The sequence below is a fragment of the Solwaraspora sp. WMMD792 genome, assembly GCF_029626105.1.
Classification (GTDB): Bacteria; Actinomycetota; Actinomycetes; order Mycobacteriales; family Micromonosporaceae; genus Micromonospora_E.
On the sequence record NZ_JARUBH010000009.1, the window covers coordinates 3,223,593 to 3,338,935 of the forward strand.

The 115,343-nt window shown below is 70.1% G+C and carries 97 protein-coding genes, 1 tRNA gene and 2 pseudogenes (2 of these 100 cut by a window edge); 44 read left to right on the plus strand and 56 right to left on the minus strand.

Going from position 1 to position 115,343, the window contains the following annotated elements; all coding sequences use genetic code 11:
• The 3 genes from O7629_RS15600 to O7629_RS15610 form a co-directional block, all read right to left on the minus strand.
• On the minus strand, positions 1–735 hold the 5' portion of the coding sequence (locus tag O7629_RS15600) for a branched-chain amino acid ABC transporter permease (protein ID WP_278170022.1). It extends 216 nt beyond the left edge of the window; the window shows 735 of its 951 coding nt (coding positions 1–735); its start codon is at positions 733–735; its stop codon lies off the left edge, out of view.
• A gap of 99 nt (positions 736–834) precedes the next feature.
• On the minus strand, positions 835–1,998 hold the full coding sequence (locus O7629_RS15605; RefSeq protein ID WP_278170024.1) for a branched-chain amino acid ABC transporter substrate-binding protein: 1,164 nt from the start codon (positions 1,996–1,998) through the stop codon (positions 835–837).
• 266 nt (positions 1,999–2,264) lie between these two features.
• Positions 2,265–2,882, minus strand: a complete 618-nt coding sequence (locus tag O7629_RS15610) for a response regulator (RefSeq protein WP_123602467.1) — start codon at positions 2,880–2,882, stop codon at positions 2,265–2,267.
• Positions 2,883–2,988: 106 nt separating this feature from the next.
• Here O7629_RS15610 and O7629_RS15615 point away from each other — a divergent pair.
• From O7629_RS15615 to O7629_RS15625, 3 genes are all read left to right on the plus strand, one after another.
• Positions 2,989–3,065: transfer RNA gene (locus O7629_RS15615), tRNA-Leu, on the plus strand.
• Positions 3,066–3,200: 135 nt separating this feature from the next.
• A complete protein-coding gene (locus tag O7629_RS15620; protein WP_278170025.1) occupies positions 3,201–3,761 on the plus strand; it encodes a LemA family protein in 561 nt (186 codons plus the stop codon).
• A gap of 3 nt (positions 3,762–3,764) precedes the next feature.
• Positions 3,765–5,690: a M48 family metallopeptidase gene (locus O7629_RS15625; RefSeq protein ID WP_278170026.1), complete on the plus strand. Its 1,926-nt coding sequence runs from the start codon at positions 3,765–3,767 to the stop codon at positions 5,688–5,690.
• Positions 5,691–5,846: 156 nt separating this feature from the next.
• On the opposite strand, the gene O7629_RS15630 is transcribed toward O7629_RS15625, so the two are convergent.
• From O7629_RS15630 to O7629_RS15640, 3 genes are read right to left on the minus strand one after another with little or no spacing between them, the layout of a single operon-like run.
• On the minus strand, positions 5,847–6,038 hold the full coding sequence (locus O7629_RS15630) for a DUF397 domain-containing protein (protein ID WP_278170027.1): 192 nt from the start codon (positions 6,036–6,038) through the stop codon (positions 5,847–5,849).
• Positions 6,039–6,073: 35 nt separating this feature from the next.
• Complete coding sequence (locus O7629_RS15635; protein ID WP_278170029.1) at positions 6,074–6,784, minus strand: SDR family NAD(P)-dependent oxidoreductase; 711 nt, start codon at positions 6,782–6,784, stop codon at positions 6,074–6,076.
• Between the two features lie 4 nt (positions 6,785–6,788).
• A complete protein-coding gene (locus tag O7629_RS15640) occupies positions 6,789–8,135 on the minus strand; it encodes a transcriptional regulator (RefSeq protein WP_278170031.1) in 1,347 nt (448 codons plus the stop codon).
• A 484-nt stretch (positions 8,136–8,619) separates the two neighbouring features.
• On the opposite strand from O7629_RS15640, the gene O7629_RS15645 reads away from it, so the two are divergent.
• Both O7629_RS15645 and O7629_RS15650 read left to right on the plus strand, forming a co-directional pair.
• Positions 8,620–8,982: a hypothetical protein gene (locus O7629_RS15645; RefSeq protein ID WP_278170033.1), complete on the plus strand. Its 363-nt coding sequence runs from the start codon at positions 8,620–8,622 to the stop codon at positions 8,980–8,982.
• Entirely contained in the window at positions 8,976–9,599 is a 624-nt protein-coding gene (locus O7629_RS15650) for a GNAT family N-acetyltransferase (protein WP_347403730.1), read from the plus strand. The genes O7629_RS15645 and O7629_RS15650 overlap by 7 nt, the downstream gene beginning before the upstream one ends.
• A gap of 116 nt (positions 9,600–9,715) precedes the next feature.
• On the opposite strand, the gene manD is transcribed toward O7629_RS15650, so the two are convergent.
• Complete coding sequence (manD, locus tag O7629_RS15655; RefSeq protein WP_278170035.1) at positions 9,716–10,924, minus strand: D-mannonate dehydratase ManD; 1,209 nt, start codon at positions 10,922–10,924, stop codon at positions 9,716–9,718.
• A 123-nt stretch (positions 10,925–11,047) separates the two neighbouring features.
• Between manD and O7629_RS15660 the strand changes: the two genes are divergently transcribed.
• Entirely contained in the window at positions 11,048–12,055 is a 1,008-nt protein-coding gene (locus O7629_RS15660; protein ID WP_278170036.1) for an LLM class flavin-dependent oxidoreductase, read from the plus strand.
• Between the two features lie 209 nt (positions 12,056–12,264).
• Here the strand turns inward: O7629_RS15660 and O7629_RS15665 are convergent, their stop codons facing one another.
• Both O7629_RS15665 and O7629_RS15670 read right to left on the minus strand, forming a co-directional pair.
• A complete protein-coding gene (locus tag O7629_RS15665; protein ID WP_278170037.1) occupies positions 12,265–14,637 on the minus strand; it encodes a cellulose binding domain-containing protein in 2,373 nt (790 codons plus the stop codon).
• A gap of 138 nt (positions 14,638–14,775) precedes the next feature.
• The gene (locus O7629_RS15670) at positions 14,776–17,052 is read right to left on the minus strand and encodes a beta-galactosidase (RefSeq protein ID WP_278170039.1); all 2,277 of its coding nucleotides are present in this window, start codon (positions 17,050–17,052) and stop codon (positions 14,776–14,778) included.
• Between the two features lie 115 nt (positions 17,053–17,167).
• Between O7629_RS15670 and O7629_RS15675 the strand changes: the two genes are divergently transcribed.
• Positions 17,168–19,474: a TIM-barrel domain-containing protein gene (locus O7629_RS15675; RefSeq protein WP_278170040.1), complete on the plus strand. Its 2,307-nt coding sequence runs from the start codon at positions 17,168–17,170 to the stop codon at positions 19,472–19,474.
• An 80-nt stretch (positions 19,475–19,554) separates the two neighbouring features.
• Here the strand turns inward: O7629_RS15675 and O7629_RS15680 are convergent, their stop codons facing one another.
• From O7629_RS15680 to O7629_RS15690, 3 genes are read right to left on the minus strand one after another with little or no spacing between them, the layout of a single operon-like run.
• Positions 19,555–20,535, minus strand: a complete 981-nt coding sequence (locus O7629_RS15680; RefSeq protein WP_278170042.1) for a carbohydrate ABC transporter permease — start codon at positions 20,533–20,535, stop codon at positions 19,555–19,557.
• Positions 20,532–21,569 (minus strand): ABC transporter permease subunit, encoded by a 1,038-nt coding sequence (locus O7629_RS15685; protein ID WP_278170043.1) that lies wholly within the window; start codon positions 21,567–21,569, stop codon positions 20,532–20,534. The genes O7629_RS15680 and O7629_RS15685 overlap by 4 nt, the downstream gene beginning before the upstream one ends.
• A gap of 17 nt (positions 21,570–21,586) precedes the next feature.
• Positions 21,587–23,269 carry an extracellular solute-binding protein gene (locus O7629_RS15690; RefSeq protein WP_278170045.1) on the minus strand — a complete coding sequence of 561 codons (1,683 nt, stop codon included), beginning with the start codon at positions 23,267–23,269 and terminating at the stop codon, positions 21,587–21,589.
• Positions 23,270–23,541: 272 nt separating this feature from the next.
• On the opposite strand from O7629_RS15690, the gene O7629_RS15695 reads away from it, so the two are divergent.
• The 4 genes and pseudogenes from O7629_RS15695 to O7629_RS15710 all read left to right on the plus strand — a co-directional run.
• A complete protein-coding gene (locus O7629_RS15695; RefSeq protein ID WP_278170048.1) occupies positions 23,542–24,762 on the plus strand; it encodes an ROK family transcriptional regulator in 1,221 nt (406 codons plus the stop codon).
• 352 nt (positions 24,763–25,114) lie between these two features.
• The gene (locus O7629_RS15700) at positions 25,115–28,096 is read left to right on the plus strand and encodes a glycoside hydrolase family 3 C-terminal domain-containing protein (protein ID WP_278170050.1); all 2,982 of its coding nucleotides are present in this window, start codon (positions 25,115–25,117) and stop codon (positions 28,094–28,096) included.
• Positions 28,096–29,280 (plus strand): LacI family DNA-binding transcriptional regulator, encoded by a 1,185-nt coding sequence (locus O7629_RS15705; protein ID WP_278170051.1) that lies wholly within the window; start codon positions 28,096–28,098, stop codon positions 29,278–29,280. Before O7629_RS15700 ends, O7629_RS15705 begins: the two co-directional genes overlap by 1 nt.
• Before the next feature lie 76 nt (positions 29,281–29,356).
• Positions 29,357–30,526: pseudogene (locus O7629_RS15710) on the plus strand (pyridoxal-dependent decarboxylase); the annotation flags it as partial.
• A gap of 36 nt (positions 30,527–30,562) precedes the next feature.
• Here O7629_RS15710 and O7629_RS15715 read toward each other — a convergent pair.
• The 4 genes from O7629_RS15715 to pyk form a co-directional block, all read right to left on the minus strand.
• Positions 30,563–31,657, minus strand: a complete 1,095-nt coding sequence (locus tag O7629_RS15715) for a sulfite exporter TauE/SafE family protein (RefSeq protein WP_278170057.1) — start codon at positions 31,655–31,657, stop codon at positions 30,563–30,565.
• Between the two features lie 97 nt (positions 31,658–31,754).
• Positions 31,755–32,216, minus strand: a complete 462-nt coding sequence (locus O7629_RS15720) for an Rrf2 family transcriptional regulator (protein WP_278170058.1) — start codon at positions 32,214–32,216, stop codon at positions 31,755–31,757.
• A 107-nt stretch (positions 32,217–32,323) separates the two neighbouring features.
• A complete protein-coding gene (locus O7629_RS15725) occupies positions 32,324–33,205 on the minus strand; it encodes an acyl-CoA thioesterase II (RefSeq protein WP_278170059.1) in 882 nt (293 codons plus the stop codon).
• Positions 33,202–34,650 (minus strand): pyruvate kinase, encoded by a 1,449-nt coding sequence (pyk, locus tag O7629_RS15730; RefSeq protein ID WP_278170061.1) that lies wholly within the window; start codon positions 34,648–34,650, stop codon positions 33,202–33,204. The genes O7629_RS15725 and pyk overlap by 4 nt, the downstream gene beginning before the upstream one ends.
• A gap of 303 nt (positions 34,651–34,953) precedes the next feature.
• Here pyk and O7629_RS15735 point away from each other — a divergent pair, with 303 nt between their 5' ends.
• Positions 34,954–36,186, plus strand: a complete 1,233-nt coding sequence (locus O7629_RS15735; protein WP_278170063.1) for an endonuclease/exonuclease/phosphatase family protein — start codon at positions 34,954–34,956, stop codon at positions 36,184–36,186.
• A gap of 17 nt (positions 36,187–36,203) precedes the next feature.
• Here the strand turns inward: O7629_RS15735 and O7629_RS15740 are convergent, their stop codons facing one another.
• A complete protein-coding gene (locus O7629_RS15740; RefSeq protein ID WP_278170065.1) occupies positions 36,204–36,773 on the minus strand; it encodes a hypothetical protein in 570 nt (189 codons plus the stop codon).
• Between the two features lie 189 nt (positions 36,774–36,962).
• On the opposite strand from O7629_RS15740, the gene O7629_RS15745 reads away from it, so the two are divergent.
• From O7629_RS15745 to O7629_RS15765, 5 genes are all read left to right on the plus strand, one after another.
• A complete protein-coding gene (locus O7629_RS15745) occupies positions 36,963–37,655 on the plus strand; it encodes a DUF4386 domain-containing protein (RefSeq protein ID WP_278170067.1) in 693 nt (230 codons plus the stop codon).
• A 65-nt stretch (positions 37,656–37,720) separates the two neighbouring features.
• Positions 37,721–38,170, plus strand: a complete 450-nt coding sequence (locus tag O7629_RS15750; RefSeq protein WP_278170068.1) for a DUF305 domain-containing protein — start codon at positions 37,721–37,723, stop codon at positions 38,168–38,170.
• Complete coding sequence (locus O7629_RS15755; protein WP_278170070.1) at positions 38,167–38,688, plus strand: hypothetical protein; 522 nt, start codon at positions 38,167–38,169, stop codon at positions 38,686–38,688. The genes O7629_RS15750 and O7629_RS15755 overlap by 4 nt, the downstream gene beginning before the upstream one ends.
• Before the next feature lie 9 nt (positions 38,689–38,697).
• Complete coding sequence (locus O7629_RS15760) at positions 38,698–39,129, plus strand: HIT family protein (protein WP_278170071.1); 432 nt, start codon at positions 38,698–38,700, stop codon at positions 39,127–39,129.
• A 70-nt stretch (positions 39,130–39,199) separates the two neighbouring features.
• Positions 39,200–39,826 carry a hypothetical protein gene (locus O7629_RS15765; protein WP_278170072.1) on the plus strand — a complete coding sequence of 209 codons (627 nt, stop codon included), beginning with the start codon at positions 39,200–39,202 and terminating at the stop codon, positions 39,824–39,826.
• Between the two features lie 25 nt (positions 39,827–39,851).
• Here the strand turns inward: O7629_RS15765 and O7629_RS15770 are convergent, their stop codons facing one another.
• The 4 genes from O7629_RS15770 to O7629_RS15785 all read right to left on the minus strand — a co-directional run bounded on the left by O7629_RS15770 (position 39,852) and on the right by O7629_RS15785 (position 42,908).
• On the minus strand, positions 39,852–40,598 hold the full coding sequence (locus tag O7629_RS15770; protein WP_278170073.1) for a hypothetical protein: 747 nt from the start codon (positions 40,596–40,598) through the stop codon (positions 39,852–39,854).
• A 23-nt stretch (positions 40,599–40,621) separates the two neighbouring features.
• Positions 40,622–40,942, minus strand: coding sequence for a type VII secretion target (locus O7629_RS15775; RefSeq protein ID WP_278170074.1), 321 nt, complete (start codon positions 40,940–40,942; stop codon positions 40,622–40,624).
• Between the two features lie 10 nt (positions 40,943–40,952).
• Positions 40,953–41,642 carry a hypothetical protein gene (locus O7629_RS15780; RefSeq protein ID WP_278170075.1) on the minus strand — a complete coding sequence of 230 codons (690 nt, stop codon included), beginning with the start codon at positions 41,640–41,642 and terminating at the stop codon, positions 40,953–40,955.
• Positions 41,643–41,870: 228 nt separating this feature from the next.
• The gene (locus O7629_RS15785; RefSeq protein WP_278170076.1) at positions 41,871–42,908 is read right to left on the minus strand and encodes a hypothetical protein; all 1,038 of its coding nucleotides are present in this window, start codon (positions 42,906–42,908) and stop codon (positions 41,871–41,873) included.
• 92 nt (positions 42,909–43,000) lie between these two features.
• Here O7629_RS15785 and O7629_RS15790 point away from each other — a divergent pair, with 92 nt between their 5' ends.
• Entirely contained in the window at positions 43,001–43,921 is a 921-nt protein-coding gene (locus tag O7629_RS15790; RefSeq protein WP_278170077.1) for a LysR substrate-binding domain-containing protein, read from the plus strand.
• A gap of 34 nt (positions 43,922–43,955) precedes the next feature.
• Here the strand turns inward: O7629_RS15790 and O7629_RS15795 are convergent, their stop codons facing one another.
• The 6 genes from O7629_RS15795 to O7629_RS15820 form a co-directional block, all read right to left on the minus strand.
• The gene (locus O7629_RS15795) at positions 43,956–45,623 is read right to left on the minus strand and encodes a phospholipid carrier-dependent glycosyltransferase (RefSeq protein WP_278170078.1); all 1,668 of its coding nucleotides are present in this window, start codon (positions 45,621–45,623) and stop codon (positions 43,956–43,958) included.
• Positions 45,624–45,806: 183 nt separating this feature from the next.
• Positions 45,807–46,394, minus strand: a complete 588-nt coding sequence (locus O7629_RS15800) for a hypothetical protein (RefSeq protein WP_278170079.1) — start codon at positions 46,392–46,394, stop codon at positions 45,807–45,809.
• Positions 46,391–47,725 (minus strand): cytochrome P450, encoded by a 1,335-nt coding sequence (locus O7629_RS15805; protein WP_278170080.1) that lies wholly within the window; start codon positions 47,723–47,725, stop codon positions 46,391–46,393. Before O7629_RS15805 ends, O7629_RS15800 begins: the two co-directional genes overlap by 4 nt.
• Complete coding sequence (locus tag O7629_RS15810) at positions 47,712–48,551, minus strand: 2-oxo acid dehydrogenase subunit E2 (protein ID WP_278170081.1); 840 nt, start codon at positions 48,549–48,551, stop codon at positions 47,712–47,714. Before O7629_RS15810 ends, O7629_RS15805 begins: the two co-directional genes overlap by 14 nt.
• Positions 48,552–48,564: 13 nt before the next feature.
• Positions 48,565–49,695, minus strand: coding sequence for a 3-phosphoserine/phosphohydroxythreonine transaminase (serC, locus tag O7629_RS15815; RefSeq protein WP_278170083.1), 1,131 nt, complete (start codon positions 49,693–49,695; stop codon positions 48,565–48,567).
• A gap of 204 nt (positions 49,696–49,899) precedes the next feature.
• Complete coding sequence (locus tag O7629_RS15820) at positions 49,900–50,760, minus strand: hypothetical protein (RefSeq protein ID WP_278170084.1); 861 nt, start codon at positions 50,758–50,760, stop codon at positions 49,900–49,902.
• 134 nt (positions 50,761–50,894) lie between these two features.
• Between O7629_RS15820 and O7629_RS15825 the strand changes: the two genes are divergently transcribed.
• Positions 50,895–53,777 (plus strand): BTAD domain-containing putative transcriptional regulator, encoded by a 2,883-nt coding sequence (locus tag O7629_RS15825; RefSeq protein WP_278170085.1) that lies wholly within the window; start codon positions 50,895–50,897, stop codon positions 53,775–53,777.
• A gap of 162 nt (positions 53,778–53,939) precedes the next feature.
• Positions 53,940–56,771, plus strand: a complete 2,832-nt coding sequence (locus tag O7629_RS15830) for a glycoside hydrolase N-terminal domain-containing protein (protein WP_278170087.1) — start codon at positions 53,940–53,942, stop codon at positions 56,769–56,771.
• Positions 56,772–56,818: 47 nt separating this feature from the next.
• Here the strand turns inward: O7629_RS15830 and O7629_RS15835 are convergent, their stop codons facing one another.
• Positions 56,819–57,664, minus strand: coding sequence for a helix-turn-helix transcriptional regulator (locus tag O7629_RS15835; RefSeq protein WP_278170088.1), 846 nt, complete (start codon positions 57,662–57,664; stop codon positions 56,819–56,821).
• A gap of 202 nt (positions 57,665–57,866) precedes the next feature.
• On the opposite strand from O7629_RS15835, the gene O7629_RS15840 reads away from it, so the two are divergent.
• A complete protein-coding gene (locus O7629_RS15840; RefSeq protein ID WP_278170089.1) occupies positions 57,867–58,817 on the plus strand; it encodes an SDR family oxidoreductase in 951 nt (316 codons plus the stop codon).
• A gap of 22 nt (positions 58,818–58,839) precedes the next feature.
• On the opposite strand, the gene O7629_RS15845 is transcribed toward O7629_RS15840, so the two are convergent.
• Positions 58,840–59,481 (minus strand): response regulator, encoded by a 642-nt coding sequence (locus O7629_RS15845; RefSeq protein ID WP_278170090.1) that lies wholly within the window; start codon positions 59,479–59,481, stop codon positions 58,840–58,842.
• Positions 59,478–61,724 (minus strand): ATP-binding protein, encoded by a 2,247-nt coding sequence (locus O7629_RS15850; RefSeq protein ID WP_278170091.1) that lies wholly within the window; start codon positions 61,722–61,724, stop codon positions 59,478–59,480. The genes O7629_RS15845 and O7629_RS15850 overlap by 4 nt, the downstream gene beginning before the upstream one ends.
• A 130-nt stretch (positions 61,725–61,854) precedes the next feature.
• On the opposite strand from O7629_RS15850, the gene O7629_RS15855 reads away from it, so the two are divergent.
• The 3 genes from O7629_RS15855 to O7629_RS15865 are packed head-to-tail and all read left to right on the plus strand — an operon-like array spanning position 61,855 to position 63,823.
• A complete protein-coding gene (locus O7629_RS15855) occupies positions 61,855–62,661 on the plus strand; it encodes a trypsin-like peptidase domain-containing protein (RefSeq protein WP_278170092.1) in 807 nt (268 codons plus the stop codon).
• A 20-nt stretch (positions 62,662–62,681) separates the two neighbouring features.
• Entirely contained in the window at positions 62,682–63,314 is a 633-nt protein-coding gene (locus O7629_RS15860; protein WP_278170093.1) for a hypothetical protein, read from the plus strand.
• Between the two features lie 59 nt (positions 63,315–63,373).
• The gene (locus O7629_RS15865; protein ID WP_278170094.1) at positions 63,374–63,823 is read left to right on the plus strand and encodes a hypothetical protein; all 450 of its coding nucleotides are present in this window, start codon (positions 63,374–63,376) and stop codon (positions 63,821–63,823) included.
• Here O7629_RS15865 and O7629_RS15870 read toward each other — a convergent pair.
• Complete coding sequence (locus O7629_RS15870; RefSeq protein ID WP_278170096.1) at positions 63,820–64,698, minus strand: helix-turn-helix transcriptional regulator; 879 nt, start codon at positions 64,696–64,698, stop codon at positions 63,820–63,822. The two genes, O7629_RS15865 and O7629_RS15870, sit on opposite strands and share 4 nt — an antisense overlap.
• A 174-nt stretch (positions 64,699–64,872) precedes the next feature.
• Here O7629_RS15870 and O7629_RS15875 point away from each other — a divergent pair, with 174 nt between their 5' ends.
• Entirely contained in the window at positions 64,873–65,895 is a 1,023-nt protein-coding gene (locus O7629_RS15875) for a zinc-dependent alcohol dehydrogenase family protein (protein WP_278170098.1), read from the plus strand.
• On the opposite strand, the gene O7629_RS15880 is transcribed toward O7629_RS15875, so the two are convergent.
• The 4 genes from O7629_RS15880 to O7629_RS15895 form a co-directional block, all read right to left on the minus strand.
• On the minus strand, positions 65,873–67,066 hold the full coding sequence (locus tag O7629_RS15880) for an FAD-dependent oxidoreductase (RefSeq protein WP_278170099.1): 1,194 nt from the start codon (positions 67,064–67,066) through the stop codon (positions 65,873–65,875). The two genes, O7629_RS15875 and O7629_RS15880, sit on opposite strands and share 23 nt — an antisense overlap.
• 101 nt (positions 67,067–67,167) lie before the next feature.
• Complete coding sequence (locus O7629_RS15885) at positions 67,168–68,112, minus strand: RNA polymerase sigma-70 factor (RefSeq protein WP_278170100.1); 945 nt, start codon at positions 68,110–68,112, stop codon at positions 67,168–67,170.
• 73 nt (positions 68,113–68,185) lie between these two features.
• Complete coding sequence (locus O7629_RS15890; protein WP_278170101.1) at positions 68,186–68,623, minus strand: hypothetical protein; 438 nt, start codon at positions 68,621–68,623, stop codon at positions 68,186–68,188.
• 9 nt (positions 68,624–68,632) lie between these two features.
• Positions 68,633–69,739 carry a hypothetical protein gene (locus tag O7629_RS15895; protein WP_278170103.1) on the minus strand — a complete coding sequence of 369 codons (1,107 nt, stop codon included), beginning with the start codon at positions 69,737–69,739 and terminating at the stop codon, positions 68,633–68,635.
• 593 nt (positions 69,740–70,332) lie between these two features.
• Between O7629_RS15895 and O7629_RS15900 the strand changes: the two are divergent.
• The 3 genes and pseudogenes from O7629_RS15900 to O7629_RS15910 form a co-directional block, all read left to right on the plus strand.
• Positions 70,333–70,557: pseudogene (locus tag O7629_RS15900) on the plus strand (ATP-binding cassette domain-containing protein); the annotation flags it as partial.
• A 29-nt stretch (positions 70,558–70,586) separates the two neighbouring features.
• Positions 70,587–71,876 carry a hypothetical protein gene (locus tag O7629_RS15905; RefSeq protein ID WP_278174818.1) on the plus strand — a complete coding sequence of 430 codons (1,290 nt, stop codon included), beginning with the start codon at positions 70,587–70,589 and terminating at the stop codon, positions 71,874–71,876.
• The gene (locus tag O7629_RS15910; protein ID WP_278170104.1) at positions 71,866–72,525 is read left to right on the plus strand and encodes a hypothetical protein; all 660 of its coding nucleotides are present in this window, start codon (positions 71,866–71,868) and stop codon (positions 72,523–72,525) included. Before O7629_RS15905 ends, O7629_RS15910 begins: the two co-directional genes overlap by 11 nt.
• Before the next feature lie 50 nt (positions 72,526–72,575).
• Here the strand turns inward: O7629_RS15910 and O7629_RS15915 are convergent, their stop codons facing one another.
• A complete protein-coding gene (locus O7629_RS15915) occupies positions 72,576–73,361 on the minus strand; it encodes a CHAT domain-containing protein (protein WP_278170105.1) in 786 nt (261 codons plus the stop codon).
• A gap of 16 nt (positions 73,362–73,377) precedes the next feature.
• Positions 73,378–75,003, minus strand: coding sequence for a hypothetical protein (locus tag O7629_RS15920; protein ID WP_278170106.1), 1,626 nt, complete (start codon positions 75,001–75,003; stop codon positions 73,378–73,380).
• An 849-nt stretch (positions 75,004–75,852) separates the two neighbouring features.
• Here O7629_RS15920 and O7629_RS15925 point away from each other — a divergent pair.
• Positions 75,853–76,410 carry a dihydrofolate reductase family protein gene (locus O7629_RS15925; protein WP_278170107.1) on the plus strand — a complete coding sequence of 186 codons (558 nt, stop codon included), beginning with the start codon at positions 75,853–75,855 and terminating at the stop codon, positions 76,408–76,410.
• Here the strand turns inward: O7629_RS15925 and O7629_RS15930 are convergent.
• Positions 76,392–76,541 (minus strand): hypothetical protein, encoded by a 150-nt coding sequence (locus O7629_RS15930; protein WP_278170108.1) that lies wholly within the window; start codon positions 76,539–76,541, stop codon positions 76,392–76,394. The two genes, O7629_RS15925 and O7629_RS15930, sit on opposite strands and share 19 nt — an antisense overlap.
• Before the next feature lie 127 nt (positions 76,542–76,668).
• Positions 76,669–77,547 (minus strand): hypothetical protein, encoded by an 879-nt coding sequence (locus O7629_RS15935; RefSeq protein ID WP_278170109.1) that lies wholly within the window; start codon positions 77,545–77,547, stop codon positions 76,669–76,671.
• 43 nt (positions 77,548–77,590) lie between these two features.
• Here O7629_RS15935 and O7629_RS15940 point away from each other — a divergent pair, with 43 nt between their 5' ends.
• Positions 77,591–78,400: an aminoglycoside phosphotransferase family protein gene (locus O7629_RS15940; protein ID WP_278170110.1), complete on the plus strand. Its 810-nt coding sequence runs from the start codon at positions 77,591–77,593 to the stop codon at positions 78,398–78,400.
• Between the two features lie 28 nt (positions 78,401–78,428).
• Here the strand turns inward: O7629_RS15940 and O7629_RS15945 are convergent, their stop codons facing one another.
• The 4 genes from O7629_RS15945 to O7629_RS15960 form a co-directional block, all read right to left on the minus strand.
• Positions 78,429–79,556, minus strand: a complete 1,128-nt coding sequence (locus O7629_RS15945; protein ID WP_278170111.1) for a hypothetical protein — start codon at positions 79,554–79,556, stop codon at positions 78,429–78,431.
• A gap of 87 nt (positions 79,557–79,643) precedes the next feature.
• Positions 79,644–80,489: an alpha/beta fold hydrolase gene (locus O7629_RS15950; protein WP_278170113.1), complete on the minus strand. Its 846-nt coding sequence runs from the start codon at positions 80,487–80,489 to the stop codon at positions 79,644–79,646.
• 270 nt (positions 80,490–80,759) lie between these two features.
• Entirely contained in the window at positions 80,760–82,121 is a 1,362-nt protein-coding gene (locus O7629_RS15955) for a hypothetical protein (protein WP_278170114.1), read from the minus strand.
• A gap of 140 nt (positions 82,122–82,261) precedes the next feature.
• The gene (locus O7629_RS15960; protein WP_278170115.1) at positions 82,262–83,110 is read right to left on the minus strand and encodes a helix-turn-helix transcriptional regulator; all 849 of its coding nucleotides are present in this window, start codon (positions 83,108–83,110) and stop codon (positions 82,262–82,264) included.
• Between the two features lie 144 nt (positions 83,111–83,254).
• On the opposite strand from O7629_RS15960, the gene O7629_RS15965 reads away from it, so the two are divergent.
• The 3 genes from O7629_RS15965 to O7629_RS15975 all read left to right on the plus strand — a co-directional run bounded on the left by O7629_RS15965 (position 83,255) and on the right by O7629_RS15975 (position 85,974).
• The gene (locus O7629_RS15965) at positions 83,255–84,034 is read left to right on the plus strand and encodes an NAD(P)H-dependent oxidoreductase (protein ID WP_278170116.1); all 780 of its coding nucleotides are present in this window, start codon (positions 83,255–83,257) and stop codon (positions 84,032–84,034) included.
• Positions 84,035–84,170: 136 nt separating this feature from the next.
• Positions 84,171–85,100 carry an HNH endonuclease gene (locus O7629_RS15970; protein WP_278170117.1) on the plus strand — a complete coding sequence of 310 codons (930 nt, stop codon included), beginning with the start codon at positions 84,171–84,173 and terminating at the stop codon, positions 85,098–85,100.
• Positions 85,101–85,125: 25 nt separating this feature from the next.
• A complete protein-coding gene (locus tag O7629_RS15975) occupies positions 85,126–85,974 on the plus strand; it encodes an endo alpha-1,4 polygalactosaminidase (RefSeq protein WP_278170118.1) in 849 nt (282 codons plus the stop codon).
• 66 nt (positions 85,975–86,040) lie between these two features.
• Here the strand turns inward: O7629_RS15975 and O7629_RS15980 are convergent, their stop codons facing one another.
• Genes O7629_RS15980 through O7629_RS15995 form a run of 4 tightly spaced genes read right to left on the minus strand, consistent with a single transcriptional unit; the run spans position 86,041 to position 89,484 of the window.
• A complete protein-coding gene (locus tag O7629_RS15980) occupies positions 86,041–86,601 on the minus strand; it encodes a hypothetical protein (protein ID WP_278170119.1) in 561 nt (186 codons plus the stop codon).
• Positions 86,598–87,746, minus strand: a complete 1,149-nt coding sequence (locus O7629_RS15985; RefSeq protein ID WP_278170120.1) for a hypothetical protein — start codon at positions 87,744–87,746, stop codon at positions 86,598–86,600. The genes O7629_RS15980 and O7629_RS15985 overlap by 4 nt, the downstream gene beginning before the upstream one ends.
• A gap of 5 nt (positions 87,747–87,751) precedes the next feature.
• Complete coding sequence (locus tag O7629_RS15990; protein WP_278170121.1) at positions 87,752–88,156, minus strand: FixH family protein; 405 nt, start codon at positions 88,154–88,156, stop codon at positions 87,752–87,754.
• Positions 88,153–89,484 carry a hypothetical protein gene (locus tag O7629_RS15995; RefSeq protein ID WP_278170122.1) on the minus strand — a complete coding sequence of 444 codons (1,332 nt, stop codon included), beginning with the start codon at positions 89,482–89,484 and terminating at the stop codon, positions 88,153–88,155. Before O7629_RS15995 ends, O7629_RS15990 begins: the two co-directional genes overlap by 4 nt.
• Positions 89,485–89,578: 94 nt before the next feature.
• Here O7629_RS15995 and O7629_RS16000 point away from each other — a divergent pair, with 94 nt between their 5' ends.
• The 4 genes from O7629_RS16000 (at position 89,579) to O7629_RS16015 (ending at position 93,660) form a co-directional block, all read left to right on the plus strand.
• A complete protein-coding gene (locus O7629_RS16000) occupies positions 89,579–90,307 on the plus strand; it encodes a TetR/AcrR family transcriptional regulator C-terminal domain-containing protein (RefSeq protein WP_278170123.1) in 729 nt (242 codons plus the stop codon).
• Between the two features lie 149 nt (positions 90,308–90,456).
• Complete coding sequence (locus O7629_RS16005; protein ID WP_278170124.1) at positions 90,457–91,350, plus strand: hypothetical protein; 894 nt, start codon at positions 90,457–90,459, stop codon at positions 91,348–91,350.
• Positions 91,347–92,051: a hypothetical protein gene (locus O7629_RS16010; protein WP_278170125.1), complete on the plus strand. Its 705-nt coding sequence runs from the start codon at positions 91,347–91,349 to the stop codon at positions 92,049–92,051. Before O7629_RS16005 ends, O7629_RS16010 begins: the two co-directional genes overlap by 4 nt.
• Before the next feature lie 349 nt (positions 92,052–92,400).
• Entirely contained in the window at positions 92,401–93,660 is a 1,260-nt protein-coding gene (locus O7629_RS16015; protein WP_278170126.1) for a hypothetical protein, read from the plus strand.
• A gap of 262 nt (positions 93,661–93,922) precedes the next feature.
• On the opposite strand, the gene O7629_RS16020 is transcribed toward O7629_RS16015, so the two are convergent.
• Both O7629_RS16020 and O7629_RS16025 read right to left on the minus strand, forming a co-directional pair.
• Positions 93,923–97,039, minus strand: coding sequence for a hypothetical protein (locus O7629_RS16020; protein ID WP_278170127.1), 3,117 nt, complete (start codon positions 97,037–97,039; stop codon positions 93,923–93,925).
• Positions 97,040–97,468: 429 nt separating this feature from the next.
• A complete protein-coding gene (locus O7629_RS16025; protein ID WP_278170128.1) occupies positions 97,469–97,702 on the minus strand; it encodes a winged helix-turn-helix domain-containing protein in 234 nt (77 codons plus the stop codon).
• Positions 97,703–97,971: 269 nt separating this feature from the next.
• On the opposite strand from O7629_RS16025, the gene O7629_RS16030 reads away from it, so the two are divergent.
• Genes O7629_RS16030 through O7629_RS16040 form a run of 3 tightly spaced genes read left to right on the plus strand, consistent with a single transcriptional unit; the run spans position 97,972 to position 99,625 of the window.
• Entirely contained in the window at positions 97,972–98,313 is a 342-nt protein-coding gene (locus O7629_RS16030; RefSeq protein WP_278170129.1) for a hypothetical protein, read from the plus strand.
• The gene (locus O7629_RS16035) at positions 98,310–99,098 is read left to right on the plus strand and encodes a hypothetical protein (RefSeq protein ID WP_278170130.1); all 789 of its coding nucleotides are present in this window, start codon (positions 98,310–98,312) and stop codon (positions 99,096–99,098) included. Before O7629_RS16030 ends, O7629_RS16035 begins: the two co-directional genes overlap by 4 nt.
• On the plus strand, positions 99,095–99,625 hold the full coding sequence (locus O7629_RS16040) for a hypothetical protein (protein ID WP_278170131.1): 531 nt from the start codon (positions 99,095–99,097) through the stop codon (positions 99,623–99,625). Before O7629_RS16035 ends, O7629_RS16040 begins: the two co-directional genes overlap by 4 nt.
• Here the strand turns inward: O7629_RS16040 and O7629_RS16045 are convergent.
• Complete coding sequence (locus O7629_RS16045; RefSeq protein WP_278170132.1) at positions 99,552–100,190, minus strand: TetR family transcriptional regulator; 639 nt, start codon at positions 100,188–100,190, stop codon at positions 99,552–99,554. The genes O7629_RS16040 and O7629_RS16045 overlap by 74 nt on opposite strands.
• The gene (locus O7629_RS16050; RefSeq protein WP_347403731.1) at positions 100,187–100,510 is read right to left on the minus strand and encodes a multidrug efflux SMR transporter; all 324 of its coding nucleotides are present in this window, start codon (positions 100,508–100,510) and stop codon (positions 100,187–100,189) included. Before O7629_RS16050 ends, O7629_RS16045 begins: the two co-directional genes overlap by 4 nt.
• Before the next feature lie 194 nt (positions 100,511–100,704).
• Between O7629_RS16050 and O7629_RS16055 the strand changes: the two genes are divergently transcribed.
• Positions 100,705–101,790 (plus strand): hypothetical protein, encoded by a 1,086-nt coding sequence (locus O7629_RS16055; RefSeq protein ID WP_278170134.1) that lies wholly within the window; start codon positions 100,705–100,707, stop codon positions 101,788–101,790.
• Between the two features lie 117 nt (positions 101,791–101,907).
• Positions 101,908–103,422 carry a cellulose binding domain-containing protein gene (locus O7629_RS16060; protein WP_278170135.1) on the plus strand — a complete coding sequence of 505 codons (1,515 nt, stop codon included), beginning with the start codon at positions 101,908–101,910 and terminating at the stop codon, positions 103,420–103,422.
• 66 nt (positions 103,423–103,488) lie between these two features.
• Here the strand turns inward: O7629_RS16060 and O7629_RS16065 are convergent, their stop codons facing one another.
• On the minus strand, positions 103,489–105,948 hold the full coding sequence (locus O7629_RS16065; RefSeq protein ID WP_278170136.1) for a helix-turn-helix domain-containing protein: 2,460 nt from the start codon (positions 105,946–105,948) through the stop codon (positions 103,489–103,491).
• Between the two features lie 167 nt (positions 105,949–106,115).
• Entirely contained in the window at positions 106,116–107,441 is a 1,326-nt protein-coding gene (locus O7629_RS16070) for an ATP-dependent 6-phosphofructokinase (protein WP_278170137.1), read from the minus strand.
• 254 nt (positions 107,442–107,695) lie between these two features.
• On the opposite strand from O7629_RS16070, the gene fxsT reads away from it, so the two are divergent.
• Complete coding sequence (gene fxsT, locus O7629_RS16075) at positions 107,696–110,206, plus strand: FxSxx-COOH system tetratricopeptide repeat protein (protein ID WP_278170138.1); 2,511 nt, start codon at positions 107,696–107,698, stop codon at positions 110,204–110,206.
• Between the two features lie 17 nt (positions 110,207–110,223).
• Here the strand turns inward: fxsT and O7629_RS16080 are convergent, their stop codons facing one another.
• Positions 110,224–111,192 (minus strand): hypothetical protein, encoded by a 969-nt coding sequence (locus O7629_RS16080; protein ID WP_278170139.1) that lies wholly within the window; start codon positions 111,190–111,192, stop codon positions 110,224–110,226.
• A gap of 5 nt (positions 111,193–111,197) precedes the next feature.
• Positions 111,198–113,771 carry an FtsK/SpoIIIE domain-containing protein gene (locus O7629_RS16085; protein ID WP_278170140.1) on the minus strand — a complete coding sequence of 858 codons (2,574 nt, stop codon included), beginning with the start codon at positions 113,769–113,771 and terminating at the stop codon, positions 111,198–111,200.
• A 222-nt stretch (positions 113,772–113,993) separates the two neighbouring features.
• On the opposite strand from O7629_RS16085, the gene O7629_RS16090 reads away from it, so the two are divergent.
• A complete protein-coding gene (locus O7629_RS16090; RefSeq protein ID WP_278170141.1) occupies positions 113,994–114,767 on the plus strand; it encodes a hypothetical protein in 774 nt (257 codons plus the stop codon).
• 91 nt (positions 114,768–114,858) lie between these two features.
• On the opposite strand, the gene O7629_RS16095 is transcribed toward O7629_RS16090, so the two are convergent.
• Positions 114,859–115,343, minus strand: the 3' portion of a protein-coding gene (locus O7629_RS16095; RefSeq protein WP_278170142.1) for an SGNH/GDSL hydrolase family protein. 319 nt of this gene lie beyond the right edge of the window; only the last 485 of its 804 coding nucleotides appear in the window; its start codon lies off the right edge, out of view; the stop codon is at positions 114,859–114,861.

Consider the following 115,343-nt stretch of genomic DNA (forward strand, 5'->3'; position numbering starts at 1 on the left):
GAGCAGGAAGCCGACACTGTAGGTGAGCACCCCGATGCGGACGTTGTAGAGCAGGCCGGCGACGCCGGCCATCAGGCCGCCCATCACGAAGATGATCATGATGATCCGGTCCTTGTTGACCCCCATCAGCGCGGCGGTGTTCGGGTCCTGGGCAACCGCCCGCACGCCCCGGCCCATTCGGCTGCGGTTGATGAAGAAGTCAAGGCCGATCATCATGCCCAGCGCCGCGACGACGGTCAGCACCTGCACGATGCTGACCGGCACGCCGGCGACGGTGAACCACGGCTCGTTGCTGACGATGGTCGGCAGGCCCTGCGGCAACCGCCGGGTGTAGATCCCGAACGCCTCGGCCATCACGATGGACGCGCCGATCGCGGTGATCAGGAAGGCCAGCGGCGGCGCGTTGCGCTTGCGCAACGGCCGGTACGCGACCCGTTCGACCAGGGTCGCGGTCGCTGCCGACGCCAGCGCCGCGGCGACCATCGCGATCAGGAAGTAGAAGACGATCTGGCCCACTCCGCTGACCACCGAGTCCTGGGTCAGGCCGAGCGCGCCCCAGGTCCACAGCGCGGCGAACGCGCCGGCGATGAAGACCTCGGAGTGGGCGAAGTTGATGAGTCTGAGCACGCCGTAGACCAGCGTGTAGCCCAGCGCGACCAGGGCATAGATGGCGCCCTGTGTCAAGCCGGTCGTGGTGAGCTCTCCGAAGTTCGAGAGCAGTCCGTTGACGTCCAAGGAGGGTGCTCCATCGAGGGCTGGGAAAAGAGTCGGGTGCGGCCGGGAGCGTGCTCCCGGCCGCACCCGCTAGACAGCTGATCTCGCCGATCGGGCGGATCAGGGCTTGGGGATCTCCTGGTCCGCCACGACCTCGCCGTCGACGACCTTGAACGCCCAGACGACAACCTGGTTGACGTCCATCTCGCCCTTCTCGTCGAACTTGTAGCTGGCCGCGACGCCTTCGCCCTCGTAGTTCTTCACCCACTCGAGCAGCGCCTCGCGGGTGGTGTTGCCCTCCTTGATGCCCTCGAGCATGATGTTCGCCGCGTCGTAGGCGGTGTCGCTGTAGGTGCCCGGCGGGCTACCGTGCAGCGCCTCGTAGTCGGCGGCGAAGCTACCGCGCGCCTCGGTGGCCGGCTGGCAGGGGCAGGTGAGAATGGTGCCCTCGGCGGCGGCCGCACCAGCCGACTCGACGAACGCCGGGTCGTTGACGCCGTCACCGGCAACCATCGTCGCGGTGATGCCCGCGTCGGTGAGCTGCTTACGGATCAGGCCGGCCTCCTGGTAGTAGCCACCGAAGAAGACCGCGTCCGCCTCCGAGGAACGCACCTTGGTGACGGTCGCGGAGAAGTCGACCTGCTTGCCCTCGCCCTGAACCTTGTCGGAGTCGACAACCAGGTCACCGAGGACGTTCTTGACCTCGTCGGCCAGCCCGGCGCCGTACGCCGACTGGTCGTCGATGACGAAGACCTTCTCCGCGTTCAGCACGTCGCGGATGTAGACACCGGCGGCCGGGCCCTGGCTCAGGTCGTTGCCGACGCCCCGGAAGAAGGTCGGCCAGCCCTGGTCGGCCAGGCTCGGCCGGGTCGCCGACGGAGTGATGGTGACCAGACCGGCCTCGGCGAACAGCGGGCCGGCCGCCTCCGACTCACCGGAGTACGCCGGACCGACGATGCCGAGCATCTTCTCGTCGTCGATGGCCCGCTGGGCCAGACCCGGCGCCTGGTCCGGGCTGCCCTGCGAGTCCAGGCCAACCAGCTCGACCTTGCAGTCCGGGTTCGCCTCGTTGTACTGCTCGACCGCGAGCGCGGCACCGTTGTTCTCGTTGATGCCGAGCGCCGCAGAGGGGCCGGTCAGCGCCCCGAAAAAGGCGATCTTGTAACCACACGCATCGCCGCCAGCTTCCGTAGTGTCGCCGTCGCCGCCGCCGCAGGCGGCGCCGCCCGCGACGAGCGCCATCATGGCGACGCCGCCGAGCACGCGGACAAGATTACGCTTCAAGGCTCGAAACCCTCCTAGATCCAATTGGCCCGAACCACCCACTGCCGATTGGCTCTTGCGGGAAGCACGCACCCAGCCGTTATCCCGGCCTTGGGGCGGGACGCTATCCCACCTGCCGGGCACGCCGTAAGGTTCAGGAAGGGCCGTTGACAAAAACGTTACGTAGCGTGGCCTGACTGCCCGTATGGCTGTAACACGAGACGACCGTCATCCCCCGACGTCGATGCCGGGGCAGCGGCTCACTGCTGCTGGCTGGCGGCCTCGGTTCACTGCTGCTGGCTGGCGGCCTCACCGGGCGTCTCGGCCAGGATCCGGTCGGCGACGTCGCGCATGGTCATCCGGTGGTCCATCGCCATCCGCTGGATCCACTTGAACGCCTGCGGCTCCGTCATGCCGTACGAGGTCATCAACATGCCCTTGGCCCGCTCGACGACCTTGCGGGTCTCCAGCCGGTCGGTCAGGCCAGCGACCTCGGACTCCAGCGCGGCCACCTCGGAGTAGCGGGACAGCGCGATCTCGATCGCCGGCACCAGGTCACTCTTCTGGAACGGCTTCACCAGGTACGCCATCGCACCCGCCGCCCGGGCCCGCTCCACCAGGTCCCGCTGGCTGAAGGCGGTGAGGATGACCACCGGGGCGATCCGGCCACCGGCGATCCGCTCGGCCGCCGCCAACCCGTCCATGATCGGCATCTTGATGTCAAGGATGACCAGGTCGGGCTTGAGCTCCTCGGCGAGCCGGACGGCCGTCTCGCCGTCCCCGGCCTCGCCGACCACGTCGTAGCCCTCCTCCAGGAGCATCTCCGCCAGATCGAGGCGGATCAACGCCTCGTCTTCCGCGATCAGCACCCGCCTGCGCTCGGCACCCGCCTGCGTGTCGGCCACGTACCCCTACCCCCAACGCTTGCCACCCGACACCCACCGGGTTGGGTGTCGCCGCCTTCAGCGTAGTAGGTAGGCTTGCCGTAGCCGGGCCCCAGACCCGACAAAGGTCCCCGTACTCCAACCGGTAGAGAGACGGAGCTCAAACCTCCGACAGTGTGGGTTCGAATCCCACCGGGGGCACCACCCGACCGGCCGGCACGCCGTCGTCGACCCGCCAGCCGCTGCGGATGTCCAAGACCAGGGTCACCGAGCACGCCGAGGGCGTAGGCTCGGCTGGTTATGGAGCTGGTCATTGCACTCTTTTGCATAATCTCGCTGGTGGTGCTGGTCTTCGCCGGGTACGGCGTGGCGGTGTACAACGGACTGGTCACCGCCCGTAACGCGTTCCGGAACGCGTTCGCCCAGATCGACGTACAGCTGACCCGACGCCACGATCTCATCCCCAACCTCGTCGAGGTCGCCAAGGGGTACATGAGACACGAACGTGAGGCGCTCGAAGCGGTGATCGCCGCTCGCGGCGGCGCGGTCGACGCGCAGGCCGCCGCGACCGGCAGGCCCGGCGACCCGGCCGCCATGCAGCAGCTCGCCGGTGCCGAGAACATGCTGACCCAGAGCCTGGGCCGGCTGTTCGCGCTCTCCGAGGCGTACCCGGACCTCAAGGCCAACCAGAACATGATGCAGCTGACCGAGGAGCTGACCTCCACCGAGAACCGGGTCGCGTTCGCCCGGCAGGCCTACAACGACGCGGTGATGGGCTACAACAACAAGCGGGAACGGTTCCCCGGCAGCATGATCGCGAACATGTTCTCGTTCGGCCCGGCCGCCCCGTTCGAGGTCGACGATCCGCAGCAGCGGCAGGCTCCCCGGGTCACCTTCTGATCGATGAACTTCTTCGAGCGCCAGCGTCAGGTCCGGCGGGTCTCCGCCCGGCTGGTCGTGCTGTTCGTGGCCGCCGTCGTCGGCATCGTGGCCGTGGTCGACCTCGCCGTCTTCGTCGTCTTCGACGGCGCGTCCCGGCAACCGGCCGCGCTCCTCGGCATGCTGGTGGTGACCAGCCTGGCGACCGTCGCTGTGATCGGCCTGGCGGCGCTGGTCCGCACCGTCACGCTGCGCGGTGGCGGCGGGCGGGTCGCCCGGGAGCTCGGCGGCGTACCGGTGCCGCCGGACACCACCGACCCGCAGCTGCGCCGGCTGCGCAACGTGGTGGAGGAGATCGCCATCGCCTCCAGCGTGCCGGTGCCGGAGATCTACCTGCTGGCGCGCGAGGAGGGGATCAACGCGTTCGCCGCCGGCTGGTCGACCTCGGACGCGGCCATCGCGGTCACCCGGGGCACCCTGGAACGGCTCAACCGCGACGAACTGCAGGGCGTCATCGCCCACGAGTTCAGCCACGTGGTCAACGGCGACATGCGGCTGAACATCCGGCTGATGGGGCTGCTGTTCGGCATCCTGTTCCTGGCGGTGATCGGGCGCGGGCTACTGCGCACCGGATTCGTCAGCGGTGGCCGCTCCCGCAGCGACAACCGGGGCGGCAACCCGCTACCACTGATCGGGCTGGCGATGATCGCCGCCGGGTACGTCGGTGTGCTGGTCGGCCGGCTGATCAAAGCGTCGGTGTCCCGGCAGCGCGAGTACCTGGCCGACGCGTCGGCGGTGCAGTTCACCCGGCAGACCGCCGGGCTGGCCGGTGCGCTCAAGAAGATCGCCGGGCTGCCCGCCGGGTCACAGCTGAAGAGTCCGAAGTCCGAAGAGGTCGGCCACATGCTGTTCGGGCCGGGTGGCAGGCTGACCGCGCTGTTCTCGACGCATCCACCGATCGCCGACCGGATCAAGGCACTCGATCCCAGCTTCGACCCGGCCGAGTTGACCACGCTGTCCCGGCGGTGGGCGGCGGCCCCGCCGTCCGGGCTCGCCGAGGACCGCGCGCTCGGGCTGACCGGCGGCGCCCCGGGCGGCGCCGCGTTGCCCGCCGACGACACCCGGGTGCCGATGGACCCGGCCCAGGTCGTCGACCGAATCGGCGCGCCGCCGGCGAGCGCCTACCAACACGCCGCCGACCTGCTCTCCCGGATCCCGCACGAGCTGACGGAGCGGGCCCGTCGACCGGACACAGTGGCACCGTTGATCCTCGGCCTGCTGCTGTCGGCCGACCCGCAGGTCCGCGCCGGCCAGCATGCCGCCATCACCCAGCGGTACGGCACCCCGTTAGCTGACGCCGCCTGGCAGGCCGGTGCGCGGACCGCCGGCCTGCACCCGATGCTGCGGCTGCCGCTGGCCGAGATCGCCTTCCCCGCGTTGGCGCAGCGGTCACCGGCCGAACGCGACACGCTCGCCGACGCGATGGCCACCCTGGTCCGGGCCGACGGGCGGATCAGCGTCTTCGAATACTGCCTGTCCCGGCTCGTCGGCGATGAGCTGCGCGAATCGCTGCGGCCATCGTCGCAGCCGGGCCACGGCCGGGGTACGCTGCGCGCCAGCCAACCAGCCGTACAGACGCTGCTCAGCATGCTCGCCCAGGCCGGGCACCCGGATCCGGCCGCCGCGCAGCGGGCCTTCGCCGCCGGTGCGGCGCACGCCCTGCCCCAGGCATCCGTCCGGTTCACCCCGCCTGCGGGCGGCGTGCTGGAGCTGGAATCGGTCTGGCCGCTCCTCGACGAACTGCGCCCGGTGGAGAAGTCCCGGCTGGTGGCGGCGGCTGTCGCGGTGATCGGACACGACGGGGTGATGACCGTGCCGGAGGTCGAGTTGCTGCGGACCATCTGCCTGATCCTGCACAGCCCACTACCACCACTGCCGGTGCCGGCCTGATCGCTCACAGCCTGCCCCTGAAGCCGCGCTCGTGACGACGTCCTCGCTGACCGACCTCGTACAGCCGTGATCCACAGCGTCTCTTCGACCCGACACGCCGGCGTGTGGTCAGCTGGAGCGCAGTGGATCACGGCACATGCGTCTGAAGATGGGCGGCTACCTCGTTACTCTGGCGAGAACGAGGAAGGCATCCCATCCGTGGGACGTGAAGAGCAACGTCGCCCCTTCCCGATCTTTGCTGTCTCGGACGGCGACGATTCCTGGGTAGTTGATTGCAACCTCGACACAGTTTCCTTGTGAGCTGCTTCGGCTGCTCTTCCGCCACTCCGCACCGGTCAGATCAGACATGATTCCTCTCCGGTTGACTTCCGCCTATCTCCTACCTACCAGGGTAGTAGCTTGCGGTTGTAGAAGAGGTCGCCGGTGGGTCCATCGTCGGGGAGCGTGGCCAGCCAGGTGAAGGTGTCGGCTGCTTCGCCGGGAGTGTGGTTGGCTTTTCCGTAGGCGAGGCGGGTGTCGACCTTTCCCGGCGACGCCGCGTTGACGAGGATGTTGTGCTCGTGTAGCTCTGCGGCGAGGATCTGGGTGAACGCGTTGACGCCTGCTTTGGAGACTCGGTAGGAGACGCTGCCGGTGCCCATTTCGGCGGACGTACCCATGTGGCTGGTGACGTTGACGATCCGGCCGTACCCGTTTCGCTTCATCTCGGGGATGGCGGCGGTGCAGCAGCGCCAGGTGCCGATGAGGTTCGCGTCGAGGGTCGCAGCGACCTTCTCCATGTCGGCCGCGCTGGCGGCCTGGCCTCGGTCGATGGCGATGGCAGCGTTGTTGACCAGGACGTCGAGCCGGCCGTACTGGTAGCCGACGTCGGCCATGGCGCGCGCGACGCTGGCGGGGTCGGTGATGTCGAGCTGGTGGCCGGAGGCAGGCAGGCCGAGGCCGGTCAGCTCTGTGGCGGTGCGCTCTGCGGCTTCGTCGCTTCTGGCGGTGACCACGACGTGGAGGCCGGCCTGTGCGAGCTGCTGGGCGATTGCTCGGCCGAGCCCTCGGTTGGCTCCGGTGACGACGGCTACCCGCTGGACGTCCGATGTCATGGTGCTATGCGACCAGACCCCGTACGCGTTCGTCCAACTCGCGGGTGGCGGGGGTGTCGTACTTGGTAAGGCGGCTGTGGATGCCCATCAGCCGGTGATGGTTCCGGAGCGAGCGGGTCTTCATGACCTCGGGCGCTGCGCGGTGCACGTACGCGCAGGCTTGTTCGACGTCGCCGAGGCTGGCGGTGACGCCCGCCCGCCAGATCAGATAGGTGGCGCGGTCCCGGCTGCGGGTCGTGGGTTGCAGGTCCAATGCTTGGGCGAGCCAGCGGTCGGCGTTCCGGTGGCGTTCGAGCATGAGGTAGCAGGCCGCGACCTGTGCGCAGTACTCGGCCTGGTCGAAGTAGCCGGCCCAGGTCGGGCCGGGCTCGTCATCAGCTCGGGCCATGTGCGTTTCCGCGCTGGTGAGACAGCGTTCCGCTGCACTGGCGTCGTTAAGGGCGGCGTGGGCTCGGGCCTTGCGGGTGGCGAACATCGCCAGCACCCGCGCGGGAGCATCCCCGGCTCCATCGACGGCGGCGGTGGCCAGTGCGAGTGCTTCCTCTGCCCGGTCGCTGTCGACCCGCTGCAGGCTCATGCACTTCAGAATGTTCGCGCCGGCGGTCCGATCGTCGGCGAGGTGCGCGGTGTGCAGCGCGGAAACCCAGTAGCGCTCGGCTGCGGCCTGGTGGCCGGCGTCGAAGCTGGCCCAGCCGGCGATCCTGCCGAGTTCGGTGGCGACCGCGAACATCCGTCGGCCGATGCTGTCGGCGTAGGAGCTGTTGCTCAACAGGTCGGTGACGAGTCGCAGCTCCGCGTCCACGACGTCACGGACGCTTCCGCCGCCGAGGAGCGCGTCGATCTGCCGGAGAGTGGGGAGGCGTTGCTCGAAGCAGTCGACGAGCGAGGCGTCGAGTGGGCCGCCGTCCAGCGCCGAACGCAGCGGTGGCGGATCAAGCGTGAGCCACTGCTGTGCGAGTGTCGCCGCCGCGCCGACACCGAGGATCATGAACCCGCGCCGATCCATCACTGCTGCTCCCGCCGTCTCTCTCAACAGCGTCAATCCGCCGTCGATCGTCCAAGGGGTGTCGGTGTCGATCCGCTGACCGACCGGTAGCCAATGGGGCCAGCCCAGCTCGCGGACCGCCTGTCGCGGTACGCCCAACTCGTCGGCGAGCGCGCACTGAGTTGCGAGGTCGGGCACGACGCCCCAACGCTCCCAGCGCCACGCTTTCTCGCGTCGGGCAGCGGTGTTCAGCCGCCGGGCGATCTTGTCGACCAGATCCTGCTGACTCCAATTTCGATCATGCCGAACGTAGGCGAGCGGGTGCACCAAGATTCGAGACTGGTTCTGGAAAGGATCGCTTCTCACGGTTCCCCTCTCGTCTCGGATCAACCTACCGGAGATCGTGACGATCGAGCCGCACTAAAAGGACGTTTCATGTTCGGTCGGGTGTGGAGACAACACCAAGACAACAGCTGACGGGTGGAACGTCGGTCCGTAGCAGCGCTTTGCTGAGTGAGCGTCAAGGCGCCCTACCAATAGCTGATCATGACATGAGGGCGAAGGCGCACCATCTTCACGATCTGACGGAAGGGCGTCCAGTGCCTCAGCTTCTCCTCTCCCTACTTGCGGGGATCATCGTTGGCTTCGTCGCGGGGTTCCTACTCAACGTTGCACGTCGCCGCTGGTGTCCGAGGTGTGGGGCGACGTTGCGGTGTCCGGAATGTATGCCTCGGCATTCGATGCGGTTCAGCCCCACCGGGCTGTCCGGCGCGGCCGGTGCCGGTCGGTCCGGGGCTGTCGGTCGGGCTGCGGTGGACGCGGCTCGGGTCAACCAGGGCCGGTGGTCGCGGTGAAGGGGCGGTTGCGGGACCTGGCCGCCGCCGGTGGTGGGGTGCTGGTCGTCCGGCACGACGGGCAACCTGGGGTCGGCCGGGTCGCGGGTATGGCGTACCGCGATGTGACCGGTGCGGCCCCGGCGGCCGACAGCGGCGGCGGTGGTCATATGGCGGTGCGGCCGTCGTGGTCGTGCGCCGGCTGCGGCGAATCATGGCCGTGTCTGGTGGCGCGGGTCGAGCTGGCGGGCGGGTTCGGGCCGGTCGCGTTGGCGACGTACATGGTGGAGCGGATGACCGAGGCGGCGATCGACCTGCCCGACGTCACGGCGGCCGAGCTGTTCGACCGGTTCCTGGTGTGGACGTGGCGGCCATGCTGACCGTACGGACCGCCACAGCCGTCGACGTCGAGCCGCTGGGAGAGCTGTTGGCGCAGGCATGCGTGCTGGACCCGGTGGTGGCGTGGCTGATCAGCGACCACGCACTGCGGTACCTGACGATGCACCAGTTCTTCACCGCCGAGCTGGAGTTCGGCGTACGGCACGGCATCGTCGACGTCGTCGGCCACTGCGACGGAGTCGCGATCTGGTACCCGCACCCGTTCGACCGGCTGCTCGCGGCGGAGCATCAACGGCGCAGGTTGCGGGCCTGCGGCGACCGGCACGGCCCGTACGCGCACTACACGTTCACCGCCGGCCGAGTGGAGCCGACAGGCCGGCACAACCATCTGGCGTTCCTGGCGGCGGCACCCTGGCTGAGACGGCGAGGCATCGGGTCGGCGCTGCTGGCCGTGCACCACGCCCGGCTCGACCGGATCGGCATGCCGGCCGTGGTCGAGGCGAGCAGCCCACGGTCCCAGGCGTTCTACCTGCGCCACGGCTACCGAATCGTCCGGGTGGCGCACCTGCCGGCCGGCGGCCCGCCGCTGTGGGCAATGCGTCGGGGCGGCGCACCACTCGACCAACCGCCCATGGCCGCAGCACTGCGTGTCGGCTGAGCCGGAAGAGCCGCACCGCTTCGTCGATGTGAGGCTGAGATACCTCACATCTGCGTCGTAGGGTGTCTCAGCCTCACATCGATGTGCGCTGGCGAGAACCGAACGGCCCGGTCGGGTCACCAGTTGTGCATCGACCCGTCGGTGAGCCGGTTGACCGGCAGCGACGCCGGCGCGTACGGGTAGCGCGCCGCCGCTGACTCGTCGATGTCGACGCCGAGCCCGGGTTCCTCGCCGGGGTGCAGGTAGCCGTCGGCGAAGTGGTACGAGTGCGGGAACACCTCGTCGGTGGCCTCGGTGTGCCGCATGTACTCCTGCAGGCCGAAGTTGGGGATGCTCAGGTCGACGTGCAGCGCGGCGGCCATACACACCGGGGACAGGTCGGTGGCGCCGTGCGAACCGCTGCGGACGTGGTGCAGCGCGGCCAGATCGAAGATCCGCCGCAGGTGGCTGATGCCGCCGGCCCGGACCACCGTGGTGCGGACGTAGTCGATCAACTGCTCGGTGATCAGCTGCTGGCAGTCGAAGATGGTGTTGAAGACCTCCCCGACGGCGATCGGCGTGGTGGTGTGCTGGCGGATCAGCCGGAAGCCCTCCTGCAGCTCGGCGGGGACCGGGTCCTCCAGCCAGGTCAGCCGGTACGGTTCGAGGTCCTTGCCGAGCCGGGCCGCCTCGATCGGGGTCAGCCGGTGGTGGGCGTCGTGCAGCAGCTTCAGGTGCGGGCCGAACTCGTCGCGTACCGCCGCGAAGACCTGCGGGGTGTGCACCAGGTAGCGCTCGGTGGACCAGGTGGTCTCGGTGGGGATCGCGGCGTCGGCCGGCTCGTAGAACATCCGGTCCTTGCCGACCCCGTACGTCGCCGGCAGGCCGGGTACGGCGGTCTGCACCCGCACCGCCCGGTAGCCGAGGTCGACGTAACGGGCCACCTCGGCGAGCACCTCGGGGACCGTCTCGGCGTTGGCGTGGCCGTAGACGGTGACCCCGTCGCGGCACCGGCCGCCGAGCAGCTGGTAGACCGGCAGCCCGGCGACCTTGCCCTTGATGTCCCACAACGCGGTGTCGACTGCCGCGATGGCGCTCATCGTGACCGGGCCGCGCCGCCAGTAGGCACCCCGGTACAGGTACTGCCAGGTGTCCTCGATCCGGCTCGCGTCCCGACCGATCAGCGTCGGTACCACGTGGTCACGCAGGTAGCTGGCGACGGCCAGTTCACGGCCGTTGAGGGTGGCGTCGCCGACGCCGGTCACACCGTCCGAGGTGACGATCTTCAAGGTGACGAAGTTGCGGCCCGGGCAGGTCACGATCACCCGGGCGTCCACGATCCGCATCGACCAGTCTCCTCGTCTGCGCGGCGGCCGGCTGCCGCTCGCCGCCGAGGTTAGCCGAACTGGCGATGCCGGAAGATCCGGGCGGCGGGAAGATCCGGGCGCGGCACCGGGTTGGGCACAGGTGTGATCGACGTACCGCTCTCCGTCCTCGACGTGGCCCCAGTCGCCGCCGGCAGATCCGCCGGTGAGGCGCTGCGGCACACCACCGAGCTGGCCCGCCGAGTCGAGCAGCTCGGCTACCACCGGTTGTGGGTGGCCGAACACCACAACATGCCCGCCATCGCCAGCTCGGCCCCGGCGGTGCTGCTCGCCCACCTGGCCGCGGCCACCTCAACGATCCGGGTCGGCTCCGGCGGGGTGATGCTGCCCAACCATCCGCCGCTGGTGGTCGCCGAGCAGTTCGGCACGTTGGAGGCGCTGCACCCGGGCCGGGTCGATCTCGGCATCGGCCGGGCCCCGGGCACCGACCAGGCCACCGCACTGGCGCTGCGGCGCACCATGGCCGGGCTGGGCGCCGAGACGTTCCCGCAGGAGCTGGCGACCCTGATCGGCTATCTGCGCGGCGACGCCGGACCGATCGCCGCGACCCCGCACGCCGGGCAGTCACCGGCGATCTGGCTGCTCGGTTCCAGCGGATTCAGCGCCCAACTCGCCGGCACCCTGGGTCTGCCGTTCTCCTTCGCACACCATTTCAGTGCGGCCAACACGCTGCCGGCGCTCGCGCTGTACCGGCAGCATTTCCGCCCGTCGGTGTGGTTGGACCGGCCGTACGCGATGGTCGCGGTCAACGTCGTCTGCGCCGAGTCGGACGAGCGGGCCGAGTGGCTGTCCGGCCCGGCCGCCCTGGCGTTCCTGCGGCTGCGCGCCGGGCGGCCGGAGGCACTGGTCAGCCCGGAGGAAGCGGCCGCCTATCCGTACACGGATCTCGAGCGGCAGTTCATCCGCCAACGCAACGAGGAGCAGGCGGTCGGCTCCCCCGACACGGTCCGGCGGGCGCTGCACGATTTGCGCGAGCGCACCGGTGCCGACGAGCTGATGTTGACCACGATGGTGTACGACGTCGCCGACCGGGTGCGCTCGTTCGAGCTGGTGGCCGGTGACCCGGGTCACCCCACGGACGGCGATCAATAGCCGGAAACAGGAGCTTCATCAGCTGGTCACCGCCGCGCGACGGTCCGCTGGCTATCGTCTTTGGCAGGTGATGGTTCGACGCACGAGATCACGCGTGGGGTGGATGTCGTCGCGTCCGCCGACGGGGGACCGGGTTCCGGTCCCCCGTCGGCGCGTCTACGGCCGCCGGCTCACTCAGTCGGCCGCCGGATTCCCCAGAATGTAGACATTCACCGCAAGTAGACGTTCGGCGTCGGTGGTGCCGGCATGTTGGCGCCAATGAAGAACGACGGGTGTGGCGGCTGGTTGTAGGCGGTGTTCTGCCAGGCGACCGCCACCCGGTACTGCGGGTCGTGCATCAGGGTGTGGATCCGTCGGTCGGTGGTGTGCGGGGTGGCGTAGATCCGCAACGCGCGGGAGTCGCTGGTCCGCCAGATGACCTCCTCCCGCCAGTCGCCGAACAGGTCGGCCGACAAAGCGGGGGTCGCCTTGGTGCCGTTGTTCGATGCCACCCCGGAGCCGGTCAACAGCCGGGTGTCGCCGGAGGTGCCGTACTTGTCGATCCGGGTCTGGTCGAGCAACTCCCGGACCGGGTCGCCGTCCCACCAGCTGAGGAAGTTGGCCGACGACGGCTTGCGTCCGACGTTGCCGCCGGTCGGCGAGCGCAGCCCGTCCACCGCCGACGACCAGGACTCGGCACCGGCGCTGCCGGCCCAGATGTCCGCCGACACGCCCCGGCCGTTGTCCCCGCCGGTCGGGGTCTGCCAGATGATCTGCCCGGTGCGGGCGTCGATCAGCGCCGACGACGGCTTCGAGCCGTCCTCCTGGACCTTGAAGTACTCCAGCCCGGACCGCCCCGGGTCTAGGTCACCGACGTGGCCGGCGTCGCCGTGGTTCAGGCTGGTGTTCCACAGCCCGCGACCGTTGTCGTCGATGGTGGCGCCGCCGAAGACGATCTCGTCACGGCCGTCGCGGTCGACGTCGGCGATGGACAGCGAATGGTTGCCCTGCCCGGCGTAGCTGCCGTTGCCCGACGAGTTGGAGTCGAAGACCCACCGCTGGGTGAGGTTGCCGTTGCGGAAGTCCCAGGCGGCGATGACGGTGCGGGTGTAGTAGCCGCGTGACATGATCAACGACGGTCGCTGGCCGTCCAGGTAGGCGGTGCCGGCGAGGAACCGGTCCACCCGGTTGCCGTACGAGTCGCCCCAGGACGACACGTTGCCCCGGGCCGGCACGTAGTTGACGGTGGAGATCGCCGCACCGGTCTGGCCGTCGAACATGGTCAGGAACTCCGGACCGGACAGCACGTAACCGGACGAGTTGCGGTAGTCGGCGCCGGAGTTGCCGATGACGCTGCCCCGACCGTCCCGGGTGCCGTCGGCGGTCTTCATCGCCACCTCGGCCCGGCCGTCGCCGTCGTAGTCGTACACCTGGAACTGGGTGTAGTGGGCGCCGGCCCGGATGTTGCGGCCCAGGTCGACGCGCCACAGCCGGGTCCCGTCGAGCCGGTACGCGTCGACATAGACGTTACCGGTGTAGCCGGACTGGGAGTTGTCCTTGGCGTTGGACGGATCCCACTTGAGCACGATCTCGTACTGCCCGTCACCGTCGAGGTCACCGACGCTGGCGTCGTTCGCCGAGTAGCTGTACCACTCCCCGGACGGGGTGGTGCCGCCCGGCGGCACCTGCAGCGGTACGTCGAGGTAGCCGTCGGCGAAGGTGAGCGACGCCGGGGACGCGGGCTGCTCGACGCCGCCGACCACCGCCCGGACCGTGTAGCTGGCGTTGGACGCGGCACCGGCGTCGTAGTAGTTGGTCGACGCGGTGACCGGCGACGAGGTGACCCGGGTGGAGCCACGGTAGACGTGGAAGCCGGTGCCGGCGGCCTCGGTGCCGAGCAGCCGCCAGGAAACCAGGTTGCCGGATCCGGAGCGGACGCTGATCAGCCCTCGGTCGAGGTCCTCCATCTGCTTGGCGCCGGGCCCCGGCGTCGGCGGCGGGGTGGTGGGCGGTGGCGCCGTGGTCGGTGGGGCGGTCGTCGGCGGGGCGGTCGTCGGGGGTGCCGTGGTCGGGGGTGCCGTGGTCGGGGGTGCCGTGGTCGGCGGGGGTGCCGTCGTCGGCGGGGGTGCGGTGGTCGGCGCGACGCCGCCGGTGCAGGTGGTCCCGTTGAGCGCGAAGGTCGTCGGGACCGGATTGCTGCTGTTGTTCCAGGATCCGTTGAAGCCAAACTCGGTGCTGGCGTTGGTGGCCAGGTTCCCGTTGTAGCCGACGTTGTCCGCGGTGACCTGGGCACCGTTCTGCGTCACCGCCGCGTTCCACGCCTGGGTGATCGTCTGCCCGGCGCCGAACGACCAGGTCAGCTGCCAGGAGGTGACGGGGTCACCGAGGTTGGTCACGGACACGCTGGCGCCGAAGCCACCGGGCCATTGGCTGGTGACGCGGTAGTCGACCGCGCAGCCGGCGGCTGCGGCGGCCGGCGACGCGAGGATCGTGGTGGCCACGCCGGCACCGGCCGCGGTGGCCACCGCGGTCGCGACGGCGAGCAGGGCTCGGCGGGGATTCCCGGGCTGGGACCGGGAACTGTTGGGAGGGACATTGCGCATGAGAGTCTCCGGGAGCAGAGGGCGGGCGGCAACGGACGGACGCCCGGCTGCCCGGCCGGGGCGTACGCCCGGTGGCGCTGCGCTGGATCGGTCGACCGCAGTGCGGCGGTCGTCGGTCGGCTCCCGTGCAGGCCAATGCTAGGGCAATCGCTTTCCTCGATCAATGTCGATGTCCATCGGAGCCCGGCGGGGTCCGTGTCGGCGGCCGCGGTCACCCACCGGTTGGTCCGGCTCCCGCAGCACCAGCAGCCCGCCCGCTGGCACCCGGACCCGACGAGCGCCCCGGCCGCGACCCGGTGTGCCGGTGACACCGGCCGAGCCGACCGGCCATCGGCCGGTCGACCGGCCGGAATCAGCCGAGCCGGCACCGACCGCCAGCAGGACCTCACCGGCGGGCAGGACGTCGCTGGCCACCATGATCTCCCCGGACGGCAGGACGCAGCCGGAGACCAGCACCTCACCGGTGGCCGCCACCACCGCTTCCTCCCGGCCATGGTTGAACAGAAACAGCCACCGGGTGGTGCCGTCCACCCGGCGTACCGCCTCCACCCCGGCGGGCGCGGCGGGCAGCACCGGTGCCACCCCGGCCTCGGCGGCGACCACCGCCAGCAGTTCCCGGTAGCCGTCGTCGTCCAGCCTGGTGGACAGGTACCAGGCGGCCCCGGCACCGACCGAGCGGCGGGTCACCGCCGGCTGACCGGCCAGCACGCCATCGACGTAGTTGAGCACCGGTTCGGCCCCGCGGGCCTCGACCCGTTCCCGCCACAGCCGTCCGATACGCCCGCCGGACAGCGGCGCGGTGCCGTCCGGACCGAGCGGCAGGAACTCCTCGCTGCGGACGCCGAGCAGCTCACGCAGGGCACCCGGATACCCGCCCAGCCGGACCCGGGCGTCGGGGTCGGCGACCCCGGACAGGTAGCTGACCACCAGTTGACCGCCGGCCCGTACCCAGTCGGCGAGGGTGTCCGCGACGGCGTCGTCCATCAGGTACAGCGCAGGCAGCACCAGCATCCGGTAGCCGGTCAGGTCCAGTGGTCCGGCCGCCGGGCAGACGAAGTCGGTGGTGATGCCGCACCGCCACAGCGCCCGGTGCGCGGCGGCCACCTCGTCGGCGTACGAGATGTGCCCCGACGGCAGCCCGGGATGCTGCAGCGCCCACCCGCTGGCGGCGTCCCAGCCGATCGCGGCCCGGGCCGTCACCGCGGCGGTGTCGGTCGCGGCAAGCAGCCGCAGCGCCTCGCCGAGCTGTACCGCCGACCGGAAGGTCCGGGAGTCGGCACCGGCGTGCGGCACCATCGCCGAGTGGAACAGCTCGGCACCGCCGCGCGGCGCCCGCCACTGGAAGAACATCGCGCCCCGGGAGCCGCGTGCGACGTGGGCGATGCTGTGCCGCAGCATCCGGCCGGGCTCCTTGGCGTAGGCGGTCCCCTCGGCGTACCGGTAGATCAGGTTGGGCGCGCTCTCCATCAGCAGCCAGGGCCGGTGCCGGCCGGCCGATGGCGGTGACCCGTCCCCGGTGACCGGGCGTGACCAGGACCGGGCGAGGTCGGCGGCGAGCGCGGTCTGTTCCTCGGCCCGGCCGTCGGTCTCGGTCGGATAGTGATCGACGGCGATCAGGTCGACCTCCCGCGCCCACCGGGCGTGGTCCACCGGGACCCAGTCACCGAACACATAGTTGGTGGTGACCGGCACGTCCGGCGTGTGTTCGCGGAGCAGGTCGCGCTGGTCACGATAGGCAGCGAGCAGTTCGTCGGACCAGAACCGGCGGAAGTCCAGCACCTGCGTCGGGTTGGTCAGGTACTGGGTGGCGCGCGGCGGGTCGATCTGCGTCCAGTCGGAGTAGCACTGGCTCCAGAACGCACCGGTCCACGCCTCGTTGAGCCGGTCCAGGTCACCGTAGCGCTGTCGCAGCCACCGCCGGAACGCGTCGGCCGCGTGCGGGCAGTGGCAGACCGTGCCGTACTCGTTGTGCACGTGCCACATCGCCAGCGCCGGGTGGTCGCGGTAGCGTTCGGCGAGCATCGCGGCGATGCGCCGGGCCGCGACGCGGTACGCGGGGGCGGCCGCGCAGTACGTGTCCCGGCTGCCGTGCCGCAGCCGCACCCCGTCGGCGGTGACCGGCAGCGCGTCGGGGTGGGCGAGGGAGAACCACGGCGGCGGCGAGGCGGTCGGGGTGGCCAGGACGACCCGGATCCCGCCCTGGTGCAGCAGGTCGAGTGCCCGGTCGAGCCAGTCGACGGTGTACTCGCCGGGGTGCGGTTCCAGCCGGGACCAGGCGAACACCCCGACGGTGACCAGGTTGACCCGGGCGCGACGCATCAGCTCGACGTCCTCGACCCAGGTCGTCTCCGGCCACTGCTCGGGGTTGTAGTCCCCGCCGTAGCAGAGCCCGTCGAGTCCTTTCGGCCAGCGCATCGGCGCTCCCTCCGACGTTGACAGTTTGTTGGATTACCAAAGAAACTAATTTAGTCGCCCCCAGGCCACTGGTTCCACCAGGGAGCGTCGAGCCCCGGACCGACGAGGAGAGCCCATGCCGTACCGTCCGCCCCTGGTCCCCCATGAGACATTCGTGGCCGACCCGCCCGACCTGCCGGTCCGCGCGCCCGGCGAGGAGGGCTTGTCCGCGCTGGTCCGGGCCGAGTTGCTGGGCACCGATGCGGCCGGGATCACCTGCAAGGGCAGCACCGCCGACGGTGAGACGCTGACGGTCGCGGTCAGCGCCGCCGGGGAGGGGGTGATCCGGGTCCGGCTGAGCGCGACGCCCGACGCCCGCAGCCGGTCGGCCCGGGCGCTGCCGCTGGTCGATCCGCGCCCGTACCCGGCCACGGTCACGGTGGCCGGCGACACGGTACGCGTCGACGCCGGAACGGTCGTCGCCGAACTGCGGCTCGACCCGTGGCATCTGCGGTTCCTCGACCGGCAGGGTCGGGTGCTGCTCAACCAGAACCGGGGCGAGCGCGACATCAGCGGCCGACTGCGCACCCTGCCGTTCGGCCGGTCCCTGGTCGACGGCTCCGTCGCCGCGTACCACGAGAGCTTCGACGCGCCCGGCGACGAACGCTTCGTCGGGCTCGGCGAGAAGTTCACCCGGCTGGACAAGCGCGGCCAGCGGGCGCTGATGTGGAACTACGACGCCTTCGGCAGCGAGTCGGACCGGTCGCACAAGAACGTCCCGCTGTACCTGTCCGACCGTGGCTACGGGGTGCTGGTCGACAGCGGCATGCCGGTGGAGTTCGACATCTGCTCCTCCACGCACAGCTGCGTGCAGATCCTGGTGCCGGACGACCTGATCGACTACTACGTGATCGCCGGCCCCACCCCCGCCGAGATCCTGGACCGCTACGACCGGCTGACCGGCCGACCGGTGCTGCCGCCGAAGTGGGCGTTCGGCACCTGGATCTCGTCCGGCTTCTTTGTGGACAGCCAGGAGAAGGTCCTGGAGCGGGCCCGGCGGATCCGTGCCGACGGCATCCCGTGCGACGTGCTGCACCTGGACTGCTACTGGCAGGCCGACGGCGCCTGGTCCGACCTGGCCTGGGACGCCACCAACTTCCCCGACCCGGCCGGCATGCTGGCCACCCTCGCCGAGCAGGGGTTCAAGGTGAGCCTCTGGATGAACCCCTACATCATGACCGGCAGCCCGGTCTTCGGGCAGGCCGACGCGGCCGGCTACTTCCTGCGCCGCCCGGACGGCTCCACCTACATCGCCGACGTCTGGCACGGCTCCTACCCGGTCTGCGGGATCGTCGACTTCACCAACCCGGCGGCCACCGAGTGGTTCACCGGTCTGCTGCGCGACCTGCTGCGGCAGGGCGCGATGGTGTTCAAGACCGACTTCGCCGAAGGGGTGCCGGCCGACGCGGTGGCACACAACGGGATGACCGGCGTCGAGCTGCACAACGTCTACACGCTGCTGTTCAACGACGCGGTCGCGGCGGTCACCCGGGAGGTCGCCGGGCACGGCATGGTGTGGGCCCGGTCGTCGTTCCTCGGCGGGCAGCGGCATCCGGCCCAGTGGAGCGGCGACGTCAACGCCACGTACCCGGGGATGGCCAGCACACTGCGCGGCGGGCTGTCGCACGGCCTGTCCGGCGTACCGTTCTGGAGTCACGACGCCGGCGGCTTCCACGGCACCCCGACCCCCGACCTGTACGTGCGGTGGGCGCAGTTCGGGGCGTTCTCGCCGCTGGTGCGCTTCCACGGCACCACCAGCCGGCTGCCGTGGGACTTTCCCGACGACGCCGCGCGGGACGCGGTCGAGGCGATCCGGCTGCGCTACCGGTTGATGCCCTACCTCTACTCGGCGGCGGTCACGGCCGCCCGCACCGGTGCCCCGATGATGCGGGCGCTGCTGGTCGACTCGCCGGACGACCCGGCCGCGTGGGGTGCCGAACTGGAGTACCGGCTCGGCACCGACCTGCTGGTCGCGCCGATGATCAATCCGGACGGGCGGCGGCACGTCTACCTGCCGGCCGGTGACTGGGTCGACCACTGGACCGGGCGGACCCACCCCGGCGGACGCCACCTGCCGGTCGAGACTCCGCTGGAGCGGATCCCGTTGTTCGTCCGGCACGGCGCGCTGATCCCGACGACCGAACCAGGAGACACCGTCGGCGACGGCCCGTTCACCGACGTGACCCTGGTCAGTTGGGGTGGCGTCAGCGCCGAGACGGTCGTCTGCGACGTCGACGGCGACACCACGGTCCGGGCGGTACGCGACGGCGACACGTTGCGGGTCGACGTCGACGGGCCGCTGCCGGTCCGCCGGGTCGAGGTCGTCGCGGTGACCGGCACCGAGCCACCCGCCACGGTGCTGCTCGACGGCGTACCGCTGTGAACAGCGCGGTGTCGGCCCGCCGCGACCGGGCGGGCCGGCGCCGCCGCAGACCGGGCCGGCGCCGCCGCGCGACGGGCCGGTCAACCCTTGATCGCGCCGGTGATGACGCCCTTGGTGAAGTGCCGCTGCACGAACGGGAAGATCACCACCGCCGGCAGTACGGTGATCACCACCACCGCCATCTTGACCGCCAGGGTCGGCGGGTACGCGGTGACCCCGGGTATGTTCACCGGCGCGCCAGTGACCGACGGCGACTGGCCGGCCAGGATGTAGCTCTGCAGCACCCGCTGGATCGGCCACTTGTCGTTGTCGTCAATGTAGAGCACCGCGTTGAAGTACGCGTTCCAGTAGCCGACGGCGTAGAACAGGCCGACGACGGCGATCACCGCCCGGGACAGCGGCAGCATGATCCGCCACAGGATCCGGAACTCCCCGGCGCCGTCGATGCGGGCCGCGTCGATCAGCTCGGCCGGCACGTTCATGAAGAACGCCCGGATCACCACCAGGTTGAACACACTGATCGCGGTGGGCAGGATCAGCGCCCACAGACTGTTCTTCAGACCCAGCCCGGTCACCACCAGGTAGCTCGGCACCATGCCGGGATAGATCAGGAAGGTGAGCAGGAACAGGAACAGCAACGGACGGTGCGCGACCGAGTCCTTACGGGACAGCCCGTACGCCGCCAGCACCGTCAGCACCAGGCTGAACGTCGTGCCGACGACGGTGACCAGGGTGCTGACCCACACCGCCCGGCTGATCTGACCGCCGGAGAAGATGTTCACGTACGCCGACAGGTCGATCTCGCGGGGGATCACCACCATGCCGCCGGTGGCGTTGATGGTCTCCCGCGACGCGAGGCTGGTCACCAGGACCGACCACAGCGGGAAGATCACGGCCAGCACCATCGCGGCGAGGACGAGCCCTTTGACGCCCTGGCCGACCGGGCTCGGCGGCTCCTCCCAGACCGGCCGGCCGACGCCGGGGCGCCGCCGGCGGGGCGGCTGGTTCACCGGGTCGAGCCTGGGTCGCCGCCCGGCGGTCAGGGTACGTGCGATGCTCACCTGGAATACACTCCCTGCTCGCCGAGGCGGTGGGCGAACTTGTTCGCGGCGATGATCAGCACCAGCCCGATGACGCCCTTGAACAGGCCGGCGGCGGCGCCCATCCCCCACTGCTGCGGGATGATCGCCTGGTAGTAGACGTAGGTGTCGAGCACTTCGGCGGCCTGCCGGCCGACCGCCTCACGCTGCAGGATGAACTGCTCGAAGCCGACGGTGAGCGCGTCACCGAGCCGCAGAATCAGCAGCAGGACGATCACCGGACGCAGCCCGGGCAGGGTGATGTGCCACAGCCGCCGCCAGCGCCCGGCACCGTCGGCCGCCGCCGCCTCGTAGAGGTTCTGGTCGATGGCGCTGAGCGCGGCCAGGAAGATGATCGCCCCCCAGCCGACGTCCTTCCACACCGACTCTGCGGTGACCAGCACGATGAACGTGTCCGGGTTGCCCATCACGTTGAGCGGGTCGAGCCCGGCGTCGCGCATCCGCTGGGCGAGCAGGCCGGCCCCGCCGAGCATCTGCATGAAGAAGGTGACCACCAGCACCCAGCTGAAGAAGTGCGGCAGGTAGACGACGCTCTGGATGAACCCGCGCACCCGGGTCGACAGGATGCTGTGCAGCAGGATCGCCAACAGGATCGGCAGCGGGAAGAAGAAGACCAGCTGAAACGCGGTGATGGTCAGGGTGTTGACCACCGCGTCCCAGAACGCCGGGTCACGGAACAGGGTCTCGAAGTTGCCGAACCCGATCCACTCGCTGTAGACGAACGCCTCGAACGCGTTGTCACCGACCCAGGGGTTGTAGTCCTGGAAGGCGATCACGTTGCCCAGGGTGGGCAGGTAGTGGAAGACCAGCAGCAGCAGCGCGGCCGGCGCGGCCATGAGCAGCAGCGGCCAGTCGCGGCGCAGCCGGGCCCGCAGCGGCACCGTCCGTCGGCGGGTGCGCCGACCATCCGGGGTACGGCGTGACCGGCGGTTGCCGTCCGGGGTGGGCTGGTCCGGCGACCGCCGGCTCCGGTCGTCGCCGGATCCGGCGGTCACGGACGTCTCGACCGAGGTCATCGATCGTTGTCTTCGAGCGCCTTGCGGAAGAAGTCGCGGCCCTCGTCACCGCCGCCGCTGCGCCACTCCTGCGTGATCTGCTCGAGGTCGCTGGTCGGCCGCCGACCACGCAGCACGTCGAGGATCTTGTCCTCGGTCGGCTGCTGCACCCGCGACAGGTTGGCCGGCAGCTCGAACTTGATCCCGGCCCACGGGTTCGGCTCCAGGTACTTCACCGTCTCGTTGGAGTAGCTGAGCAGGGCCTCGACGAAGCCGGGGACGTCGGCGGTCTGCACGATGGTCGGGTAACGCCCGACGATGAAGGTGTACTGGTCGGCGATCTCCTGCCGGCCCAGCTCGGTCAGCTCCGGGCTGCCGTCGGCGCTGACCGTGTGGTGCTGGTCGACGACGCCGTACTGGCGCAGGTGGTACTCCTCGGTGCCGAGCGGCGCGGCGCACCAGTTGAGCACCCGCAGGATCTCCTCGACGCGCTCCTTGCCCAGCCCCTTCTTGATGAACGTGTAGAAGATCGGCTTTTCCTCGCCCCAGGCGACCGGGGTGCTCTGCCCGTCGGCGGAGAAGACCGGCACCGGCCGCATGTCGAACGTCGGGGTGATCTGCCGCTGCTCCGAGTACATGCCGCGCCAGGCGCCGACGCCGTCCTCGTAGCAGACCATCTTGCCGCTGTTGAACAGCTGCTTGGCGTCGGCGGCGCCGCTGCTCTCCACGATGTCCGGGTGCACCAGCCCTTCGGCGAACAGTCTGGTGGTGAACTCCAGGGCCTCGCGGTACTCCTCGGTCTCGTACTTGAATTCCAGGCCGCCGCCGTCGGTGCGCCGCCAGCCGCCCTGCGAGCCGGGCACACCGTAGAACATCTGCACCATGTTGAAGATCGAGCCGAAGGCCCAGACGCCGTTGGCCGGATCGGTCATCGCCTTGCCGAACTCGTAGAGCTCCTCGATGTTCTTCGGGGCCTGCACGCCGGCGGCGTCGGTGAGGTCCTTGCGGTAGAACAGCGCGTACGGGAACGGGCCGTCGGTCGGCCACGGGACGGCGGCCAGCCGGCCGCCCCAGACGGCGTACTGCCAGGCCCCGGTCGGGAAGCTGGCCAGGTGCGGGTAGGCCAGCGCGGCGTCACCGGCGAGGTGGTCGGTCAGGTCCTCGAACAGCGCCGACACCGCGTCGGAGAACCGCGGGATCTTGTCGATCTCCCAGTTCGGGGCGCAGAGCAGGTCCGGCACGTCGCGGGCACCGAGGATGGCGCTCAGCTTGTCGGCGTAGGTGTTGCCGTCCTGGACGCTGAAGTCGATCGGCACGCCGAGCCGCTCGTTGACCGCCTGCAGGTAGGCGTTGCGGTCGATGCCGGGCGGGGTCGGCCCCCACCAGGGAGTCATCGCGGTGAGCGGTTCACCGCTGCTGCCGGGCGTCTCGGTGACCGCCCTGACCAGGTCGGTCGGGTACGTCAGGTAGCCGTCGGCGATCGGGCGTACCCCGGCGATGTCCGGGGTGATCAGCTCGACCGGCTGGTATCTGGGCAGAACCGCGCTGACCGCGTCGACGTCGGTCGCCGTGCCCTGGGTGCCGGCCGGCCGGCTGCAGCCGGAGAGAAAACCGCCACCGGCCATCGCGGTGGCACCCAGGCCGACCAGGCCCAGGAATCGACGTCGGTTGGTGGCCGCGCCCGCGAGGGATCGATCCACGGCGCGCTCCCTTCATATCGGCGAGCCAGGCATCCCGGCGACGGTGGGACGAACCAGCTCGAAATGGGGGTGTGGGGGTACGGTTTGCACGCTAGAGTTAGTTCGTCTGCTGACTAAACAAAGTAGCCGACGGTGACAGGTGCCACAAGGGAGGCCGACATGACGCGAACCGCCGGTGGCGGCCCACCCCGCGGTGACCGCCGCGACACGCCGGCCCGCCGGGCATCCGGCCCGAGCCACCCGGCCGGGACCCGGGGCGTAACGTGATCACCATGCGGAGCGGCCCGCAGCCAGCGGACCTGACCGACGTACGCGCCACCAACCTCGCGGTCGTGCTGCGCTACGTCCGGGCCAACGCGCCCTGCTCCCGGGCGGACATCGCCGGTGCCACCGGGCTCAACAAGGCCACCGTCTCCAGCCTGGTCGCCGATCTGATCGACCGCCGCCTGGTCCGGGAGATCGGCCTCACCGAACACCGCATCGGACGCCCGGCCACCATGCTGGTCGTCGACGGTGACGCGTACGCCGCGATCGGCATCGAGATCAGCGCCGACCACCTGACCGCGGTCGCGCTCGACCTGGCCGGCGGTGAGCTGCTGTCCTGGCGACGCGCCTTCACCGGGCTGGCCGCCACCCCGGGCAAGGCGGCCAGCACGGTGGCCGCACTGGCCGGCCGGGCGGTGAACCGGGTGACCCGGCAGGGGCGGCAGGTGCTCGGGCTCACCGTCGGGGTACCCGGCCTGGTCGACCAGCAGGGCCGGGTCAGCCTCTCCCCCGAACTGGGCTGGCGCGACGTCGACCTGCACGCCGATCTGGTCCGGGCGCTGCGCGGGCCGGCGTACGAGGTGGTGGTGGACAACGACGCCCAGCTGGCCGCGCTCGCCGAGCACCGGCACGGGCCGTACGCCGGCACCGCGAACCTGGTGCACCTGACCGGCGGTGCCGGCATCGGCGCGGGGCTGGTGGTGGACGGGCGGCTGCTGCACGGCGCGCGGGGGTTCACCGGCGAGGTCGGTCATATTCAACTGGATCCGCAGGGTCCGCCGTGCCGCTGCGGGGCGAACGGCTGTCTGGAGGCGTTGGCCGCCGTACCCGCGCTGATCCGCCGGGTGCTGCCGGACGCCGAGGTCGACGGGCCGGTCACCGACTTCGCGCCGGAGATCGACCGGGTACGGGCGGCGGCGCGCGCCGGCGATCCGGCGGCTCTCGACGCGCTCGCCGAGGTCGGCCGGCACCTCGGCACCGGGGTGTCCATCCTGGCCAACCTGATCAACCCCGAGGTGGTGCTGCTCGGCGGTTACTACGTCCCGCTCGCCCAGTGGCTGCTGCCGGCGGCCCGGCAGCAGCTCGCTGACCGTACGGTGGCTCCGGCGGCCGGTGGCACCCAGCTGGCAGCCTCCGATCTGGCCGGCGGCGCGGCGGCGATCGGCGGCGCGGCCCGGGCGATCGCCGCGATCGACAACGGCCGGATGCCGGTACGCCCGGCCGGCTGACCGCACCGGCGGCCGCCGCCCGGCTGACCAGCGGCCCACTGCGGTGGCCCGGGGCGGCGGCCGGGGCCGGCGACGGCGGCTGACATCAATTTGTGGCGGGCAGCCCCTTGACCGTCCGTACTGATGGATGTCAACCTCAAAGGGCTCCACGGTTAACACGGCTGAAATCGTGTCGACAGTGGAGCGTTTTTGGGACGGTCGTCGAAGCGCTTCGAGCCAGCGCTTCCCGGGCTGGCGGCCAACCTCCACCGCGTACCGACGCCTGCCCGTGATCCGGTGACCGCGGCGGTGCCCGCACCGCCGCGGCGACCCACACGGGTGCCCTTGCCGATCCCGGAAGGCGATCCACGTTATGAGCGACAGCACGTTCCGCGACCCCGACCAACCCGTGGCCGCCCGGGTCACCGACCTGCTCCGCCGGCTCACCCTCGACGAGAAGATCGCCCTGCTGCACCAGCATCAGCCCTCGGTGCCCCGACTCGGCCTGCCCGGCTTCCGCACCGGGACCGAGGCGCTGCACGGGGTGGCCTGGCTCGGCCCGGCGACCGTCTTCCCGCAGGCGATCGGGCTGGGTTCCAGCTGGGACCCGGACCTGCTGCGGCGGATCGGCGAAGCGGTCGGCGACGAGGTACGCGCGTTCCACCACAAAGACCCCGTCGGCGTCGGACTGAACGTGTGGGCGCCGGTGGTCAACCCGCTGCGGGATCCACGGTGGGGCCGCAACGAGGAGGGCTACGCCGAGGACCCGTGGCTGACCGGGGTGCTGGCCACCGGTTACGCCAGCGGACTGCGCGGCGACCATCCCTACTACCTGCGGACCGCGCCGACCCTGAAACACTTCCTCGGTTACAACAACGAGACCGACCGGGCCACCACCAGCAGCAACCTGCCGCCCCGGGTGCTGCACGAGTACGAACTACCGGCGTTTCGCGCCCCGATCGCCGCCGGTGCCGCGGTCGCGGTGATGGCCGCGTACAACCTGGTCAACGGCCGGCCGGCGCATCTGAGCCCGCTGATCGACGAGCAGCTGCGCCGGTGGACCGACGACGACGTCCTGGTCGTCGGCGACGCGGGAGCGGCCACCAACATCGCCGGCGCCCAGGGCTACCACCCGGACCACGTCACCGGCTACGCGGCGGCGCTGCGCGCCGGGATCGACAGCTTCACCGAGGACGACACCGACTCGCTGCCGACCGTCGCGCGGATCACCGAGGCGGTGGCGCGCGGACTGCTCGCCGAACCGGACATCGACCGCGCGGTCCGCCGGATCCTCTCCGTCCGGATCCGGCTCGGTGAGCTGGATCCACCCGAACGCAACCCGTTCGCGACGACCGGCACCGATGTGATCAACTGCCCGGCCCACCAGGACCTGGCCCGGATCGCGGTACGCGAGTCGGTGGTCCTGCTGCGCAACGCACCGACGGAGTCCGGATCCGACCCGGTGCTGCCGCTGGACCCGGACCGGATCCGGCGGGTCGCGGTGGTCGGCCCGCTCGCCGACACACTCCACACCGACTGGTACGCCGGATCGATGCCGTACGCGGTCACCGCCCGCGCCGGGCTGACCGCGCGGCTGCCGATGGCGACCGTGACCCACCACGAGGGAGTGGACCGGATCGCGGTGCGGCTCGGCACCTCGGCGACCTACCTGCAGGCCAGCGGCGCGGCCGCCGGTGGACCGCTGCGGGCCGACAGCACGGCGGGCGGACCGCCGCGCGCCGCCGCGCCGGAGGCGGCGCCGCAGTGCTGCTTCGACGTGTTCGACTGGGGCGACGGGGTGGTCGCGCTGCGCAGCGTCGCCAACGGCCGCTACCTGGCCGCCGGCGACGACGGGGTGCTGGTCAACGACCGGTCCGGGCCGGGCGGGTGGGTGGTCAACGAGACCTTCCGGCTGGTCCGCGCCGCCGACGGCCGCACGGCACTGCACCACCTGGCCCGGGACCGCTACGTCACCGTCGGCCCGGACGGGCTGGCGCGGGCCGAGGCCGCCAGCGTCGACACCGCCACCAGGTTCACCGTCGAACTGGTCACCGATGGCGCCCGGGAGGCGGCAGCACTGGCCCGCGACGCCGACGTGGCGGTGGTGGTGCTCGGCAACCATCCGATGGTGTGCGGGCGGGAGACCGAGGACCGGGTCGACCTGGCGCTACCCGCCGCCCAGGCGGCGCTGCTGCGGGCGGTCCGGGCCGCGAATCCGCGCACCGTGCTGGTGCTGGCCAGCAGCTACCCGTACGCGGTGGAGTGGGCCGACCGGCACGTCCCGGCGATCGTCTGGTCCGCACACGGCGGTCAGGAGTACGGCACCGGGCTGGCCGAGGTGCTCTGCGGGGACACCGATCCGGGCGGCCGGCTCACCCAGACCTGGTACCGGCGTACCGCGGACCTGCCCGACCTGTTCGACTACGACGTGATCGCCTCGGACGCGACCTACCTCTACTTCCGGGGGGAACCGCTGTACCCGTTCGGCCACGGCCTGAGCTACACCTCCTTCGACTACCGCGACCTGCGGTTGTCGGCCACCGAGGTAGGTGCCGACGGCACGGTCGAGGTCAGCGTCACGGTGTGCAACAGCGGAGCGCGGGCCGGGACCGAGGTGGTGCAGCTCTACACCCGCCAGCGGCACTCCCGGGTCAAGCAGCCGCTGCGCCAACTACGTGCCTTCCGCAAGATCAGCCTCGCGGCGGGGGCGCAGACCACGCTCCGGTTCCGCCTCGCCGCCGCCGACCTGGCGACCTGGGACGTCACCCGGGACCGGCCGGTGGTGGAGAGCGCCCGGCACACGGTGTCGGTCGGCCGGTCCAGCGCCGACCTGGTGGCGACCACCACCCTGACCGTACGGGGTGAACGGATCGGGCCCCGCGACCCGCTGGCCGGCCCGTTGTGGGCCGCTGACAACGACGACTACGCCGGCACGGCACCGGCCGACCATCCCGAGGGTCGGGACGCGGTGGGCGCGGCGGAGGACGGCGGTTGGATCGCGTTCACCGACGTCGACTTCGGCTCCGGGCCCACCGCGGTCACCGCCCGCGTCGCGCACCGGCCGCCCCGGGAGGGGGCCGGGGCCGACCCCGGTGCCGTCGGCCGGGCGGCGGACGGGTCGACGGTCACCCTGCGGCTGGACGATCCGCTGGCCGGCCCGGTCGCCGGTACGCTTCCGGTACCGGCGACCGGCGGCCGCGACGACTGGGCCGAGGTACGGACGGAGCTGCACGGACTGTCCGGAACCCGAGACCTGTATCTGCTTTTCAGTACGGCAGGCGCTACGGTGAGCTACCTGAGTTTTGCCGGGACCGCCACTGACGGTCCGGCCAGGGACATGGATGGAGGAGCCTAGTGTCAACTCCGTCACAGCCGACCGGCGCCGGGCCGGACCCCGCCGGGCCCGGCCCGGCGCGGGACCGGGCCGGGAAGCGGGCCGACATGGTGACGATCGCCGACGTGGCCCGGCACGCCGGCGTCGCGGTCAGCACGGTGTCCTATGTGCTCAGCGGCAAGCGGGCGATCTCGGCGACCACCCGGGAACGCGTACTGGCCAGCATCCACGCCCTCGGCTACCACCCGCATGCCGGCGCCCGAGCGCTGGCCAGCCGCCGGGCGAACGTGATCGCGCTGGTGCTGCCGCTGCGCTCCGGGATGCACCTGCCGGTACTGATGCAGTTCGCCACCAGCGTGGTCACCACCGCCCGGCAGTTCGACCATGACGTACTGCTGGTCACCGCCGACGAAGGGCCGGCCGGGCTGCGCCGGATCGCGGTCAGCGCCATGGTCGACGGCATCGTGGTGATGGACGTGGAGATGCACGACCCACGCGTACCCCTGCTGCGTGAACTCGAACGGCCCAGCGTGCTGATCGGTTTCCCGGCCGAGTCCGCCGGTCTGACCTGCGTCGACCTGGACTTCTACCGGGCCGGCGAGGCCTGCGTCGAGCATCTCGTCACGCTCGGCCACCGGCAGCTCGCCCTGCTCGGAGCCCCGGCGGTGGTCTACGAACGGGAAACCGGCTTCGCCCACCGGACCAGGGCCGGCTTCACCGAGACGTCGGCCCGCTGCGGCGTCACGGCGGTCGCCCAGCCGTGCGAGGAGAACTACGACGCGGTACGCCGCGAACTGGCCGGGCTACTGCACCGGCACCCAGGGCTCACCGCGCTGGTGGTGCACAACGAGGCGGCGGTCGGGCACGTGCTGGCCGCGTTGCCGACCCTGGGTCGACGGGTCCCCGACGACATCTCGGTGGTGGCGATCTGCCCGGACGAGGTCGCCGAGCGGTCCGGTCCGGCGCTGACCTCGGTGCTGATTCCGGCCGAGGAGGTCGGCCGGCAGGCGGTCAGCCTGCTGATGCGCAAGGTCCAGGGCGACGCGGTGCCGGCCGCCACGCTGCTCGACCCACGGTTGACCGTCCGGGCCAGCACCGGCCCCGGCCCCGCCGCCGCGCTGCCGGGCGCCGAGGCCGGAGACACCGCCGTCGCAGGCACCGGGCCGGAGACAATGGTGGCGCTTGCCCGCCGTACCGATTCCTGATCAACTCGACCGCATGGCAGGCGACGCATCCGCTCCGGGCACCACGCCGGGCGCAGAAACCCCGGCCGGCGGGCACATGTCGGCGGACGAGTTCCGCCGGGCCGGGCACGCGGTGGTCGACTGGATCGCCGACTACTGGCAGACCCTGGAGAAACATCCGGTACGGCCGTCGGATCCGCCCGGTACGGTGGCCCGGGCGCTGCCGGTGACGCCGCCGGAGCACGGCGAGCCGTTCGACCGGATCCTCACCGACCTGGACCGGGTGGTCGTCGGCGGACTCACCCACTGGCAGCACCCTGGCTTCTTCGGCTACTTCCCGGCCAACACCTCGGCCCCGAGCGTGCTCGGCGACCTGGTCAGCGCCGGCCTCGGCGTCCAGGGCATGCTCTGGGCCACCAGTCCGGCCTGCACCGAGGTGGAGACCGTGCTGCTCGACTGGCTGGCCCAGCTGCTCGACCTGCCGCAACGGTTCCGGTCGGGGTCCACCGGTGGTGGCGTCATCCAGGACTCGGCGTCGTCGGCGACGCTGGTGGCCACCCTGGTGGCGCTGCACCGGGCCAGCGGCGGCACCTGGCGCACGGCGGGCACCGCAGCCGGCTACACCGTCTACACCTCGACCGAGGGCCATTCGTCGATCGAGAAGGCGGCCCGGATCGCCGGGGTCGGTGATCAGGGCGTACGGCTGATCGACGTCGATCCGGTGACGCTGGCGATGCGGCCGGACGCGTTGCGCCGGGCCCTCGACGACGATCTGGCCGCCGGGCGGCGACCGGCGATCGTGGTCGCCACCGTGGGCACCACCTCGACCACCGCCGTCGACCCCGTCGAAGAGATCGGCGCGATCTGCGCCGAGTACGGGGTGTGGCTGCACGTGGACGCCGCGTACGCCGGCGCGGCGGCGGTCTGCCCGGAGCTGCGCTGGACGCACGCCGGGCTGGAGCGGGCCGACTCGTACTGCTTCGACCCGCACAAGTGGCTGCTGACCGGGTTCGACTGCGACGCGTTCTGGGTGGCGGACCGGGCCGAGCTGGTCGAGGCGTTGACGGTGATGCCGGAGTACCTGCGCAATGCGCTCAGCGACGCGGGCACGGTGATCGACTACCGGGACTGGCAGGTGCCGCTCGGTCGTCGGTTCCGGGCGTTGAAGCTGTGGTTTGTGCTGCGCTGGTACGGCGCGCAGGGGCTGCGGGCGCACATCCGTTCGGCGGTGGCGCACGCGGCCTGGTTCGCCGACCAGGTACGCGCCGACGACCGGTTCGAACTTGTCACGCCGGGGCCGTTCTCACTGGTCTGTTTCCGGTTGCGCGGCCAGCCCGACGAGGTCAACTCCGCCCTGCTGGCCGGGGTGAACGCCAGCGGCTCGGTGCTGCTGACCCACACCCGGGTGGCGGGCCGGTTCACCTTGCGGCTGGCCGTCGGCGCGCCGCGTACCGAGCGACGGCACGTCGCCGCCGCCTGGGAGCTGATCTCGGACACCGCCACCGGGCTGCTCACCGACCAGCGCTGACCGTCGCTGGTCACGACGGGCCGCGCGCAGCACCCGGACGGCCAGCCCGAGGGCCAGCGCCCAGCCGACGACGATCACCGCGTACCCGGTGAACCTCGGGGCCGGGGGCAGCTCGACGGCGCGCATCAGCGACCGGGCGTTGGTCAGCACGATGAGACCGCCGACCGCGGCGCCGAGCAGTTGTGCCGGCACGATCCGCACGAGGTAGGCAGCCAGCGGGGCGGCGAGCAGGCCACCGGCCAGCAACGCCGCGACGACGGGTAGGACGAAACCCTGGCCGCCGAGCCCGATCAGGAAGCCGGCGCTGGCCGCCGCCGCGACGAGGAACTCCGAGGTGTCCACCGAGCCGATCACCTTGCGTGGCTCCATCCGCCCGGAGACCAGCAGCGACGGTGTGGCGACCGGGCCCCACCCGCCGCCTCCGGTGGCGTCGATGAAGCCGGCGGTCAGCCCGAGCGGGGTGAGGAACCGGCTGCGCAGGGGTCGGCTGACCCGCCGGGACGGGATCGGCCGGGCGAAGCGGATCAGCAGGTACACCCCGAGGGCCAGCAGGATCCCGGCCATCCACGGCCCGGCGGCCTCGGTCGAGACGGAGCTGAGGACGGTGGCACCGGCGAAGGCACCGACCGCGCCAGGTACGGCGATCCGGCCGACGACCCGCCAGTCGACGTTGCCGAACCGCCAGTGCGCGGTGCCGGAGGCGAGCGTGGTGCCGATCTCCGCCAGGTGCACCGAGGCGCTCGCCGAGGCCGGGGCGATTCCGGCGAGCAGCAGCAGGGTGGTCGAGGTGACTCCGTACGCCATTCCCAGCGCGCCGTCCACCAGTTGAGCGAGCAGCCCGACGAGGGCGAGGACCAGCAGCTTTCGCACAGCACACCTACTTGGGATAGCAAACCTATCGGCTTAGTAGAGAATGCGGGCGGCCGGTGCTGTTGTCAAGCACGCGAACGAAGCCAGCCGCAGCCGGTCAGGTCCAGGCGCGTGGGTTGGCCGCGAGATCCCGGATCCGCTCGGGGAGTTTGCCGGTGGCGACGTCGGCCACGGTGACCGACTCGAGGATCTCCCGCTCGCTGGCCCGCAACGCGATCCAGACGTCCTGCAGCGCGACCGCCGCACCCTGGTAGCCGAGCTCCTCCGGCCGGTGCCCCCGCACGTGGGCGAGCGGGCCGTCGATGACCCGGATGAGCTCCGCGAGGCTGATCTGCTCGGCGGGACGGGCCAGCCAGTAGCCGCCGTCCGGGCCGCGCTGGGCCTGCACCACGCCGGCCCGGCGCAACTGCAGCAGGATGCCCTCGAGGAACTTCGGCGGGATGCCCTGGGCCCGGGCGACCTGCTCGGCAGTCAACACGACCCGCGCCGACGCCGCAGCCGCGACCGCCAGCTCGGCGGCGGCCCGCAGCGCGTAGTCGACCCGGGCAGAGAGACGCATACCTCTCAGGTTACGGCACTGTTTCCATTATCGGACCGGCCGACCGCGACGTCGGTCATCTACCCTGGTCACGGTCGCCCGAGCGCCGGGTCAGGCTGGCGGCCCGGTCACCCGCCGACCCGCCGGACCAGTCCTTCCTGCACAGCGCTGGCGATGTGCCGGCCGTCGCGGGTGAACATCCGACCAGTGGCCAGCCCTCGCCCGCCGGCGGCCGACGGACTCCAGCAGTCGTAGAGGAACCATTCGTCGGCCCGGAACGGCCGGTGGAACCACAACGCGTGGTCCAGGCTGGCCCCGATCACCCCGCCCGGACCCCAGACCTCGCCGTGCACGGACAGCACCGAGTCGAGCAAGGTCAGGTCGGAGGCGTAGGTGAGTACGCAGGCGTGCAGCAGCGGATCGTCGGGCAGCTTGCCGTCGGCGCGGATCCAGACCCGCTGGTACGGGTCGGCCGGCCGGTCCCCGGGGGCGACCAGACCCGGTTCGCCGACGTACCGCACGTCCATCGGCCGGGGGATCACCGCCCAGACACCGAGCCGCTCCGGATAGCGGGCCAGCCGCTCCACCATGGTCGGCACCGCCTCCGGCGGCGGCACGTCCGGTGGCTGCGGGGCCTGGTGGTCCAGCCCGTCCTCGGGCCGGTGGAACGACGCCGACATGAAGAAGATCGGTTTGCCGTGCTGGTACGCCACCGAGCGGCGGACCGAGAAGGACCGGCCGTCGCGGATGTTCTCCACCTCGTAGTCGATCGGCTCGGCACCGTCGCCGGGGCGGACGAAGTAGCCGTGCAGCGAGTGCACCAGCCGCTGCGGGTCGACGGTCCGCCCGGCGGCGACCAGCGCCTGACCGGCGACCTGGCCGCCGAAGACCCGCTGCGGCCCCACCTTGGGGCTCGTCCCGCGAAACGCCGACGGCCCGGTCCGGGTCAGGTCGAGCACCTCGAGCAGCTGGTCGACGGCGGCCTGCCCGCCAACCGGATCACCGGTCACTGCAACGCCCGGGCCGCCGCGGCGTCGACGAGGCTACCAAGCTGGTGCACCCGCAGCGTGTTGGTGGAGCCGGGGGTGCCGACCGGGCTGCCGGCGACGATCACCACGTACTCGCCGGGATTGGCCCGGCCGAGGCCGAGCAGTGCCTGGTCGACCTGGCGGAACATGTCGTCGGTGTGCTGCACGAACGGCATCAGGAAGGTCTCCACCCCCCAGGAGAGGGCAAGCTGGTCGCGCACCTCGGCGACCGGGGTGAAAGCCAGCAGCGGCAGCTCGCACTGCAGCCGGGAGAGCCGACGTACGGTGTCACCCGTCTGGGTGAAGGCGACCATCGCCTTGGCGCCGATCGCCCGCGCGATCTGCGACGCGGCCGAGGTGAGCGCACCGCCGTGGGTACGGGGGTCGTGCTGCAGCCGGGGAACCGAGATCGAGCCGTGCTCGGTCGTCGTGACGATCTTGGCCATGGTGCTGACCGTGAGCACCGGGTACTTGCCGACGCTGGTTTCGCCGGAGAGCATCACCGCGTCGGTGCCGTCGAGCACCGCGTTGGCCACGTCGGAGGCCTCCGCGCGGGTCGGCCGCGAATTCTCGATCATCGAGTCGAGCATCTGGGTGGCGACGATGACCGGCTTGGCGTTCTCCCGGCACAGCTGCACCGCGCGCTTCTGCACCAGCGGCACCTCGTCGAGCGGCAACTCGACGCCCAGGTCGCCCCGGGCCACCATCACCCCGTCGAACGCGTCGACGATCGCCTCCAGGTGGGTGACCGCCTCCGGCTTCTCGACCTTGGCCAGGACGGGTCGGCGAACCCCCTCCTCGTCCATGATCGCGTGGACCAGCTTGATGTCCTCGGGCGACCGGACGAACGACAGGGCGATGAAGTCGGCGCCCAGGCCGAGCGCGAACCGCAGGTCGTCGGTGTCCTTGTCCGACAGGGCCGGCACGCTGACCGCGACGTTCGGCAGCGAGATGCCCTTGTTGTTGGAGACCGGCCCGCCCTCGACGACCAGCACCCGGATGTCGTTGCCGTCCACCGCGCTGACCTCGACGGCCACCTTGCCGTCGTCGATCAGCAGCCGGTCCCCGGGGCGAACCTCCTGGGGCAGCTTGCGGTAGGTGCAGGAGACCCGCTCCCGGCTGCCGATAATGTCGTCGCTGGTGATGACGACCGAGTCGCCGGTGCGCCACTCGTGCGGCCCGTCGGCGAACCGGCCGAGGCGGATCTTGGGGCCCTGCAGGTCGGCCAGCACGGCGACCGCCCGGCCGGCGGCCTGGGCCGCCTCCCGGACCAGCTGGTACACCTGCTGGTGGTCCTCGTGGCTGCCGTGGCTGAAGTTCAGCCGGGCCACGTCCATGCCCGCTTCGACGAGCCCACGGATACGCTCCGGGGACGCGGTCGCGGGGCCAAGCGTACAAACGATCTTTGCGCGGCGTGTCACGCCCATGAGGCTAGTCTCTCCCCTGAACCGGCCGATCGGCCGACCCTGTCTGATGTCCGAACGGAAGTGCCCACCAGCGCTCGGCGCTCCGCGAGACATCGTACTGGTGGGTGGAACCGCGACGGTGGACCGGCGGGCATCGACGACCGCGCTCTCAGGGTAGCGCGGTAGTTGACCATCGCGGTACGGCCGGACGGCCGACGCCCGGACGTTCGGAGATCATTCGCCGAACCGTCACATAGATCCGGTTAACTGGTCACCACACGACCGGAGGGTGGCACGGTGACACAGCGGGTACGGACACGAACGGTGACCGCTCTGATGGCGATGATCGCCACCGGTCTGGCGGCAGGACTGGCGCCCGGGACGGCGACGGCAGCCGGTACACCGGCCGGTGGGCACGACGGCATCCGGTTCGCCACCTTCAACGCATCGCTCAACCGGGGCGTCGACGGCGGCCTGGTGGCCGACCTGTCCACTCTGGGCGATCGGCAGGCCGCCAACGTCGCCGAGGTGATTCAGCGGGTCCGCCCCGACGTGCTGCTGATCAACGAGTTCGACCACGACGCCGAGGGGCGGGCCGTCGAGCTGTTCCAGCGCAACTACCTGTCCCGCGGCCAGGGCGGGGCCAGGCCGATCCACTACCCGTACCGGTTCAGCGCCCCGTCGAACACCGGCGTACCGTCCGGGCACGACCTCAACCGCGACGGTACGGTCGGCGGCCCGGACGACGCGTACGGCTTCGGGCTGTTCCCCGGCCAGTACGGCATGGCGGTCTACTCGCGTCACCCGATCGACCGGCAGTCGCTGCGCACCTTCCAGACGTTCCGCTGGCGCGACATGCCGGGGGCGCTGCTGCCGGACGACCCGGACACCCCGGAGCCCGCCGACTGGTACTCCCCCGAGGCCCTCGCGGACGTCCGGCTGTCGTCGAAGAGCCACTGGGACGTGCCGGTGCGGATCGGCCGGCACACCGTGCATCTGCTGGCCAGCCACCCCACGCCGCCGGTGTTCGACGGCCCGGAGGACCGCAACGGCCGGCGCAACCACGACGAAATCCGGTTCTGGGCCGACTACGTCACCCCGGCCCGGTCCGGCTACATCTACGACGACCGGGGCCGCCGCGGTGGGCTGCGTCCGGGTACCCGGTTCGTCATCGCCGGTGACCTCAACTCCGACCCGTACGACGGCGACAGCATCCCGGGATCGGCCCAGCAGGTCACCGGGCATCCGCTGGTCGACGACCGGCGACCGCCGACCAGCGCGGGCGGGCCGGCGGCCAGCCAGCGCCAGGGCGGGGCGAACCTGACCCACGAGGGCGACTCCCGCTACGACACCGCCGACTTCGCCGACGGTACGCCGGGCAACCTTCGGGTCGACTACCTGCTGCCCAGCCGCCGGCTGCGGACGGCGGGCGGCGGGGTTTTCTGGCCGACGCCGGACGATCCGCTGTTCCGGCTGGTCGGCGACTACGACCCGGCGCTGCCCGGCGGGTTCCCGACCTCGGACCACCGGCTCGTCTGGCTCGACCTGCGCTGCTGAGCGGCGGTTCCGCGCGGTCAGTCGGTGCCGGTGGCGGCGAGCGATCCCGGTGGGCGGGCGTCGCGGGAGGCGATCGCGTTCATCGGGATCTGCGCCGCGCGCACCCCCATGTCGAGCCGGGCCCGCTGGTAGAACTGCGCCCGGGCACGGCGGTAGTCGGCGAACCCGGTACGCCAGGTCTGTTCGTCGACCGGTTCGTCACCGGTGGCAAAGGCCTCCAGCCGCCACAGCGTATCCGTGAGTGCCTGCGCGGCGGCGATGGTCGGCCCGTCGGCGAGCAGCAGGATCGACTCGAAGCACACGGACCGGTCCGACTCAGCCTGTCCGAGCCGGGCCAGCCCTTCCTCGCGGTCGATCGGGCTGATCGCGGTGACCAGACCGCGGCTGGCCAGCACCCGTGAGGAGAGCAGGGCGATCTGCTTGGCGGTGGCGGCGAATTCGACGTACCCGGCGAGCCGCCGCTCGTCCCACCGCACGGACTGTTCCCGGCGCCACCGGCTGCGCTCGGTGATCCCGGTGCCGACGTAGGTGAGCACCCCGCCGACGACCACCGCGAGGATGGTCGGCAGATGTTCCTGCAGCGACATCGCACTCTCCGTCACATGTGGCCCGGGCTTCAGGGTAGGAAGCCGGCACAAGCCCGCGTGCCGGCCGCACATGCCGGTCCCCCGACGATCTCCGCTTGCCCCAGCCTTACGCCGTAAGTTAGCCTGCCTTACAGCGTAAGACCGACCGGTCGCGGCTACCGACGCCCGGAGGACGAGAGGGGAATACTCATGAGCGATCTGGTTCGCACGGCGCGGCTGACCGGCGTGTTCTATTTAGGCCTCGGCATAACCGCCATGCTCGGCTTTCTGATCGTCCGACCCCAGCTGTTCATCGCCGGCGACCCCGCAGCGACGCTGGGCAACCTGGTCGGGCACGAGACGCTCGCCCGCGTCGGCGTCGCGCTCGAGCTGGGCGTCGTCGTCACCCAGGCGCTCGCCGCCGTCTGGTTCTACCGCCTCTTCCGCACCGCCGACCCGGTCGCCGCCGGCAGCATCGGCGCGTTCGGTCTGGTCAACGCGGTGGCGATCATGGGCAGCGCGGCCATGCTCGCCACGGCCGGCGAGCTCGCGGGCGAGCCGATCGGCGACGCCGCAACCACCGTCCAGACCCTCTACCTGGTCAGCGACAACCTGTGGGGGGTCGGCAACCTGTTCTTCGGGCTCTGGCTCATCCCGATGGGCACCTGTGTGCTCCGGTCACGCTGGATGCCGCGACCGCTCGGCTGGGTGCTCGTCGTCGGCGGAATCTGCTACCTCACGAGCGGATTCCTGCTCTACCTCGCGCCCGACGCCCGGATCGTCGCCGACCTGCTCGTGGCGCCGGCCACCGTCGGGGAAATCTGGATGATCGGCTACCTGCTGACCGTCGGCGTCCGGCGACAGGTGCCGTCGCGGGTGTTACCGCACCGTCAGGGCGGGTAGGCGAAGGTTGCGGCGGATCACGTGCGACGCCGCGATCGGGCCCGACGACGTACGGAGAGCTGGCGATGATGAACCGGAGCTACCTGCGGCTGGGCGTCGCGTTGACGCTGAGTTTCGTGGTGATGCTGCTGCTGACGTACTCGATGATCTGGACCATCGACGACTTCTACCTCAACCTCAGCAACACCTACATGGCGTTGATGATGGTCGCCCCGATGGGGGTGATCATGCTCGGGGTGATGTGGATGATGTTCGGCAACCGTACGCTGAACGTGATCCTGGCGGTCGGGTTCGTCGTCCTGTTCGGGGTGGCGTTCTACTTCGGTCGACAGGAGAGCTTCATCGGCAACGAGCAGTTCCTCAAGTCGATGATCCCGCACCACTCGCGGGCGATCCTGGTCTGCGAGCGGTCGGACATCACCGACCCGGAGATCATCGAGCTGTGTGGACAGATCGTCGAGACGCAGCAGGAGGAGATCGACCAGATGAAACAGATCCTGCAGCGGTACGAGTGAGTCACGTCCGCGCGACGCTCGGCGTCGTACTCACCGTCGTCGCCATCGGGGCAGGCACCGCAGCCTGCACCGCCGACCCGTCGGAAGCCGACACCGGCCCGCCCGCCACCAGCGCCGACCCGGTCGATCAGCGGTCAGCGGCACAGCCGCCGCCGGTCGCGCCCGCACCGACGATCGCGCCGCTGCCCGACCCGATGGCCGACGCCCGGCCCGTCGCCTCGGTGGCCGCCACCAGCGGCCCGGTCTCGGTCGGCACGGTTGAGATCCCGCCCGGCCGACTGTCGGTCAGCCTCGACTGCGTCAGCGGCGGCCATGGGGATGCCGCCGCCACCAGCGGAGCTGCCGACCTCGCGGTGTTCCTCGACCCGGGGATGCGGTTCGAGCTGCAGTGCCCCGCCGACGAGGTGACGAAGACCCGCAACGTCGACCAGGACCACCCGGGCGGTCCGGTCACCATCCGGGTCGAGGCCGGCGCGGACGTGCGGTGGAACCTGCTGGTCGAGCACCAGCCGGGCTAGGCTGCGCCGGTGAACGGGTGCGTGTTCTGCCGGATCATCGCCGGGGAGTCCCCCGCGTGGCGGGTCGCCCACTCCCCCGCCGGGGTGGCGTTCCTGGACACCCGGCCGGTGTTCCCGGGCCACGTGCTGATCAGCCCGCGCCCGCACGTGGTCACCCTGACCGACCTGCCGCCGGCCGATCTGGCCGGGTACTTCTCACTGGTGCAGCGGGTCGCGGCGGCGGTCGAGGCTGGCCTGGACGCGGGCGGCACCTTCGTCGCGATCAACAACCGGGTGTCCCAGTCGGTGCCGCACCTGCACACCCACGTGGTGCCCCGGACCAGGGGCGACGGGCTGCGCGGCTTCTTCTGGCCGCGCCGCCGCTACGCCGACGACGTCGAGGCCCGACGGTACGCCGAACGGGTCGCCGCCGCGTTACCTCCCGAGCCCGATCTGCCATGAAAACAAATTGATAGACAAAAGTCAGTGACAAGATAGCTACTGTCGGCATCAGCAGCTACCGTCAGCAACGATGGCTCGACTGAATGGTCCCTACCGGCTGGCGCCGGTGGCGCTCGCACTCGCCGTACTTGTCGGCGGGTGCGGCGGTGGATCGTCCCTGCCGGAGCTGTCACCCCCGGCGTTCCGGACGACAACGGCCGAGCCGACGCCGACGCCGACCGGTCCCCGGTACGGCGCCGACGGCCTGGACCTGTGCCAACTCGTCGATCTCGACCCGCTGGCGGCCCTCGCCGTCACCGTGGAGTCCACGGATCCCACGCCACCACGGGCGACACCCGGCGCGGCGTGCCTGTTCAAGCTCGTCACCCGCAGTGGGCACCTCGGCAGCCTGCGGGTGGAGGCGGCGACGCCGGCGACAGTGGCCGATGCCGAGAGGCTGTACCGCGACCGGGGTGAGTTCACCGTCATGCTGCCGGAGGGCGGTGTGCCGGGCCTCGGCGACCAGGCGGCGGCGTTCGCCCGGCGGACGGAGCCGGGCTTCAAGTACGCCGAGTACATGATCCACGTGCGGCTCGCCAACCTGATGCTCCTGGTCTGGCTGGCCGTCGGTGGAAACGAGTTCGTCCCCACCGCCCAGCTCGCGGCCCCGGCCAGGACCATCGCCGAGGCGGCATTGGCCCTGGTACCGCACACCTGACCAGCTGCCGCCCGTCCGCCGACGGCTAACTGTTGCGTACCGCCTGCGGCCACGAGCCGTTCGGCAGCCGCGAATGGTCACCGGCCTGGGCGGCGAGGTCGCGTTTCTCGCTGATCGATCCGACGAACCGCTCCCCGATCGCCAGCAGGTTGTCCAGGCTGGCGGTCACCAGGTCGCCGACCGCCCCGGCGAGCGCGTCGATCGCCCACGGGATATTGATGACAGCCGCCGTGTCGACCGCAGCCTGGGCCAGATGGCCGGCGAGTTCCGTAACGACCCGCGCCAGCTCGACGGCGTACTCGATGTTCGACCGCGCCACGCCGAACAGCCACTGGCTGACGAACTCGGTCTTGACCACCGTCTCGTCGACAGCCCGCTGCTGGTGGCCGAGCTTGGACTGGTAGGCGGTCGCCGCCTCACCCGTCCAGCGGTGCAGGTTCTGGTCGAGCGGATCGACCACCTGGAAGGACAGCTCGGACACCGGGGTCCGGACCTCGTCGAGCCACCGGAAACTGGTGGAGATGAGCGACAGTACCGGCAGTTGATGGTCGACGGCGTGATCAACTCTGTCGAGGACCGTCTCGAGGTGTCCCCGGACCTGCTGCGACCGGTCGTGGATCCACCACTGCGCGGCGGCGCCGAGCATCCACTGCCAGCGGTTGATGTTGTCCATCGTCTCGTTGAACTTCTCCACCGCGATCTCGACGCCGGAGTGGATCTGCTCGAACGCCTCGTTGAACGGTGGGCCGTACTCCTGGTCCGGCGGTGGCATGGCCGGCTCTCCTCCCTGGCCGGCTACCGGCGGTAGACGTCGTTGAGGTCGAGTGCGATGACCGCGTCGGCCTCGTCGTAGCGGTCGGCCAAATCGCGCAGCACCGCGCCGATCTCATCGAACTCGGTAGCGGCTTCGCCGAGCACCTTGGTCAGGAAGGCATGGAATTCGTCGTACGCGACGGAGTGCACGTCGCCGCTGACCTGGCCGATGTAGAACGCGGTCGGAGCGAGGGTCAACCGCTCGGCGGCGAGCTTGACACTCATCATGCTGTCGGACAGACGGTGCCACTTGCTGCTCTCGGCCCGCAGCGCGTCGGTGACAACGTCCAGTTCGTCGGCCATTTCGCTCTCCTCATCGGCCGAGCTGATGGGGATGCCCGGCGAGACCGGCTGCCCGCATCGCGGCCAGGGCGTCACCGCGCAGTTGTGCGGCGTCGGCACCGGCGACGCGTCGCACGTCGCCGATGACGCCGACGAGGCCACGGCCACGCAGCCGCAGGTTCAGATAGCCGTGCGGGCTCGGCACGCCATGTTCGTCCACGGCGGGCGGCGTTTGCCTGCGGGACAGCCGCCGCAGTGTCGCGCCGTTGCGGTCCAGGGTCGCCCGCAGCCCGCCGGACCAGCCGGGATCGTCGGAAGCCGGCGTCGGCTCGTCCGATGCCGGTATTGGATCGTCCGGCGCTGGCTCGTTCCGTCTACGGTGGCCGGCGTCGACACGCAACGCGGCGAGCGCGGCGGATTCGAACGACGCCCGCACCGCACTGACGTACGCCTCGTACAACGCCTCCGCGAAGGCCGATGGCGGCAGGCGTTCGCGCCAACGGCGGGCGACCGTGACGTCGAGGACCCGGGCACGGTCGTCAACCGTCACGCTGACCGTGCCGGTGGTGTCCGTGGCGTGGTGCGGCCCGGTGGACCGGTGGTCGTGGTCGTCGTGGTCGGCGGTGAGTGCGAACGCCTCGGCGCGCTCGCGCAGCCCGTCGGGGTCCGCGACGCCGACGAGGTGGGCAAGCCGGCGTCGGCCAGGTCCGCTGGGGGCCATCGGCACCCTCCTTGGCCCGGACCACGTAGGGCGCGGTCCGTACTCGGGTAGTCGCCGCCATCAACGACGATACGCAGAGTCAGCCAGATTGGGTGTCAGATAACATACAGCAGCATCAATTACTTCGGGTCGGTGCACGGACCTGCGGCTCAGCCGCGGACCTGTGGTGGGATCCAGTCGGACCGTCCGGCCCCCGCACCCGTGGTGTGGGGGCCGGACGGCGGATCGTCACCAGCGAGCGGTTATCCGGACCACCGTGTACGGCAGCACCGGGTCGGTCGCCCCGTACTGGAAGTTGACCACCAGCAGGTCGCGGCCGTCGAACGCGGCCGTCGACGGGCCGTGCAGCCGGGGGTCGGTGACCCGGGCCAGCAGCGTGGCCCGGGTGGCGTGGCGGTGCAGCCGCAGCACATTGACCGTGTCCCCGTTACCGTCGACGTTGCTGACCGCGTACAGCAGGCCGCCCCGGATCAGCAGGCCGTCGCCGTGTACCGCCGCGCCGCCCAGGTCGATCGCGGAGACGGTACGCCGCCGCAGGTCGACGCGGTGCAGCGCGCCGTCGTTGTAGTCCGCGACGATCAGATACCGCTGGTCCGGGGTGACCACCAGTCCGTTGAGGTTGAACCCGTCGCCGTAGTCGATGCTGGTGCCCCGCAGGTCGGCGAACGGCCGCAGCGGTGCGGTCGCCCCGACGCCGCCACACAGCTGCCCGGCAGGGATCCGGTACAGAGTTGGCTGGAACGAGTCGGTCACGTAGACGTCGCCATTGGCGGCCAGCGCGACGTCGTTGAGCATCGAGTTCGGGATGCCGGTGGCGAAGCGGTGCAGCAGGTCGCCGCTGCGGGTGTCGTACACCCAGACGTAGCCGGTGCCGCCGCCGGCGACGATCAGCCGGCCCGCCCGGTCGACCTTCATGCCACCGGCGGTGGTCCGGCCGTCGGCGGCGTTGCCGGCCAGCCAGACGGTGGTCCGTGGGGAGCGGACGTCGCCCCGGTAGATCCGCCCGTCGGTGAGGCTACTGACGTAGAAGTACGGGCCGCGCGGGTCGCGGGCGATGCCTTCCGGGTAGGCATCGTCGCCGGCCAGCACGTAGCTGCCCGGCCGCTGGTGGTGCTGGTGCTGGTGCTGGTGGTTAGCCTGCGCCGAGCCGGCGTGAAATGCGATCGGTGCGGCCGCAGCGGGAGCTGCGGGTGCCGCCGGCCCAGCGGCGAGTACGCCGGACGTCGCGGCGACGGTGGCCGCGACGAGCAGTCGAGATGTGTGCACTGTGTCCCTTCCGGTGGTCGGTCGATTCGAGACTGACCGGCGGGAACGACCCGCAACAAGATCACCTGGGTATGTCGGGATACCGTGCCGGTATGTCGGTCGATCTGCGCGTCATGCGGTACGTCGTCGCCGTCGCCGAGGAAGGCAGCTTCGAGAGCGCGGCGCGCCGGCTACACATGGCGCAGCCGCCACTGAGCCGGCAGATCCGCGACCTGGAGCGGCAGCTCGGCGTACCGCTGTTCGAGCGGCGGCCGACCCGGCTGACCGACGCGGGCGCGGCGTTCGTGGCGTCCGCCCGGCGGCTACTCGACGACGCCGACTCGGTGGTCCGGGTGACCCGGGCCGCCGGGCAGGGTCAGACCGGGACGGTACGCATCGGGTTGGTCGCCAGCGCCACGTCGCAGGTGCTGCCGCGCTTGCTGGCGGCGGTACGGGCGGCCCATCCGCAGATCACCGTACGGACGCGGGAGGCGTGGCCGGCCGAGCTGGACGTCGGCCTGCGGGCCGGCCGGTTCGACCTGGTGCTGTCCCGGGGGATGCCGGGCCACCAGGACCTGGACCGCCAGACAGTACGCCGGGAGCCGCTGATGGCGGTGGTCGACGCCGGGCATCCGCTGGCCGGGCGTACCGCTATCGGATCGGACGCGGTCAGGTCGGACGCGGTCAGGTTGGCCGACTTGGCCGACCGCCGGCTGAGTCTGCCACCGGAGGAGCTGACGCCCGGCTACCGGTCGGCGATCCTGGCCGCCAGCGCCCGCGCCGGTGTAGCCGTCGAGGTGGTCGACTGCGAGCAGCTGGGGTGGCGCCGGATCGGGCTGGCAGACGTTGACGGTTTCGCCCTGGTGCCCCGCTCACTCGCCGAGCTACCCACAGTGGACGGGGTGGTGCTCCAGCTGACCGACGAGCTGCCCGCCCCCGATCTGGAGCTGGTGTGGCGGCGGGACGCGACGTCACCGGCCGGGCTGGCCGTCGCCCGGGTCGTGCGGCGGCTCGCCCACGACCGGCACCGGTGAGCTCCCGCCGAAAATACGCGCGGTGGTCACCGGGTCAGCGGCGGAAGATGGTGATCGAGTGACCGACCTGGTCGATCGGTTCGCTGCTGTCGATCAGCTCGCGCAACTCACCGCCGGTGGTCGCCACCCAGGTGTTCGACACGACCAGCAGACCGCGTACCTCCTCGGGCGGCACCTCGCGCGGATCAGTGGCGGTGATGCCGTAGTACTCCGGCACCCCGGCGCCCTTGTAGGCCAGCCACACCCGCTCGTCCGGGTACCGCTGCCGCAGCCGGTCGGCCAGCCGGCTCAGGTCCTGTCCCCAGTCCACGTTCGAGTCGTGCAGATGGTGGTAGGTGCGCGCCGGGCCGCCGAACGCCTCGTTGGCGTACGGCAGGTAGAACGGGAACGCGCGGGCCGAGCTGACCGCGACCAGCGCGACCAGCACCACTGCGGCCGGCCGGGCATACCGGGCGGCAGCGGCCGGCCACCGCACGGCGGTCACGGCCGCCGCCGCCACGGCCAGGAAGATCGGGACGACGATCGCGTACCGGACGCCGAGGTCGCGGGAGCCGGTCATCGCGACGGCCAGCAGTACGCCGGCCGGCACCAGCAGGTACCCGGCGGCCGGGCGCAGCCGGGGCACCGACAGCATCGCCGCCGCACCGACCAGCCACAGCACCAGCGCCCCGAGCGGCGTCTTCACCAGCAGCGCGGCCGGCAGGTAGTACCACCGGTGGCCGGAGTAGGTCTCACCGAACAGGTACCCGCCCCATTTCCAGTCCTCGAAGCCGAACTGGATCCGCATGCCGTCGCGGAACGACTCCGGAAACGGCAGCCAGTCGACCATGGTTCCGCGCAACCCGCCGATCGCCGGCACCGAGCCGGACGGCACCGTCTGCAGCCGTGGGTCGACGACGAGGTAGCTGGCCCACACGGTCAGCAACGCGAGGAGTCCTATCGCGGTCGCGGCCGCACCGGCGACGACGTACCGCCGGGCCCGGGGTGAGGACGGGCGGGGTGGCCAGGCCGGCCGGGCGTGCCGGACCGACCAGGCGGCCAGCGCCAGCAGCACCGGGACCGCCGCCAACGCGCTCATCTTGGTGGCCAGTGCCGCGCCGAGCGCCAGGCCGGCCAACGGCAGGTAGAGCCACGGTCGCCGCCGCGCCCGCCACAGCAGCCAGACCGAGGTCAGCAGGAACCCGGCGGTGGGCATGTCGAGGGTGGCCAGCGAGCCGTGCGCGATCACGTCAGGCGTGAACGCGTACACCGCCAGAGCGAGCAGGGCACCGGCCCGGCCGGTGATGTCGCGGGCGAACGCGAAGACCACCAACCCGAACGCGAGGGTCAGCCCGATCATCGGCAACCGGGCCAGCAACAGCAGCCGGTCGGCGTCGTTGCCCGCTTCGTAGAGCACGTGCCGCCCGAGGTCCGTCTGGTTGCCCTGGAAGGACGGCTCGATGTACGGGTCGACGAACGCCAGGCCGACCCCGATGATCAGTTTGCCCAGCGGCGGATGCTCCGGGTTGACCTGCAGACCGCCGCCCTGCAGGTAGAGCGCGGCCGCACCGACGTACACCGGCTCGTCGATGGTCGGCGCCTGCGCCACCGCGGTGGTGACCATCGCGAACGCCATCTGCCCCAGCAGCAGCGCCACGACCAGCGGATACCACCAACCTCGGTGCCGTCGCAGCCAGCCGGGCCGATCCGATTTCTCCGTCACCGTGCTCGGATGGTCATCCGAGGTAACAGGTACATCCCGGTCGAGGACTCCCGACTTGCGCAAAAGGCTCACGGGCCGGCAGCCTACCGGGCTACTCGATCGCGACCGGCACTTCGCCTGGGTGATACCGCCGTAGATTCCGGTCACGGGGCGTCGTCGATGGTGCTCGGTTCCCCGCCCGGCTCAGTTCGACATCGCCCCGATCGGCCAGCGCAGGAACATGCGCTCCTCACCGTCGATGGACCGGCGGTCCAGCAGCTCGGCGCCCAGCAGCAGGTACGGGCGTAGCCGACGACGGGTGCAGGTGGCGTAGGCGAGGTCGTAGCCGCGCGCCACCAGGTCGCGGTAGCCGAAGTCACGGATGAAACCGGTGTACGTGACGCGCGTCCAGACATGCCCGCCGCCGGCGCTCATCACGTTGAGGATCTCGCAGACCCGGCCGCCGCCCCGATCGGCGCCCGCTGATGCGGGTGGCCGGAATCCGAAGGACGCGGACTGCAACTCGCGGTCGGCGACGACGCTGACCGCCATGGCCCCGATGAGCCGGCCGGTGCCCTCCCGCCAGCAGTAGACGATCTGGTCCTGGTACGGAATCCGGGTCCGCAGCCGCCGTGCGGTGTCGTCCCACTCCCAGATCAGCCGGACCAACCGGTTGTCCGTCAGGCCGGCGTAGGCACGGTAGAAGTCCTGTTCGTACTCCGACACCTGCGCCGGGTCGGCCGGGTCGAGCACGCCGTAGAAAGTGCCGTCCTCCGTGGTGTCCCCGTTCATGCCGGGCCAACCGGTTCGACATGCATGAGCAGCCCGTACCGGGGATACTGGGTGACCGCCGGTGCCACCTCGACCGGATGCCCGTCGACCGGGGTCAGCCGCACCCGCTGCCCGGCGACCGCCAGCACCGTGAGCATCTCGGTGATGGCGAAGTTCGTACCGATGCACTTGCGCTGCCCGGCGGCGAACGGCAGATAGGCGCGCCGCTGCTGCGTGGTCATCCGACCCGGTGCGAAACGGTGCGGGCAGAAGGAGTCCGGTTCCGGCCAGTACTGCGGCATCCGGTGCATCGCGTGCACCGGGATCACGAGGTTGTCACCCCGGTGAATCCGGTGGCCGTCGACCTCGTCGTCGGCGGCCGCCCGGCGGGTGAGGGTGTAGACCGGCGGGTAGAGCCGCATCGACTCCTGGATCACCTGCCGGGTGTAGCCCAGGGCGCCCAGGGCGTCGTAGCTCGGTGCCCGTCCACCGAGCACCCGGGCCAGCTCCTCGCGGAACCGGCTCGCGCTCTCGTCGTGTTGGCCGAGCAGGTGCCAGGTCCAGGCCAGCGCCGTCCCGGTCGTCTCAAAGCCGGCAAAGAACAGGGTGACGACCTGGTCGCGCAGTTCCCGACGGTGCTGACCGGCCTGCGGACCGTAGGCGCGGATCAGGTCACCGAGGATGTCGGTGTACCGGTCGTTGTCGGCCAGCCGTTCCTCGATCCGATCCGCCACGAAGTCGTCCACCGCCCGCAGATGGCGGGCGAACCTGCGGTGCAGCCGGGTGGGAAACCACAGGGGCACCGTCACCGGGCTGATGTTGCGCCGGACCACCACTTCCAACCCGACCCGTACGGTGTCGACGAAGTCGTTGGCGGTCGTCTTCGGGTCGTGGCTGAACAGCGCCACGGCCATGACCCGCATGGTCAGGGTCTGCATGTCGCTGAAGACGTCAACCGGTTCGCCCCGCTCGCGGGCGCTTTCCCAGCCGTCGACGACCTCGGTCATCAGGGTGGCGGTGATCTCGACGACGCGTTCGAGCAGCGCCCGGTTGAACACCGGCTGGGTCAGCGTCCGCTGCCGCCGCCACGTCTCACCGTCGCTGCAGATGAGGCCCTGGCCGATGATCAGCGACAGGTTGTCGTGCTGCAGGCTGCGACCGTAGCCGGGCAGGTTTCCGATGAATACCCGCTGGTTGGCGTCCGCGTCGGCCAGCAGTGTGAAGACCCGGTGCAGTACGCGGTACCGGACGAACCCACGGTGGTCGGCGACCAGCCGCTTCTGCACGCCCAGCAGGTCGGTGCGGAGCGCTCTGAGCCGCAGCCGCAGCGGCGGGTGATCAGTTCGGCGCACTGTCGGCTCCCTGCAACGCGAGGCTCTCGGTGACGAACTCGTCATCCAGACCGGCGGCGTTCTCGATCAGCCCGGCCAACGTCTCGCCGAACCGGGCTCCGGGTGCACCGTCGACGATGTCGTGGTCGACCGTGACGGTGGCGCTGAGGGTCTTGCGGGGTGCGGCGGCACCGTCGATCCACCGCACCTTGTCGAACATTCCGCCGACGATGAGCGTGCTGGTCAGGAACGAGATCGAGATCCCCCAGGACGGGCGCGGGCTGATGAAGGAGCCCACATTGGACAGCCCGACGGTGCCCCACTGACGTTTGACCCGGGCCGGGTCGCGCCGCATCCACCACCAGACTGCCCGCCGGGCCGGGCGCGGCAGCCGCAGGAGCTGGCGGCGCCGGCGGACCCCCTCGTCGTCGTACAGGTCGGTACGGGCGGCGGCGCGCATCTCGTGGTTGATCTGCGCCAGGCTCTTGCGGTTCGCGGCCCGGACCACGTAGATGACCGGTACCAGCGATCCGTCAGGCTTGCGCTTCTCCAGCAGTGTGTTGACGTCCACGTCGTCGAAGACGACCAGCTTGCGACGGCCCTTGCGGAAGGCGTGCAGCATCTTGTGTTCGTCGACCGCGTGACCGAGGCAGTAGACCAGGAAGGCGGTGAACGACAGCCCGTCGGGCACCTGGGCACGGTAGCGCGCGATCAACTCCATCGGGCGGGAGACGTCGAACTCCACCATGCCATGCGCCATGTGGGTTCGGTGGCCGACGCTCAGCGCGTCGACCACGAGTTCACGGATACGCGGCCAGGGCAGTTCCTGGAACGGAGCAGCACTCATCAGTGACTTGTCTCTATCGTTCGGTGGACGGATCGGGTGGCAGGTCCGTCGTCCGGTTGCGGCGCTCGAAAGTGTGCAGGAAGTCGACCAGCCGTTCGACCGACTCGACGGTCACGGCGTTGAACAGGCTGGCCCGGCAGCCACCCACCGAGCGGTGCCCGGCCAGCCCGGCGATACCGGCCTGCTGCGCCTCGGCCAGAAACCCCGCGAGCAGCTGCGGGGTGGGCAGATCGAACACCACGTTCATCAGCGAACGTGACGCGGGGTCGACGGTGGTGCGGTAGAACGGGACGCTGTCCAGGTAGTCGTAGAGGATCCCGGCCTTGCGCCGGTTGATCCCGCCCATGCTGGCCAGCCCGCCGATCTCGTCGGCCAACCAGCCCAGCATCAGCCAGGTGACGTAGATGGCGAAGGTCGGCGGGGTGTGGAAGTTCGACCCGTGCTGTCGGTGCACCCGGTAGTCGAGCACCGCCGGCAGCTCATTGACGATGTCGTCCAGCATGCGCCGACGCGCGACCACGACGGTCACTCCGGCGACGCCGATGTTCTTCTGCGCGTGGGCGTAGACGACGTCGTACGCCGCCGGGTCGAAGGTGTCGGACATCAGGTCGGAGCTCATGTCGGCGATCACCGGCACCGCGACGGCGGGTGCCTGGTGGAACTGGGTGCCCTCCACCGTGTTGTTGGTGACCAGGTGCACGTACCGGGCGTCCGGCCGGGGCCGGATCGAGCCGGCCGGCGGAACGTAGGTGTGGTCCCGGTCGGCGGAGGAGGCCACCACCGCGACGTCCCGTCCGAGGGTCCGGGGCTCCCGGATCGCCTTGGCGGCCCAGTACCCGGTGTCGATGTAGTCGACCGGGTCACCGGGTGCCGAGAAGTTCATCGGGACCATCGCGAACTGCAGCGATCCGCCGCCCTGCAGCAGCAGAACGTCGGACTCGTCGCCGAGGCCCAGCAGGTGACGGACCCGCTCGGTCGTGTCGGCCAGCAGGAACTCGACCTCAGGTGCCCGGTGACTGATCTCCATCACACTCATCCCGGTGCCCTGGAAGTCGCCGAGTTCGACGCGGATGCGTTCCATGACGCTGCGGGGCAGGCCGGTCGGTCCCGCGTAGAAGTTGAGAACCTCGCGGTTCGCTGACACCGTCTCCACCTCACCGCCGCCCTCGACGTGTCGGGAGGCGCCAAGATCGTCGCACGGTCGACCTGCTGATATCTGAGGCGGTACTGAGGAAAACATGAGGGATCCCTGGTGGGCCGCAGGGTGGCGGATGCCCCCTGCGGCCCATCGGTTCTCACTGTGCGGCTGATCGGGTCCTCCGGCCCGGGATCACCGTCGCCGCCGGTGTCAGGCGCAGATCGCCTGGATCGCCAGACCGTCGGTGGGTACTCCGGTCAGTGACAGGCGAACCGAGGTGAGGCCGGCGTCCATGTAGAGCGAGCTCAGGAAGGTCTGCCCGGAGGCACCCGCTCCCGTCGCCCCGCCGACCGAGTGCACCTGCTCACCGGCCGGGCAGGAGTCGCTGGCCGAGGCGACCCCGGTCTGGACCGATCCTTCGGCCGCCGCCCCCACCGGGTTGGCGCAGATGGCGTACGCGGTAACCCGCCAGTTGCCCGAGTAGGCGCCGTCCTCGGCGGCGGCGGCCCGGGCGATGTCCAGTGGTCCGGAGGCCCGGGACATCTGCAGGCCGACGTTGCCGAAGCCGCCACCGGTGATACCCGCCCCGGTGCCGATCACCCGCTGGCCACCGGAGCAGCCAGCGGCGGTGCTGCGAGTCGACGCCGACGAGTAGGTGGAGTCCTGCGGGACGATGGTGTAGCCGGGCACCGAGGCCGACGGTGCGCAGATGGCGTACCCCTCCAACGCCCAGTTGCCGCTGACGCCGCCCGGCGGTTCGTCCGCCCAGACCTCGTAGCTGTCGCTCTGGCCAGGGCCACTGACCGGCCGCAGCACGCTCAGCCGGATCGACCCGGCGGCTGGGCCGCTGACCCGGGCACCGCCGCCGATCACCCGCGTCCCGGTCGGGCACTCGGCCGCCCGGTACTTCGGCGACAGCGAATCCGGCACGGAGGCCGGGTGGGTGCTCCGGAACAGCCCGCTGACTGCGGCTGCCGGGGTGGTCGAGACGAGTTGGGCTGCCGCACCGATCGCCACGGTGGCGAGCAGCGCCGCCACCCGGCGACCTGTCCGACGCTGTTTCGTGTTCATCGCTCCTCTTTTCTGATTGATCGGGATGACTGGCGTGCGCCGTCGATCCAGACAGTGACCGGTGGACCTTCGGAGATGTTTCGGCAGTCGTTAAATAGGCTGCTCAGCCGCGAAACGCGGAGCATCCTGCGGAGGTGGACAGTGCGCGGGCCGACGTCGAGCTACGGATCCTCGGGGAGGTGACGGTGCGGGTCGGCGGCCGTGACCTCGACCTGGGGCACGCCCGGCAACGCTGCGTCCTGGCCGTGCTGCTGGTCGACGCGAACCGGCTGGTGCCCACCGACCGGCTGCTGGACCGGGTCTGGGGCGACCGGCAACCGCAGCGGGCCCGCAACGCGCTCGCCGGCTACCTGTCCCGGCTGCGGCAGGTGCTGGCCCCGGCCGACCCGGTACGGATCGTCCGCCGGTCCGGCGGCTACCTGCTGCAGGTCAACCCGGCCCTGGTCGACCTGCAGCTGTTCGGCCAGCTGGTCCGGCGGGCCCGGGCCGGCACGACCGCCGCGCGGACCGGCGGGACGCCGGCGACCGTCGACGAACCGACGGCGCTGCTGGCCCGGGCGTTGTCGCTGTGGCGCGGTACGCCGTTCGGCACCCTGGAGTCGGCCTGGCTCGACACGGTACGCACCGCGCTGGCCGCTGACCGGCTCGCCGCCCGGCTGGACCTGGTGGACCTGCGGTTGGCCGCCGGTGGGCACGCCGATTTGCTCGGCGAGTTGACCGCGCTGGCCGCCGAGCATCCACTCGACGAGCGGATCGCCGGTCAGTTGATGCGGGCGCTGTACGGGGCCGGCCGGCAGGCCGAGGCGCTGCGCCACTACCAGGTGGTCCGTACTCGACTCGCCGATGAACTGGGCACCGACCCGGCGGCGGCGCTGCGGCAGACGTACCACCGGATCCTGACCGCGGACCCGGCACTGGGGACGGCGGCCGCACCCCCGGAGGCGGCCGCACCCCCGGAGGCGGCTCTGACTCCGGCCCCGCGCGCCGCGCCGGAGGCGGCCGACGTACCGCGTCAACTGCCGGCCGCGCCGTCGGCCTTCACCGGCCGGGTCGCCGCGCTGGTCGAGTTGGACGCGCTGCCGATCGACGACCCGGGTCAGCCGCCGCTGGCGGTGGTCACCGGCACCCCCGGGGTCGGCAAGAGCAGCCTGGTGCTGCACTGGGCGCGCCGCAGCGTCGACCGGTTCCCGGATGGACAATTGTACGTGAACCTGCGTGGATTCGATCCGGCCGGTGCGGCGCTGGACCCCGCCGAGGTGGTGCGCGGGTTCCTGGCCGCGCTCGGGGTCGCCCCGCAGCGGGTGCCGATCGGGCTGGCCGCGCAGACCGCCCGCTACCGCAGCCTGGTCGCCGGCCGGCGGATGCTGATCGTGCTGGACAACGCCCGCGACGCCGAACAGGTCCGCCCGCTGCTGCCCGGCGCGCCGGGCTGTGTCACCGTGGTGACCAGTCGAGGTCAGCTGGGCGGTCTGGTCGCCGTGGACGGGGCTCGGCCGATCGCCCTCGATTTGTTCACCGACGCCGAGGCGCGGCGGTTCCTCGCCCGGCGGCTGGGGCCGGCAAGGGTGCGGGCAGAGCCGGCCGCCGCACAGCGGATCGTCGACCGGTGTGCCCGGCTGCCGCTGGCGCTCGCCGTCGCGTCGGCGCGGGTGGTGGTGAACCGGGCGGTCACTCTCACCGACCTGGCCGCCGAGCTGACCGAGGCCGGTGCCGGCCTGGACGTGTTCGACGCTGGCGATCCGGCGGCCGACGTACGGGCGGTGTTCTCCTGGTCGTACCGGGCGCTCGACCCGGCCGCCGCCGGGCTGTTCCGGCTGATCGGGCTGCATCCCGGGCCGGAGCTGACCGTGTCGGCGGTGGCCAGTCTGGCCGGTGAAACGGTGCCCGCCGCCCGTCGGCTGCTGGCCGTGCTGACCCGCGCCAGCCTGATAGCCGAGCACTCGCCTGGACGGTACGTGCTGCACGACCTGCTGCGGGCGTACGCCGCCGAGCTGGCCGAGGCGCAGGAGCCGGCGACGCGGCGGCGGGCCGCGACCCGGCGGCTGCTCGACCACCTGCTGCACACCGCGTACGCCGCCGACCGGCTGCTCTATCCGCACCGGGACCCGATCCTGCTGGACTGCCCGGCGCCCGGGGTGGTGGTGCCGGCGTTGGCCGACGGCGCGGCGGCGATGCGCTGGCTGGTGGCCGAGCACCGGGTGCTGCTCGGTGCGGTCGATCTGGCGGCCAGCGAGCGCTGGGACCGGCACGCCTGGGAGCTGGCCTGGAGCCTGACCAGCTACGTCAACCTGCGGGCGCTGTGGCACGACCAGGTGACCGTGCAGGGTGCCGCGTTGCCGGCGGCGGTGCGGCTGGGCGACCAGGCGGCGCAGGCGAATCTGCACCGCAACCTGGGTCGGGCGTTGACCCAGCTGGACCGTACCGACGAGGCCGCCCGGCACCTGACGCAGGCGCTTGAGCTGTTCGTCGCCGTCGGGGACCGGGCGAACCAGGCACAGACCAATGTCAACTTCGCCCGGGTGTGCGAGCGGCAGGGCCGCGACGCCGACGCCCTCGACTACGACCTGCGGTCGCTGGAGCTGTACCGGCAGGCCGGGCACCTGACCGGTCAGGCGCGGGCGATGAACAACATCGCCTGGACCCGGATCCGCCTCGGCGAACCCGAACAGGCCCGTGAGCTGTGCCGGCATGCCCTGGCGCTCAACACCGAGCTCGGCAACCGGCACGGGGCGGCCACCAACTGGCGTACCGCCGGTTGTGCCGAGGCGGCGGCCGGTGACCATCGCGCGGCGGTCGACTGCCACGAGCGGGCGTTGCGGCTGTTCCGCGCGATCGGTGACCGGGGCGGTGAGGCGGAGACTCTGGTCGACCTCGGCGACGCGCGGTACGCCTGCGGCCAGGTCGACCCGGCCCGGGGCGACTGGGCGGCGGCGCTGGTGCTGCTGGAGCGGGCCGGCCACCCGGACGCCGCCGCCGTACGCGCCCGGCTGGCGCGTCCGGCAACGTCGCTGCGCTGAAGCGCCGAGGGCGTACGCCCGTCACTGCACGGCGCCGGGCAGGTCGTTGACACGTGAGCGACCCGATCGTTAACGTTAACAACGATCAGTTTCGATACATAACCTGGTGGCCGGGTCGACGTGCCTGCGGCCAACCGCCGGTACGGATCCTGGAGAACCGCTATGTCTGAAGTGACCCGACGAAAACTCCTCACCGCCGGGGCGGCCGGGGCGGGTGCCGTTCTGCTGCCAGCCGGGTGGACCGCGATCGCCCGCGCGCAGCCGGCGACGCCACCGCAGGTCCTCGCGGCCGGCGACATGGCGCTCTGGTACGACGAACCGGCCGGGAGCGACTGGCTGCGCGCGTTGCCCGTCGGCAACGGCCGACTCGGCGCCATGGTCTTCGGCAACGTCGACACCGACCGACTCCAGCTCAACGAGGACACCGTCTGGGCCGGCGGCCCCTACGACTCCGCCAACCCACGCGGCGCCGGCGCGCTGGCCGAGATCCGCCGGCTGGTCTTCGCCGAGCAGTGGACCCAGGCGCAGAACCTGATCAACCAGACCATGATGGGCTCGCCCGGTGGGCAGCTTGCCTACCAACCGGTCGGCAACCTGCGACTCGCCTTCGGCTCCGCCAGCGGCATGTCCCAGTACGACCGCACACTCGACCTCACCACGGCCACCGTCACCACCACGTACACGCTGGGGGGCGTGCGGTACCGGCGCGAGGTGTTCGCCAGCGCGCCGGACCAGGTGATCGTCGTGCGGCTGACCGCGGACCGGTCGAACGCGATCACCTTCACCGCCACCTTCGACAGCCCGCAGCGCAGCTCCGTCTCCAGCCCGAACGCGACGACGATCGCGCTCGACGGCACCTCCGGGAGCATGGAAGGCGTCACCGGTTCGGTGCGCTTCCTCGCCCTGACCACCGCCATCGCCACCGGCGGGACGGTCAGCAGCTCCGGCGGGAGCCTGCGGGTGTCCGGCGCGACCAGCGTCACGCTGCTGATCTCGGTCGGATCCAGTTACGTCGACTTCCGCACCGTCAACGGCGACTACCAGGGCATCGCCCGCAACCACCTCGACGCCGCCCGTACGGTCGGTTTCGACCAGCTGCGCAGCCGGCACCTGGCCGACTACCAGGCGCTGTTCAACCGGGTGTCGATCGACCTGGGGCGCACGGCGGCGGCCGACCAGCCGACCGACGTGCGGATCGCCCAGCACGCGAGCGTCGATGACCCGCAGTTCTCCGCGCTGCTGTTCCAGTACGGCCGCTACCTGCTGATCTCGTCGTCACGACCGGGCAGCCAGCCGGCCAACCTGCAGGGCGTCTGGAACGACTCGATGACCCCGCCGTGGGACTCGAAGTACACGATCAACGCCAACCTGCCGATGAACTACTGGCCGGCCGACACGACCAACCTCTCCGAGTGCTTCCTGCCGGTCTTCGACATGGTCCGGGACCTGGCGGTCAGCGGCGCGCGGACCGCGCAGGCGCAGTACGGCGCCGGCGGCTGGGTGACCCACCACAACACCGACGGGTGGCGGGGCTCCTCTGTGGTCGACGGCGCGTTCTGGGGCATGTGGCAGACCGGTGGAGCGTGGCTGGCCACCCTGATCTGGGAGCACTACCAGTTCACCGGCGACGTCACCTTCCTGCAGACCAACTATCCGGCGATGAAGGGTGCGGCCCAGTTCTTCCTCGACACCCTGGTCACCCATCCGAACCTGGGATACCTGGTCACCAACCCGTCGAACTCCCCCGAGATCGCCCACCACGGCGACGCCAGCGTCTGCGCCGGACCCACGATGGACAACCAGATCCTGCGGGACCTGTTCGAGGGGGTCGCCCGGGCCAGCGAGGTCCTCGGCGTGGATCCGACGTTGCGGACCCAGGTCCGGGCGGCCCGCGACCGGCTGGCGCCGATGCGGATCGGCTCCCGGGGCAACGTCCAGGAGTGGCTGGCCGACTGGGTCGAGCCGGAACGCAACCACCGGCACGTCTCCCACCTCTACGGGCTGCACCCCAGCAACCAGATCACCCGGCGCGGCACCCCCCAGCTGTTCGAGGCCGCGCGCCGGACCCTGGAGATCCGGGGCGACGACGGCACCGGCTGGTCGCTGGCCTGGAAAATCAACTTCTGGGCCCGGTTGGAGGACGCCGCCCGCGCCCACAAGCTGCTGCGTGACCTGGTGCGCACCGACCGGCTGGCACCGAACATGTTCGACCTGCACCCGCCGTTCCAGATCGACGGGAACTTCGGCGCCACCTCCGGGATCGCCGAGATGCTGCTGCAGAGCCACAACGGGGAGCTGCACCTGCTGCCGGCGCTGCCCGCCGCCTGGCCGACCGGGCAGGTCGCCGGGCTGCGGGGCCGGGGCGGCTACACCGTCGCGATGGTGTGGCGCGACGGCCAGGCCGACGAGTTCCACGTCCGCGCCGACCGCGACGGCACCGTACGGCTGCGGGCCCGGCTGTTCACCGGCAGCTTCACCCTCACCGACGTCACCGACGGCGGTACGCCGAGCGCCACCCGGCCGGAGACCGACGTGGTCCAGTTCGCCGGCCGCGCCGGACGCACCTACCGCCTCGCCCGCCCCGGCGTGTCGCCGACACCGACGCCGACCCTGTCGGCGAGCCCGTCCCCGTCGGTCTCGCCGACCCCGACCCTGTCCCCGACCCCGAGTCCGAGCAGCTCTCCCCCGCCGTCCGGGGCTCGGGCGACGTACGCGGTCACCGGGTCGTGGCCCGGCGGTTTCCAGGGCGAGGTGACCGTGACCGCCGGCGCCGCACCGATCCAGGGCTGGGCCGTCACCTGGACCTTCCCCAACGGGCAGGTCATCAACCAGATGTGGAGCGGCGCCCACACGCAGAGCGGCGCGACCGTACGGGTCACCAACGTGTCCTACAACGGGTCGCTGCCGGCCGGCGGCTCGACCACCTTCGGGTTCCTCGCCAGCGTCGGTGGCACGAACAACCCACCGACCGACCTGGTCTGCACGACCACCTGACAGCATCCGCCCGCCGCGTCGTCAGGCGCGGCGGGCGGCCACGCCGGTCAGCGCAGCGGCTGGGCGCCGATGACGGACAGCAGGTGCAGCTTGTCGTGGCTTTCGCTGCCGGGGACGGCCGTGTAGACCAGCAGGGAGTGGGCCTGGCCGGGGTCGACCAGTTGTTGACAGGTCAGCTCCAAGGCGCCGACCTGCGGGTGGACGAAGTGTTTGACGTCGTGCGGGCGGACGCCGATCTCGTAGTTGTCCCACGCCCGGCGGAACTCCTCACTACTGGCGAGGAGCAGGTCGGCCAGGCGAGCGGCCCGGGAGTCGGGGCCGCGCAGGGTGACGATCTGCCGCAGACCGGAGGCGTACATCCGGGTGAGAAACGGATGTTCCTGCGGGGCGTACCGGTCCCGGGCGCTCGGGTCGGTGAACCAGCGGTAGCCGGAGCTGCGGGCCGGCCCGGTGAACCGGGTGGTGTCGCCGGTCAGCGCGACCCCCATCGGGGTCTGCCGTAGCGTCTCGCCGAGTTCGGTGACAATCTCCGCCGGGGTGTCGGTCAGCCGGTCGAGGACCCGCAGCAGGCCGGGGCTGATGTGTTCGGTGGTCCCGCCGCCGCCACGGGTCGGCGGCTGGTGCCCGGCGAGGCGGAACAGGTGGTCCCGTTCGTCGAGTGACAGGTGCAGGCCCTGGGCGATCGAGGCGAGCATCTGGCTCGACGGCTGCGGCCCGCGTTCGCGCTCCAGCCGCGAGTAGTAGTCGGTCGACATGTGGCACAGGGCCGCTACCTCCTCACGCCGCAGCCCGCTGGTGCGTCGGCGGGGGCCGCGCGGCAGGCCGACGTCCTCCGGTTGCAGCGCCTCGCGGCGGCTGCGGAGGAACTCGGCCAGCCCGGCGCGGTCGATCATCGGGGTGCCTCCTTCGCGGTCCTGCCTTGTTTCTACCGTCCGTGGCCGGCGGTAACCACGGATCGCCGATCCACCCCTGCGACGGACCGGCGGGGATGCCGCCGGACCGATGGGGGGCGGCCGGAGCCGGGGATCGGCAGGCCGTGGTTACGGTGCCGTCGACGTTCCAGGATCGGTGGGTACCCGACGGAGGAGACGCACCATGGCACGGCGAACGATCGACAGCACGATTCCCGATCTGTCCGGAAAGCGGGCGCTGGTCACCGGCGCGAGCGACGGGATGGGCCTGGTGATCGCCACCCGACTGGCCGCCGCCGGCGCGGAGGTGATCATGCCGGTACGTAACCGGCGCAAGGGCGAGGCGGCCGTGGCCGGAATCCGGGCGAAGGTCCCGGACGCCACGGTCTCGCTGCGCGATCTCGACCTGTCGAGCCTGGCGTCGGTCGCCGCGCTCGGCGAGACGCTGCGCGCGGAGGACCGGCCGCTGCACATCCTGATCAACAACGCCGGGGTGATGACCCCGCCGCAGCGGCAGACCACGGCGGACGGGCACGAGCTGCAGTTCGGCACCAACCATCTCGGACACTTCGCGCTCGTCGGCGGGCTCCTGCCGCTGCTGCGCGCGGGGCGGGCCCGGGTGACCTCGCAGGTCAGCATCGCGGCCCGCAGCGGCACGATCAACTGGGACGACCTGGGCTGGGAACGCGGCTACCACGGGCAGCGCGCCTACAGCCAATCCAAGATCGCGTTCGGGTTGTTCGGACTGGAGCTGGACCGCCGCAGTCGGGCCGAGGGCTGGGGCATCACCAGCAACCTGTCCCACCCCGGGGTGGCCCCGACCAGCCTGCTCGCCGCCCGACCGGAGGTCGGCCGCAGCAAGGACACCCCGCAGGTACGGCTGATCCGTGCCCTGTCGGCCCGGGGCATCCTGCTCGGCACCGTCGAGACGGCGGCCCTGCCGGCGCTGCTCGCCGCGACGGCCCCGGACGCGAAAGGCGGTGTGCTGTACGGGCCCGCCGGCCTCGGCAATCTGGGCGGCCCGCCGGTCGAGCACCGGACCTTCTCCCCGCTGCTCACCGAGGACGCCGTACGCGTCTGGCAGGTCTCGCAGCGGCTCACCAGGACCACGATCCCGGCCGACAGTCTGACGTGATCCTCAGATCAAAGCTGGTCGGTCAGAGTTCGTCGGTGGTGATCAGCCCGTCCTGCAGGGCACGAGCCACCAGGGCGGCCTTGGTGGGTGCCTCCCGGCCGACGTTGGCGTACTTGACCCGGACCCGTTCCAGGCAGGAGTTGACCCGGTGCACGGTCAGGCGCAGCCGGTGGGCGACCATCTCCTTCGACTCGGAGTGGAACCACTCGATCAGCACCTGATGCTCACGGGGCGACAACCGGGGACGCTGCGGGCGTTCGTCGGTGCCGAACGCGCCGGCGAGCGCCGGTGGGGTGTACGGCGTACCGGCCGCTGCGGCAGTGATCGCGGCGACCAGGTGGTCCGCGCCCTCGGCCTTGGTCAGGTAGGTGAAGGCGCCGATGTCGAGGGCGGTGAGGGCGCTGTCCCGGTCGTCGCGCATGCTGTAGACGACGACCTGACGGCCGGCGTCGACGAGACGTTTCAGGTCGCCGTACGCCGGGCCGGTGACGTCGAGCTGCAGGTCGAGGACGACCACGTCGGCGCTCGCCCCCGGGTCGAGCCAGGCGACGGCGACGGTGGGGCCGGCGGCGACGACCTCGATCGGTGGGTCGGCCAGTGCGCACCAGGCACGCACCCCGGCGACGACGACGGGATGGTCGTCCACGACTACCGCAGTGATCATTGTTCTCCCTGCCAGGTGGCCTGAATCCAGCATCGACCGCCGGTGACGGTGGTGGACCGGTGGACTCCGTCGCCGTCGGGTGTCGGCGGCGGGGGCTGGCAGGCGGCGACGACGCTGACGGTCACCGACCGGCCGGTGCTGGCCACGGTGAGCCGGGCCGCCGTGCCGCCCCGGGCGGTGGCGAGGGCGGCGATCGCCGGCTCGACGAGCCGGCGGCGCACCGGCGGCGGCAACTCGGGGCGGGTGCCCCGGTCGGCGAAGGAGACCGTGACCCCGTTGCGTTCGGCCAGTTCGATGCAGGCCCGCAGCTCGTGGGCGAGGGAGTCGGCGGTGCCGGTGTCCTCGGCGATGAGCCGGCGCATCCGGGCGGCCTCGGCGGCGCACGACCGACGGACGGCCTCGTCGCCGGGGTCCAGCTCGTCGCGGGCCAGGCCGTCGAGCAGCGGTACGGTGGTGGTCGCCAGCGCCGACATCCGGTCGGCCCGGTCGGTGTGCAGGTGCCGGGCGACGGCCTCTGCGGTACGGACCCGTTCGGCGGCAGCCAGCGCCTTCGCCGACGACCCCGCCATGGCGCGCAGCACGGTGGCGATCATCGCGATCGCGAGTTGGAAGGCGAGCACCGCCCAGGTGGCGCTGACCGCACCGGCGATGCTCAACGCCGCCTCGCAGGCGAGGGCAGCCTGCCCGAACGTCATCAGGTACTGGGCGGCGAGGACGGCCGCGAAGGCGGCGATCCGGGTGTCCATCATGAGCAGCACGACCTGCCAGCCGGCGTCGCCTTCGGACCAGTGTGCCGGGCCGAGCAGGTACTCCGGCCGTACCGACGAGGTCGCCAGCGCGGACAGCCCGAAGACCAGCGCCAGCAGTGGCAGCCGCCACCGGCCGAGCGGTCGGTCGCGCCAGGTGGCGACGCCCACGGCCAGGGTCACCGCCGTCAGGCCGGCCCAGGTGAGCAGCTGCGGCCAGAGCGAGACGTACGCCTCCCGGCTGGTCAGCAGCCGGGCCAGGTCGAGCAGCAGCAGGATCGCCAGGCTCAGGACGACGACGGCCCAGCGCAGTCCCCGCTGGAACGAGGCGGCGATGACATCTCGGTCGGTACCGCCGCTGTCGGTGACGACCCGGGGGCAGGTCAGGGTGACGGTGGTGCCGTGGCCGGGGCGGCTGTCGATCCGGGCCTGACCGCCGATGCGGGTCATCCGCTCGACCAGGGAGCGGGTCACCCCGTACCGGTCGGGGCCGACCCGGGCCGGGTCGAAGCCGACGCCCCGGTCGATGATCGACACGGTGACCTGGTCGGGGTCGTGGTCGACCCGGATGTCGACCCGGTCGGTCCCGGCGTGGCGGGCCACGTTGGTCACCGCCTCGCGGACGCCGCGACCCAGCGCCACGGCATCGGCGGCCGGCAGCGGTAGCCGGTCGGGGGTGTGCCAGGTGACGTGGACGGCAGCGGTGCCGGCGGCGTCGCGCAGCAGCGGGACCAGGTCGGTCTCGCCCTGGGCGGCGTCTGCGGAGCGTTGCAGTTCCCGCAGGTCGCGACGGGCCTGTGCGGCGAGCCACGGTGTGTTGTGGGCCAGGACGCCGCTGCCGACCATCAGCAGGGTCGCGGCGGCGGTGTCGTGCAGCGCCGCGAGGTACTCCCGTTCGTCGCGCCGTCTGGCCGCTGCGATCGCCGCCGCCCGCCGCAGCTGCGCGGCCCCGTCGACGGCCCGGTCGGCGGCGCGGGCACCGCGCCGGACGAACCGGTACAGCCCCCAGGACAGGGCTGCCTGCGCCGCCGTCCAGGGCCCGATCGCCGGGTCGGCGAGCCAGCCGCCCGGGTCGGCCAGGGTCGCGCCGACGAAGTACGCGGTCACGATGGCGGCGGTGGCGCCGGCGAGCTGCGGCCAGTCGACCTGCCACGGGTAGGTGACGACGACCAGGTTCACGACGACGAGGATCCAGGTCGAACCCCCGCTCGGGTCGGACACGACGGTCCAGGTCTGGGTCAGGCAGGCGCCGCACACCACCGCGACGTCGGCCAGCGGCAGCCATCGACGGGTACGGCGGGAGCCGCGCACCAGCGCGACGGCGTAGCCGATGCTCCAGGCGTTGAGCGTCAGCACCACGGCAACGGCGATCACGCGGTCGGGCGCGGTGCCGAGGACGAGGTAGACCGTGCTGGACAGTCCGATGACGACGGTCCGCAGGCCGAGCGCGTACCGCAGCCCGTTACGGAGAAGCCGCTGTTCCACCGCGCCCGGCACGGTCCTGATCGTATCGGCGCCGTGCCACGTCCCGGCGTCGATGGGGGTCGAACGACCATCACCGCCCCTGGACCGACGCAGATACCGTCGATGACACAGGCGGGACGGAGAGTAGTTTCATGGGGGTGTCATGGCAACGCGCGTGCTGCGCTGGGCCGCCGCGACAGGGGTCACGGCCGTACTGATCGCGCTCACGGTGACCGTCGCCGTCCAGGCGGGGCAGATCGATCAGCTGCGGGACGATCTGGCCGGGGCGCAGCGGACCGCGCAGGACACCGCCGACGGCACCGACCAGCGGCTGGACAGCCTGGACGGCCGGCTCGCCGCAGTCGAGGACGACAATCAACAGGCCTTCGACCCGCCGGCCGTCGCCGCCGCCGTGCTGCCCAGCGTCTTCCAGGTGATCGCCGACGACTTCTCCGGCAGCGCGTTCGCCGTCACGATGTCCGGCGACAGCACATCCGCCGGGACCGGCCGCACCAACGTGCTGACCGCCTTCCACGTGGTCGAGGCGGTGTGGACGGCCGGCGACCGGTCGGTGCAACTGGAACGCGACGGCAAGCGGTACACGGCGGTGATCACCGACGTGGACCAGTCGCGGGACATCGCCCTGCTGAAGGTCGACACCGGGTTCGCTGGCCTGCCCGCCGCAGCCGATCCCCCCGGTGCCGGCGAGAGCGTCCTGGTCGTCGGCGCGCCGCTCGGGCTCACCCAGACCATCACGACCGGCGTGGTCAGCGCGGTGCGGGACCGGACCGACGGACCCGGGTCGGTGATCCAGTTCGACGCGCCCGTCAACCCCGGCAACTCCGGTGGACCCGTCATCAACACCCGTAAGGAGGTCGTGGGGATCGCCAACGCGAAGGCGCGGGACGCGGAGGGCATCGGCCTCGCCGTACCGATTCAGACCGCCTGCGAGACCTTCCACGTCTGCTGATCGACACCATCGGAGGAACCATGTCGTACCCGTACGGGTCGGAGGATGCCCAGTACCGTGCCCCGGCGACCCCCGCGCCGACCTACCCGACCAACGCCTATCCACCGGCGCCTCCGCCGCCGACACCCGCACCGCCGACCGCCACCTCACCGGCGTACGGGCCGCCGACCCCCGCACCGCCGACCTCCGGGCCGCCGACCTCCGGGCCGCCCGGGTACGGGCCGCCGACCTACCCGCAGGTGCCGCCGCCCGCACCGAAAGGACGTGCCACCCTGGTTCTCGCGGTCCTGTCGGTGCTGCTTCTCGCCCTCGGCGCCGTCGGCTTCGGCCTGTACTTCAACGAACGCGGTGAACTGCGCGACACCAGGTCCGACCTCACCACCCAACTGCAGGAACAACGTGACATCGTCGCCGAGCGGGACGAGAGAATCACCGAGACCGAGACGCGAGTCGGCGAACTGACCAGCGAGCTCGACACCACCAAGGAGAACCTGGCCGGCGTGACCGAGGAACGTGACGTCCTCCTGCCGTGCATGCGGCGGGCGCAGGAGATGTTCGACGCCGCCCGCGCGGGCGACGAGGACAAGCTGGACGCCGCACTGCGCCAGGCCGACACCGCCTGCAGCAGGGCCCAGGCCGGAGTGGACTCCTGATGACTGCCACGGATGAACGCCGTCGCTCCCCCGTCGCAGGGTTGGCCGTAGTCGGCGCGGTGATCGTAATGCTGGCCGTGGTCACGGTCGTGGTGGTGGTGGCGTTGACCAGGGGCAGCGGACCCGCCGACGAGTTCGAGCAGGCCGCCGAGCGGTTCCACAGCCAGTACGAGCCGTTGGCGCGGCAACTCGCCGCCAACGTGGACCGGGCCGGCGACGGTCTGCTGGATGCCGGGCTGCTGACCGCCCAGCAGGACGCGCGGGCGTTGGCGGATCTGTTCGTCACCTACGGCGAAGCACTGGCAGCCATCGAGTTCCCGGCGGAAGCCGAACAGGCCGCGACGCAGCTGGCGAACGCTGTTGCGGCTGGCAGGGTTCTGATGGTGAACGCGGCCGGCTTCTTCTCGAAGGGCCCGATGGAGTCCGCCCTCGATGAGCTGCAGCCGCAGACCGAGGCGATAATCGCCGAACGCGAGCAGGCGTTGCGCCAGGCGCTGGGCGGTTCCTAGCGGTCGACGGTGTCCGGCTGCTGCTGGGAAACGCCCCACGAGGCGAGCAGGCGTAGTGCGTCCGCCGACGGGCTACCCGGCTCGGCCGCGTAGATCGTCAGGGTCAGTCCGGGCTCGGCGGCCATCTCCAGCCCTTCGTAGGCGAGGGTCAACTCACCGACGACGTGGTGCCGGTACGTCTTCGTGCCGGTGCCGTGGTGGCGGACATCGTGCGCGCCCCACCGGGTGCGGAACTGGGCGCTGCGGGTGGACAGCTCCCCGACCAGGTCGTGCAGGTCCTTGTCGTGCGGGTCGCGGCCGGCTTCGGTCCGCAGGATGGCGACCACGATGTCGGCTGCCGTCTCCCAGTCGGGGTAGAAGTCCCGGGCGGCGGGGTCGAGGAACGTGAACCGGGCAAGGTTCGGCGGCCGCTGCGGCTGCGCGTACACCTGGTCGTAGAAGGCGCGGGCCAGCTGGTTGGCGGCGAGCAGGTCCATCCGGCCGTTGCGCACGAACGCCGGCCCGTCGGTGACGGCGTCGAGGGTCCACTGCAGGCTCGGGTGCGGGCTCCACTGCCGGGTGCGGCGACGCCGGGGCCGCATCAGGGTGCTGCTGCCCTCGGCGGCGCGGGCCAGGTCGAACAGGTGGGCCCGTTCGGCGTCGTCGAGCTGCAGGGCGCGGGCGATCGCGTCGAGCACGCTGGTCGACACCCCGGCCAACGCGCCGCGTTCGAGCTTGGCGTAGTACTCGATGCTCACCCCGGACAACGCGGCGACCTCGGCGCGGCGCAGCCCGGGGACGCGGCGGTTGGTGCCGGCGGGCAGCCCGGCCCGCTCCGGGCTGATCTTGGCGCGGCGCGAGACGAGGAACTCGCGGACCTCGGTGCGGTTGTCCACGTCACCGACGGTACGTCGCACCGCCGGGCGGTGGGGTGCCCTGCTGGTACACCTTTCGGCAGAAACTCCCCGACCGGTTGGAAACCGGGTTAGCTGGGCAGCGCCCGGCCTCGAGCGGCGGACGCCACGCGGGGATCGGCCTGATCATCTGTGTTCGTTGAAGGAGTACCCATCATGCTCGGAACCGTCCTCTACGCCCCCGGTGACGTACGGGTGGAGCAGCGGGAACAGCCGACGATCGCCGCCCCGACCGACGCGATCATCCGGTTGGCCGCGACCTGCGTCTGCGGGTCCGACCTGTGGCCGTACCGGGGCATCGAGAAGATCAACCGTCCGCAGCCGATGGGCCACGAGTACGTCGGCTACGTCGAGGAGGTCGGCGACGAGGTCCGCACCCTACGGCCGGGGCAGTTCGTCGTCGGCTCGTTCTTCGCCTCCGACAACACCTGCGAGATCTGCCGGGCCGGCTACCACACGCACTGCGTCAACCGGGAGTTCGCCACCCCCACCGGCTCGCAGGCCCAGTACGCGCGTATCCCGCTGGCCGACGGCACGCTCGTCGCCACCGCCGACGCCCCGGACGCCGACCTGATCCCGAGCCTGCTCGCCGCCTCCGACGTGCTGGGCACCGGCTGGTTCGGCGCGGTCGCCGCCCAGGCCGGGCCGGGGAAAACGGTGGCCGTCGTCGGTGACGGCGCCGTCGGCCTGCTCGGCGTCCTGGCCGCCAAGCAGCTCGGCGCGGAGCGAATCATCGCGATGAGCCGGCACACCTCCCGGCAGAAGCTCGCCCTGGAGTACGGCGCGACCGACATCGTCACCGAACGCAGCGACGAGGGTGTCGCCCGGGTCAAGGAACTCACCGGCGGCCTCGGCGCGCACTCGGTCATCGAGGCGGTCGGCACCCAGGAGTCGATGCTCCAGGCGATCCGCTCCACCCGGGCCGGCGGGCACGTCGGCTACGTCGGCGTCGCCCACGGCGTGCAGCTGCCCGGTGAGGAACTGTTCTTCTCCGGCGTACACCTGCACGGCGGTCCCGCCCCCGTACGCCACTTCCTACCCGACCTGATCGACCTGATCCAGCGCCGGGAGATCGACCCGGGCAGGGTCTTCGACCTGACCCTGCCCCTCGACCGGGCCGCCGACGCCTACCGGGCGATGGACGAACGCAGCGCCATCAAAGTGCTGCTCCAGCCCTGACCCGGCTGACGCTGCGGCGGCGGGCAGGCAGCCGCAGGGTCGGGTTGGCGACGCCCCAGGCGGCGCCTTTGCAGACCAGCTCCTTGTAGCCGGCGGCGAGCCGTCCGGTCAGCACCGCCGGCTTGGCGCGGTCGTCGGCGGTGACGTACTGGATCAGGCCCTCCCGGCGGCCCAGCGAGATGCACTGGTTGACGTAGCGCAGGGGCGCGTTCGGCAGTTTCCCGCCGGTCATCCGGGCCGCGATCGAGTCGGCGGCCTGCCACGCCATCGGGGTGCCCGAGGCGCACGACATCCGCAGCGGTTTGCCGCCGGATCCGATTGCCCAGGCCGCGTCGCCGACGGCGTACACGTCCGGATGCGACACCGAGCGCATGGTGCCGTCGACGACGATCTGGCCGCTGTCGGCCAGCTGCAATCCGGTCGTACGGGCGATCGGGTGGACGGCGAAGCCGGCGGTCCAGACGGTGACGGCGGCCGGGATGGTGCCGCCGTCGGCGGTGGTGACCCGGTCGGCGGCGACGCCGGTGACGGCGGTGTGCTCGTACACAGTGATGGTGAGCCCGGCGAGGACCTTGCGCAGATGCGCCCGGCCCTTCGGCGACAGGGTGTCGCCGAGGCCGCCACGCACGGCGAGGGCGACGTCGAGATCCGGGCGGGCCTCGGCGATCTCGGTCGCGGCCTCCAGGCCGGTCAGGCCACCGCCGACCACGACGACCGGCCGACCGGCGGCGAGGCCGGCCAGCCGGGCCCGCAGCCGCAGCGCGCCGGGCCGGCTGGCGATCTCGGCGGCGTGTTCGGCGACGCCGGGGACGGCTCCGGGGTTCCAGCCGCTGCCGAGGGCGTAGACGAGCGTGTCGTAGCCCAGTTCGTTGGCCCCGCTGCCGTCGGAGCCGTCGCTGGCCGCGACCGTGACGGTCCTGGCGTCGACGTCGACGCCGGTGACCGTGGCGACCCGCAGCTCGATGCCGGTACCGGCGAACATCTCCCGCAACGGTCGGGGCTTGAGGTCCTGGCCGGTCGCCAACTGGTGCATCCGTACGCGTTCGACGAAGTCGGGTTCGGCGTTGACAACGGTGATGGCGACGTCTGCGGGGTCGAGCCGCCGGGCGAGGCGGCCGGCGGCGATGGCTCCGGCGTAGCCGGCGCCGAGGACGACGATGCGGTGCCGCATGTCCTGCTCCTGTCTGTCTGCACGGGGTGTGACAGCACCTGAACCGGGCAGCCCCGCGATTGCTGACGCGACCGCGGCGTGAAGCACCTCACACTGTGTGCTCAGAAGGCGGTGAACAGCGGTTCCCCGTGGTCGGCCGCAGCCCAGGACACGGTGGCCCGGTGCAGCTTGTCGGGGTTGACCTGGCTGCGGACCACGGCCACACCGTCGGCGGTGACCTGCAGGCACATGACGCCGATGACCCGTCCGTCAACGACGACCACGACCGCCGGATCACCGTTGGCGGTCCAGGCGTACACCGCTGGCGAGCCGCCGAGCAGGGCCCGCTTGGCCGCCCCCGGGGTGAACAGGCCGCGCAGGAACTTCGCGACCGCGACGGCACCGACAACCGGCACAGCGCGGGCCGGGATGTGTCCGCCGCCGTCGCCGATCGAGACGGCGTCGCCGGCGAGAAGGCGTAGCAGCGGCTCGATGCGACCGCTGGTGGCGGCGGCCAGGAACTCTTCGACGACCCGCCGGGCGGCGCCCCGGTCGACCTCGGTGCGGGCCCGGCCGTCGGCGAGGTGCCGCCGGGCCCGGTGCAGGATCTGCTGGCTGGCGGCCTCGGAGACGCCGAGGATGCCGGCGATGTCGCGGTGCGGGTAGTCGAACGCCTCCCGCAGGACGTACACGGCCCGCTCGTGCGGGGTCAGGCGTTCCATCAGGGCGAGGACGGCGTACGAGACGGATTCGCGCTGCTCGGCGGTGTCGGCCGGGCCGAGCATCGGGTCGCCGGCGAGCAGCGGCTCGGGCAGCCACTGGCCGACGTAGGTTTCGCGGCGGGCCCGCGCGGAGGTCAACTGGCTGAGACACAGGTTGGTGAGGACCTTGGTCAGCCACGCTTCGGGGACGTCGATCCGGTCGACGTCGGCGGCCTGCCAGCGCAGGAACGTCTCCTGTACGGCGTCCTCGGCCTCACTGGCGGAGCCGAGCAGGCGGTAGGCGATCGCCGCCAGGCGCGGCCGGGCCGCTTCGAACCGGTCGACGTCGTCCGCCGTCAGTGCCATGACCCCGATGGTAGGCGCGGCCTTCGACCCGGCCGTGCCGCCATGCACGACGACCCGGGGCACGGGACGGGGGTCAGTTCAGCTGCTCGACCTCGCGGTCACCCAGCGGCGCGGCCAGGCGTACCAGGACGGCCGATTCCAGGGCGATCGCCGGGCATTCCTCGTCGGCCGCTTCAGGCAGCCGGCCCACCCGGATCTGGACGCGCACCGCTGTCTCGCTCTCCTGCACCTGCGGCTCGGCGCCGTAGCAGTCGGCGGGACCGGCGGTCACGGTAAATTCGAGGGTACGGTCGTCGACGGCTCGCCAGCTGCGCCAAGCGACGACCTGCGGGTCGACCAGGTCGTCGCGGACCGGCAGCGCTCCCGGGCTCGTTGCGGCGTCCGGCGCCCGGGTGGCGGTGGTGCCGTCGCCGTCGTCGCCCGGCTCGGCCGCCGGGCCGCAGGCACTCAGCGCGACGACCGCCCCGACCAGCAGTACGGCTGTCAGTCGAGGCGGTCGTCGCGTCAGCATCGACTCAGATTACCAGTCGCCGTTGGCGGCGTTCGTGCCGTCGAGGACCGCCGTGTCGAAATACGGCCCCCGGTTCACTCCGCTGCCGTCAACGGTGGACATAACCGATCGGACATGGCCGAGACCGTTGGCGTTGCTGTAATTCCAGATCCACGGACCACCCGAGGAACCGCCACCGAAGTTGCAGGTGATCTTCGAACGGTTGTCGAGAATGCTGTTGTCGACGGCGGTGCCCCAGCAGGCCCACATCCTGTCCCCGCCGTCGCGGTTGCTCGGGTAACCGAAAATCGACACATCGAACTCGGTGCCACCGTTGTAGGCGAGGCCGTGCCCGCCGACGGTGTCGACGACCGTCGTGTTCCAGTCACCACCGGAGAACGTGGTCACCCAGCCGACGTCCCGGTTGAGGTTGCTGTTGTTCATCCATTCGTTGAACGTCCGCAACCGGTACGCCTGGAACCGGCCGACCGGGTCGTGGTCGGCGTTGAAGGCGTTGTATTTCGGCACGAAGACCAGGTTGCTCAACCAGTCACCGCCCTGGCCGCTGTGGACACAGTGGCCGGCGGTGATCAACACCCGCTTGGACGAGGTGGCGACCGCCGACGCGGAGCACCACGAGCCGCTCTCGTAGCCGCCGATGAACAGTTTGCCGTTGGTGATCGAGAAGTTCGTCACCGGATCCGGGGCAGCGATCTCTTTCGTCGCGACGGTGGCGGCCACCGGCTTGGTCACGACCGTGGGCGTCTTGCTGGCGATGGCCCGCGCGGTGTTCTCGACCCACACGGCGTCGCCGGGTGCGTCCAGCGGCTTGGCCGCCTTCATCCGCTCCGGTGTCCAGTACGCCAGCACGTCGGGGTCTCCGCCGGTGCGCTCGAACGCCTTGAGCTGCGCGGGCGAATAGGTGCGGGCGGTCTTGTCACCCGGCAGCCGCACCGGCGCGAGCGAGCTGCTGGTGCTCAGATCGGAGCCGGCGACCCGGGTCGGCTTGGTCTCCACCTCGGCCGGACCCGCAGTGGCCCCGGTGGCGGACAGGACTGGCGCGACGGCCACGGCCAGCGCGATGACGCCGAGGCGTCGAACACCCCGGGTAATACGGGTTCTGCCAGGCATACCCATGCGGCTAACTCCTCTTTGTCGAGCAACCATCCAGGTCGCTTTCGAATCCACGCGTCATTTCCGGGTTTTGAAATGGCGAGGACGGAGGCTGGTGCTGCGGGAACGGCAGCAATGACAACGGCGACTCGGCGCGGCCGGTTGGCCCACACCCTGCTTGTTGAACCGCCCTTGCCATAGTCAACGACCTATTTAGCTTCGTCAACCCTGGGCCACTAGGCCACTACCGGATGATGTTGGAGTCAGCTGTGGACGCGCAGGTGACACCCTTGTAAGGCCCCCACTTACCACCCCAGATTTGTGACCGCCGTCACAGTCCTCTATAGATCATCAAGACATATCTGGAAGCTGTCGTTCAGCTCTTCGTGAGATTCGTGACGAGGGTGCGTAGCCAGGGCTGCCCGACTACGTCAGTACGCCACCAGCGCGGCAGCTTCGGTCAGCCACCGGTCGGTCGGGGGTACAGCGAGCAGGTCAGCTTCACCTGTATAACGGACCCGGCCAGTTAGCAGCTCCAGCGGACGGGGGCCACGAACTCGAAGGGTGCACGTTTGATTTCCGCCACGCGACTCAGCCAGGGCTATCGACGCCGTACCGTGTTTGAGGGACTTGACCTGGAGCTTCGTCCTGGGGTGACCGCACTGCTCGGGCCGAACGGTGCCGGCAAGACGACCCTGCTGCGGACCCTGGCGACCGTGCAGCCGCCGCGCGCCGGCAGCCTGACGGTCAACGGCAGCCCGGTACGGTCCGAAGCCGAGGCCAGAGCGGCCAGACGCCACATCGGCTATCTGCCGCAGCGGTCCGGGTTCGAACCCGGCATCCGGGTCGGCGACTTCGTCCGGTACGGGGCGTGGCTGCGCGGTCTGCGCTGTGGCTGCAATTGCGGACCAGCGTCGCCCGGTGGGGCTTCGCTCCACTGCTCGTCCTGGGGCTCGCCATCCTGTTCGGACGCAGCAGATTCTGGATCGGGATCTGGCCGGAGACTGGTGCCGCTGCGCAGATCAGTGCCTTCTTCGTCAGCGTCTTCGCCGCCGGGCTCGCGGCCTGGATCGCCGCTGCCGTCGAGCTGCGCGGGCTGCACGAGCAGGAGGCCGCCGCCGCGATCCGACCGGTAACCATCGAGCTGACCCGGTTCGCGGCGGCCCTGTCCTGGCTGGTCGCGCCCTACCTGCTGGTTGCGGCGGTCGCGTTCGCGACGACTGCGGCCACGATCTTCCCACCGGGCGTAAGTACGTTCTTCCAGTACGTCCTCCTCGGCCTTACCACGATCATCTTCGGTACGGCGTGGGGTTGGCTGGTCGGCAAGCTACTCGCCCCACTGGTCGCCGCCATCTGCGCCGCGCTCAGCTGGTTCATCGCCACCTCGCTGCTGGAAGCGTCCACGCAGCTGACCCGCGTGTCCGGGCCGCCCTGGTTCGAGCTGCATCTCGACTCGATCGCCGTACGGTTGGCGGCCGTGGCCCTGTTCGCGGTGGCCGTCTGCGCGCTACCGGCCAGGACGGTCCGGCCGGCGTTGTTCGGTCGGCGGGTCGCGGTGGCGGTGCTGGCGCTCGCCGGGATCGTCGCCGCGCATCTGACTACCACGGTGGTCAGTTACCGCGCTCCGGTGGCGGAACCGTTGTGCATCCAACGCACGATCGAATACTGCCTGTGGCCTGAGCACGAAAAGTACGTACCGATGATTGAGGAGCTGGACCGGGAGGTGGCCGCGCTTCCGGTCGAACTGGAACTGCCGGACCGGGTCGTCGACTACGCGCTGTCCGGCTCCACCCAGTGGATCGACGAATACACCGCTCGGGAGCTTCCGGGACGGTTCGATCCGGAGTTCGACATCTCCGAAGGGAGCAGGTGGGGGCTGGCCCGCGGCGTCGCGTCGGCGATCCTCGGTACGGTGTTCGCCGATTGTGAGCCACAAGCCGAGCCGGACCCTGAGCGGCGGTGGAATCAGCTGTTCGCCTGGCTCGAATGGCGGCTGGCCGGTGGGGGCGCGCCAGACTACCGGACGAACGCTCCGGCCGACCTGCAGGCAGCCTGGGCCGTCGGTCGCGACGTCGCCGACGCCTCATCCGGGCAGGATCAGGCGGCCTGGGCGTCGACTCTCATCGCCGAGGTGAAGGAACACCACCGCTGTGCCGGATGAGCATGACCGTTGGTCGCGGCTGCAGGTGGTCGCCGTCTTCTTGCAGGTACGCAAGGCGTGGTGGCTGCTGGCCGTGATGGTGCTGATCGCCGCCGTCGCCGTCGGCTGGGGCGCGTACGCGACCGTCGTCCCGGCCGCCACCGACAGCGGCGGCGCGAACGTCGAGTTTTGGCGGCTGCTGGGGGTCGGTTCGGGCACGCTGCCCGTGCTCACCCTGGCCAGCCCGATGCACGCGCTGGAGGCGGCCGGCGGGGCGGCGTACCACCGGCTGCGCGGCTGGGTGCTCGGCGGCGCCTTCGCGGTGTCGGCCGCCAGCGTTCTCACCGCTATGACGGTCGCTGTCGACCCGGCGCTGACGCCGCTGGTCGCCCGAGCACTGCTGGCCTGGTTTGGGCTGGCGCTGCTGGGCGGGCGGGTGCTCGGCTGGGCGTACTCCTGGATCCCGCCCTGGGTAGCGGTCTGCGCGATCCTCTACTGGGGGCACGGTACCAGCGGCGGCTACCGCTGGTGGGAGTTCACCGTCCAGCCGGCCGGCCATCTGCCGAGCCTGCTGCTGGCGGTCGGGCTGTGCGTGGCCGGTCTCGCCGCGTACGCGCTGACGCCGTGGCGGATCCGGCACCTCGCCGGGACGGTGGCCTCGAATCCCTGACCAGGCGGGACCCGAGTCGGGTCCCGCCTGGTCAGCTCCTCCCGCCTGGACTATCGACCTGCGTCGACCAGGAACAGGCTCGCCGGGTCGACGCCGGGTGCGGTGCGGAGAGTCAGCAGCTCCGCGTCGGGAAACCCGCTCATCTCAAGACCGATTCTGGACAGCGCCAGAGCGCTGGCGACCGACTGGCCTTCGGCCAGGGCGGCGTAGAAGCGGGCGGCGAACGCGATCGCTGCTTTGTCGCTGATCCGATCACTCATCCCGACGGCGGCGGCGACCACCGTCGTCAGCACCTCCAGTTGTGCCGCCGAGTGGCACGAGTTCAGCACCACCAGGCGGGGCGGCCGGTCGACGGCGTTCAGCGCGTTCACGAACGTCCTGGCGCTCATCGCCGAGCTGGAGGCAGGTGAGCCGCTGCCGCCGTCGAATTCCAGCATGGATCTGCTGCCATGCCCGGAGAAGTGGACGACGTGCGGGCGACAGCGCGCCAGGCCGTCCAGCAGATCGGTGTCGGTGGCGGCGGCCATCGGTTCGACGGCGACCAGCTCCCGGTACGTGGCCGCCCGCACCGCTTCCCGGACGATCCGGAGGTCCTGGTCGACCCGCAGGTCACCGTGCGGGGCAGCGGTCAGGTACAGGATTCGCAGCGATCCGGCCGCTTGCGGGGAACCGGCCGTGGGCACCGCGTCGATCGGCGCGGACGGCGCCTGGCCTACGCCGGTCGGCGCGTTCCTTTCGGCCTTCGCCGCGCTTCTTTCGGCCTTCGCGTTGTTGCCGATGGCCACCGCCGACTCGTCGACGTTCATGTTGCTGATGTTGAAGTTGTCACCGCCCATTGTTCGGCCACACCTCTCAGTTGCTTGCCGACGAATGGGAGCCGACGGCCACGGCACTGTTGACGAACGTGCTCTCCGAGATCGTCGTACTGTTGTTCTGGATGTAGGTCATCCGGGTCCGGTACTCGGAGGTGTCGACGTGGTGTTCCTCGAGGTAGTCGATCAGCGCCTCGGACACCGCCTTCTCGACCAGCTTCAAGTACTTCTCGGCGTCCAGGGACTGAAGGAACTTCTGCGGCGTCTCCTCGCTCGCCAGTTCTCGCACGCTGATCCGCGCACCGTAGTCGTGGATGAGGTTCTGCTGACTGTCCTCACGTGCCCGGTCCATCCGGTTCGACAGCGTCATGATCTGCCAGAGTGACCGCGCCGCGTGCAGTGGCGCCTTGATCGTTTCGGGCCACAATCGCACCGCGCTCGACACCGCCTCACCGAGCCGCAGCGCCGCCGACTTCCGCAGGCGGTCGGCGACGTGGTACTCCTCAAGGATCGGCGGCAACATCATGCCGAGGAATTCGGCGTACAGCCGGCCACCTTCGACCGCCACATGAACGAAGGCGGATATGACGACTTCCTGGTTCTGCGCCGGCAGCACCAGGCGTCCGTCGCCGGCAACGACCGGTTTGCCCTCGACGCCGATGGTGATCCGCTGGTAGTAGCGCAGTCCGCCCTGCGGGTGGCGGATGATCGCGGCGATGGCTTCGGGTGAGGCCACCGAGTGCGGCCGGCGGGCCGGGTCCAGGAGCGGGTCGCCCTCGCGGCGCTCGCCGTCGGCGACGATGTGGTCCGCTACCCGTACGCCGGGCACCCGCTGGTGCTCGGGCAGCGCAGGATCGGTGAGCGCCCAGACCCGCTTGCGGATCGCGACGTGGATCTCGTACGGATCGACCGAGTCGTGAACGCTCACCCGGGGCTGGGGCGTCGAATCCGTGGGGGGCAGCAGGGTCGGGTCGGTCCGCAGGCTCAGGGCCATCGTCCACGAGGCATTGCCGACCGCGGCGCCCGCTCCGAGTAGCGGGTTACGGGCGTGCACGGTGACGTTGCCGTTCTGGGTCCCGCGTACCCAGTGCAGCCGCTGGGCGATCCGCTCGTTCGGCAGCTGCGGAGCGCTGCCCGGCACATCCGCGCCGAACGCTTGCAGAATCGTCCGGAAGGCCATCATCCGGTGCACGGCGAGGGCGGCCAGGGTGCCGATGGCGAACGTCAGCGGCAGGGCCAGCGCGAACGTGAAGAACGCGTCGATCACCGGCAGGGCACCACTTAACGGGTCATCGCCGGCCAGCCCCGTCGGATCGTTGTTCTCGGGCGCCAGACTGGCGAACAGGAGCAGGAGCGGCGAGTAGATGCCGAGGCAGCAGAAGACGATGGCCGCTGCGACGAAGTACGCCGTGCCACGAGGCCCCCTCGTGTACTTGGGGGCTCCGCGGTACTTGCTCCGGTGGAGGAGCCCCGCCGCCACCAAAATCCAGGCGAGCGTCACGAACGGGAAGGTAATGAGGCCGACCAACAGCAGCCCGGTCAGGACGGAATCCCTGATGAACAACATCTTCCGGGCCTGGAAGGAGTGCCGGACCACCGGGTCGAGGTCGAAATCGACAGAGTTCGCGACGGCGCGTTGCTCGTCTCCGACCACCTCGTCGATCACAGTACGCGCGAAGTCGTTGTTGAGATAGGCCGCGCTGCACAGCATCCGGGTGATCGTGCTGAACGTGGGCGGAGGCTGGGGAGGCGTTGGCGTGTAGAAGAACGGGACAGGCTGCTCTCCCGGCTTCGATCCATCGGTCTCCGTACTATCGATCATGAAAGCGTCCCAAGGTCGGTGACTACACGAAGGACGGCCAGATTAGAGCCGGACGAGACGTTCCAGGATCAAGAGATCAGGCTCAGTTGCCGTCCACCCGGGAAGATCGACTTGACCGAAGGTACCAGGATGTCAGGCTCCGGTCCGAGCCACTTCGATCTCGATCACGGGCACTTCGAGGTCCAACCTGCCAGCCATCAGGCATGATCGCCGATCATCGATTAATTCTGGTTTCGACAACATGGCGACGATCTATCAGGTTGCCGACAAGAGCAATTCAGGTTGGTTCCCTGACACACTGGAGACCGGAACGTGCGGCCGCTGCACCGAGAACGCTGATCTACGGTGGTCCCATGCAGGCGGAGGCGACCCAGCGGGCAACGCAGGCAGCCGCAGGTGGCACCGGCCCCCGGTGGCCGCGCTGGAAGCGCTCGGACGTCTGCATGCCGGAATGCGCCGGTCGACCTGCCCACCCCGACCAGTTCGACGGCCACCGACTCGGTGTCGAGTGGCTACGTCAACTCCGGAAGTCCTGACACCCGCCTGGGCGTCTGTCGGATCAACTGCAACCGTCCGCAGCCCTCGATGTGGGGCACGTCCCGTCGCACGAGCGATGGTTCCAGCGTCCTCCAGTTGCATCCCGTGGTCAGAATCGCAGGGCGCGACACTGTCGTGGCGTTAGACTCGCCGGCCATGGGACTGCTCACCTTCAGCCTCAACGTCACCCTGGACGGTTGCGTCGACCACCGGGAGGGGATTGCTGACGATGAGACGCACGCCCTCTTCACCCGCCTCATGGACGAGGCCGGGGCGATGCTGTGGGGTCGCGTCACCTACGAGTTGATGGAGAGCTACTGGCCGGCCGTCGCCCGCGGCGACCAGGAGGCGCCACCAGCCATCCGCGAGTGGGCGGTCAAGCTGGAGGCCAAACCCAAGTACGTGGTGTCGTCGACGCGTACCGACTTCCCGTGGACCAACAGCCACCACATCCCCGGCGATCTGCGCGAGGGCGTGCAGAAACTCAAGGACGCGACCCCGGCCGGGGTCCTCCTCGGCAGCGGCACGCTCGCGACCGAGCTCGACCGGCTGGACCTGATCGACGAGTACCAGCTGCTCGTCCATCCCAGGATCGCCGGCCACGGCCCGACGCTGTTCCAGGGTGGGCTGCCCGGCACCCGCCAGCTCGAACTGCTGTCGGCGCAGCCGCTGCGCAACGGCGCGGTGGCCATGCACTACCGCCGCGCGCGCTGAAGCACGGGTACGGGTACGGGTACGGTCAGCATGTCCCGCCACAGGCGCGGGTTCTTGGCGCTGGCCACCTTGCCGGTGGCACAGTCGAGCACCGCGAAGGCCCGGTCACCGGCGATGCCAGCCTCGTCCACGTACGCCCTGGTCCAGGTCCTCTCCGAGCATCGACTTCACCGGGTAGCGCGACAGCTGCCGCACCCTGCCCACCTGACGATCGTGGCTCGTGCCAAGGAAACCTAGCGGAACATCTGGCACTGTCGGTCAGCTCCTCGTGAGGTTGGTGACGAGGGTGCGCAGCCAGGGTTGCCCGAGTGCGTGGTCGCGTCCCACGGCGCGGGCGACGGCGAGGCGGCCAGCTCGACTGCGGCCGTACACGACCAGCGCGGCGGCCTCGGCGAGGGCCTGCCGGGTGCGCTCGTCGCGGTCGGGTCCGGTGTCTTCGGCCAGCCACCGGTCGGGGTACAACGAGCGGGTCAGCTTCACCTGGTGGTCACCGAAGTACGACCAGACTGACGGATCCAGCGACACGTTGGTCACGGCGGCGGCGGGCAGCGTCCGGGTCCAGTCGGCGTGCTGCTGCCACCGGTACGTCTTCGGGCTGGTCGAGGTCCGCCTGGTGACGCCGACGAAGCGCAGCTTGCGGCGGATGACCGGCCACGGCTCGCGGTCGGCGTCGATCCAGTCGCGCAGCAGGGTGAACAGTTCGGTGAACGTCCCACCACCGTCCACGACGTCGACCAGGACCGCCGGCCGGTCCCGTCGGGCCAGCGTGTGTGGCGTCAGCCCGACCGCGTCGAGGAACCGTCGCCCCTGGGTCACCTCGGCGCGGGTCAACGGACGCCGCCGCCACTGCCTACCGGACCTGACCGCCGGGCGCTGGAACGACAGCGGCAGCCGATGAAGTCGCTGGACGCCGACGGGTCCGGCGAGAACTCCGCCGAGCAGGTCGAACATCGAGTCCAACGATCTGCCGACGAAGTACAGGTCACCGTTTCCGCTGCGGGCCAGCACCTTCCCTGAGCAGGTGACGAGGTCGTCGAGGAACCACAGGTCCGGCGGCGCGGCGCCGGCGAGCAACGTTCCGAGTTGGTCCGGTGTGACCAGGTCCCACCGGAACGGCACACTTTCCTCGACCGGCACCACTCGCCCATGGCGACAGCTTGCGCTGAGTTACGGTGGTCCGGTGCAGGCGGAGGCGGCCCAGCGGGCGACGCAGGCGGCCGTGTCGATCGCCTCATCGCTCGGCTTGACCGTCGACGACGCCGCCGTCCTGCACAACTCGAACAAGCTCACCCTGCGGCTGCGGCCCTGCGACGTGCTGGCGCAGGTGGCGCCGGCGGCGCACCAGTGCGCCCAGCGTGAAGTGGACATCGCTCAGCGACTGTTCGAGGTCGGCAGCCCGGTGGCCGCGCTGGAAGCTCCCGAGGTCTTCGCCCGGGACGACTACGTGGTCACTCTGTGGACCTACTACGAACCGCTGAATCGAGCGATCCCACCTGCGGACTACGCCAACGCGCTCGGACGTCTGCACGCCGGAATGCGCCGGGTCGACCTGCCCACCCCGCACTTCACCGACCGGGTTTCCGAGGCTCAAACGCTCGTGGCGGACCGCGACCGGACCCCGAGGCTGGCCGACACCGACCGCAACTTCCTGGCGGGCACGCTGGACCGGCTGCGCCGGGTGGTCAGCGACAGTGGCCGGCCCGAACAGCTCCTGCACGGCGAACCCCACCCGGGCAACCTGCTCTCGACCCCGGTCGGCCTGCTCTTCGTCGACTTCGAGACGTGCTGCCGGGGACCGGTCGAGTTCGACCTGGCCCACGCACCCGACGAGGTCGCAGACCGGTACCCGGGCGTCGATCACCACCTGCTCCGAGATTGCCGGACCCTCGTGCTGGCGATGATCACCACCTGGCGCTGGGATCGCGACGACCAGTTCCCCGACGGCCACCGGCTCGGCATCGAGTGGCTGAGCCAACTCCGGAAATCCTGACGCCCGCCGGTTGTCTGCGCGCCTTGCCCTACCAGGTGAAGCCGACCATGAACGGGGTGTTGACCGGGCTGCCGGCGCTGTTCACGCAGGTCACGCCGACCTTCATGTCGGTGGTGCCAACCGGGTGCCAGTACTGCACGTGGCAGTGCGCCTCCTGATAGCCGAGCGCGTACGCCACGGCGTGCCCGGAGTAGTCGATGATCTGCGGGAAGAACATCTCGTAGCGTCCGGTGCCGGTCCGGGTGACGGCGTAGTCGCCGCTCACCGAGCTGTCGTTGGTCCAGGTGATCTCCGGTGCCGGCCCACCCGACGGGTACGTGTCGTCGACCGTCGCCAACGCCGTCGGGGCGATCTGCTGCAACAGGTTGTGCACGGTCCAGGTGATGGTGAACCGGGAGTCGACGAAGGCCCCGGAGGCGTTGCGGCACCGTACCCGGGCGATCCCGTCGGCGACGTACGAGTCCACCTTGCACTTCACGGCCGCCGACGTGTAAGCGGTGACCTGGTAGAACGTGGTCTGCGTCTGGGCGGCCGAGGCGGGCAGCTCCACCGCGTACGAGCCGGGCGCGTCCCTGGCGACCCACGGTGAGCCGCCGCTGGCGTCGTAGCGGTACCAGGCGCTCGGGGTGTACATCGGCGAGGTCGGGTTGTTCGACCAGAGGTAGGACACGCCGTCGGCGGCGAGCGTGGAGCCGCTGGCCTCGACGAAGTTCGCCACGAAGTACGCGTCCTGCCGGGCACCGCTGGCCCCGAAGCAGTAGACGTTGACCAGCAGATCGGTGCCGGACGGGTACCAGGAGCCGACGGTGCAGAACCGGACCGCCGCGCCGTACGCCTGCGCGTGCACCACTCCCCCGCCGCCGGTCACCAGCGACCCGAGCCCACCGAAACGCACCAGGTAGCTACCGGCACCGGACCGGGTCACGGTGATCGGCCCGCCGCCGGGATTCTTCGCGTACGAGTAGTAGGTATGGCCGCCGGAGGTCCACGTCGGCACCGTGTAGCTCGTGGCGGTGGGGCTGCTGGCCCACACGTAGCTGGTGACGGCCGGGGTGACGTCCGCCGCAGCCGGCGCTGCCGCCGTGACGGTGGCGGCCACACCGACCGCCGCAGCACCGAGGACGGTCGCGATTCGTCGGAGAAGCCCACTGATCATGGCTCCGACGCTAACCACCGCCGTCAACCGTTCGCGCCGATCACGTCGCGTCCTGAGCGACCAGCTGTCCCAGGGGACCGGATCCGATCAGCCGACTCTGTTGACGATGTCGGCGACCTGCTGGGGCAGGGACAGGAAAGGCGAGTGGGAAGCGTCGAGCGCCTCGATGGATGTCAGGTTGTCGGGGAACGCGGCGTCCGCGTCGGCGATGAACCTCTGCTGGAGCGCAGGCCTGACCGCCATGTCCTGGGCGCAGGTGACGTAGGTGCGGGGGATGGAACCCCAGCCGGACCGGGTCAGGGTGGTAGCACCGAGAGCGATACCGGTGGGGGCGTCGGGTGTCAGCAGTGCGATGGCCGCATCGGCAACGACCGGGGCGACGTCGCCGAAGAACGCATTTCGAAGCTGCTGACGGTAGTCGGGCTCGACGGACGCGACATCCAGTCGAAGCGCCCCGATCGTGGCGGGGTCTGCGCACAGTGACGGCCCGATCAGTTCGCCAGCGTTCTCCGGCATGTCGATGTAGGTGATCGCGGGTAGGTTCGACGCCGGCATGAACGCCGTCAGGTACACCGCATGGGCGATCAGCTCGGGTGTCTGCTCGGCCGCCCGGGTCAGCACCGTGCCGCCCATGCTGTGCGCCACCACCGTCACCGGGCCACCGCGGCCGACCTGCTTGATCTGCGAGACGAGCAGGTCCCCGGCCTGGTCGAGGTCGACGTCGGCCACCGGTGAGACCTCGGTGGCGATCGCCTTCGGGTCGAACGGGCGCGCGTAGACCGAGCGGGGACGCCGGGCCCGTAGGCCATGCCCGGCCATGTCCACTGCGACACTGTCCCGGCCGGCTGCCGCGACGCGGGTGGTGACTTCGCTCCAGCACCAGGAGCCGTGCCAGTATCCGTGCAGAAACAACAGGCGTGTGGACGAGCTCATAGGGATCCCCTTGTGAAACGGGCTCAGCTGATCCGTGAAGCCGTAGGGCCAGGGGCGCCGGCGATGTAACAGCGAACTCTTCGCTCCGAGAGGCGCCTGCGTGGTTTCTACAAGCCTGTACCGACACCGATTGTCGAAGCCGCAACGACCTGCCGTAACTTTACCTTCCGATCGATACCTCCGCACACGAACCGGGGCCCAGGAACCACCGGCGTCGTCCGTGCGTGCCACGTCGCGTCCCGCCAAACCGATCGGTCTGTCGCGCAACGACTACAACGCCGGCTCGTCGAGGATGCGGCGCATGGACCCGAGGGGAAGCTGCGGGTTGGCGGCGGCTTCGTCGACGACCTCGGGATCAGCATCGGCGAGCAACTGCTCCAACAGGGCCGGGGTGGCATGGGCGTGCCGCGCCGCTCCGCGCCGGATGAACGCCTCGGAGTCGGCGGCAAGCCGTTCCAGCACCGCTGTCGGCAGGTCAGGATCCTCAAGGGCGATGTACCGGATATGAGGGTCCGGATCGTCTGCGAAGGCCCGCAGCCGGTGGCGTGGAAAGTTCGGGTGCTCGACGATCGGCGGCCGGATATGGAACATCGCGCCACCCGTACGCACGAGTCGTTCAAGGACGGCGGCGGGGGCGTCCGGCCGGGCGGCGGCGTACCGGCGCACCCGCAGGTCCGGGTCGTTGTCGAGCCGTTCCCAGGCGGCGTCCGGCAGGTCACGGCAGCTCGCCAGCACCCGACGAAACGGCGGATGCGGGCAGTCCAGGTACGCCAGCCGCTCGGTAATCGGCACCGCACGAAGCCAGCCCGGTTCGTCGAAGTTCCAGCTCAACGCGACGTAGGCGGCGATGCTGCCAGCGGCGGCCTCGGCCACCACCAGCGCGAACAGCCGGTCTCTCGTGTCGGCGTCGATGTGCCGGCTGTACGCGACCGCCACCCGCACCTGCGGATCGTCCGACTCGAGCAGCAGCTCGACCGCCTCAGCAGGCAGCTCAGGATTGGCTGCCACCGCCCGACACGCTTCGAGATCCCCGCTGCTGATCAGCTCGGTCGCCTGCTTGACGGTCAACGGCACATAGCGCGCGACGTTGACCCGGGTAGCCGGGTCGGTGAGGCACCTCTCCCGCCACTCGGCGGGTACCCCTGGGTGGCCGTGCAGGGTCGCCGCAGCACGTACCGATGGGTCGGGGTCGGCGAGCAACCGCAGCTGCACCGCGAGTGGTCGGTCAGCCCAGGTGTCCGCGACCGCCGCCCGGAGTTTCGGATCCGGCGAGTCGACCAAGCTGGACCGGCGCTCCCCGAAGGTCTCCTCAAGCGACTCGATGCCCAGCGACGAGTTCAGGTCCACCAGGTCCCGGACGAAGTTGGCGTACGCGTACCGGATGGCAGGATCAGGATGCTCGGCGATCACGTTCCGCATCCGGGTGAAAATGCGCTCGCCGTTGAGGTGGATGGCCGACTCGCCGCCGCCGTGCGCCAGCAGAGCTTCCACGACGGGGTCCGCGAGCCGGCCTCGCCGCAGCGATATCCCGTGGCGGCCGGCAGCATGGGCTGCCAGGCGTACCAGGAGATCGTCGGGCGTCGCCGGGTTCCTCCCCAGCCCGGACAGCTGGGGATACTCCAGGTGCGTCACGCCGCTACGGTAGTCGCGCATCTCCGTCCCATCCGGCCTGGCGTCAGGCGGGGTTGGGGCAGCTGCGTCGACGCCACGGTTCAAGTTCGCCGGTGCGCTGATGCCGGATGGCGTGGGCGTGATGGTCGACCATCGGAGGCTCATGACGCATTCGTTACTGGCATGCCTTTCCCTGTGGGGTTCCCATCACCATCGAGCGCACCCAGCAGGCGCAGCCCGTCTTCGCTGGGGCTCCCGGGTGCCGCAGACAGCACCAGCAGCTCCATGCCAGATTCATCCGACAATGCGAAATTCTCCTGATGCAGTTCCAGCAGGCCGACCAGCGGGTGCCGGTACGCCTTGCGTCCGTGTGTGCGGGCGCGCACGTCAGCGCGGGCCCAGAGGCGGCGAAAGCGTTCGCTTCCCATCGCCAACTCGCCGATAAGCGACGCCAGGCGCGGGTCGTCGGGGTATTTGCCGACGGCCAGGCGCAGGTGCCCGACCACGTCGAGGGTGCATTTCTCCCAGTCGGCGTACAGGCCGCGCTCGGCCTCCTCGAGAAAGATGTGCCGGGCGGTGTTCAAGCCCGGCATCTCCCGGCCGTAGAGAAGCCCGGCGAGGCGGTTGCCGGCGGCCACGTCCAGCCGGTGGTCCATGATCAGGGCGGGCGCGCCGGTGACCAGTTCGAGTACGCGCAGCAGCTCCGGCCGCAGGCGTCCGCTGGGCGACTTCGCACGGCGGCGGCGCTGCCGGGCGAGCCGGTACAGGTGCCCGCGTTCGGTCTCGTCGAGGCCGAGGACGCGGGCGAGCGCGTCGAGGACCTGTGCGGAGGGCTGGGTGGCGCGGCCCTGCTCCAGGCGCACGTAGTAGTCGACGCTGACCCCGGACAGGTGCGCGACCTCTTCGCGGCGCAGCCCTTCGACGCGGCGGCGGCTGTCGGTGGGGATTCCGACGGCGGAAGGGCCTACCCGGGAGCGCCGGGTACGCAGGAAGCCCGCAAGATCGTCCATGCCCCCAGTATCGCTCCGGTAACACACGTGAAGGTGGTACTGCCGTTACCAGGAAGTCCCGGCCGACGGAAGAGTTGCCCCTGAACGACGCGGCATCGGCGGCCGAGCATCTATGGCGACACACTTCGTTGAAGGAGAACAGCCATGAAGACGCTCATCGTCTACGCCCACCCCGAGCCGCGTTCGCTGAACGGCTCGCTTAAGGACCTCGCCGTGTCCACGCTCGAAGCCGCCGGGCACGAGGTGCGGGTGAGCGACCTGTACGCCATGAACTGGAAGGCCGTGGTGGACGCGGCGGATTTCGGCGAGCACGCCACGAGCCCGCTGCAGGTGGCGCCGAGTTCGGGCGGGGCGTACGACGCTGGCGCGCTCACTCCCGACGTGGCGGCCGAGCAGGAGAAGCTGCTGTGGGCCGACACGGTGGTCTTCCAGTTCCCGATGTGGTGGTACACGATGCCGGCGATCCTCAAAGGCTGGGTGGACCGGGTGTTCTCCTACCACTTCGCGTACGGCGTCGGAGTCCACGACGAGACCCGGTACGGCGAGCGTTTCGGTGAGGGGACGCTGCAGGGGCGGCGGGCGATCCTGTCGGTGACCGTCGGGGGCCCGGAGTCCCACTACACCGATCGCGGGATCAACGGCCCGATCGAGGACCTGCTGTTTCCGATCCACCACGGGATCCTGTACTACCCGGGCGTGGAGGTGCTGCCACCGTTCGTCCTGTACGGCACCGACAAGATCACCGGCGGCGACTTCGAGGACGCCGCAAAGGCGTGGAAGGAGCGGCTGCTGTCGCTGGAGACGACCGAGCCGATCGCGTTCCGGCGCCAGAATTTCGGTGACTACGAAATCCCTTCACTGCGGTTGAAGGAGGGCCTGGAAGTGCCGGGCCGCAAGGGTTTCGGCCTGCACGTGCGAGGTTAGCTTCCGGGGACAGGAGAAGCTGCCCCAGATGCGTCCCGACGCCACGTGTAGTTGCACGCCTCCAGCGGGGTGCACTCTCGACTGTCGGCCGGTCGGCCCATACCGGGCCGTGCTGTCTGCCGAGCAAGATGACCGGGTGAAGGCGTTCGTGGGGGTCACCGACGGCGAGTGGCGCAGCTTCCTCGCCGCCCGGCCGCAGATCAACGAGGTCAACTTCTGGCGGCCGGGCGGCGGCAGCTTCAAGGTCCTGACCCCCGGCGAGCCGTTCTTCTTCAAGAGCCGCTACCCGCACAACCGGATCGTCGGCGGCGGCTTCTTCAGTGGGTTCGCGAAGCTGCGGCTCTCGGAAGCGTGGGGGCTGTTCGGCGAGGCCAACGGCGCGGGTTCCCTCGCCGACATGGCCCGCGACATCGGCAAGTACCGCAAAGACCCGATCGGCCCCGGCGAGGACCCGGTGATCGGCTGCATCTTCATCCGCGACACCGTCTTCTTCCCCGACGGCCGTCAGCCGGAGCCGCCGCCGGAGTTCCCGCCGAACCTCACCCAGGGCAAGACGTACGACCTGTCGTCGGGCACGCACTTCGACTACTTCGAGCACCTGACGAAACTCCTGCTCGGCGGCGAGGTGCGGGTCGACCCGGAGGGCTCCTGGCACCGGCCGGGTCCGGTGTTCGGCGACCCCCGGCTCCGGCCGCAGCGCCTCGGGCAGCAGTCGTTCAAAGCGGTCGTGCTCGACACGTACTCCCGGCGCTGCGCGATCACCGACAGCAAGCTGCGGCCGGCGCTGCAGGCCGCGCATATTCGCCCGGTAGCCGCCGGCGGCGAGCACCGCATCGACAACGGCATGCTGCTGCGGGCCGACGTGCACATCCTCTTCGACCAGGGCTACCTGGGCGTCGACCCGAAGTATCGGCTGCTGGTCAGCCGACGCCTGCGCGACGACTTCGGCAACGGCGAACAGTTCTACGCCCGCGCCGGCACCCAGATCGCCATCCCCGAGCAGAAGGCCCGCCGCCCCGATCACGAACTGCTCGAATGGCACACTGACACGGTCTTCCAGCACTGAAGCCCAGGCCCGGAGGCCAGTCGTGGTGCCGCGTACCGTTGCCGTCGGTCTCGCCGTCGGTGCCGTCCTTGTCGGCGGGGCGCTCTTCGTGGCCGCCAGCGTCGGCTTCGACTCGGACCCGGCCGCCGAGACGGACGCGACCCCGGCCGCCGCCGGGGTCACCCTGCCGCCAGTCGACGCCCGGTTCGACTACCAGATCGGCCAGCCGTACGCCCCACCGAGCGGCGTCACCGTCGTCAGCCGCGACCGGGAGGCGTCCCCGGCCGCCGGCGTCTACACCATCTGCTACGTCAACGCCTTCCAGGTCCAGCCCCACGAGGTCACCTGGTGGCAGCGCAACCACGACGACCTGCTGCTACGCGACGCCGACGGCGAGTACGTCGTCGACGGCGACTGGAACGAGATCCTGCTCGACATCTCCACCGCCGCGAAACGCACCGCGATCGCCGACATCGTCAACACCTGGATCGACGGCTGCGCCGCCGACGGCTTCCAGGCCGTCGAGCCGGACAACATCGACTCGTACGACCGCTCCGACGACCTGCTCACCCTCGACGACGCCGTCGAATACCTGAAACTGCTGGCCCCGCACGCCCACGCCGCCGGCCTGGCCATCGGCCAGAAGAACACCACCGAACTCGGCACCCGTGGCAGAGCCGCCGGCCTCGACTTCGCGATCGCCGAGGAATGCGGCCGCTACGACGAGTGCGGCGACTACACCACGGTGTACGGCGACCACGTCATCGACATCGAGTACACCGATGATGCCTACACCACCGCGTGCGCCACGGTCGGCGCGAACGTGTCCGTGGTCCGCCGCGACCTCGACGTCACCGCACCCGGCAGCCCGACCTACGTCTACCGGGCCTGCTGAGCACCGGCAGACACGCGTTGCTGAGCTCTACGCCACGGCAAACCTTCGGGTGGCGTGTTGCCCTGGTCATGGTGCTCCGTTCGTCAGGTCAGGGGTGAGGGTGCCGCGTTGCCGGCGGGTGCGGCGGAGCGCGACGACCACGACAGTGGCCAGCAGGATTGCCGGCACCCCCGCGACCGACCAGCTCAACGCCAGCGGTGGCCCGGGCTGGGCGAGGACCGGAAGACCCGCGAGCGAGCCCTTCCCTTCACCTGCGGGACCGTTCACGGTGAAGTGGAAGGTCCAGGTGCCCTCGGCCGGCAGGGCCTGGATGTTGAGACCCCAGACGTCGAGTTTGCGAGGGTGCCGGGCGAGGTCCCAGCGCTCGTCGTCGGACCTGGGCCGCCCAGGCAGTTCCGCGGCGACGTGTCCGGACTTTCCCTCGTACCCGCCGTCGATGTCGAAGGTGAAGTCGAGCGACTGCATGGCCCGCATCGGCCATCGGCTGAAGCCGACCGTCATCGCGTACGGCCCGATCGTCACCCGCTCGGTGTGCACGATCGTCACCGGCTCGTACGCGACCGCCGGGGCCATGGTGACGACCTGCACGACGCCTATCGTCAGCAGCAGTGCCAACAGCCGCCTCATGCCGCCACCCCCAGAGCCGACGTGTCCAGCAACCTCAGCATCTGCCCGACGCGCCGGGCGAGGATCCCGGTGGCCGCCCCCACCGCTGCGGCCACCAGGACGGTCGGGGCGATGTAGACGACGATCTCCACGAAGCCCGGCAGCTGCACTCCGAAGAGAACCGCCTGTTGCAAGGGGATCAGGACGGCCAGTAGACCGGCCCCGACCGCCGCGAAGAGCGGGAGCACCGGCTTGGCCGACACCCTGCGGGCCCGGGCGATCAGCCACGCCAGCTCCACCAGCAGCGCCGCGCCCACGGTGCTCAGCGGTATCCAGCTGGGCATGACCGGCTGCGGCGACGTGAAGTCGCGCATCGGCAGTCCGACCGCGTCGGCGTAGGTGCTCGTCGCCCACGGAGTGATCAACCACAGCAACAGCTGGATCGCGGCCAGGGTCACCGCGACCGACAGGGCCGCCCCCGGTCGCCGTACCAGGACCGTGGCCGTGACCAGCGTCAGCACGGTGAGGCAGGCGATGCACACCGCCACCAGGTCGACCGGGCCGCCGGCCTGCTGGAAGGCATCGGCCAGTACGGGTGCGAAGGCGACCAGCATCGCCAGTGAGATGTACACACCGGCCCGGCCCCAACGCTCGTGCCGGGCGGCGGCGAACGTCACCATCGAGCCGATGATGGTCGCGAAGTTGCCCTGCAACAGCCCGATGTGCGGCGGCGAGTTGAGTTGGGCGTCGAACCCGTACAGGCTGTGCCACCACTGGTCCCAGAGCCCGTAGAGCAGGAACGTTGCGGTGGCCAGCCCGACGATCAGGTATCCGAGGGGTGCCGCGAACGCGCCGTGGAGCACCCGGACGGATCGGCCGCCGATGGCCGGATCGATCGGTCGGCCGGATCGCTGGGCCGCGGTGGTGCGAAGAACGACGACCAGCGCGGTGATACCGCACAGCGCGCTGCCGCTGTACAGCAGAAGATGCGGCATGGTGAAGAAGGTGTCCGGGCCGACGTCGGTGTGCCACTGGATGTCCCAGCTCCAGCCGACCAGGGACAGCATCGCTCCGGCCAGGACCAGCGCGGCGGGTAACAACGCCGCCGATCCGGCTCGCGGTTCCTCGGTATGTGTCCGGGTCATCGTCCGTCCCTTCGGGGTCATGTCGCTCACGGTGTTACGGAGAACGGGAGTACGGCCCGTTCCGTCCCGGCGTCGTCGTCGACGACGACGGTCAGCTCCCAGCGGCCGGCCATGTCGAAGTGCGTCTCGGCGCGATACCGGCCGGTCCCTCGGTCGACGGCGGTGGCGGTCAGCGGCGGGTACGCGTGGCCCATTTCGGTCATCGCGGGTTCCAGCCGCACCTCGGTCACCCCGGCCGGATCGCTCAGCTGGATCTCCACGCTCCGGTCGCCGACCGCTGCGGTGACGACGACGTCGACGTCGCGGTGCCCTGCCGTCCCCCGCAAGGCGGTCTGCTCGTCCGACCCGGTGGTGCGGGCGAACCAGACGGTGGAGATGATCACCACTGCGGCGACGGCCAATGTGACCAGTGCTTGCCGTCGGGGGCTCATCGGGGTGCTCCGACATCGAGCACCACAGGCACGGTGATCAGCGCGTAGTTGCGCTGGACCTGCATCCACAGCTGGTAGCGGCCGGGTAACGGAAAGGTGTGGGTGAAGGACACTTCGGGCCCCAGGTCGGCCACCGACTCGTCCGGCGGCTGGGCGCCGATGTCCGGTCGCGGCCCCATCGCGTGGACGTGGGCCCACACCTGCGCGTCCTGCACCGCTGTTGCCGGGGCGTCGGGCGGGAGCGGGCCGACGGCGATGAGGTGCCCCACCATGCCCAGCCACGGTTGCAGGTCGGCCTCGCCGAAGTTCGCGACGATCGTGGTCGGTTCGCCGGCCTTCCGGCCGGAGATCGTCACCGGCACCCGGGCATGCGCGGTGTCCGACCCCTGGGCCTGCGCGGTGTCCGGGACAGTCGTCGCGGTGGACCCGGCGACCTTGAAGCCGACCGATGATCGGAGGAGCTGTGGACCTCCTCCGCTGCGGGCGACCTCGGCGGTGAGCGTGTAGTGACCGGGCTGGGGCGTGGCGAGGTGGACCTCGTACTCGCCGGGTCGGGTCCGCACCGGATGGACGTGGCGCAGGGCCCGGTCAGGCGTGACCACCAGCAGATGCACGAAGGCCGCGTCGTGGACGGCCAGGTCGTCGACGGGCCGGCCGCTGGCACTGTCGGTGAAGGAGAGCCGTACGAGGGTCACGCCGTCACCGGCGGGCTCGGAGGAGGTCAGCAGGGTGACCGGTGGCCTGGGGACCGGCGCCGGTGCCGGGACCGGCGTGGAGAGCGTGGCCGCGGTGACGGCGACCCCGAGTGCCGCTGCGAGGCCGGACGTCGCGACGTGGGCCGGCCAGGTCCGGCGGGCGAGCAGGCTCGCGCCCAGCGCGCCGAGAAGCAGGAGGCCGGCCGCCGCGAAGCCGTAGTAGGTGAGGGTCTCGGCCGTGGTGAGCACGACCGCCGGCACGACGAACGGGATCGAGGCGACGGTCGAGCCGTCGTCGAGCAGCAGTTCCTGCGTACCGGGGCGATCGACCCGTAGGGTGGCTCCGTAGGTCCCCGGGGTGGCGCCGAGCCGGACGGCAGCCACGCCCGCCCCCAGGCGGAGGGTCAGGGTGCCCGCAGGGCTGCCGGCGTGCGTCACCACGTCCACCCGCAGGGGCCCCGGGACGACGTCGACCCGGCGCAGCACCACGGTGAGCTCCCGCTCGCCGAGGCTCTGGGAGACGTGGATGTCGGTGCCGGCCGGAGCGCCGTCCGCGTGCGCAGGGGAGGCACCCAGAGCCAGCAGCGTCACCACGGCGGCGAGAAGCGTCGCGATCCACCTGATGTCCCGCACTGGAAGCCCCCGTCCCGTCAGTCGTATACAACGTACTCGACTGGTCGAGTACACCGTACACGACACATATGATCTGACCAACGAGAGGAACTCAGTGACACAGTCAGAACCCCGGCCGGTGATCTGGGCCCGTCTCTCCGGACAGGGCCGGGGACCGGCACGCACCCTGGACCACGAGACGATCACCAACGCCGCGATCGCGATCGCCGACGCGGACGGCCTCGACGCGGTGACCATGCGCGCCGTCGCCGGCAAGGTCGGGCACAGCCCGATGGCGCTCTACCGGCACGTCGGCGGACGGGACGACCTGACCGAGCTCATGTACGACGCGGTTCTCGGCGAGCTCGAACTGACCCGCGCGCCCTCCGGTGACTGGCGCGCCGGCCTGGCCGGGCTCGCCCGCAGCACCCGTCGCCTACAGCACCGTCATCCGTGGGTGATCCACCTCGGCCACCGGCCGACGCTGGGTCCCAACTACATCCGGATGATGGAGTACGCGATGGCCTGCGTGGACGCTCCCGGCCGGCCGATCGACGAGATGCTCGACATGGTGGGCACGGTTCTGCAGTTCACGAACGGATTCGTCCGCGAGGAGCTGGGCGTCGCCGAAGCGCACCGGCGCACCGGGCTGGACCGGGCCGGCTGGCAGCAGCACATGACGCCGTTCGTCACCGAGTTGCTCGGCACCGGCGATCATCCGTACCTGGCCAAGATAATCCTCGACGCGGACGACTCTCCCGACCACGACACCGTCTTCGAACGACGACTCGGCATGGTCCTGGCCGGGCTGACGACGGCGATGGATCGGGAAGGTAACGCCTGACCTGCCTGCGGTGCATACCCCCTCCGTCGGTCACCGCCGCCTCGGACGAGAGGTGGCTCGCGGTTGGCTTCCTGACTGATTGATAGTCCGGATCGCGGGGCTCGGGTACCGTCGAGCCGCCAAGCTGGTCCGATGGGGAGGATGCCGGCGTGAGTTCGGTTGAAGACGTCAAGGCGGGCGTCGCCCGCTTCGGTGACGAGGTCGGCCAGCAGGTCGGCGCGATCCGGGCCAGCGCGGAAGCCCTCGACCGCAGTACGGCGGCGCTGCGCGGCATCACCAGCGGGTCCAGCCATTCGCAGGTGTCCGAGACGATCGCCAGGGTCGAGCAGGGCGCTGACGCAGAGCGCGATCGAGTCCAGCCGTGGCTACGCGGCGAGCTTCTGACCGGCTGGGAGGATCACCTGATGTCGACTGTGATCGTGCCCGCCGGGCTGAGCATGGGTCCCCGCTACCGGTACGTCCGCCCGCCGGACCCGACGCCGGAGTGCTACGAGGTGCATCTCGGTGACGACCTGGTCGAGCTGACCGAAACCGAGGCCGCCGTCTGGGCCGCTGCCTTCCTCTACCCGGACCAGCACGCGAAGCTCACGGTCAACCGCGATTCCCTGGTACGCATGCTGGAAACCGCGCCGAAGCCGGAGCCGCACGCCGCACGCTACGTCGACGACCTGATCGCCCGTGGCCTGCTCGTCGAGTTCGACCCCGACGGCGACCTGCAACCGGTCTTCAGCCGCTACAAGCTGCTCCCCCTGGCCCAAGGGCTTGGCTCCACGCCCGAGGAACCCGACCTGCACCGCATCGGCGTCGGCGACACGGCGGCGGTCGCGGTACCCATCCAGGTCTACACCCAATGGTCGTACGCCTTCCTACACGCCAACTTGTGGGACGCGTGCGCCTTCTACGCCGACCAGTCGGAGGAGGAAGCCGCCGGCGAGAAGCTCCTCGACCTGACGGCGGCCGGGGTAGCCCGCGACGTCGCGATCAACCTCCCGATGATGGTCGTCACCGGATGCGCCTTCTTTGACCCGGTCGTCCAGACATGAGGTACGGCCGGAAGCAGCGCAAGGGCCAGCAGCAGGCTGAGACCTTCGGCCAGCAGTTCCGCCGGGAGCTGTCGAAGGAGTCACTCGGCAAGTTGGCCGAGCTGGGTGGCGCTGCCGTCGGCATGCTGCTGGGGTTGGCCTCGACGAAGGCCGGTCTTCCCGTGCCGCCGTCGACAGCAGCGACCGGGGGCGCGATCGCGGGCGCAATGCTCGGGGTGCTGGGCAAGTCCGCTGCCGGTACGGCCGTCGACCGCTTGATGAGCCGGAAGACCGAAGAGGGCAAGCAAGAGACATCGGGCGGCAAGCCGCCAACAGCGATTCCGAGTATGGGTGAGCCGAAGCAGGTCCTTCGAGCCGTCGATCCGGCGAGACGGGAGCCGCGACGCGCACCACCACACCGGCCACGTCGGTTGACTCAGCCCCGGGCCGGGTCGGAGCCCGGGTCGGCCGGCGGGTACATCGGACGACTCCGGCAGACCCTCGACGAGATCGAGACCCAGCAGGCCAAGCTGGCCAACGTGGCGAGCGCGATGCGGGCCAGCCAGCTCGGCTTGGCGCAACTGCTTGCCGGCGGCCGGCAGGACCGACCGTACGCAGGAGATCTACACCTGGGCCGAGCTATCTCGCGCCAACGTCGAAGACGCCGCCGTCACCACCCCAGGCCACGCAAAGCCTCAAGGCATACCTGTCCGCTCTATTGACTAAGACTGAAGGGGGTCAAGAATAATTGACCTGACCACTTTGCCCGCCAACCTCAGGAAGGGACGGCCGAACGGCCGGTAAGTGCAACAGTAAGCAACGACGAGTGATTGAGTGAGTAAAAGTTGAGCCAATCGACATACTGGCCACCCAGTCCAGTGCGACAAATCTAGATACGCTCACCTACAGACAACTTCAGGTCGATCGTCACCGCCAAACCTGCGGTATCGCTATATTCTTGACCAGTCGATTACCAAAGGAACCGCAATGCAGGAATTTGACAGAAAATCACCCCATCGAGGCGTATTGAATGGAGCGCAAGCACATGCCCAACAGTCAGTCTCACGACACGTGATTGTCGATCATCTAAAAGACTTACTCGAAGTCGGTCAATACGCTAAGGGCGACACTTCCTTTCTGTCAGACGAGAACAGTCAGCCAAAAAATCTCAATTCCGAGGTAGATTTTTGGGACACTGTGTTGCACTCCCGACCCGCTGCCGGATTTAGAGTCACAATAGAAACGGTATGTATCACGGAATGGCTCCCGTACTCCCCGGGCCAGTATCACACGGAACGGGCGCGACGCCAGCGACTTTTGGCCCTGAGGCAGATCGACTCGATCACAGATCGTCCCGATGGAACAAAACTTGTTGAGTTCAACCCGTACGGAAAGGCCTCGATGGTGAGTGGAGGCATCGGTTCCCTTCGTCTTGCACCCAAGGACACTGGCATGGGTCTCGTACACTTTTTGGGAGCCTCCTCATCCGGATATTCCTATAAAGGTTTTCCGGTAGCCTTCGACGCAAACTGCTACGACAGGCTCGAGTCTGATATTCGCGCTCGTGGATATTCTTGGGGTCGTCTTGTAGGTGAATTGAGGATCCTTCCATCCACTGACGACCGCATCCAGTATCCAAGGCGGATGCCTCGATACTACCTTCTAGCATCCGATTTCACCCGGTCAGCGGAGGTCGACACCAGACCTACGGCTAGCGCTCAGATAATCTATGGCACCACGCAATCCGCAGCCAATAGGAAGAGCTGGTGCTTTACACACTTCAAGCCCAGCCGACACGATAGCGAACTGTATGCAGGAATCGAGTGGATGGAGGATTATGCGCGGCGGAACTCACGGAAGGCAGGCGGCGATATCTCAATAATATCCGACTTCGATGAACTGCACAACCACTTTGCGGATGTCGAATTTCCCCTTCGGGATGCCGTGCATTACAAACTCAATATGCCCCGACTCAGGCATTATGTAGGAACATACATCAATATAGATAGGCTGAACATGGAGAACTACTCGGTCGGAAATGTTGAAAACTCAACCGTAGTTATCAAAAGCTCCGTGAAGGGATCATTCAACTCGCTACCAGGCAACCTCCACCAAGCAGCACTGGATGCAATGAAAAAAATCGGTGAGCACATCAACGAAAACGGAAATATGGAGGCCGCCGAGTTATACGAGCAAATCAGCGAAGAGTTGAGGCGCGAGCAGCCGCGGAGGTCGATAATTCGATCACTCTGGACCGGAATTAAGGAGGTTCTGCCCACAGTAGCGACGATCATTGGGGTTGCTGAAGGCATGGAAAAACTTACGTCCTAAGGATCTTACGGCTGAGATAAACCAAGGCGGGACGTATTTGTCACTGATTGAGGAGGTAAACGCAGGGCCCGAGTTGTGGCTCTAATCGAGGACCTTGCGACACGATGTCGGACTATACGAGGCCGTGATGATCCGTTGATACGGACAACGGATCATCACGGCCTCGTATGCAGGAGTGAAAAACAAAAAGCGAAAGGTCATTCCATACATGTGCAACACTCACTCCTGCGACGAACTCTCGTCCTAAATCCAGGCTCTCAACCTACGCACCAATAGCGAAGTCGGCCATGCCTGAACGGACACTCCTACGCAAGTCCGAAGCCAATACATCAATCAACAATCTCACTTCTTCATCGACTGAAGCGCTGCAGTTTTCACGGATGGCCTGGGCGAAAACGCGTCGGACACGGTAGTCCCCATCTTGGGCCAACTGGACAGCCCTCGCCACCGGGAACGCGGCCCTGTTCCTCGTCCAACACAATGCAGCAAGCGCCCTCAAAACTGGGCTCGGATGCACAACAAGGTAGTCAGAAACGAGCCCAGAAGGCGCGGCAGGCAACAGCGCAAGAGCTCGTCCGATACACCACTGACTCGACTCATCAGCAGTTCGGAATAGCGAAGTTCCCATCTTCCATATTTCTCTCTGATCAGACTCCGTTAGATCAAGAGACGCCACACACTGAAGCGCAAGATCTGCGATACCCTGGGGTCCTAGATCAATTCTCACCATATCGAAGGGGCCACCCATGCCATCAGCGCCATCAGGTGATCCGTCGATCTCTTCGCGGCGGATCACCTCCAGAACCGGGCGAAGTAGGGCAGCTCTGGTCGCGCCGTCAATATACGAAGATATCCGCATTAAGCCCCTCAGACTGTCGCGACGACTCGAAGGAGTCTCCCCACCGTCCAAAACGCGATCGAGCATCGCAAGGGCAACGCGGTTACGAGTTTCGAGATCGAACACCGATGCGAAGATCGCGATATCGGATGCGCCTGAGTAATCTGTAATAGACCCGGGTTGCTGATCTCGTGGCAACAGATATCGATCAACCCTACTCCTCGCAAAAGCGCGTCCTTGCGATACGTCCGCGCCCATGAGGATGAGCGCTAGGCATGCGTATTCGTTGGCTGCGGCGGCCGGCGCAAGGAGCTTGGTGACGATCTCTCGATGCACCTTAAAAGTCTCTATCGCCCGAGCTAGAATTACATCGGCCATCCGCCGGTCAGCGAGCAACGCACGGATAAGCAACGACACTACATTCGAACGTCTAGCAGCAACTGCTATAAGGATTTTCGCGATTGCCTCGCCCTTGTATCGCTGGCCGTTTGTGGATCCATCGACCATCACCTCGAGAAAAGGAATTAGCTGATCGATCTGATCGTCCGTCATGACATCGCAGAGTGCCGCAAGGGCATCTAGGGCGTGGACACTAGCTGCCGAGCTAGCACGGCTCCGCTCGTCACCACGCATGACTTCGGTAATGGCAGCATCTAGCCAGTCTTTGCCGTCATCGTCGCTGATAAGATCAGCGGCAGCGGCAACCGCCGCGTAGGCTGAGGCTCGAATCCCCTCGACAGGCGCAAGCATCCCGAGGTCAAAGTGCGCAACAGCATCAGGAAGACGGCACGCCGCTGCAGCAGCGTCTCTTATGGCAGCAGAACGGACGAAACACTCAATTGCAGCCAGCGTTTCATTATGCCGAAGGAAAAGCGAACCCAACGACTTCACCGCCTCGATTTCTTCGGTCAACTGAGCACGAACGGTTGACTGCCACCGCCATCGATATATTTTCTGAAGAGCTTCACCCGGCCTCTTCTCATCTGCGAGTGCGCGCAGTGCCTGCTCTGCGCTGTGCGGTGATCCAGGCAATTGGCTGGGTTTTGCGTTGGCACGCAAGGCCTGCGCCAGCGGGTGCTGCTCATCCGGACCAAGATCCGTGTACCAATGTCGGACTGTTCGGAGTGCGTAAAGCCAGTCGGCTGCTTCATCGAACATCTCTGCCACACATGCGCGTTCGATAGCCTGGAGATATTGCGTCATGGCACCAGGACCATCACCTGATAGAGCGAGGTAACGACCCCAACGCGCGTGGGCCCACGCCACAATCTGCCGAGGGTACTCCCGGTGTATCTCTGGAAGGAGGGTGGCCCAGCGACCGGCAGCATCAGCAATACACATCTTAATACGTGCACCACACCGTTGAGTCGCCAGCTCCGTGCGCCCGGAAGCCAGGCGAGCAATTTTCTCCAAGCGCATAGTGCGATCTAGAACGACCTCGGTTCTTGCGCTAGCGATGGCCTCCTCGCACAGGAACGCTGCCACCCGCTCCTCACACGGATCACCATCCTCAAGTGCATCGAACGCGCTGATTAGGTCGTCTAGGCTAGAACCTTTAGCAACCCAGACTGCAGCATTCGCGGCCCTGGTGATGCGGCAGGCTGATGGCGAAGGCGGTTTAGCCGCCCTGATCTGACGTCCGTCGCGCAGAGCGAATCCCGCCTCCCACGGTTGGACAAGCTCGAGGTGCATCCAGGCAAGGCTCACCCTGCTAATGACTGCGTCATCCGCCTGGCCAGTCTGCTGACGCGCGTCGGCCTCGCGACGGCGCATTATCGCAGCGTGCGGCCCAAAATTCCTTTCCTCGAGCTGCCGGGCAGCCTCGGCGAAAAGGCTCGCCGCTAATGGATCACCAGCGTCTAAAAGCCGCTCGGCTTTTTCGATGGCGCTGTCTAGCTCCAATGCCGCGACAGGTCCACGTACGACGGCGTCAGCGTCGATCTGCCGTGTGCCGGCTATCGCACCGACTTCCGTTCGCTTCAACCCTAGTCCGCGCCTCCGGAGTTGGCGGCGGATGCTGTCTGCGTTCACGACACCAGCAACCACACCCCAGCCCTCTGCCAATGCTGCGAGATGCCCGAATACCTCGATGGCGTTTACTCCGAAAGAAGTCGCAATCGGAGTTAGCCGGTCGAGGGCTGCTAGAAAGTCAGGGCCGTCGTCACCGTCGGCAACACGCCACACATGAAGCGCTGAAAGAAATGCGTGGGTGGTGACGTCTACACCTCCGAGGTCAGGTGCACCTTCTACAATTGCGACTCGAACCGCCATCCGCACCTGATCCAGGCGAGTTCGCAATGGAAGCTCTACAACACCGGGCGAGAATACTGCTGCGAAAGTCCGCTCGACCGTGTGTGCACGCGCAAAGACAGCCAACTCGGCAAGTTGATCTAGCGCCTGCGGATCGCCCCGTGCTATAAGGCCAATATCGAGGTCGCCGCGAGCAACTTCGAGAGGCCGTTCGTGAAGTACATGCAGGGCCTGGATGACTACGGAAACGAACTGGGCGTCTTTGCCGCTTACGGTGAGGGTCCGCTTCACTTGGTACTCAGTACAAAGGGGGTTTGGACTAGACTCGGCGGTCACTACAAGGTCGTCGAGCAAATGGCCTTGGACGCGCTGTTGCAGTCCTATACCTGCGACGGGTACGGTGAGACCAGGAGGATGCATGCCAGACAGTAGATAGCTGTATGCAATCGCAGCGACACGATATTCATATATCGTACCCGCCCCTCCTGTCGCGGCCGGCGATACCGCGTTCTTTTTGGTCATCGAATCCTACCCCCATTTGTTGAGGCGCTAGATCCTTGCTCGCACGAAAATGCCTTGCACACCAAGGCGACGATGCCGCGCCGGTCCTCCCTGATCAGCGCTGCTGCCAACTCGGCTGGTAGCGGCCGACCCGTCAGGCCACCGTCAATACCGACGCGCCGCAAGATGCCCGAGACCCGGCTTATCGACCGGCAGGGGTCAGCCCTGCGACTCGTTCGGGTCGGCGACGAAGACGCCGACTCCGGGCACGCCTTCGACGACGCGCTCGGCCTTCAGCGTGTTGATCGCCTGTCGCACGACGATGGCCGAGACGCCGTGCTCACGGCCAAGCTCGCTGGTCGATGGCAGCTTGTCGCCTGGAGCAAGCTCTCCGGTGGCGACCTTGGCGCGGATGCCGTCGGCAATCTGCGCCCACTTCGGTTTGGCGGGCATCGTCTACTCCCAGATCTGCACCTCACATTCGACCATGAATCGGTTGGTATGGCAAGCGATGACCTGCGGACTTGCTCGTACATCACTTGTTATATACGATGACGGAGCAACCCGCTCCCAGGTCTGCAAACCGGAGTGGTTGCCCCGCAAGGAGCCCGGTCGGCCGGCGTCGCCTGTCGGTCGGCCGGGTGCGCCAACCTGCCCGCCACCTGCGACAACAGTCGACCAGCGGCGGGTGCCATCTCCACCCGTACGGGAGGCAACGTCCGGTGACACCCGACCCCCGCCCCACCCCGACCGTCCCACCACCACCCACCCGGCAGCGCCCGGCCGGCGACCAGCGATCCGCGACCTCCTACACCCGGTACGCCCGCAGCCGGGTCGTCGAGGCGCAACGCACCATCGACAGTCACACCACCTCGGCGTACACCGGGTGTTGTCTCGGCTGTGGACGGCCCGGACCGTGCGCGGACCTGACCGAAGCCGAAGCGACGATGCACCGCTACCACCGGCTGCCGTTCCGCCGCCCCGGCGCAACCCTGCTCGACCCCAGCCGGGTCGCCGACACCCCCGACCGCCCGCGCTTCTCCTGGCTGAGCAGGTCGGCATGAGCACCCGGGAGTACGCCGCCGACGCCGCAGCCCTGCAGGTCGCCGCCGACACGATCGGCTCGCTACGGGCGGTCTGCCTGGCCCTGGAGACCGCCGTCACCCACGTCACCGAGCAGCTCGGCGACGCCCACACGCTCGCCCCGGACGCCCGGCTCGCCGTCGACCGCTACGAGGAAGCCCTACACCAGGCGTGGGAGGCGTACGGCGAAGTCTTCGACGCCGTCACCGTCGCCCGGCCGCAGCTGCCGGGCAGCCGCCCGGTCGGCGTCGCCGCCATCATGCGCGGCCTGCGGACCGCCCGCGAGCACGCCGGACATGCCGCCGGCACCACCGGCGACGCCCGACCCCGGGTGCTGGCCGCCGCCGACCGGCTGGCCCGCAGCGACGACCCGTACGCCCAGGCCGCCGCCGCCCGGCTGCGCACCGCCCTGGCCCGCCTCGACCAGCTCGACGGCAGCCTCGGCGTCGGCACCGGTGCCCTCGACCGCTACTTCAACGCCCTCGCCAACGGCTACGACCCGCCGCAGCAGCGGCTGCGCCGGCTGGCCGCACGCCGCCCGCTCACCAGCACCCCACCCGCCACCACCGACGCCGACGGCGATCCGCCCGACGACGGTGCCGACTCCGCCGCACGGCAGCCACCCGCCGAGGTACGCGGACTCGCCGCCCGTACCGCCGCGTCGCTGGTCGCCGCCGGCCGCCACCACGTCAGGTTCCGCACCTTCTGGCAACTCGTCCGCCACCACATCTGGGAAGACGCCTTCCGCACCTGGAGGAGCCGGTGACCAGCGCACCCACCGCCGCCCTGACCTACCTGGTCGCCGGACAGACCGGCGCCCACGAACGCCAACTCGCCCGCTTCGACGACGACCAGTGGCAGGAATACCTCGACCTGCTCAGCGGGCTGTTCGTCCTCACCGTGGACCGACGCTTCCGGCCCGGCGAGCCGGCCGCGGTGATCCGCTTCGTGGCCAGCGTCCGGGAACGCTTCGACCCGGCCGGCACCGCCATCGACCCGACCGTGGCCGAAACCCTGCTGTACGCCGCCCTCGGCCAGCACGACACCCTGCCCGCCACCGCCGAAACCATCACCGCGCAGACACTGCTCGTCGTCGCCCTCGTCACCGACGAAGGACTCAGCCCGGCCGGCCTGGCCAACCTGATCGACGACACCACCACGATGATCGCCGCCGAGCCGGACCAGCCGGCCGCCGTCACCCCGGACGGGCCGGCCGCTGTCACCCCCGACGGGCAGCCGGCCGACCAGCAGCAGCCCGACGACCACGAGCAGCAGCCGGCTGATCCACCCTGATCAGAGCGGCGATCGACGACTCGACGGCGGCGGTGTCCAGCGGCTCACCGATGGCGAAGTGTTGCAGCAGGACACCGTCGACGAAGACGGCGACCGCGTACGCCGCGCGGTCGCCGGTCAGCGGCGTCAGGATCTCGCAGAGACGGTCCCGCCAGGCGCGGGCCAGTGGCCGCAGCTCGGGGCTACGGGCTGCGGCCAGGTACAGCTCCAGCTCGGTCAGCGCCCGGCCCCGGTCGGCCAGGTACTCGCCGATCAGCCCGGTGAGCCGGGCCGGCAGGTCGGTGCCGTCGCCGAGCTGATCGGCCCAGCGGTGCAACTCGGCCTCGACGTCCGTCTGGGCCTGCCGCAGCCCGGCCACGATCAGATCGGCCAGAGTCGGAAAGTAGTAGGTGGTCGCCCCGAGCGGGACACCGGCGCGGGCGGCGACCGCCCGGTGCGTGGTCCGCCCGATGCCGACCTCGGCGACCACCTCCAGGGTGGCGGCGGCCAGCGCCCGGCGGCGGCCCTCCGGATCCCGGGGCCGCGCCGGACGCCGGCTGGCCGCGCTGCCCGGGTCGGCGGTCAATGGGCACCGCCCAGGTTGAGCACCACCACACCGGCGATGACCAGCCCGATCCCGGTCACCTTCGCCAGGGTCAACGGCTCGCCCAGGAACGTCGCGCCGATCGCGGCGATGGCCGCCGTGCCGAGCCCGGCCCACAGCGCGTACGCGACACCGACCGGGATCGTCTTCACCGCCTGGGCGAGGCAGGCGAACGCGGCGACGTACGCCGCGACCAGGGCGAGCGTCGGCCACAGCCGGGTGAACCCGTGGGTCGACTTGAGCAGACTCGTCCCGATCACCTCGGCGGTGATCGCGGCGGCGAGGAACACGTACGCCATGATCGTCTCCGTTCTTGTACAAAAGTACATGTACAAGCGTACAAGAAACGGGGTGGACCGGCAGCGGACATCCCCGGCCGACCACCGGGTGAGTAGCTGCCGCACGGATTTGAGCGGCGCGCTACTCACGCCAACCTCCGGAATCCGGTGCTGGACTGTGCCTGGTTTCGCCACCCTCTGCCCCACGAGGATGATCGATGTTCACCACAGCGTTAGCCCGAGTCCGGAGCCTGCTGGCCGCCGGGATCGTCACCGGAGTGATCGCAACGGCGGGTGCGGTGACCCTCGCGGCACCACCGGCCACCGCCGGCGGCCCCACCCTGGTCCCGCTCGTCACCTTCTACAGCCCTGCCCGGGGCGACCACTTCACCACCAGCCAGTCGGCTTGGACCTGCAAGTACTTCCGCCTCGCCGGCTGCGCGCCCGACCCGCTCTACCACAGCGTCGGCATCCAGGGGCATGTCTTCAACCCCGACAACCCCCGACCGGCCGGCACCACCCCGCTCTACCACTGGTGGAGCCCCGACCGCGCGGACAACTTCCTCACCACCGACCCCAACTGGGCCGGCAATGTCGGCGACCGGAAGACGTCCGGCCACGAGTACACGCTGTTCCGGATCGAGGGGTACGTGCCGATCGCGCTGCCGGTCGGCGGCGGGATGGCCTTCTACAGCTACTGGAACCCGGCGACCGAGGACAACGCTGCCCTGGCGACGTGGAACCGGGTCACGGGTTACAGCTCGCCCGCACCCGGTTGGGGCCTGTACCGCCGCGAGACCGGCTACCTGCTGCCCCCGGAGTCGTCGACCCTGCAGAGATGCCAGCCGCCCATGACCACGCCCAACCACACCTCCGACCCCTGGTCCGCCCCCGGCAACCACGTGACCCCCTGGTTGGCGGAGCATGGCCTGGAGGACGGCGACGCTCTGCGCGTCGACGCGACCGGGGAGATCAGGACCGACTTCTGGGGCAGCGTCAAGCCGGTGCACGGCTACTCCTGGCAGCACGCCGTACCCGGCTACCCGGCTCCCGGTGAGCCTCCCTACTCGCTGATCGGCTCGGTGACGGCCGGCGCGACCTTCGTCAGCGGACGCGGATGGTACGAGGCCGGCAGCTGGTTCCCGATCGTCGGCACCCGGGACACCGGTACCCCGTCGACCTCGCCGTGCCTGCTCTACGAGGCCGCCGGGCTGGCCGGCGGCAGGTTCCAGGTCACGATCAACGACAACAACCTCAGCGACAACGGCGGAGCAGCGACCGTGACCGTACGCCAATGGTGGTGAGCTGACCTCGGCCCGGCCACGCGCCGGTAGGTAACCACCGGCAGGACGCCCGGCAGGAGTCATCCTGCCGGGCGTCCTGCCTGTCACCCCACATCGGACGTTGCTTGACTCAGCGTCATGGCATCAATTCGAAAAGCGATCACCGTTACGGTGGTCGTCGGGGCGATGGTCGGCGCGACCGCGCTCACCAGCCCCGCCTCCGCCATCGCGGAAGCCCACCAGCCGGAGCCGGCCGAGGCCGTCGAGTCCATCCTCGACGTCATCCCGGCGCAGACCCTGGACCGGATGGTCGCCCAGGCGCCGCTGGTCGACGCGGCCAACGTCATCCGTACCGCGGTGGAACGTGCGCCGGACCGCGGCTACGCCGGCATCGGCCTCGTTGACGACCACGTCACCCTGTGGTGGAAGGGAGTTCTACCGGCCGACATCGCCGCCGTCGCCGCCGCCGCCCGACGCACCGCGCCCGTCGAAGTCGCCAACGCCACCTACTCCCGCGCCGAACTGCGCACGGCCGCCGCGAGACTCACCCCGGTGGTGGACGCCGACCCGACCGACGCCAGCCACGCGGTCCGGCTGCGCACCGACGGCTCCGGAATCGACATCGCCGTCGACTACACCGTGGGCGCCACGCTGCCGAAGCTGCCGGCCACCGGCGTCCGTACCAGGTTCGTCGAACGCGACCGGATGGTCGAACGGTCGCGGGCCGACGACGCCGCGCCGTTCGACGGCGGGTCCGGCATCGGGTTCACCACCCCCGGGTGTACGGCCGGCTTCGGCGTACGCGACGCGGACACCGGTGCCGGTTACATCCTCACCGCCGAACACTGCGGAGCCATCGGCTCCCCCTGGCACGTCGGCTGGGACACCAGCACCGGCACCGGCACGCTGATCGGCTACGCGGTCGACAGCAACGACGACCACGACACGATGATCATCTCGACGTCGGCGCCCGGCGACCACATCTACGTCGGCGGCCAGCATGACGAGGTCCGCGCCGAAGTGGTCGGCTGGACCGAGGTCGTCCCCGGCCAGCTGCTGTGCCAGTCCGGATACACCTCGGCGGGTGTGCTCGGCGGCCCCATCTGCAACCTGCGGGTCGACTACCACTACACCGACATCGAGGACCTCGTCGAAGCCACCCAACTCGACGGCGACGAATCCGCCCGGGGCGGCGACAGTGGCGGCCCGGTCTACTTCGTCAACGCCGACGGCACCGTGCTCGCCGCCGGCACCACCACCCGGTCGGCCGGTCCGGGCTTCGGGTTCCAGGACTTCGCCACCGCCCGCGACGACTACGGCAACCTCGTGCCGGCGACGGCGATCGCCAGCACCTGCCGGGTCTCCTTCGTCGTCACCGACTCGTGGGGCACCGGCTACACCGCCAGCGTCACCGTCTACAACGACGGCCCGGCCATCAACGGCTGGTCGCTGGGCTGGACCTTCCCCGGTGGGCAGCTCATCCAAGGCCACTGGAACGGCATCTTCCAGCAGACCGGCCCGGCGGTGGCCGTCACCAACGAAAGCTACAACGCCACCATTCCGACCGGCGGAGCCGTCAACGTCGGCTTCACCGCTGACGGCTCCCCCGCCACCCCGACACCGTTCACCCTCAACGGGACCACCTGCACCTGACCCCGCCCCGCCCACCGGCACCGGGCCCCGCCGAAATCGCCGGCGGGGCCCGGTGTGTGTCCGCGCTCAGGCTTCGGCCAGTTCGCGGCGCAGGGTGGCGCGCAGGGCCCGCACCTGCGGGGCGTCCAGTTCGCCACACCGGTCGAGCGCCCGCTCGCGCAACAGGCGGGCGGCGGCCCGGTCCGAGGCCGCGCCGGCCAGCGCCGCGAGCGCGTCCAGAGTCTGTGCCTCCCACCACGGGCAGGACAGTGCCGCGTACAGGGCCAGCGCCGCCCGCAGCGCCTCGGCCGCCGCGTCGGCCTCACCCAACGCCGCGAGCGCGAGCCCGTACCGGTGGACGGCGCTGGCTTCGCTGAACGTCGCGCCGCACCGGTTGAACACCCGCCGGGCGCGGGCGTACTCGTCAGCGGCCTCCCGCAGCCGGCCCATCCCGGCCAGGTACGCCCCGAGACTCACCATCGCGCTGGCCTGGGCCACCGCCGCGCCGGTCCGGCTGAGACCACTGCCCCGGCGGTAGAACGCCAGCACCTCGCGGTGCAGCTCGGCCGCTTCGGCGAACCGGCCGAGCGCGGCAAGCGACCCCGCCTGTGCACTCGCCGCACTCTGCTCGCCGAGGGCGTACCCGATCTCGCGGAACAGGCCCACCGCCCGGCGGCTGTGGTCGACGGCCGACCCGGCGCGGCCGGTGCGGATCAGGACCGCGGCGGTGTAGGTCAGTGCCCACGCCTGCTCCCGGCGGTCCCCGATCCGCCGGGCCAGGTCCAGCGCCCGGTCCAGGGTGGCCAGCCCGTCGAGGTTACGGTCCTGGCAGAAGTACTGGGCCCAACCCAGGAAGTTCAGCAGTACGGCTTCGTCGCGACAGCTGCCGACGGCCCGGGCCGCGGCGACCGCCAGCGAGAAGATCTCTTCCCAGGGGTGCCGGTGACTGTTGGCGTCGGAGTACCAGTGCAACGCCCTGGCGACCGCGACCACATCGGCGTGTCGACCACACCGGGCCGCGTCGCGCAGCGCCGCCAGCCAGTTGCCGGACTCCCGGTCCAGCCAGTACGCCGCCGCCCGATCGTCGTCGAACGGGGAGTCGGCCCGACCCGCGTCCAACGGGGAATCGGCCCGACCAGCGTCCGGTTCGAACATCACCCCGGCCTGCCGGGTACGCCGCAGCAGCCAGCCGATCATCCGATCGTGCGCCTCCGTCCGCCGGGCCTGCGGTTCCTCGACGTCGAGGCGTTCCCGGGCGTAGAGCCGGACCAGGTCGTGGAACTGGTACCGGTCGGCGAGGGTCAGGAGAAGACCCGCCTCGACCAGCTCCTCCAGGGCCGCCGCCGCGGTTTCCTCGTCGATGCCGGCTACGACGGCGACCAGCGCGGATGCGAAGTCGGTGCCGGGGATCAGCGAGGCCCGCCGGAACACTCGCGCGGTCACCGGGTCCAGTTGCCGGTACGAGACCTCGAACGCCGACCGTACGCCCAAATCCCCGGCGGTCAGTACGGTCAGCCTCCGACGTTCGTCGCGGAGCAGGTCCACCAGCCACGCGACTGACCACTGCGGCCGGCTGGCGAGCCTGTTGCCGGCGATCCGCACGGCCAGCGGCAGCTGTCCGCAGAGTGTGACGAGCTGGTCGGCGGCGGCCGGCTCGGCGGCGATCCGGTCGACACCGACGATCGCCGCGAGCAGCGCTCGACCGGCCGCCGGGGCGAGCAGGTCGAGCGGCTGGCGGACCGCGCCGGCGAGGCCGGCCAGCGGACGCCGGCAGGTCACCAGCGCCAGGCATCCCCGCCCGGCCGGCAACAGTGGACGTACCTGTGCCTCGTCTGCGGCGTTGTCCAGGATCACCAGCAGCGGCCGGTCCCGGGTCAGGGTGCGGAACAGGCCGCCCCGCTCGGCCGGCGACACCGGCACCCTGCTGTCCGGCACCCCGAGCGACCGCAGCAGCCCGGCCAGCGCCTCGGCCGGGTCGAGCGGTCCGTCCGGCGAGGCGCCCTGCAGGTCGACGAAGAGCTGTCCGCTGGCAAACGCCCAGCTGAGTCGATGTCCGGCCGCGACCGCGAGGCTGGTCTTGCCGATCCCCGGCGGCCCGTGCAGCACCACCACCGAGGAGGTGTCCGGCCGGCCGGCGGCGACCTCGGCGGCGAGAGTCGACAGCCGTTGCAGGATCTCCGCCCGGCCGGCCAGGTCCGGGACGGCGGACGGCAGTTCCCCGGGTACGACCACCGCCGGGCCGTCGTGCGGCACCGTGCCGCTGTTGTACTGCCCGTGCGGCACCGTGCCGCCCTCGCGCGGCTGCCGCTCGGCCCGGGCCAGCGCGACGAAGCGGTCGCGGTCCGCCCCGGCCAGCCGCAGGGCATCGGCGAGCAGCACCACCGTCCGTCGTTGCGGGCTGCGCACCCGGCCGCGCTCCATTTCCCGGATGCCGCGGACGCTGGAACCCGCCGCCTCGGCAAGCTCCTCCTGGGTCAGCCTCCGCTCCAGGCGGAGGGTCCTGAGCAGGTCTCCGAACTGGTCATGCTGCACCTGACCGGTAGGCATGGCTTCCCCAACCACTCAACGCCCTGGCGCACATGACGTGCGCCGATGCCCGCATGTACATAACTAGAATCGACGACAATGCGCACAGAGTGTGATCGAAGCCATGACAAATCAGTGACGAGTCACCGGAGTCCGGCACGCGCCGGCACGGGCTTCCCGCCGCTCGATCAGGCGATCAGCGGCGGCTGACCGGTGGCCTCCAGGACCGACAGCCACAAATCGCCGTACGGATCGACCTGGTTACGGGCACTCACCGCCAGTGGCATCGGCACGTGCACGAACCGGCCCCGCCACCGACCCACCACCAGGTCGGTCCGACCGGCCATCGCCGCGTGCACCGCCGCGTGCGCCAGCCGGATACAGTAGACACTGTCGTACGGGTTCGCCGGCACCCCACGGATCGTGTAACTCGGGTCGATGTACTTCACACTCGCCTCGCGTCCGGCCCCGGCGAAGTCCTCGACGATCCGCTGCCGCAGGTACCGGCCGAAATCGTGCAGCCGCAGATTGCCGGACGCATCGTGGCCGACAGGTTCGCCAGCCAGATGCTCCTGGCCGGCGCCCTCGGCGGCGACGACCGTCGCGTGCCCCCGGTCGGCGACCCGGCGACGCAGGTGCGCCAGGAAACCACCCGGGCCGTCCAGGGCGAACGGCACCTCGGGCACCAGGACGAAATCGGCGTCGTGGGTGGCCAGGGCCGCGTAGCAGGCGATGAAACCCGAATGCCGACCCATCAGCTGTACGAGCCCGATCCCGCCCGGGAACGCGGTGGCCTCCACATGCGCGGCCCGGATCACCTCGGTGGCGTGCGCGACCGCCGTCTGAAAACCAAAACTCTGATCGATGTACGGAATGTCGTTGTCAATCGTCTTCGGCACCCCGACGACGGCGACCGGCCGGCCCCGCCGGGCGAGCACCTCGGTGATCCTCGACGCGCCGCGCATCGAACCGTCGCCACCGATCACGAACAGGATGTCGATGCCGAGCTCGTCGAGGGTGTCGGCGATCTCCTCCGGATCCTGGTTGCCCCGCGACGTACCGAGGATCGTGCCGCCGTACTCGTCGATCCGGTCGACGACGGCCGGGGTCAACGGCACCACCGGATGGCCGTGCCGGGCGACCAGCCCCTGATAGCCGTTGCGGAAGCCGACGATCTGCCGCACCCCGTAGCCGGTGGTCAACTCCAGCACCAGCGCCCGGATGACGTTGTTCAGGCCAGGGCAGAGCCCGCCGCAGGTGACGATCCCGACCCGGGTCCGCGCCGGTTCGAAGAAGATCTTCTGTCGCGGTCCGCCCGGCTCCAGGCTGGGCAGCTCGTCGATGGGCAGACCCCGGCCGGTGAGCATCCCGACGGTGTCGTCGAGCAGCACCCGGTCGGACTCGTCGACGTAGTGCCAGCTGGTGTTGCGCCCGAGCAGCAGTCGGGCGAGCGGTGAGTCGAACAGGCACCCGCCCAGCGTCCGGATCTCCAGTCGCACCGGCTCGTCGGCCATCCACCCATGGTCCCGGCCGTAGTTTTCAGCAGCGTTACCGAACGGTGCCCTTGGCTGGTCGCACCACGGCGATCCGCACAGCTGGCGGGCGGGGCGATCCGGTCGCAGCGGGCCAGCTCGCTTTGTCGATCAGCTCCACGCGGCGGTCGGACGCCCCGCTTCGCAGGCGCGCAGTGACTCGCTCCGACTCCATCGGTCGGCGATGACGTACGATTGAAGTCGGTATCCGATCACGTTACGCCATAGGGGATGCGATGACCCCGCCAGAGAGTGATCAATACTTCTTCATCAGCTACGCCGCATCGGATCGCTCCTGGGCTGAGTGGATCGCGGCCAGCCTGGAGCAGCGAGGTTACTCGACACTGTTGCAGGCATGGGACTTCAGACCGGGTGCCGATTTCGTTCAAAAAATGCATGACGCGACACGGTCTGCCAAACAGACAATCGCAGTGCTGTCGAACGCCTATTTCGACTCGAAGTTCGGTGAAGCGGAATGGCGGGCAGCGTTCGCCAAGGATCCCAGCGGAGATCTGGGCTTGCTGATACCGGTACGAGTCGAGGACTGTCAACCGTCCGGCCTGCTGGCATCGCGTGTCTACCTAGACCTGGTTGGCCTTGACGAGACCAGCGCTCGGAGGCGCCTACTACAAGCAGTCGAACAGAACCCGGATCGACCAACTTCCGCTCGATTCCCCGGCTCACCCATCACTTCCACCCACCCACCGAACGAACCATTTCGATTCCCCGGATCAGCGCCTCGGATAAGCAACCTTCCAGCACGGCATCGATACTTCTCCGGTCGACAGGAAATTCTCGCCCGAATGCTTGACGATCTGACACGAGCGTCTCCATTTTCGCCAAGAGTCGGCGCCATTCACGGTTTAGGCGGAACCGGAAAGACCGAGTTGGCACTGGAGTTCGCGCACCGCTTCTCCGCCAACTACGACCTGATCTGGTGGCTTGACGCTCAACAACCGACGTCCGTAGTCATGCAGTTGGCGCAACTCGGTCGGCGGTTAGGAGTGCCTCGATCCAGGCATCGGCAACAGATGGCGACTGCCGCCCTCGAAGCACTACGCGATCGCACTCGTTGGCTGGTGATATACGACAACGCAGAGGAACCCCGGCTCCTTGAGAGCCTGATGCCGACAGGTGGAGACGGCACGGTGCTGATAACGTCCCAGTGGTCAGCTTGGGCGGCGCAGGCCTTGCCGTGGCGACTGGGCGTTTGGCAACGGACGGAGTCAAAATCATTCCTCCGTCTTCGTTGCAATGCCCAGGATGCGGACGAATCGTCGCTGGACGCACTAGCCGATCTGCTCGGAGATCTACCGTTGGCCCTGACGGAGGCAGCGGCCTATCTAGAGCAAACGCAGGAGAGCCTGGGCGAGTACCTCCAACTGGTCCAGGGGCGAGTACGTGAGGTATTTGATCTGCACCTCGCCGGACCGGTTACCGACACCGGTGGCGATATCAAGCGAGTCGCCACCGTCTGGTCGGTATCCCTGGACCGCGTGCACAGTCTGGCACCGGCCGCCGAAGATCTGCTGAACTTACTCGCATTCCTGGCTCCCGAGGTACCTCGGGAGTTACCTGGGGAGTTCCCCCAGGCATTGCCACCGCGACTTGCTACGATCATTCTTGATCGGTTGTCTTACAACAGGTTGCTGGCGATGGTCGGCCGATATTCGCTCGCAACACTCCAGCCCACCGAGATCAGCTTACACCGGCTGGTGCAGGCCGTGATCCGAGCCCGGCTCGGCCAATCCGGCGAATGTGAATGGGCTACCGCCGCAATTCGTCTCATCAGGGCAAAATTCCCTAGCGAAAGCGACTTGATAGAGACCTGGCCACAGTGCCAGAGGCTTCTACCGCACCTCCTGTCCGCCGTTGATCACGCTCAGAGACTAGGCGTTTGCCTCGAAGAAGTTGGCTGGTTGCTGGACCGGGCTTCGACATATCTGCGGGAACAAGGGCAGTACCGGCAGGCTAAGCCCCTGGCCGAGCAGGCCTTCGACGCGACGACCGCCGCACTTGGCCCCGATCATCTTGATGTCGGCTGGCGACGCGACACTCTCGGGCAGGTACTGCTCGCGTTGGGCGACTACGCCGGCGCCCGAAAACAGTTTGAGGAGGCACTTAGGCGGGGCGAAGCGGCATACGGTCCTGTCCACCCCGATATCGCCATCTGGCGCAACAATCTGGGTGGCGCACTCTGGAGTCTAAAGGATTTGAATGGAGCCCGTGAACAACTCGAGAAGGCCCTTCATATCAGCGAAGCAACCCTTGGCCCCAGTCATCCAGACATCGGTATAAGGCGAAGCAATCTGGGGGTTACGCTACTGGAGATGAAAGATCCCGGCGGCGCCCGAGCCCAATTCGAGGAGGCGGTGCGAATCGGCGAGGAAATTCTGGGGTCCAACCACCCGCAGCTCGGAATCGCGCGAAACAACCTCGGACGAGCACTACTTGAACTGGGGGACTTGAGCGGCGCGCGTGACCAGCTCGAGAAATCCATCCGGATCGGCGAAGCTGCGCTCGGTCCCGAGCACCCGGACCTGAGCATCCGCTACAGTAACCTGAGTCAGGTACTGCGGAAGCTGGGCGATCTTGTCGGTGCCCGCGATCAACTGAGGAGAGCTGTTTCGATCGGCGAGGCTGCTCTTGGCCCACATCATCCGCAGGTACGGCGATTCCGCGGTGATCTCCTCACCCTCACCGAGGAAACTGGCGTTCCTCCGACAGGCCCGAGCCAACCTGACTAGCCCTGCGGCCCAGCCGGTCAGAACTCGTCGAGCTGGAGGAAGACCAGCAGCAGGAGCATCGAGGCGGCGGCACCGGCGAAGCTGATCAGGAACCCCAGCTTCGGGAACCGGGGGCCGCCGTCGGTCTCCAGCCGGGACGTGCCCCACTTGCTGATCACGAAGTACGCGGCGAAGAAGCCGGTCGCCGGGAAGCCGGCGCAGGACCAGATCCACTTGGTGCTGTAGTCGACGCCGGCGGTCACCGGGTTCAGGAAGAACCCGAACTGCAGGACGGCGACGGCGGCGGCGAACCCCAGGTAGACGGTGACCGCCCGGGCCAGCGGTGACCAGCCGGGCAGCAGCGGCGGGCGGCCGGCGGCCTGCTCCGCCTCGGTGGCGGCGGCGTCGGCCTCGTCGAGTTGCCGGCGGGCCGCCTCCAGCTCCTGCTCCGGATCCGGTGGGAACCCGCCCGCCGCTGCCGGGTCGCCGGAGACCGGGGCGGCCGAGACCGGGCCGGCCGCGCCCATGCCGCCGTACGGCTGTACCGACCCGGCGGCCGGGGAAGGCGGACCGGAAGCCCCGGTGGGCAGCGGCACCCGCTGCTCGCCGGTGGCCAGCTCGGGGCGGCGCGGCGGCGGTGGAAGCCCGGCCGGCCCGGCCCCCGACTGACCCGGCATCGCCCGGCCCGGTGGGGGCGGTGGGGGCGGTGGCCACGGGACACCGGCCGGCGAGGCGCCGTACCCGCCGGACTGTTGCTGGCCGGGCACGGTGCCGGCGGCCGGGTTCGCCGCGATCGGCGGCGGCGCGGGCGGTGCCGGCACGCCGGCGGCCTGGGCGATCGCCGCCAGCCGCTGCCACTGGGCGGACAGCCGCTGGCCGAGCTGATCGGCGTACCCGGTGAGCCGCTGCCGGCGCGTCTGGTGCTGCGCCGAGCCGGCCTGGCCGGTGCGGTGCAGGTCGTGCAGGTGCCGGGCCAGGGCGGCGTACTCGTCGAACCCGTCGCTCACCGCGCTCAGCCCTCCTCGTCCAGCTCGCGGCCGGGCAACGCGAACGGCACGATCAGCCGGGTCCGCTGGTCGTGCCGGTCGATCAGCAGCGCCCGGTTCGGCCGCGGCCGGTACGCCAGGTCGTGGGTGCCCAGGTAGGAGCCCAGCTCGCCGCCGGGCACGTTCATCGCCACCAGGCAGGCCAGGTCGTCGCGGTTGTGCGAGCCGCCCAGGTCGTCGGCGAGCCGGCGCAGCCCACGCCACCAACCCAGCAGGTGTACGCCCTGGCCGGGCCCCTGACGCAGCACCACCTGCAGGTCGTCCAGCCCGGATTTGAACATGTCGTCCTTCGCGCCGAGCACCCCGGCGGCGGCATCCATCCCGAACACCACCAGGTACGTCCGCCCACCGTCGGCCGGCGTAGCAGCGGCCGGGGTGGCCAGTCGGCGCAGCTCCTCCCGCAGCTCGGCGGCGGTCAACCGGATGATCGAATGCCCGAAGGCGTGCAACGCGTCGGCGGTGGAATCGGCGACCTCGTCGGCGGAGGCGACCAGCGGGGCGAACAGGAACCGGGCGTGGCCGGGCGGCTCCTGCCGGGCCAGGCTGACCGTGGCGGCGTGCAGCACGTCGGCGGCGTGGCCGGTGGTGCCGACCACCGCGATGTGCCGGCCCGGGGTGGCGTCCAGCGGGAACACCGCCGACGTCAGATCCACGTCGACCTGCCGGCCGACCAGCGCCAGCGGGCGCCGCCCGCCGGGGGCCAACGAACGGTACGTCGGGTCGCCGTCGAGGTGCGCCGCCTCGTACCCCTTGAAGATCGCCGGTGGCCGGGAGCCGGCGGCGCGGGCCTGCCACAGCTCGTGGCGCAGCGCGGCGATCCGTCGGGCCCCGCTGTGCGCGTCCGGGAACCGGACGACCGTGTTGGCGCCGGCGATGCCGGCCGAGGCGTTGACGATCGCCTGCCCGACCGGCAGCCCGCCGGCGGTGTGGTTGAGCGGGTCGAGGACGCCGTTGCCGCCGGGCAGCGCCACCCGCAGCGGGAACTGGCCGAAGATCGAGTCGGTCTTGCCGTACAGGGCTTCGATGCCGGACATGCTCTGGCTGGCCAGGACCAGGTGTACGCCGTACGACCGGCCTTTGCGGGCCAGCTCCTCCAGCAGCGCGGCGGCCTCCCGGGCGACCGAGTCGTTGCCGTCGAACAGCACGTGGAACTCGTCGATCACGGCGACGGTACGCGGCGTCGGTGCGCCGTCGCGGGGCAGGTCGGCCAGTTTCGTCACGCCGTGGCGTTTCATCGCCGCCGCCCGCCGGTTCAGCTCGCGGCGCAGCTCACGCAGCACGGCGACGCCGTACTCCCGGTCGGATTCGATGCCGACGGCGCGGGCGTGCGGGATCCACGACGGGTCGCGGCCGGTCGGCACGAACTCGGTGAAGCTGACGCCTTCCTTGAAGTCGAGCAGGTAGAGCGCCAGCTCGTCGGGTGGGTAGCGGGCGGCCAGGCCGTACAGCAGGTCGAGCAGGAAGACGGTCTTGCCGGAGCCGGTGCGCCCACCGACCAGCCAGTGCGGGGTGACGTCGTCGAAGGCGAGGATCGCCGGCTCCCGGCCGGCGCGGCCGACGACGGTGTGCAGGCCGGTGCCGGCGGTCTCGGTCCAGATCCGGGGCGGCAGCAGGTCGGCGAAGTCGAGTGCGGAGCCGCGCCGGTGGATCTCGCCGAGCCGGTCGGCGAGGGCCTGCACGACCCGGGCCGGTGGGTCGCCGTCGAGGGCGACCGGTGCGGCCAGCCCGCTGCCGTCGGAGCTGAACGGCTGGCCGGGCGGGTCGCCGACCCAGCCCCGGTTGCCGTCGAGTCGCAGCTGGGTGGTCGGGCCGAGCGTCGGCGGCTGCGCGCCGGTGCCGGTCGGCGGGTAGCCGGCGACGATCACGCAGACCCGGGCGGCGGTGCCGGCGTGGGTGAGCGCGGCGAGGCGCATCAGCTCGGCGCGGCTGTCCGGCAGCGCCGCCGCGACCACCACCAGCAGCTCCCCCGGCTGCCCGCCGGTGCGGGCCTGGGCTGCACGTACGTGCTGGTCGGCGTCGTCGAGGCGTTCCTTGGCTTCGGCGTCGGTGGCGGCCGGTGCCGCCAGCACGCCGGCTTCGACCAGCGGGCGCAGCGGCAGGAAGGTGGCGCCCATCGAGGTGGTGTCCAGCGCGGTCACCCGTACCGTGCCGGGTGGGGCGGCGGCGAGCAGCCGCACGACGAGGCTGCGCAGCAGGGCGGCGGTCCGGGGCTGGCGGGCGTCGGCGTCGATGGCCAGGTGGGTGCCGGCGCCGAGCGGCACCAGCGCGGGGAACTCGACCGGGCCACCGGTGCCGGCGAGCCCGACCGGCCGGGCCATGCCGACCCGCACCGGGGCCGGGCCGGCGGACAGGTCCTGGGTGGCGCTGGTCGCGCCGGTGGTGAGGGTCTCGCCGACGTGGCGCAGCCGTTCGGTGACGTCGCCGAGGTCCGGCGGCGGCGGTGCCGGGCTGTCCGCTATGGCCGATCGGGCGGTGGTCAGATGGGTCACGGCCTGCCGGTGGGCGGCGACCGCCCGACGGTACGCGGCACCGAAGCTCATCCCACCCCCACCTGCCACTCGGGTAGCCACCGGAACACTATCCGAATCGGGCAGCACCTGTTAACCCGGCCGGCACGGCCCGGCACCGCCGTCGCGGGCTGGCCGAGACAGCTGGCACGGCCCGGCCGACACTCCGGACCGGGCGATAGTGGCGACTGGACACCCGAAATGCACCTAATATTCGTAATCGGAGTGTCCCGACCACCGTCGGAAGTGCGATCGATGCGACCTGGCGACAACGACGGCACCGACGACGGCACCGACGGCCGCGCGACCGGGCACCAAGACCGCGACGGGACCGAGCACGACGAGACCGAACGCGACGAGACCGAACGCGACGAGATGTTGCGCCGGTTCGCCGATCGCCTCGACAAGCCGCTCGGTGTCCTCGGTGTGCTGTTCCTGCTGCTGGTGATCGGCCAGTTCGTCACCACCCATCCGCCGACGGCCGCCGTGCTGGGCGCGGCCAGCTGGGCGCTGTGGGTGGTCTTCGTCGCCGAGTTCTCGCTGCGGGCCTGGTTGGGCCGGCACCACCCGGGCCGGTTCTGGCGGCGCAACTGGTGGCAGCTGCTCTTCCTGGCCGTACCGGTGCTGCGGTTCGCCCGAGTGGCGTTGGCGCTGCGCACGGCCCGCGCCGGTGCGGCGATCACCGCCGCCGTACGGGGTTCGCGCTCCGCCGGCCGGCTGCTCACCGACCGGCTCGCCTGGCTCTTCGCGGTGACGGTGAGCCTCATCCTCGCCGCCGGCCAATTGCTCGTGGTCTCCGGCTCCTATTCGAGCTACGCGCAGGCGTTGCACGACGTCACGCTCACCACGATCACCGGTCAGCGGATGGCCGCGCGGGATCCGTTCGCCCAGGGTCTGGAGCTGATTCTGGCCGCGTACTCGGTCGTCGTCTTCGGCACCCTGGCCGGCGCGCTCGGTGCCTACTTCCTCAGCAACCGGCCGACTCCAGGGGACGACGAGGACCGGGACCAGGCGGCACGTGACAGCTGACGGCCCGGTGACCTGACGGGCGGCCCGGTCCCCGTGGTGCGGGCGGGGACCGGACCGCCAGGTACTCGGCTCCGTCAGGTACGCGGAGCCATCAGCCGGTGACCGTGTTGAGCGCGGCCAGGTATCCGTCGCGGTAGCCGGCGGCGTTCGGGTGGTACGCGGCGATCAGCGCGGAGAAGTCGTTGATCCACGGGCTGCCGGCGCAGACGCCGTGTCCGGCGAACTGCCCCCGGGTGTCCACGAAGGTGGCGCCGGCGGCCGACGCGCGGGCGGCGGTGACGTCGGCGAGCAGGTCCGCCGCGTCGTTGATGATGGACCGTTTGGTCAGGCTCATGCTGAACAGGCCGCAGTAGCGGGTCTCGTCGAACAGTCGCGGGTAGCCGAGCACGATCAGCTGCGCGTTCGGTGCCCGTTGCCGGATCGCGGCGTAGGTGGCGTCGAGTCGGCCGGGCAGTTCGGTGGTGGCGTACCGCTCGGCCCGGTCGACCGCGCTGGCACAGGCGGATTCGCCGCCCAGCCGGCAGTTGAGCACGACGTCGACGAATCCGGCGTCGTTGCCACCGATGGTGATGGTGA

Coding starts and splice junctions, on each gene's coding strand:
- O7629_RS15890 (WP_278170101.1), bottom strand. CDS start 68,623: ATGCTGACGCGACGACCGCCTCGACTGACAGCCGTACTGCTGGTCGGG.
- O7629_RS15845 (WP_278170090.1), bottom strand. CDS start 59,481: ATGATCACTGCGGTAGTCGTGGACGACCATCCCGTCGTCGTCGCCGGG.
- O7629_RS15880 (WP_278170099.1), bottom strand. CDS start 67,066: ATGCGGCACCGCATCGTCGTCCTCGGCGCCGGCTACGCCGGAGCCATC.
- O7629_RS15820 (WP_278170084.1), bottom strand. CDS start 50,760: ATGAACACGAAACAGCGTCGGACAGGTCGCCGGGTGGCGGCGCTGCTC.
- O7629_RS16060 (WP_278170135.1), top strand. CDS start 101,908: ATGGCATCAATTCGAAAAGCGATCACCGTTACGGTGGTCGTCGGGGCG.
- O7629_RS16090 (WP_278170141.1), top strand. CDS start 113,994: ATGCGACCTGGCGACAACGACGGCACCGACGACGGCACCGACGGCCGC.
- O7629_RS16085 (WP_278170140.1), bottom strand. CDS start 113,771: ATGAGCTTCGGTGCCGCGTACCGTCGGGCGGTCGCCGCCCACCGGCAG.
- O7629_RS15765 (WP_278170072.1), top strand. CDS start 39,200: ATGGCTCGACTGAATGGTCCCTACCGGCTGGCGCCGGTGGCGCTCGCA.
- O7629_RS16070 (WP_278170137.1), bottom strand. CDS start 107,441: ATGGCCGACGAGCCGGTGCGACTGGAGATCCGGACGCTGGGCGGGTGC.
- O7629_RS15950 (WP_278170113.1), bottom strand. CDS start 80,489: ATGAGCTCGTCCACACGCCTGTTGTTTCTGCACGGATACTGGCACGGC.
- O7629_RS16025 (WP_278170128.1), bottom strand. CDS start 97,702: ATGCCCGCCAAACCGAAGTGGGCGCAGATTGCCGACGGCATCCGCGCC.
- O7629_RS15835 (WP_278170088.1), bottom strand. CDS start 57,664: ATGATCGACCGCGCCGGGCTGGCCGAGTTCCTCCGCAGCCGCCGCGAG.
- O7629_RS15985 (WP_278170120.1), bottom strand. CDS start 87,746: ATGACCCCGAAGGGACGGACGATGACCCGGACACATACCGAGGAACCG.
- O7629_RS15635 (WP_278170029.1), bottom strand. CDS start 6,784: ATGACATCGGACGTCCAGCGGGTAGCCGTCGTCACCGGAGCCAACCGA.
- O7629_RS15860 (WP_278170093.1), top strand. CDS start 62,682: ATGTCGTACCCGTACGGGTCGGAGGATGCCCAGTACCGTGCCCCGGCG.
- O7629_RS15630 (WP_278170027.1), bottom strand. CDS start 6,038: ATGTCTGATCTGACCGGTGCGGAGTGGCGGAAGAGCAGCCGAAGCAGC.
- O7629_RS15800 (WP_278170079.1), bottom strand. CDS start 46,394: ATGAACGGGGACACCACGGAGGACGGCACTTTCTACGGCGTGCTCGAC.
- O7629_RS15625 (WP_278170026.1), top strand. CDS start 3,765: ATGAACTTCTTCGAGCGCCAGCGTCAGGTCCGGCGGGTCTCCGCCCGG.
- O7629_RS15790 (WP_278170077.1), top strand. CDS start 43,001: ATGTCGGTCGATCTGCGCGTCATGCGGTACGTCGTCGCCGTCGCCGAG.
- O7629_RS15990 (WP_278170121.1), bottom strand. CDS start 88,156: ATGAGCCCCCGACGGCAAGCACTGGTCACATTGGCCGTCGCCGCAGTG.
- O7629_RS15670 (WP_278170039.1), bottom strand. CDS start 17,052: ATGCGCTGGCCGAAAGGACTCGACGGGCTCTGCTACGGCGGGGACTAC.
- O7629_RS16055 (WP_278170134.1), top strand. CDS start 100,705: ATGTTCACCACAGCGTTAGCCCGAGTCCGGAGCCTGCTGGCCGCCGGG.
- fxsT (WP_278170138.1), top strand. CDS start 107,696: ATGACCCCGCCAGAGAGTGATCAATACTTCTTCATCAGCTACGCCGCA.
- O7629_RS15965 (WP_278170116.1), top strand. CDS start 83,255: ATGAAGACGCTCATCGTCTACGCCCACCCCGAGCCGCGTTCGCTGAAC.
- O7629_RS15665 (WP_278170037.1), bottom strand. CDS start 14,637: ATGCGCAATGTCCCTCCCAACAGTTCCCGGTCCCAGCCCGGGAATCCC.
- O7629_RS15875 (WP_278170098.1), top strand. CDS start 64,873: ATGCTCGGAACCGTCCTCTACGCCCCCGGTGACGTACGGGTGGAGCAG.
- O7629_RS15810 (WP_278170081.1), bottom strand. CDS start 48,551: ATGAGTGCTGCTCCGTTCCAGGAACTGCCCTGGCCGCGTATCCGTGAA.
- O7629_RS15885 (WP_278170100.1), bottom strand. CDS start 68,112: ATGGCACTGACGGCGGACGACGTCGACCGGTTCGAAGCGGCCCGGCCG.
- O7629_RS15830 (WP_278170087.1), top strand. CDS start 53,940: ATGTCTGAAGTGACCCGACGAAAACTCCTCACCGCCGGGGCGGCCGGG.
- O7629_RS15695 (WP_278170048.1), top strand. CDS start 23,542: ATGCGGAGCGGCCCGCAGCCAGCGGACCTGACCGACGTACGCGCCACC.
- O7629_RS15855 (WP_278170092.1), top strand. CDS start 61,855: ATGGCAACGCGCGTGCTGCGCTGGGCCGCCGCGACAGGGGTCACGGCC.
- O7629_RS15650 (WP_347403730.1), top strand. CDS start 8,976: ATGCTGACCGTACGGACCGCCACAGCCGTCGACGTCGAGCCGCTGGGA.
- O7629_RS15925 (WP_278170107.1), top strand. CDS start 75,853: ATGGGACTGCTCACCTTCAGCCTCAACGTCACCCTGGACGGTTGCGTC.
- O7629_RS15675 (WP_278170040.1), top strand. CDS start 17,168: ATGCCGTACCGTCCGCCCCTGGTCCCCCATGAGACATTCGTGGCCGAC.
- O7629_RS15960 (WP_278170115.1), bottom strand. CDS start 83,110: ATGGACGATCTTGCGGGCTTCCTGCGTACCCGGCGCTCCCGGGTAGGC.
- O7629_RS15945 (WP_278170111.1), bottom strand. CDS start 79,556: ATGATCAGTGGGCTTCTCCGACGAATCGCGACCGTCCTCGGTGCTGCG.
- O7629_RS16065 (WP_278170136.1), bottom strand. CDS start 105,948: ATGCCTACCGGTCAGGTGCAGCATGACCAGTTCGGAGACCTGCTCAGG.
- O7629_RS15750 (WP_278170068.1), top strand. CDS start 37,721: ATGATGAACCGGAGCTACCTGCGGCTGGGCGTCGCGTTGACGCTGAGT.
- O7629_RS16010 (WP_278170125.1), top strand. CDS start 91,347: ATGAGGTACGGCCGGAAGCAGCGCAAGGGCCAGCAGCAGGCTGAGACC.
- pyk (WP_278170061.1), bottom strand. CDS start 34,650: ATGGGCGTGACACGCCGCGCAAAGATCGTTTGTACGCTTGGCCCCGCG.
- O7629_RS15740 (WP_278170065.1), bottom strand. CDS start 36,773: ATGTCGCTGCAGGAACATCTGCCGACCATCCTCGCGGTGGTCGTCGGC.
- O7629_RS15775 (WP_278170074.1), bottom strand. CDS start 40,942: ATGGCCGACGAACTGGACGTTGTCACCGACGCGCTGCGGGCCGAGAGC.
- O7629_RS15720 (WP_278170058.1), bottom strand. CDS start 32,216: ATGCGTCTCTCTGCCCGGGTCGACTACGCGCTGCGGGCCGCCGCCGAG.
- O7629_RS15895 (WP_278170103.1), bottom strand. CDS start 69,739: ATGGGTATGCCTGGCAGAACCCGTATTACCCGGGGTGTTCGACGCCTC.
- O7629_RS15700 (WP_278170050.1), top strand. CDS start 25,115: ATGAGCGACAGCACGTTCCGCGACCCCGACCAACCCGTGGCCGCCCGG.
- O7629_RS15915 (WP_278170105.1), bottom strand. CDS start 73,361: ATGGGCGGTGACAACTTCAACATCAGCAACATGAACGTCGACGAGTCG.
- O7629_RS15745 (WP_278170067.1), top strand. CDS start 36,963: ATGAGCGATCTGGTTCGCACGGCGCGGCTGACCGGCGTGTTCTATTTA.
- O7629_RS15980 (WP_278170119.1), bottom strand. CDS start 86,601: ATGAGGCGGCTGTTGGCACTGCTGCTGACGATAGGCGTCGTGCAGGTC.
- O7629_RS15840 (WP_278170089.1), top strand. CDS start 57,867: ATGGCACGGCGAACGATCGACAGCACGATTCCCGATCTGTCCGGAAAG.
- O7629_RS15770 (WP_278170073.1), bottom strand. CDS start 40,598: ATGCCACCGCCGGACCAGGAGTACGGCCCACCGTTCAACGAGGCGTTC.
- manD (WP_278170035.1), bottom strand. CDS start 10,924: ATGCGGATCGTGGACGCCCGGGTGATCGTGACCTGCCCGGGCCGCAAC.
- O7629_RS15780 (WP_278170075.1), bottom strand. CDS start 41,642: ATGGCCCCCAGCGGACCTGGCCGACGCCGGCTTGCCCACCTCGTCGGC.
- O7629_RS16035 (WP_278170130.1), top strand. CDS start 98,310: ATGAGCACCCGGGAGTACGCCGCCGACGCCGCAGCCCTGCAGGTCGCC.